The 115,343-nt window shown below is 64.0% G+C and carries 99 protein-coding genes, 2 tRNA genes, 2 other RNA genes and 1 pseudogene (2 of these 104 running past the window's edge); 78 read left to right on the top strand and 26 right to left on the bottom strand.

Annotation, left to right across the window (positions count from 1 at the left end; all coding sequences use genetic code 11):
- Together A7D17_RS14805 and A7D17_RS14800 are read left to right on the top strand one after the other, a co-directional pair.
- Window positions 1-1,844 carry the 3' portion of a DEAD/DEAH box helicase family protein gene (locus A7D17_RS14805; RefSeq protein WP_064509764.1) on the top strand. 1,564 nt of this gene lie to the left of the window's left edge, so 1,844 of the gene's 3,408 nt are visible here — the last part of the coding sequence; the start codon falls outside the window, past its left edge; the stop codon is at window positions 1,842-1,844.
- 52 nt (window positions 1,845-1,896) lie between these two features.
- The gene (locus tag A7D17_RS14800; protein WP_064509763.1) at window positions 1,897-3,732 is read left to right on the top strand and encodes a DUF262 domain-containing protein; all 1,836 of its coding nucleotides are present in this window, start codon (window positions 1,897-1,899) and stop codon (window positions 3,730-3,732) included.
- Window positions 3,733-3,814: 82 nt separating this feature from the next.
- Here A7D17_RS14800 and A7D17_RS14795 read toward each other — a convergent pair whose 3' ends face one another.
- From A7D17_RS14795 to A7D17_RS14785, 3 genes are all read right to left on the bottom strand, one after another.
- Window positions 3,815-5,281 carry a YfjI family protein gene (locus tag A7D17_RS14795; protein ID WP_064509762.1) on the bottom strand — a complete coding sequence of 489 codons (1,467 nt, stop codon included), beginning with the start codon at window positions 5,279-5,281 and terminating at the stop codon, window positions 3,815-3,817.
- Window positions 5,278-5,616 carry a hypothetical protein gene (locus A7D17_RS14790; protein WP_064509761.1) on the bottom strand — a complete coding sequence of 113 codons (339 nt, stop codon included), beginning with the start codon at window positions 5,614-5,616 and terminating at the stop codon, window positions 5,278-5,280. Before A7D17_RS14790 ends, A7D17_RS14795 begins: the two co-directional genes overlap by 4 nt.
- Before the next feature lie 371 nt (window positions 5,617-5,987).
- A tRNA-Ser gene (locus A7D17_RS14785) sits at window positions 5,988-6,080 on the bottom strand.
- Window positions 6,081-6,301: 221 nt separating this feature from the next.
- On the opposite strand from A7D17_RS14785, the gene dnaX reads away from it, so the two are divergent.
- The 4 genes from dnaX to A7D17_RS14765 all read left to right on the top strand — a co-directional run bounded on the left by dnaX (window position 6,302) and on the right by A7D17_RS14765 (window position 9,778).
- Window positions 6,302-8,308, top strand: coding sequence for a DNA polymerase III subunit gamma/tau (dnaX, locus tag A7D17_RS14780; RefSeq protein ID WP_064509760.1), 2,007 nt, complete (start codon window positions 6,302-6,304; stop codon window positions 8,306-8,308).
- A gap of 6 nt (window positions 8,309-8,314) precedes the next feature.
- Entirely contained in the window at window positions 8,315-8,635 is a 321-nt protein-coding gene (locus A7D17_RS14775; RefSeq protein ID WP_005913896.1) for a YbaB/EbfC family nucleoid-associated protein, read from the top strand.
- Window positions 8,636-8,730: 95 nt separating this feature from the next.
- Window positions 8,731-9,324: a recombination mediator RecR gene (gene recR, locus A7D17_RS14770; protein ID WP_064509759.1), complete on the top strand. Its 594-nt coding sequence runs from the start codon at window positions 8,731-8,733 to the stop codon at window positions 9,322-9,324.
- Window positions 9,325-9,427: 103 nt separating this feature from the next.
- Complete coding sequence (locus A7D17_RS14765; protein ID WP_064509758.1) at window positions 9,428-9,778, top strand: histidine triad nucleotide-binding protein; 351 nt, start codon at window positions 9,428-9,430, stop codon at window positions 9,776-9,778.
- A gap of 306 nt (window positions 9,779-10,084) precedes the next feature.
- Here the strand turns inward: A7D17_RS14765 and A7D17_RS14760 are convergent, their stop codons facing one another.
- Genes A7D17_RS14760 through A7D17_RS14745 form a run of 4 tightly spaced genes read right to left on the bottom strand, consistent with a single transcriptional unit; the run spans window position 10,085 to window position 14,475 of the window.
- Window positions 10,085-10,618 (bottom strand): Slp family lipoprotein, encoded by a 534-nt coding sequence (locus A7D17_RS14760; RefSeq protein ID WP_064509757.1) that lies wholly within the window; start codon window positions 10,616-10,618, stop codon window positions 10,085-10,087.
- Window positions 10,615-12,567: a transglutaminase TgpA family protein gene (locus tag A7D17_RS14755; protein ID WP_064509756.1), complete on the bottom strand. Its 1,953-nt coding sequence runs from the start codon at window positions 12,565-12,567 to the stop codon at window positions 10,615-10,617. Before A7D17_RS14755 ends, A7D17_RS14760 begins: the two co-directional genes overlap by 4 nt.
- Window positions 12,560-13,516, bottom strand: coding sequence for a DUF58 domain-containing protein (locus A7D17_RS14750; RefSeq protein WP_064509755.1), 957 nt, complete (start codon window positions 13,514-13,516; stop codon window positions 12,560-12,562). Before A7D17_RS14750 ends, A7D17_RS14755 begins: the two co-directional genes overlap by 8 nt.
- 5 nt (window positions 13,517-13,521) lie before the next feature.
- Complete coding sequence (locus A7D17_RS14745; RefSeq protein ID WP_064509754.1) at window positions 13,522-14,475, bottom strand: AAA family ATPase; 954 nt, start codon at window positions 14,473-14,475, stop codon at window positions 13,522-13,524.
- A gap of 37 nt (window positions 14,476-14,512) precedes the next feature.
- Here A7D17_RS14745 and A7D17_RS14740 point away from each other — a divergent pair, with 37 nt between their 5' ends.
- The 3 genes from A7D17_RS14740 to A7D17_RS14730 all read left to right on the top strand — a co-directional run bounded on the left by A7D17_RS14740 (window position 14,513) and on the right by A7D17_RS14730 (window position 19,184).
- Window positions 14,513-16,354, top strand: coding sequence for a glycosyltransferase family 39 protein (locus A7D17_RS14740; protein ID WP_064509753.1), 1,842 nt, complete (start codon window positions 14,513-14,515; stop codon window positions 16,352-16,354).
- Between the two features lie 8 nt (window positions 16,355-16,362).
- Window positions 16,363-17,355 carry a glycosyltransferase family 2 protein gene (locus A7D17_RS14735; protein ID WP_064509752.1) on the top strand — a complete coding sequence of 331 codons (993 nt, stop codon included), beginning with the start codon at window positions 16,363-16,365 and terminating at the stop codon, window positions 17,353-17,355.
- 245 nt (window positions 17,356-17,600) lie between these two features.
- Window positions 17,601-19,184, top strand: coding sequence for a DUF2029 domain-containing protein (locus A7D17_RS14730; RefSeq protein WP_064509793.1), 1,584 nt, complete (start codon window positions 17,601-17,603; stop codon window positions 19,182-19,184).
- 148 nt (window positions 19,185-19,332) lie between these two features.
- Here A7D17_RS14730 and A7D17_RS14725 read toward each other — a convergent pair whose 3' ends face one another.
- Complete coding sequence (locus A7D17_RS14725; protein ID WP_064509751.1) at window positions 19,333-19,908, bottom strand: Maf family protein; 576 nt, start codon at window positions 19,906-19,908, stop codon at window positions 19,333-19,335.
- Window positions 19,909-20,017: 109 nt separating this feature from the next.
- On the opposite strand from A7D17_RS14725, the gene A7D17_RS14720 reads away from it, so the two are divergent.
- From A7D17_RS14720 to A7D17_RS14655, 14 genes are all read left to right on the top strand, one after another.
- Window positions 20,018-20,527 carry a YceD family protein gene (locus A7D17_RS14720; RefSeq protein ID WP_064509750.1) on the top strand — a complete coding sequence of 170 codons (510 nt, stop codon included), beginning with the start codon at window positions 20,018-20,020 and terminating at the stop codon, window positions 20,525-20,527.
- Window positions 20,528-20,624: 97 nt separating this feature from the next.
- Window positions 20,625-20,819, top strand: coding sequence for a 50S ribosomal protein L32 (gene rpmF / locus A7D17_RS14715; protein WP_003483870.1), 195 nt, complete (start codon window positions 20,625-20,627; stop codon window positions 20,817-20,819).
- 89 nt (window positions 20,820-20,908) lie between these two features.
- Window positions 20,909-21,886, top strand: coding sequence for a beta-ketoacyl-ACP synthase III (locus A7D17_RS14710; protein ID WP_005995227.1), 978 nt, complete (start codon window positions 20,909-20,911; stop codon window positions 21,884-21,886).
- 60 nt (window positions 21,887-21,946) lie between these two features.
- Window positions 21,947-22,729 (top strand): BUD32 family EKC/KEOPS complex subunit, encoded by a 783-nt coding sequence (locus tag A7D17_RS14705; protein ID WP_064509749.1) that lies wholly within the window; start codon window positions 21,947-21,949, stop codon window positions 22,727-22,729.
- 103 nt (window positions 22,730-22,832) lie between these two features.
- Window positions 22,833-23,777 (top strand): ACP S-malonyltransferase, encoded by a 945-nt coding sequence (gene fabD, locus A7D17_RS14700; protein ID WP_064509748.1) that lies wholly within the window; start codon window positions 22,833-22,835, stop codon window positions 23,775-23,777.
- 81 nt (window positions 23,778-23,858) lie between these two features.
- Window positions 23,859-24,602: a 3-oxoacyl-ACP reductase FabG gene (gene fabG, locus A7D17_RS14695; RefSeq protein ID WP_064509747.1), complete on the top strand. Its 744-nt coding sequence runs from the start codon at window positions 23,859-23,861 to the stop codon at window positions 24,600-24,602.
- Between the two features lie 204 nt (window positions 24,603-24,806).
- Window positions 24,807-25,046 carry an acyl carrier protein gene (gene acpP / locus A7D17_RS14690; RefSeq protein ID WP_002814322.1) on the top strand — a complete coding sequence of 80 codons (240 nt, stop codon included), beginning with the start codon at window positions 24,807-24,809 and terminating at the stop codon, window positions 25,044-25,046.
- A 141-nt stretch (window positions 25,047-25,187) separates the two neighbouring features.
- Window positions 25,188-26,423, top strand: a complete 1,236-nt coding sequence (gene fabF, locus A7D17_RS14685) for a beta-ketoacyl-ACP synthase II (protein WP_064509746.1) — start codon at window positions 25,188-25,190, stop codon at window positions 26,421-26,423.
- Window positions 26,424-26,595: 172 nt separating this feature from the next.
- Window positions 26,596-27,951, top strand: coding sequence for an aminodeoxychorismate synthase component I (locus tag A7D17_RS14680; protein ID WP_064509745.1), 1,356 nt, complete (start codon window positions 26,596-26,598; stop codon window positions 27,949-27,951).
- Between the two features lie 60 nt (window positions 27,952-28,011).
- Window positions 28,012-29,085, top strand: a complete 1,074-nt coding sequence (mltG, locus tag A7D17_RS14675; protein WP_064509744.1) for an endolytic transglycosylase MltG — start codon at window positions 28,012-28,014, stop codon at window positions 29,083-29,085.
- Window positions 29,082-30,041 (top strand): DNA polymerase III subunit delta', encoded by a 960-nt coding sequence (locus A7D17_RS14670; protein WP_064509743.1) that lies wholly within the window; start codon window positions 29,082-29,084, stop codon window positions 30,039-30,041. Before mltG ends, A7D17_RS14670 begins: the two co-directional genes overlap by 4 nt.
- On the top strand, window positions 30,038-30,391 hold the full coding sequence (locus tag A7D17_RS14665; RefSeq protein WP_003483889.1) for a PilZ domain-containing protein: 354 nt from the start codon (window positions 30,038-30,040) through the stop codon (window positions 30,389-30,391). Before A7D17_RS14670 ends, A7D17_RS14665 begins: the two co-directional genes overlap by 4 nt.
- Window positions 30,392-30,555: 164 nt before the next feature.
- Window positions 30,556-30,630 (top strand) — tRNA-Val (locus A7D17_RS14660).
- Window positions 30,631-31,036: 406 nt separating this feature from the next.
- Window positions 31,037-31,363 carry a hypothetical protein gene (locus A7D17_RS14655; RefSeq protein ID WP_064509742.1) on the top strand — a complete coding sequence of 109 codons (327 nt, stop codon included), beginning with the start codon at window positions 31,037-31,039 and terminating at the stop codon, window positions 31,361-31,363.
- A 133-nt stretch (window positions 31,364-31,496) separates the two neighbouring features.
- Here A7D17_RS14655 and prpR read toward each other — a convergent pair whose 3' ends face one another.
- Window positions 31,497-33,074 (bottom strand): propionate catabolism operon regulatory protein PrpR, encoded by a 1,578-nt coding sequence (prpR, locus tag A7D17_RS14650; RefSeq protein WP_064509741.1) that lies wholly within the window; start codon window positions 33,072-33,074, stop codon window positions 31,497-31,499.
- 172 nt (window positions 33,075-33,246) lie between these two features.
- Here prpR and prpB point away from each other — a divergent pair, with 172 nt between their 5' ends.
- Together prpB and prpC are read left to right on the top strand one after the other, a co-directional pair.
- Window positions 33,247-34,143, top strand: coding sequence for a methylisocitrate lyase (gene prpB / locus A7D17_RS14645; protein WP_064509740.1), 897 nt, complete (start codon window positions 33,247-33,249; stop codon window positions 34,141-34,143).
- 75 nt (window positions 34,144-34,218) lie between these two features.
- Window positions 34,219-35,373, top strand: coding sequence for a bifunctional 2-methylcitrate synthase/citrate synthase (gene prpC, locus A7D17_RS14640; protein ID WP_064509739.1), 1,155 nt, complete (start codon window positions 34,219-34,221; stop codon window positions 35,371-35,373).
- 23 nt (window positions 35,374-35,396) lie between these two features.
- On the opposite strand, the gene A7D17_RS24465 is transcribed toward prpC, so the two are convergent.
- Window positions 35,397-35,642, bottom strand: a complete 246-nt coding sequence (locus tag A7D17_RS24465; RefSeq protein WP_064509738.1) for a hypothetical protein — start codon at window positions 35,640-35,642, stop codon at window positions 35,397-35,399.
- Window positions 35,643-35,674: 32 nt separating this feature from the next.
- Here A7D17_RS24465 and acnD point away from each other — a divergent pair, with 32 nt between their 5' ends.
- From acnD to pbpC, 18 genes are all read left to right on the top strand, one after another.
- Window positions 35,675-38,269 carry a Fe/S-dependent 2-methylisocitrate dehydratase AcnD gene (acnD, locus tag A7D17_RS14630; RefSeq protein WP_064509737.1) on the top strand — a complete coding sequence of 865 codons (2,595 nt, stop codon included), beginning with the start codon at window positions 35,675-35,677 and terminating at the stop codon, window positions 38,267-38,269.
- An 8-nt stretch (window positions 38,270-38,277) separates the two neighbouring features.
- Window positions 38,278-38,835 carry a hypothetical protein gene (locus tag A7D17_RS14625; protein ID WP_064509736.1) on the top strand — a complete coding sequence of 186 codons (558 nt, stop codon included), beginning with the start codon at window positions 38,278-38,280 and terminating at the stop codon, window positions 38,833-38,835.
- Window positions 38,836-38,946: 111 nt separating this feature from the next.
- Window positions 38,947-40,134: a 2-methylaconitate cis-trans isomerase PrpF gene (prpF, locus tag A7D17_RS14620; RefSeq protein WP_064509735.1), complete on the top strand. Its 1,188-nt coding sequence runs from the start codon at window positions 38,947-38,949 to the stop codon at window positions 40,132-40,134.
- A gap of 583 nt (window positions 40,135-40,717) precedes the next feature.
- Window positions 40,718-42,934, top strand: a complete 2,217-nt coding sequence (locus tag A7D17_RS14615) for a TonB-dependent receptor (RefSeq protein ID WP_064509734.1) — start codon at window positions 40,718-40,720, stop codon at window positions 42,932-42,934.
- Between the two features lie 107 nt (window positions 42,935-43,041).
- Window positions 43,042-44,025, top strand: a complete 984-nt coding sequence (locus tag A7D17_RS14610) for a nucleoside hydrolase (RefSeq protein ID WP_064509792.1) — start codon at window positions 43,042-43,044, stop codon at window positions 44,023-44,025.
- A 596-nt stretch (window positions 44,026-44,621) separates the two neighbouring features.
- Entirely contained in the window at window positions 44,622-49,523 is a 4,902-nt protein-coding gene (locus A7D17_RS14605) for an alpha-2-macroglobulin family protein (RefSeq protein ID WP_193395349.1), read from the top strand.
- A 313-nt stretch (window positions 49,524-49,836) separates the two neighbouring features.
- Window positions 49,837-50,733: a hypothetical protein gene (locus A7D17_RS14600; RefSeq protein ID WP_064509732.1), complete on the top strand. Its 897-nt coding sequence runs from the start codon at window positions 49,837-49,839 to the stop codon at window positions 50,731-50,733.
- Window positions 50,734-50,995: 262 nt separating this feature from the next.
- A complete protein-coding gene (locus tag A7D17_RS14595; RefSeq protein WP_193395348.1) occupies window positions 50,996-51,232 on the top strand; it encodes a hypothetical protein in 237 nt (78 codons plus the stop codon).
- Window positions 51,229-52,185, top strand: a complete 957-nt coding sequence (locus A7D17_RS14590) for a beta propeller repeat protein (protein WP_153041953.1) — start codon at window positions 51,229-51,231, stop codon at window positions 52,183-52,185. The genes A7D17_RS14595 and A7D17_RS14590 overlap by 4 nt, the downstream gene beginning before the upstream one ends.
- 347 nt (window positions 52,186-52,532) lie before the next feature.
- Window positions 52,533-53,234, top strand: a complete 702-nt coding sequence (locus A7D17_RS14585; RefSeq protein WP_193395347.1) for a hypothetical protein — start codon at window positions 52,533-52,535, stop codon at window positions 53,232-53,234.
- A 20-nt stretch (window positions 53,235-53,254) separates the two neighbouring features.
- A complete protein-coding gene (locus tag A7D17_RS24680; RefSeq protein WP_193395346.1) occupies window positions 53,255-53,467 on the top strand; it encodes a hypothetical protein in 213 nt (70 codons plus the stop codon).
- A gap of 161 nt (window positions 53,468-53,628) precedes the next feature.
- Window positions 53,629-54,534: a beta propeller repeat protein gene (locus tag A7D17_RS14580; RefSeq protein WP_082862001.1), complete on the top strand. Its 906-nt coding sequence runs from the start codon at window positions 53,629-53,631 to the stop codon at window positions 54,532-54,534.
- A gap of 474 nt (window positions 54,535-55,008) precedes the next feature.
- Window positions 55,009-55,422: a DUF6795 domain-containing protein gene (locus A7D17_RS22975; RefSeq protein ID WP_193395345.1), complete on the top strand. Its 414-nt coding sequence runs from the start codon at window positions 55,009-55,011 to the stop codon at window positions 55,420-55,422.
- The gene (locus tag A7D17_RS14575) at window positions 55,400-55,975 is read left to right on the top strand and encodes a DUF4198 domain-containing protein (protein WP_239692202.1); all 576 of its coding nucleotides are present in this window, start codon (window positions 55,400-55,402) and stop codon (window positions 55,973-55,975) included. Before A7D17_RS22975 ends, A7D17_RS14575 begins: the two co-directional genes overlap by 23 nt.
- 211 nt (window positions 55,976-56,186) lie before the next feature.
- Window positions 56,187-59,150 carry a TonB-dependent receptor gene (locus A7D17_RS14570; RefSeq protein WP_064509729.1) on the top strand — a complete coding sequence of 988 codons (2,964 nt, stop codon included), beginning with the start codon at window positions 56,187-56,189 and terminating at the stop codon, window positions 59,148-59,150.
- 153 nt (window positions 59,151-59,303) lie between these two features.
- Entirely contained in the window at window positions 59,304-60,254 is a 951-nt protein-coding gene (locus tag A7D17_RS14565; RefSeq protein WP_064509728.1) for a glycerophosphodiester phosphodiesterase family protein, read from the top strand.
- 273 nt (window positions 60,255-60,527) lie between these two features.
- Window positions 60,528-61,322: a CPBP family glutamic-type intramembrane protease gene (locus tag A7D17_RS14560; protein WP_064509727.1), complete on the top strand. Its 795-nt coding sequence runs from the start codon at window positions 60,528-60,530 to the stop codon at window positions 61,320-61,322.
- Between the two features lie 120 nt (window positions 61,323-61,442).
- Window positions 61,443-63,833, top strand: coding sequence for a penicillin-binding protein 1C (gene pbpC / locus A7D17_RS14555; protein ID WP_425479603.1), 2,391 nt, complete (start codon window positions 61,443-61,445; stop codon window positions 63,831-63,833).
- A 274-nt stretch (window positions 63,834-64,107) separates the two neighbouring features.
- On the opposite strand, the gene A7D17_RS14550 is transcribed toward pbpC, so the two are convergent.
- Window positions 64,108-64,668: a ferritin-like domain-containing protein gene (locus tag A7D17_RS14550; protein WP_064509725.1), complete on the bottom strand. Its 561-nt coding sequence runs from the start codon at window positions 64,666-64,668 to the stop codon at window positions 64,108-64,110.
- Between the two features lie 42 nt (window positions 64,669-64,710).
- Window positions 64,711-65,193, bottom strand: coding sequence for a peroxiredoxin (locus tag A7D17_RS14545; protein ID WP_064509724.1), 483 nt, complete (start codon window positions 65,191-65,193; stop codon window positions 64,711-64,713).
- A gap of 163 nt (window positions 65,194-65,356) precedes the next feature.
- On the opposite strand from A7D17_RS14545, the gene A7D17_RS14540 reads away from it, so the two are divergent.
- The 5 genes from A7D17_RS14540 (at window position 65,357) to hflC (ending at window position 71,007) form a co-directional block, all read left to right on the top strand.
- Window positions 65,357-65,833 (top strand): Hsp20/alpha crystallin family protein, encoded by a 477-nt coding sequence (locus A7D17_RS14540; RefSeq protein WP_064509723.1) that lies wholly within the window; start codon window positions 65,357-65,359, stop codon window positions 65,831-65,833.
- A 396-nt stretch (window positions 65,834-66,229) separates the two neighbouring features.
- Window positions 66,230-67,126, top strand: coding sequence for a DnaJ C-terminal domain-containing protein (locus A7D17_RS14535; RefSeq protein WP_064509722.1), 897 nt, complete (start codon window positions 66,230-66,232; stop codon window positions 67,124-67,126).
- 635 nt (window positions 67,127-67,761) lie between these two features.
- Window positions 67,762-68,148, top strand: coding sequence for a twitching motility response regulator PilH (gene pilH, locus A7D17_RS14530; protein WP_029219344.1), 387 nt, complete (start codon window positions 67,762-67,764; stop codon window positions 68,146-68,148).
- Window positions 68,149-69,010: 862 nt separating this feature from the next.
- Window positions 69,011-70,144: an FtsH protease activity modulator HflK gene (gene hflK, locus A7D17_RS14525; protein WP_064509721.1), complete on the top strand. Its 1,134-nt coding sequence runs from the start codon at window positions 69,011-69,013 to the stop codon at window positions 70,142-70,144.
- Window positions 70,144-71,007 (top strand): protease modulator HflC, encoded by an 864-nt coding sequence (gene hflC, locus A7D17_RS14520; protein ID WP_064509720.1) that lies wholly within the window; start codon window positions 70,144-70,146, stop codon window positions 71,005-71,007. The genes hflK and hflC overlap by 1 nt, the downstream gene beginning before the upstream one ends.
- 118 nt (window positions 71,008-71,125) lie before the next feature.
- On the opposite strand, the gene A7D17_RS14515 is transcribed toward hflC, so the two are convergent.
- Window positions 71,126-72,235, bottom strand: coding sequence for an acyltransferase family protein (locus A7D17_RS14515; protein ID WP_064509719.1), 1,110 nt, complete (start codon window positions 72,233-72,235; stop codon window positions 71,126-71,128).
- 333 nt (window positions 72,236-72,568) lie between these two features.
- Here A7D17_RS14515 and A7D17_RS22970 point away from each other — a divergent pair, with 333 nt between their 5' ends.
- The 5 genes from A7D17_RS22970 to A7D17_RS14495 all read left to right on the top strand — a co-directional run bounded on the left by A7D17_RS22970 (window position 72,569) and on the right by A7D17_RS14495 (window position 75,539).
- On the top strand, window positions 72,569-72,769 hold the full coding sequence (locus A7D17_RS22970; RefSeq protein ID WP_082861999.1) for a DUF2065 domain-containing protein: 201 nt from the start codon (window positions 72,569-72,571) through the stop codon (window positions 72,767-72,769).
- Between the two features lie 303 nt (window positions 72,770-73,072).
- Window positions 73,073-74,365, top strand: coding sequence for an adenylosuccinate synthase (locus tag A7D17_RS14510; protein ID WP_064509718.1), 1,293 nt, complete (start codon window positions 73,073-73,075; stop codon window positions 74,363-74,365).
- A 174-nt stretch (window positions 74,366-74,539) separates the two neighbouring features.
- Complete coding sequence (locus tag A7D17_RS14505; protein WP_064509717.1) at window positions 74,540-74,755, top strand: hypothetical protein; 216 nt, start codon at window positions 74,540-74,542, stop codon at window positions 74,753-74,755.
- A gap of 201 nt (window positions 74,756-74,956) precedes the next feature.
- Entirely contained in the window at window positions 74,957-75,241 is a 285-nt protein-coding gene (locus A7D17_RS14500) for a ribbon-helix-helix protein, CopG family (RefSeq protein WP_064509716.1), read from the top strand.
- Between the two features lies 1 nt (window position 75,242).
- On the top strand, window positions 75,243-75,539 hold the full coding sequence (locus tag A7D17_RS14495) for a type II toxin-antitoxin system RelE/ParE family toxin (RefSeq protein ID WP_064509715.1): 297 nt from the start codon (window positions 75,243-75,245) through the stop codon (window positions 75,537-75,539).
- 178 nt (window positions 75,540-75,717) lie between these two features.
- On the opposite strand, the pseudogene A7D17_RS14490 reads toward A7D17_RS14495, so the two are convergent.
- The 3 genes and pseudogenes from A7D17_RS14490 to bdcA all read right to left on the bottom strand — a co-directional run bounded on the left by A7D17_RS14490 (window position 75,718) and on the right by bdcA (window position 78,900).
- Window positions 75,718-77,042 (bottom strand): annotated as a pseudogene (locus A7D17_RS14490) (Smlt3024 family type IV secretion system effector).
- Window positions 77,043-77,067: 25 nt separating this feature from the next.
- On the bottom strand, window positions 77,068-77,931 hold the full coding sequence (locus A7D17_RS14485; protein WP_064509713.1) for a Smlt3025 familytype IV secretion system inhibitor: 864 nt from the start codon (window positions 77,929-77,931) through the stop codon (window positions 77,068-77,070).
- Window positions 77,932-78,186: 255 nt separating this feature from the next.
- Window positions 78,187-78,900, bottom strand: a complete 714-nt coding sequence (gene bdcA / locus A7D17_RS14480; protein ID WP_064509712.1) for an SDR family oxidoreductase — start codon at window positions 78,898-78,900, stop codon at window positions 78,187-78,189.
- Window positions 78,901-78,970: 70 nt separating this feature from the next.
- Here bdcA and A7D17_RS14475 point away from each other — a divergent pair, with 70 nt between their 5' ends.
- The 3 genes from A7D17_RS14475 (at window position 78,971) to A7D17_RS14465 (ending at window position 82,044) form a co-directional block, all read left to right on the top strand.
- Window positions 78,971-79,561, top strand: coding sequence for a TetR/AcrR family transcriptional regulator (locus tag A7D17_RS14475; protein WP_064509711.1), 591 nt, complete (start codon window positions 78,971-78,973; stop codon window positions 79,559-79,561).
- 479 nt (window positions 79,562-80,040) lie between these two features.
- A complete protein-coding gene (locus tag A7D17_RS22965; protein ID WP_239692200.1) occupies window positions 80,041-80,958 on the top strand; it encodes a hypothetical protein in 918 nt (305 codons plus the stop codon).
- 465 nt (window positions 80,959-81,423) lie between these two features.
- Complete coding sequence (locus tag A7D17_RS14465) at window positions 81,424-82,044, top strand: PH domain-containing protein (protein WP_239692199.1); 621 nt, start codon at window positions 81,424-81,426, stop codon at window positions 82,042-82,044.
- A gap of 74 nt (window positions 82,045-82,118) precedes the next feature.
- Here A7D17_RS14465 and A7D17_RS25120 read toward each other — a convergent pair whose 3' ends face one another.
- Window positions 82,119-82,391, bottom strand: a complete 273-nt coding sequence (locus tag A7D17_RS25120) for a hypothetical protein (protein WP_064509709.1) — start codon at window positions 82,389-82,391, stop codon at window positions 82,119-82,121.
- 3 nt (window positions 82,392-82,394) lie between these two features.
- Between A7D17_RS25120 and A7D17_RS25115 the strand changes: the two genes are divergently transcribed.
- The 12 genes from A7D17_RS25115 (at window position 82,395) to A7D17_RS14405 (ending at window position 95,289) form a co-directional block, all read left to right on the top strand.
- Window positions 82,395-82,604: an XVIPCD domain-containing protein gene (locus A7D17_RS25115; RefSeq protein WP_323208750.1), complete on the top strand. Its 210-nt coding sequence runs from the start codon at window positions 82,395-82,397 to the stop codon at window positions 82,602-82,604.
- A 167-nt stretch (window positions 82,605-82,771) separates the two neighbouring features.
- Window positions 82,772-83,302 carry a hypothetical protein gene (locus tag A7D17_RS14455; protein WP_064509708.1) on the top strand — a complete coding sequence of 177 codons (531 nt, stop codon included), beginning with the start codon at window positions 82,772-82,774 and terminating at the stop codon, window positions 83,300-83,302.
- Window positions 83,292-83,978 carry a hypothetical protein gene (locus A7D17_RS14450; RefSeq protein ID WP_064509707.1) on the top strand — a complete coding sequence of 229 codons (687 nt, stop codon included), beginning with the start codon at window positions 83,292-83,294 and terminating at the stop codon, window positions 83,976-83,978. Before A7D17_RS14455 ends, A7D17_RS14450 begins: the two co-directional genes overlap by 11 nt.
- 94 nt (window positions 83,979-84,072) lie before the next feature.
- Window positions 84,073-84,336 carry a YlcI/YnfO family protein gene (locus A7D17_RS14445; RefSeq protein ID WP_064509706.1) on the top strand — a complete coding sequence of 88 codons (264 nt, stop codon included), beginning with the start codon at window positions 84,073-84,075 and terminating at the stop codon, window positions 84,334-84,336.
- 6 nt (window positions 84,337-84,342) lie between these two features.
- A complete protein-coding gene (locus tag A7D17_RS14440; protein ID WP_064509705.1) occupies window positions 84,343-84,651 on the top strand; it encodes a type II toxin-antitoxin system RelE/ParE family toxin in 309 nt (102 codons plus the stop codon).
- A gap of 40 nt (window positions 84,652-84,691) precedes the next feature.
- A complete protein-coding gene (locus tag A7D17_RS14435) occupies window positions 84,692-85,582 on the top strand; it encodes a restriction endonuclease (protein ID WP_064509704.1) in 891 nt (296 codons plus the stop codon).
- Between the two features lie 140 nt (window positions 85,583-85,722).
- Window positions 85,723-88,467, top strand: a complete 2,745-nt coding sequence (locus A7D17_RS14430; protein ID WP_204377358.1) for an N-6 DNA methylase — start codon at window positions 85,723-85,725, stop codon at window positions 88,465-88,467.
- Entirely contained in the window at window positions 88,458-89,702 is a 1,245-nt protein-coding gene (locus A7D17_RS14425; protein ID WP_082861994.1) for a restriction endonuclease subunit S, read from the top strand. Before A7D17_RS14430 ends, A7D17_RS14425 begins: the two co-directional genes overlap by 10 nt.
- Before the next feature lie 66 nt (window positions 89,703-89,768).
- The gene (locus A7D17_RS14420) at window positions 89,769-90,824 is read left to right on the top strand and encodes a PDDEXK nuclease domain-containing protein (protein WP_064509701.1); all 1,056 of its coding nucleotides are present in this window, start codon (window positions 89,769-89,771) and stop codon (window positions 90,822-90,824) included.
- A 4-nt stretch (window positions 90,825-90,828) separates the two neighbouring features.
- A complete protein-coding gene (locus tag A7D17_RS14415; RefSeq protein ID WP_064509700.1) occupies window positions 90,829-93,951 on the top strand; it encodes a type I restriction endonuclease subunit R in 3,123 nt (1,040 codons plus the stop codon).
- Window positions 93,951-94,655 carry a M48 family metallopeptidase gene (locus A7D17_RS14410; protein ID WP_064509699.1) on the top strand — a complete coding sequence of 235 codons (705 nt, stop codon included), beginning with the start codon at window positions 93,951-93,953 and terminating at the stop codon, window positions 94,653-94,655. Before A7D17_RS14415 ends, A7D17_RS14410 begins: the two co-directional genes overlap by 1 nt.
- A gap of 367 nt (window positions 94,656-95,022) precedes the next feature.
- Window positions 95,023-95,289: an XAC0095 family protein gene (locus tag A7D17_RS14405; protein WP_064509698.1), complete on the top strand. Its 267-nt coding sequence runs from the start codon at window positions 95,023-95,025 to the stop codon at window positions 95,287-95,289.
- A gap of 127 nt (window positions 95,290-95,416) precedes the next feature.
- Here the strand turns inward: A7D17_RS14405 and A7D17_RS24145 are convergent, their stop codons facing one another.
- The 4 genes from A7D17_RS24145 to A7D17_RS14385 form a co-directional block, all read right to left on the bottom strand.
- Complete coding sequence (locus tag A7D17_RS24145; protein ID WP_153041952.1) at window positions 95,417-96,352, bottom strand: hypothetical protein; 936 nt, start codon at window positions 96,350-96,352, stop codon at window positions 95,417-95,419.
- A 2-nt stretch (window positions 96,353-96,354) separates the two neighbouring features.
- Window positions 96,355-97,383, bottom strand: coding sequence for an XVIPCD domain-containing protein (locus tag A7D17_RS22955; protein ID WP_239692198.1), 1,029 nt, complete (start codon window positions 97,381-97,383; stop codon window positions 96,355-96,357).
- A 135-nt stretch (window positions 97,384-97,518) separates the two neighbouring features.
- On the bottom strand, window positions 97,519-97,818 hold the full coding sequence (locus tag A7D17_RS24900) for a hypothetical protein (RefSeq protein ID WP_239692197.1): 300 nt from the start codon (window positions 97,816-97,818) through the stop codon (window positions 97,519-97,521).
- Window positions 97,819-98,036: 218 nt separating this feature from the next.
- Complete coding sequence (locus A7D17_RS14385; RefSeq protein WP_005920554.1) at window positions 98,037-98,666, bottom strand: TetR/AcrR family transcriptional regulator; 630 nt, start codon at window positions 98,664-98,666, stop codon at window positions 98,037-98,039.
- A 174-nt stretch (window positions 98,667-98,840) separates the two neighbouring features.
- On the opposite strand from A7D17_RS14385, the gene A7D17_RS14380 reads away from it, so the two are divergent.
- Both A7D17_RS14380 and A7D17_RS14375 read left to right on the top strand, forming a co-directional pair.
- Entirely contained in the window at window positions 98,841-99,629 is a 789-nt protein-coding gene (locus A7D17_RS14380; protein WP_064509694.1) for a histidine phosphatase family protein, read from the top strand.
- The gene (locus A7D17_RS14375; RefSeq protein ID WP_064509693.1) at window positions 99,629-100,498 is read left to right on the top strand and encodes an NAD(P)H-hydrate dehydratase; all 870 of its coding nucleotides are present in this window, start codon (window positions 99,629-99,631) and stop codon (window positions 100,496-100,498) included. Before A7D17_RS14380 ends, A7D17_RS14375 begins: the two co-directional genes overlap by 1 nt.
- A 286-nt stretch (window positions 100,499-100,784) precedes the next feature.
- On the opposite strand, the gene A7D17_RS24140 is transcribed toward A7D17_RS14375, so the two are convergent.
- Complete coding sequence (locus tag A7D17_RS24140) at window positions 100,785-101,060, bottom strand: hypothetical protein (protein WP_162841731.1); 276 nt, start codon at window positions 101,058-101,060, stop codon at window positions 100,785-100,787.
- Between A7D17_RS24140 and A7D17_RS14365 the strand changes: the two genes are divergently transcribed.
- A complete protein-coding gene (locus tag A7D17_RS14365) occupies window positions 101,042-102,499 on the top strand; it encodes a glycoside hydrolase family 30 protein (RefSeq protein ID WP_064509691.1) in 1,458 nt (485 codons plus the stop codon). The genes A7D17_RS24140 and A7D17_RS14365 overlap by 19 nt on opposite strands.
- Before the next feature lie 274 nt (window positions 102,500-102,773).
- Here the strand turns inward: A7D17_RS14365 and A7D17_RS14360 are convergent, their stop codons facing one another.
- Entirely contained in the window at window positions 102,774-103,676 is a 903-nt protein-coding gene (locus tag A7D17_RS14360; RefSeq protein ID WP_064509690.1) for an SDR family oxidoreductase, read from the bottom strand.
- Window positions 103,677-103,859: 183 nt separating this feature from the next.
- Between A7D17_RS14360 and A7D17_RS14355 the strand changes: the two genes are divergently transcribed.
- Window positions 103,860-104,567, top strand: coding sequence for a DUF429 domain-containing protein (locus A7D17_RS14355; RefSeq protein ID WP_064509689.1), 708 nt, complete (start codon window positions 103,860-103,862; stop codon window positions 104,565-104,567).
- 1 nt (window position 104,568) lies between these two features.
- Here A7D17_RS14355 and A7D17_RS14350 read toward each other — a convergent pair whose 3' ends face one another.
- Complete coding sequence (locus A7D17_RS14350) at window positions 104,569-106,920, bottom strand: GH92 family glycosyl hydrolase (RefSeq protein ID WP_064509688.1); 2,352 nt, start codon at window positions 106,918-106,920, stop codon at window positions 104,569-104,571.
- A gap of 326 nt (window positions 106,921-107,246) precedes the next feature.
- Between A7D17_RS14350 and A7D17_RS14345 the strand changes: the two genes are divergently transcribed.
- The 3 genes from A7D17_RS14345 to A7D17_RS14335 all read left to right on the top strand — a co-directional run bounded on the left by A7D17_RS14345 (window position 107,247) and on the right by A7D17_RS14335 (window position 110,364).
- Entirely contained in the window at window positions 107,247-107,876 is a 630-nt protein-coding gene (locus A7D17_RS14345; RefSeq protein WP_064509687.1) for an alpha-ketoglutarate-dependent dioxygenase AlkB, read from the top strand.
- Between the two features lie 482 nt (window positions 107,877-108,358).
- Window positions 108,359-110,062, top strand: coding sequence for an FAD-dependent oxidoreductase (locus tag A7D17_RS14340; RefSeq protein ID WP_064509686.1), 1,704 nt, complete (start codon window positions 108,359-108,361; stop codon window positions 110,060-110,062).
- Complete coding sequence (locus tag A7D17_RS14335) at window positions 110,059-110,364, top strand: UBP-type zinc finger domain-containing protein (protein WP_064509685.1); 306 nt, start codon at window positions 110,059-110,061, stop codon at window positions 110,362-110,364. Before A7D17_RS14340 ends, A7D17_RS14335 begins: the two co-directional genes overlap by 4 nt.
- Window positions 110,365-110,603: 239 nt before the next feature.
- Here A7D17_RS14335 and A7D17_RS14330 read toward each other — a convergent pair.
- Window positions 110,604-110,681: non-coding RNA, sX9 sRNA (locus tag A7D17_RS14330), on the bottom strand.
- A gap of 56 nt (window positions 110,682-110,737) precedes the next feature.
- Window positions 110,738-111,484 (bottom strand): EAL domain-containing protein, encoded by a 747-nt coding sequence (locus tag A7D17_RS14325; RefSeq protein WP_064509684.1) that lies wholly within the window; start codon window positions 111,482-111,484, stop codon window positions 110,738-110,740.
- Between the two features lie 365 nt (window positions 111,485-111,849).
- Between A7D17_RS14325 and A7D17_RS14320 the strand changes: the two genes are divergently transcribed.
- From A7D17_RS14320 to A7D17_RS14310, 3 genes are all read left to right on the top strand, one after another.
- The gene (locus tag A7D17_RS14320; protein WP_064509683.1) at window positions 111,850-112,488 is read left to right on the top strand and encodes an HD domain-containing protein; all 639 of its coding nucleotides are present in this window, start codon (window positions 111,850-111,852) and stop codon (window positions 112,486-112,488) included.
- A 256-nt stretch (window positions 112,489-112,744) separates the two neighbouring features.
- Window positions 112,745-112,820, top strand: a non-coding RNA gene (locus A7D17_RS14315) — sX9 sRNA.
- A gap of 338 nt (window positions 112,821-113,158) precedes the next feature.
- On the top strand, window positions 113,159-115,343 hold the 5' portion of the coding sequence (locus A7D17_RS14310; protein WP_064509682.1) for an excinuclease ABC subunit UvrA. Its footprint extends 350 nt past the window's final position; only the first 2,185 of its 2,535 coding nucleotides appear in the window; its start codon is at window positions 113,159-113,161; its stop codon lies off the right edge, out of view.

Below are 115,343 nucleotides of genomic sequence, written 5' to 3'. Positions count from 1 at the left end.
AGCTGTACGCCGACATCCTATTGCGCGTGTTCAATGCCCCGGCCCGCCAGCGCTTGAAATTGGTCAACATCAAGAGTAGCAAGGGTGAGCTGGTGTTGCGCGTGGGCGATGCCGAGCCCTTCGGCCTCATCAACATCGGCGACGATGCAGGCTTCTTCGGGATGGCGGAGGACGTCGAGGCCTTCGACAGCGAACGCGACGACTTCGGCGGCGCGCTGTTCGGCACGCTGAACAACAAGGACAGCCGCCTCAACGTGCTGATCGGCTCGCGCAAATTCACGGAAGGCTGGAGCAGTTGGCGCGTGTCCACGATGGGTCTGCTGAACATGGGCCAGGGTGAAGGCTCGCAGATCATCCAGTTGTTCGGACGCGGGGTGCGCCTCAAGGGCAAGGGCTTCTCGCTCAAGCGCACCTTGCCGCAGGACCGGCCCAAGGGCGTGCATCTGGACAAGTTGGAGGCGCTGAACATCTTCGGCGTGCGCGCCAGCTACATGGCCGCGTTCAAAGACTACCTGCGCGAGGAAGGCATCACGCCCAGCGATGAAGTGCTGGAGCTGGACTTCCCGACTCGGGCCAACCTGCCCAAGGGCAAGCTCAAGACCCTGGCGCTGAAGGATGGCTACAAGGACAACCAGAAACTCGGGTTCAAGCGCACGCACTTTCCGTGGCTGTACGAAATTCCTGCGCAGTTCCAGGGCAAGATCAAGCCAACCCATGTGGTGCTCGACCTGTACCCGCGCGTCGAGGCGCTGTCCAGCAAGGACAAGGGCACAGCCGCCACGACGGAAGCCCGTAACAAGGGCAAGCTGAACCAGACACTGTTCCCGGCTTTCAACTGGGATCGGGTCTATCTGGCCTTGCAGGATTACAAGCTGCAGCGCAGCTGGAGCAACTTGCGGCTGGAACGTCAGAAGCTGATCGACTTCTGCGCGGGCGCGCAGGACTGGTACACGCTGTTCATTCCGGCGGCGGAGCTGAACGTGAAGACCTTCGCCGACATCCGCAAGCAGGAATACATCCTGCTGCGACTGCTGACGGACTACACCGACCGTTTCTACAAGGCCCTGAAGACGGGCTACGAAGGCCAGTTCTACGACATCGCCCACATCGATGAAGATCACGGGTCGATGCTCAAGCTGTACCAGTTCGAGATCGAGAACAGCGACGACGGTCTGGAGTATCAGGCGAAGCTGGAAGTGCTGAAGAAGTTGGTGACGGACGGCAAGATCGGCGAGGCCAGCCAATGGAACGCGCCGCACATGGTGGCCATCAGCTTCGACCGGCATTTGTACTACCCGCTGCTGGCATTGGACGACAAGGATGCAGTGCCGCTGAAGCTGCGTCCGCTGGCGTTTGACGCGCCGAGCGAAGCGACTTTTGTCAGAGATCTGGAGGCGTTCTACAACTCCAGCGAAGGCAAGGAGGTCATTGGCACGCGCAGTCTGTACCTGCTGCGCAATGCCGCCAGTGCAGATAAGGGTCTGGGCTTCGCATTGGCGGGTAACTTCTATCCTGACTTCCTGCTGTGGCTGGTGGACGATGCCAGCGGCAAGCAGTGGCTGACCTTTGTCGATCCGAAGGGACTGCGCAATCTCGACCTGTCGCATCCCAAGCTGGGTCTGTACAAGGAAGTGAAGACCCTGGAAACAACGCTGGCGGCGCAGGCCACGGCGGGCGAAGCACCGCTTGTCTTGAATGCCTTCGTCCTCTCGCCGACGAAGTTCGCCGACCTGCTTAACGTGGGCGACCCGACAAAGAAGGCCGATCTGGAAAGCCGCAACGTGTTGTTCATGGAGGATGGTGCCAGCGCCTACCTGAAGAAGTTGTTCCGAGTGCTGGTCTGAGCGATCGCTAGTTCCCAGCTTTGTGCATTGAAAGACTTAGAGAAGACGACACATGGCCCGCATAGAAAATCACAAATACAGCATCGAGGAAGCCTTCAGGGAGTGCTTCTACATCGTCCCGGACTACCAGCGCGAGTACGTCTGGACGGATAAGGAAGTGCATCAGCTGCTGGAGGACATCGGCGAGCAGATCGATGCGGGCACCACGCGGGAATATTTCATCGGCACCGTGCTGGTGTCGCCGGCCGATCAGAAGAACCACTACGAGGTGATCGACGGCCAGCAGCGCCTGACCACCTTCTTCCTGCTGCTGTGTGCCCTCAAGCATCTGTTCCAGGGCGAACCGCAGCGGCAGATGATTGCCGGGCTGATCTCGACCAGCTACGTGGACAGCGACGGCGATGTGTGCACCACCCTGAAGCTGGAGCCGCGTTACGAGAGCGCGGGCGAAGTGATGGCCAAGCTCGTGGAGCTGGACGCCGAACCTATGGCCGTGCGCGCAGGCATCCAGGCTTCGGGTATCGCCAGCTTTGGCTCGTTGGAGAATCTGGTCAATGCCTACAGCACGCTGTATCGCTACCTGAAGGACAACTACGACGACACGGCCAAGCTGAGGAAGTATTGGGGCTATCTGGCCAACAACGTGGTGTTCATCCAGATCTCCACCGACGTCAGCAGCGCGCTGAAGATTTTCGAGACCATCAACGAGCGCGGCGTGGGTCTGAACCCGATGGACTTGCTCAAGAACCTGCTGTTCTCGCAGGTCAAGCAAACACAGTTCACCCAGCTCAAGGACGAGTGGAAGAAGATCACCAAGCCGCTGGAGAAGGAGAAGGAAAAGCCGCTGCGCTTCCTGCGCTACTTCCTGATGGCCAACTACGTCATCAAAAACGAACGCGGCGATGCGGTGGTGCGCGAAGACGAGATCTACGACTGGTTCATCGCCAAGGGCAACGCGGCACTGTGTGACTACGAAGGCAAGCCCTTCGAGTTCGTTCGCAAGGTGATCCGCAACGTCGAGCACTACCTGGCCTTTGCCAACGGGCTGGGCAATGACGGCAAGCCCAGTTTGGCGATGGACAGCCTCAAGCGGCTGGCCGGTGGTGCATTCAGCTTGCACTACGTCTTGCTGCTGGCGGCGGCGAACTTTCCGAAGCCACTGTTCGACCACTTCGTCGCGCAGCTGGAGAGCTTCCTCTTCTACTACATCTTCACCAAGACGCCGACCAAGGATCTGGAACGCAGCTTCTCGCAATGGGCCGACGAGCTGCGCGCAATTGCCGAGGCCAGCGATCCGGTGAAGCAGAAGGTGCAGCTCAACGCTTTCGTCGCCGACCGCTTCGAGAAGAACATGGCAGGCAAGTCGCAGGAACTGGCCGACGCCCTCAAACGCTTCACGATGTATTCGATGCAGCAGTACCGCACACGCTACTTGCTGGCGCGGCTGACCCAGCACGTCGAGATGGCGTTCAGCGGTCTGAAGACCCCGGGCAGTCTGGAGCCCTTCACCAAGCTGGAAATCGAGCACATCCTGCCCGACAACCCGAAGGCGGAACTGCGTGCAACCTGGGCGGCAGAGAACCCGAACGCGTTCTACGACGACTACAAGAATCGCCTTGGCAACCTGACCCTGCTGGAAAAGCCGATCAACATCGTCGCGGGGAACGACTTTTATACGGCCAAGCAGGTCGAGTACGGCAAGAGCGGCAACTACCTGACCCGCAGTCTGGTTGCGCTGACCGGTGTCGGGAAAGATACTTCCATTTCCAGGATTAACGCCAAACTGGATGCGTTTCCTGCGTGGAATGCTTCAACCATAGAAAAACGGCACGAGGTGCTTGTGACGTTGGCTCGTGATGTTTGGAAGACGATGCCTATCGATGTCTGACGAGCGAGCGCAGTCATGCGGCTTTTCCGAATCACGCATAAAAAAGGCCCGGCGCTTGCCGGGCATTCTTTCTCTGTGTCGCTTACCGCCAAGTACTGTTGCGTGATCGAGAGAACATCTTCATGCAGTTGATAAACGTTGTCTTGCCGCCGCACAGCTCGATCAGGTCTCGCTGCTCCATGCGCAGAAGAGCGGCGCGCAGACGATTGCTGGGAATGCCAAGCAACAGGCCAATGGGTTCCGTGGGAACCTCCTTGTAGTTGGTTTCAAAGCGGAAGATCTTCAGGTGCTCGATAATGGCCGCCACGTCTGCCTCCTGCTGAGGCAAAGGCGGCGGCGGGACGAACAAGAGCTCGTACTGAGTGGCATGCCAGGAGACAAGCGCCCAGGCGCGCTGGAGGCAAGAGAGCGAGACATAGTGGGTTTCGCTTTCCCAGACATGCAGGACCGAAGCCAGGCGGGCGGTCAGATTGAGCATCTTCGAGACGAAGTCTGCAATGTGCATGAGCTGCCCGAACTTTAGGTGTCTGGTGATGCGGCACAGCTCGTCCCAGTAGCCCAGCGCGTCAGGTGCAAATGCTAGTTCGATGGGGGAAATGCCACCTACCTCCTGATTGTCGCGATGCAAGTCATACCGCTTGCGGAGCGCCTCGTTGAGGTCCGAGATGGCCTCGTCGTCGCCGTTGGCGGCGGCGTACTGGTTGCCCATAGGCAATGGTTGCGCAACGCAGACGAGGAAGCGCGAAAAGAAGCCGAGCTCGACGGCTTTATGCTCGTTGTATTCGTTGCGCTTGAACCGCGGACGGAACGGGGTGATTGCAGCGGACTGTGCAAGCAGACCAAACGTTCCCCGCGGATGGTTGGCGGAAAGATGCTTCTTCTTCTCGCGTCGGTACTCCAACGTCTTGCCGTCGATCAGGTCGACCATGTCCGGTATGTGACGCATCAGACTGGAGCCCAGCAGCTTCTCGCCTTCGTCGGTGATGAAGTCAACGGCTTCATACTCGCCATCTAGCTGGTGGATTAGGCTTTCCAGATCAAGGTTGCTGGCCAGGCGTGGACGATGCTTTGGGGTCACCAAAGCCGTCCGGTTCAGTTCAGCAAGCGTGACGAGAAATTCTTGCGCTGATTCGTTCTTCCGCAGGCTGCGCGCGATCTCCGCCTTCAGCAGCTTGACGTGGAATTTTTTTTCGTCGGAGGCCGCGTTCGCTTCGATCGTTGCGGCCTCGTACCGCGCGAAGCTTTCCTTGGCATGGTCCTTGAGGGGGCGGATCAGGAGCTCGTGTACCGGACTCTTGCTCCCGCCGACATCAGCGACGCACAGGGTGCTCACGCCTATGGGGATGGGTGTCCAGTTGGGAGGGATCACCGTGTAGAGGGGCGCCACTGCCGAGGACAGGATCGACAGCAGGTGTGTCCGAACCATGCTCGGGCAGGCCTCCTGTACCTTGGCGCACACGGCGCGCGCGGCAGCTTCGGCCAGCGGCGGGAGCATGCTGAAATTTGGGTCCTGAGCTCGAAACGTGTGGGACGGTGCGAGCATGTTCATGCTGTCGCCCCATCGCGATGAGCGCTAAGCGCGGCTGCCAGTGGTTGGATGTCTTCGGTCGTTACCGGGTCATCGCCCTCGTTGGCCGAAGCATCTACTTCGGACTTGGCCAGGCGCCCCCGCAGTTCCTTGAGCTTCGCCGGGTAGAACTTTTCTCGTAGGCCCAAGGAATTGATCAGCTCGATCGATTCCTTGTCGCTGATGCCATCCGCCTTTGCGGAAAGGATCTGCGGTCCAACGAGCGCTAGGAGACGCTCGGTGACCTTCTTGTCTTTGATGGCCTGGTACGCCGCGATGAACTGCGCGGCCATTTCGTTAAGGGTGCCGGGTGGCATGTGCTTGTCCTCGATCGAGACAGCCGGGATGGCCGTCCTCAGGGGACATACTGGGCAGGTACGAGGAAATTGAATAAGGAGCGGATTTCGGCAAGTGATCCAGAAACCTCTCCGGAAATTCCTGTCGAGCGGGGGCTGGCCATTGTCAGCAAAAGGTCAATAAAGCGGCCGTGGCAATGTTCCGTAGACGGGCACGTTTTGCATGAAGGCAGTGGGTAGTGCAGCCGTCATGGATTTCCGCTGCTTCGCGATGCACGGCGCGGCCCAAACAGCCCCAACCGCAGCCAACTTGCTATGGCATACTGGATGGCATACTAGGCCGGGCAAAAAAGAAAAAAGCCCCTTGAGATCAGGGGCTTAGTTCCAATATCTGGCGGAGAGAGGGGGATTCGAACCCCCGAAGCGCGGTTTAGACGCTTACACACTTTCCAGGCGTGCTCCTTCAACCACTCGGACACCTCTCCGTACCTGCCGGACGACCAGGTCGAAGGCAGGAGCGGGATTCTAGCCGTCACGCGCGCCGTTAACAAGGACAAGCATGCATGCGCCACACCGCATGCGGACCATGGAGGGGCCGACAGGGCGGGGCGGTCAGCTGCGTGAAGGCGGGCGGAGGCGACATCCGCTGAACGATCGGCTTGACACGGCATGGCACAATATCGGTTCAGAAGAAGCTGGTTGCCCGATGTCCTATCTCGTTCTCGCCCGCAAGTGGCGCCCGAAGCGTTTTGCCGAACTGGTGGGCCAGGAACACGTGGTCCGCGCGCTCAGCAATGCGCTCGACAGTGGGCGCGTGCACCATGCGTTTCTGTTTACCGGCACCCGCGGGGTGGGCAAGACCACCATTGCGCGCATCTTCGCCAAGTCGCTGAACTGCGAGACCGGCACCAGCGCCGACCCGTGCGGCACCTGCCCGGCCTGCCTGGACATCGATGCCGGCCGCTACATCGACCTGCTGGAGATCGACGCCGCGTCCAACACCGGCGTGGACGACGTGCGCGAGGTGATCGAGAACGCGCAGTACATGCCCTCGCGCGGCAAGTTCAAGGTCTATCTGATCGACGAAGTGCACATGCTCTCCAAGGCGGCCTTCAACGCGCTACTGAAGACGCTGGAAGAGCCGCCCGAGCATGTGAAGTTCCTGCTGGCCACCACCGACCCGCAGAAGCTGCCGGTGACGGTGCTGTCGCGCTGCCTGCAGTTCAACCTCAAGCGCCTGGACGAAGACCAGATCCAGGGCCAGATGACCCGCATCCTGGCCGCCGAGCAGATCGAATCGGACCCGTCGGCGATCGTGCAGTTGTCCAAGGCGGCCGACGGTTCGCTGCGCGATGGCCTGTCGCTGCTGGATCAGGCGATTGCCTACGCCGGCGGCGCGCTGCGCGAGGATGTGGTGCGCACGATGCTCGGCACGGTGGACCGCACCCAGGTCGGCGCCATGCTGCAATCGCTGGCCGATGGCGATGGCGCGCAGTTGCTCAAGGTCGTGGCCGCGCTGGCCGAATTCTCGCCGGACTGGGGTGGCGTGCTGGAAGCGCTGGCCGAGGCCTTGCACCGCGTGCAGGTGCAACAGCTGGTGCCGTCGGTGGCATTTGTCGGCGACGGTATCGACCCAACTCCGTTTGCCGCCCAGCTGCGCCCGGAAGTGGTGCAGCTGTGGTACCAGATGGCGCTCAACGGACGCCGCGATCTGTATCTGGCGCCCAGCCCGCGCGCCGGGTTTGAAATGGCGGTGCTGCGCATGCTGGCCTTCCGGCCGGCGGCAGCGGTGCCGGCCGGCAGCAGCGACGATGGCCGGGGAGCTGCGATTGGTGGCGGCGCGCGCGCGGCGGGCGCCGGCATGCAGGCGGCTGCGCCGGCTGTCGCCGCATCTATGCCTGCAACGAAGCCGGCGCAGGCCATGGAAGCGGCATTTGCACCATCTGTGCCTGCTGTCGCACCGCCAGTTGCGGTTGCGGCGGCGCCGGTGGTCTCGCTGGCGCCCTCGGCCGCGCCTGCCGGCGCAGCGCCGGCGCGCACCGACGACACCCCGCCCTGGGCGGTGGACGATGCACCGGTAAGGACGCCTGCAACGCCTGCACCGCCGTCAACCGTCGTTTCTGCGTCCGAATCCACATCGGCCACTGCGCCGGCGATCCCGTCAGCATCGATGGTGGTCGCGCCGGAAGCAGCCATGGCGCCTCCGGTCGAGGCCGCAGATCCGGGCCCTGCAGCTGACGCGGTGGCCGTGCCGCTGGCTGCAGCGTCGCCGGCCCCCGCCGCGCCGGCCGGCACCCCGGCGCCGTTGCTGGCGGACGGCCACATTGCCGATGCCGAGCAGTGGCTGGACCTGGTCACCCGCAGTGGCCTGAACGGTCCGTCGCGGCAGCTCGCGGCCAACGCGGCCTTTATCGGTCACCGCGATGGGGTGCTGCGGCTGGCGCTGGCGCCGGGCTTTGAATACCTGACTTCCGAGCGCTCCATCGCCAACCTGGCGCAGGCGCTGGCACCAGTGCTGGGCAGCACGCCGCGCATCGTCATCGAGACCGGCAGTGCCGATGTCGAGACCTTGCACGAGCGCGCCAACCGGCAGAAAGGCGAGCGCCAGAGCGCCGCCGAAGACGCTTTCATGAACGACCCGAATGTGCAGCAGCTGATCCAGCAGCAGGGCGCGCGGGTGGTTCCCGATTCCATCCGCCCTTACGACGAGTAACGACCCATGCGTGGAAACATTGCCCAACTGATGCAGCAGGCGCAGAAGATGCAGGAAAACCTGCAGCGCGCCCAGGAAGAACTGGCCAAGCTGGAAGTCACCGGCACTGCCGGCGGCGGCATGGTCAGCGTGACGCTGACCGGCGCCAAGGAGTGCCGCAAGGTGCGCATCGACCCGAGCATCCTCTCCGACCAGGAGATGGCCGAGGACCTGATTGCCGCCGCCTTCAACGACGCCTCCAACAAGATCGATGCCGAATCCAAGGACCGCATGGGTTCGGCCACTGCCGGCATGCAGTTGCCGCCCGGCATGAAGTTGCCGTTCTGAGAGGCGGGGAATCGGGAGTGGGGAACCGGGAATCGTAGAGCGAGATGGCTTTGCTATTGCGATTCCCAACTCCCGATTCTCGATTCCCAACCCCAATGTCCTCCTTACTCGAACAACTGATCGAGGCCTTCCGGGTGTTGCCGGGTGTGGGCCAGAAATCTGCACAGCGCATGGCGTACCACGTGCTCGAGCGCGAGCGCGAGGGTGGGCGGCGTCTGGCCGCGGCATTGGGCAATGCGGTGGAAAAGGTCGGGCATTGCGTGCAGTGCCGTGACTTCACCGAGTCGGACATCTGCGCGATCTGCGCCAGCAGCAGCCGCGATCGGCAGCAACTGTGCGTCGTGGAATCGCCGGCCGACCGCCTGGCGATCGAGCACGCCACCGGCTACCGCGGCCTGTACTTCATCCTGCAGGGACGGCTGTCGCCGCTGGATGGCATCGGCCCGCGCGAACTGGGGCTGGACCGGCTCGGCGAGCGCCTGGCCGCCGGCGAGGTCACCGAAATGATCATCGCCACCAATGCCACCGTGGAAGGCGAAGCCACTGCGCATTACCTGGCACAGCTGGCCCGCCAGCATGCGGTACGCCCAAGCCGGCTTGCCCAGGGCATGCCGCTGGGCGGCGAGCTGGAATACGTAGACCGCGGCACCCTGTCGCATGCCTTCGGCACGCGCAGTGAGGTGCTTTGACGGCAGGGAATCGGGAGTCGGGAATGGGGAATCGCAGAAGCAACGTCAGAAGCAAGGGCTGTAAGCTCTCGCGATTCCCCAATCCCGATTCCCGATTCCCGCCATGACCGACACTATCTTCGGCAAGATCATTCGCCGCGAAATTCCCGCCACCATCGTTTATGAAGACGACGAAGTGCTGGGCTTTGAAGACATCGCGCCGCAGGCACCGGTGCATGTGCTATTCATTCCCAAGCAACATGCCATTCCCACCCTGGACGATGTGCCGCCGGAGCAGGCATTGCTGGTCGGCAAGTTGGCGCTCGCCGCTGCCGCTTACGCACGTGAGCAGGGCCTGGCGCAAGACGGCTACCGCATCGTGATGAATTGTCGCGAGCATGCCGGGCAGACGGTGTTCCATATCCATCTGCATCTGCTGGCCGGGGCGCCATTGGGGCGATTTGGTACGCCTTGATGGATCGCGGCACCCTGCCACCGATGTGGCCGAACAGGCGGTCCAGCGTCAGGAGCTGGCCAAGGGTGGGCATGGCCGATTGTCAGTGCTGAGGTTGCCCGGCCATGCACCCCAGTACGCACTCATACGGCAGCCGCGCCGTCGCAGGTCCTGCAGGGCTCGTTACGCTCGCGCAGCGCCGGAATAGGCGAGATGGCGAATAAGTATCCAGCAGAAACGCGCTAATGCAGACCGTTTGACCCGCACAAATCAAAACGCCGCTCCTTCAAGAGCGGCGTTTTGCATCACGGCTGGCTCAGCGGTGGATTACCACCAGCCGCGGCCCCAGCCCCAGCCGCCACCCCAGCGCGGACCCCACGGGTCGCCCCACGGGCCGTACGGGTAGGCCGGAATCACGTCGACGTCGCGCACTTCCGGCCACAGGTAGACCACGTCGGCCGCCACCTTGGGCAGCTTGTAGTCGTACTCGCCGATCTTGGTGGTTTCATACCCCTCGATCTTGCCGATGAAGGTGACTTCGCGGCCGGGCTCGAAGACTGCCGGATCGTAGAAGCCTGCGCGGCAGGCCAGGAAGCGGCCATCGCTGGCATCCACGGCATTGCGATCCGGACGCCCGCTGGCGTTGAGCGGACGCGAAATCAGCTCGAAGCAGGTCTGGCCCTGGCTGGGCTTGGTCTGGATGATCTTGCCGCCCCAACGCACCGAGGTGCCGAGTTGTGCGCTGGCAGTGGAATCGCTCGGGCTGACCGTGGGGAACTGGCCCTGCAGCGGCTTGGGTGCGGTAGCGCAGGCTGCGAGCCCGAGCACAGCGACAATGGGAATCAGAAAACGGGTACTCATGAGGAAGCTCCGGTTCGCGGGCGATGCTGCAGCAAGTCTTTCAGAAGTGAGGCGCTGTCCGAATCAGCGCCAGCGTATCGCGCGGCAGCGAAACGTTGGCTGAGTGCCAACAATGTCGTGTCGGGGTGTGTGCGGGCGACGCGTTGTGCCCAGGTGATGGCCGGTTCGTGCGGTTCGCGCGCTAGGCCAAGCTTGCCGTAACGGCGGCCCAGCCGATGCCAGGCGCGCAACAGCGGATCGCGTTCGCGTTCGCCGCGCGCCAGCAGCCAACCCATCCAGGCCAGGGCACTGACGGCGAACACGCCGAAGATGGCAGCCAGCTGGGCGGGGTCCAGGCGCTCGATGCCGAACGGTTGCAGCAGCCGCTGCTGGCGGTCGGCATTGAAGGACAGCACCAGATCGTTCCAGCCGCGGCGCAGCCAGTCGCTGACCTGGCCCAGGCTGGCCCAGGCGCCGAGCTGGGCGAAGTCGTTGCCGCCACCGCTCTGCAGGCGATCCTCCAGCGTGTCGTAGATGCGCTCGGGCGCCACTGCGGCAGTGGGGTCCACGCGAACCCAGCCGCGGCCTGCCAGCCATACCTCGGTCCAGGCGTGCGCATCCATGCGGCGCACTACCCAATAGTTGCCGAAACTGTTGTAGGTGCCGCCGGCATATCCGGTGACCACGCGCGCGGGGATGCCGGCGGCGCGCATCAGCACCACGAACGAGGAGCTGAAGTGCTCGCAGAATCCGGCCTTCTGCTGGAACAGGAATTCGTCGACGCTGTTGCGGCCCAGCAGCGGTGTGTCCAGCGTGTAGGCGAATTCGCGGGTGATCCACTGCAGCGCCCGTTGCACGATGGCATCGTCGTTGCCGCCAGCCTCGGCGCGCCATTGCCGGGCCAGCATGAGCGTGCGTGGATTGAAGCCGGGCGGCAGCGCGAGCGCGCGTTTGCGCAACTGCTCGGGCAGGTCGGTGTCGAACCGTGCCGGCGGTGCCGATTGCAGTTCCCAGCGGGTCAGCGCACTCAAGGGGCGCTGCGCAAACAATTCGTAGTCGGGCGAGAGGTCGGCATTGGCAACGCCCTGGGTCGGCAGGTCCAGCGAGACCAGCTGGCGACGATCGGTGGGCTCGTAATCCAGGCGATAACGATAGGTCTGCGGGCCGGGCGTGACCGATGCCGGTTGGCTGCGGCCGGTCCAGCGCGCCCGTTGCCAGCTGCGGCCGTCGAAATCCCACATCACCGGCCCGCGCCAGTAGCGCTGCGGCGGCGGCGGCGGCTTGCCGGTGAACTGCACGCGCAGCGCCGGGCTGTCGTCGGCCATCAGGTCGATCCATTCGCCCGGCGACATGTTGTCCGACAGGCCGGGCCGCGACAGTGCGCGCTCGGGCACGCCCCATAGCGGAGAACTCAGGCGCGGCAGCAACCAGAACGTGGTCAGCGCCAGCGGTACCCCGATGGCTACCAGCTTGCCGATGCCGCGCAACTGCAGGCGCAGGGTGGGCGTGGTGGTGCGGTGCTCCTCGTCGGCCAGCCGCTGCATGCTGAGCAGGGCGCTGAGCACGGCCAGCAGCGCCAGGCCCATCGTCGCCGGCCCTTGATCGAGCAGGAATGCGGCGAATGGAGCGAACAGCGCAAAGCCGAGCAGGCTGCGCGCATCGCGCAGGGTGCGCAGTTCGGACGCCTTGATCGCCAGCATCGCGGCCAGCACCGCGCAGCCGGTATCGCGGCCGAAGCGCATGCCGATCTGCCAGTACACCGCCGCCAGCATCGCGATCACCAGCAACAGCCGCAACGGCGCCAGCAGGCTGCCGCGCCAGCTCACTGCCCCGACCAGCACGGCGGCCACCGCGATGGTGGTGGCGAGCAGGCCAGGCAACTGCAGTAGCAGCGGCGCCAGCGCCAGCCAGCTGGTGGCCAGTACCCAGCCACGGCTGGCCTGTGAAATGGAAAGGGCCGGCTCAGTCATGGGGAAGCAGTGCCAGGGCGCGCAGACACAGATGATGGTGCGAGGGCCCTTGCGCAGGCCCCAGCGGCGGCTGGCCGGGAAGCAACAGGCGATAGCGGCGCCCGTCGCGTTCGGCCAGGTCGACCCAGCGTGCCAGCCGCGCGATGCGGCGTTCGTAGGGCAGTGCGTGCAGCGTGCGCCAGTCGAGCGTCACTTCGATGCCGAGCGGCTGCTCGTATTCGCGCACCAACAGGGTGTCGCGGCGGGCCGAATGCTTCCAGGAGATCGTGCGCGGTGCATCGCCGGCGCGGTACGGGCGCAGTTGGTGCAGTTCCTCGCCCTGGGCGTGCAGCCGGGTCTGGTTGGGCGCGCCGGCGCCGTCCGGCAGGGTGGGGCCGTGATCCTCGGGCCGGGGGTAGGCCAGCAGCGGCGTTTCCGGCCACACCCAGGACCACGCACGCACCAGCCCCAGCGGCTGGGTACTGGACAGGCGGATGCGTTCGATGTCCTGCCAGCCGCGCCGGGTGGTGGGCACCAGCAGGTCGACCTCGGCGTTGTCGTGATCGAGCAGCGAACAGAAGCCGCTGTTGTCCATGTGATCCAGGCGCAGGCCACGCCGCAGGCGGGTGTCGCGGCGGGCCAGCGACACCCGCATGCGCAGCGGTTCGCCGGCGACCACCGGTTCGGCCGAGACTGCCTCCACGCGCAGCGCCGATAACTGCAGGTGCGCCATGATGCTGCTGGCAATCCCTGCGGTAGCCAGCAGCAAGGCCAGCAGCAGCGCCGGATTGTTGTTGTAGTTCAACGCGCCCAGCAGCATCGCCAGCAACAATGCGGTGACGAACAGCCCGAAGCGGGTCGGCAGCACATAGATGCGGCGGCGATCCAGCACGATCGGCAAGGCTTCCGCGCTCCGCGGACGGGCCAGCAGGCTGAGTCGGCGGCCAATGCCGCGCAATGACGCACGCACCGGTATCAGTCCACCGGCACGCTGTGCAGGAGCGCCTTGGCCAGCGCCGGTCCGGACGAGGATTCGGCTTCCGGCACCAGCCGGTGCCCGGCCACGGCCACAAATAGCGCCTGCACGTCTTCCGGCAGCACATGCTCACGCCCCAGCAGCAGCGCGTAAGCCTTGGCAGCGCGCAGCAGCGCGATGCCGGCGCGCGGCGACAGCCCCACCCGCACCCCGGCATGCTGGCGGCTGCGTAGCAGCAGCGCCTGTACATAGGCGATCAACGCATCGCTGGTGTGGATCTGGCTGACCCCGGCGCGCAGAGCCACCACGTCGGTATCGCTGAGCTGCGGTGCGGCCTGGGCGATCAATTCGCGCCGGTCGGTGCCCGACAACAGGGCGCGTTCGGCATCGGCGCTGGGGTAGCCCAGGCTCAGCCGCAGCAGGAAGCGGTCCAGCTGCGAATCGGGCAGGGGAAACGTACCCGACAGGTCCACCGGGTTCTGCGTGGCGATCACGAAGAACGGCTCGGGCAGGGCGTGCGTGACGCCATCGAGGGTGACCTGCTGTTCGGCCATCGCTTCCAGCAAGGAACTCTGCGTGCGCGGCGGAGCGCGATTGATTTCATCGGCCAGCAGCACGTTGGTGAACACCGGGCCGGGATGGAACTGAAACTGGCGCGAAGCGGCATCGTAGACCGACACGCCCAGCACATCGGCCGGCAACAGGTCCGAGGTGAACTGCACGCGCTGGAAACCCAGCCCCAGGCTGGAGGCCATGGCGTGGGCCAGGGTGGTCTTGCCCAGGCCAGGCAGGTCTTCGATCAATAAATGTCCCCCGGACAGCAGTGCCACGAACGCCAGCCGCACCTCCTGCGCCTTGCCCAGCAGCAGCGAATTGACCTGGTCTTGCGCGCGCCGCAGCGATTGGCGCAGCGCATCGGTTAGCATTTCCGTGGAACGCAGCGGTGTCGACATCACAATTCCGTAGGTGAAAAGAAGAGTGCACAGGGCAATGCAGGGGGACCAACGCGCGCATCGCACCTTCGTGATCCTGTGGACACTGGCGACGGCCGTCAAGCTGTTGATCGCTGCTCGGTTGCCGTTGTTCGTGGACGAGGCGTTCTACTGGCAGGAAGGCCAGCATCTGGCCGCGGCGTATTCGGATCTGCCGGGCATGACCGCCTGGCTGACGCGGCTGGGTGTCGAGCTCGGTGGGCATCATCTACTGGCGTTGCGGCTGCCGTTTCTGGCCATCGCCGCGTTGCTGCCGTGGTTGATCGCGCACATTGCCACGCGCTGGTTCGGCTCCACACTCGGGTGGCAGGCGGGCAGCCTGACGCTGCTGATGCCGCTGTCGGCCACGCTGGGCATCCTGGCGGTGCCGGACGTGCCGATGGCCCTGGCCGCGGTGCTGTGCATGGATGCCGGCGCACGCCTGTTGCGCGAGGTCGACGCCACCAGTGCGCTGGAGCTCGCCATCGGCCTGGTCATCGGGGCGCTCAGCCACTACCGCTTTGTCGGCGTGATCGGGGTGGGCTGCATTGCGCTGCTGTGCATTCCGCAGGGGCGCGCGGTGCTGCGCGACCCGCGTATCTGGATGGCGCTGACGGTGGGCGCAGTGAGCTGGCTGCCGCTGTTGTTCTGGAACACCGACCATGACGAGGCCGGGCTGCGCTTCCAGCTGGTCGATCGGCATCCGTGGCGGTTCCAGATCAGCGGGCTGTGGTTCCTGCTGATCCAGGCGGTGGCGGTGACGCCGCTATTGGCGTGGGCGATGCTCAAGGTGGGCCTGGCCGGCACCCGCACTGGCGGCGGGTCACGTGCGCAATGGCGCTACTTCGGCTTGCTGGGCGGCATCTCCACCGTGGCGATCTTCGTGCTCGGCTTCTTCAGCGATGCCGAACGCATCAGCTTTCATTGGCCGCTGCCCGGCTATCTCGCGCTGCTGGTGCCGGTGCCGATGATCCTGATGCGCTGGCCGCATGTGCTGCGGCGTGCCGCCTGGCTGCTTGCGTTGCTCGGCATGCTCGGCGCGTATGGGTATTACCTGGCGGTGTCGGTGCCCGCCATTCGCGCGCATGCGGCCGGCGAAAAATACTACCCGCGCAATTTTGCCGGCTGGAACGATCTGGCGCGTGCGGTCAAGCGCCAGCTGGCACAGATGCCGCCGGGCACGCGCGTGCTGGCGGAGAATTTCAAGGTCGGCGCCGAGCTCGGTTTTCAGTTGCGCAATGCGCAAATCGAGGTGCTGCACGCCGGGTTGAACGACAAGCACGGGCGCAGCGCGCAGCTGCAGCAGTGGGGCCTGCTCAGCGACGGCACGCGTGAGGGACCGCGATTGCTGGTGCTGTCGCCCAGCGATCAGCGCTACCGCGATCTGCTCGCGCGCTATCACGCCATCTGCGACATGGTCGGGCCGTTGCCGCCGCCGACCGTGGTCTCCACCGATCATGGCTACCAACGCTTCCTGTTGTTCGCATTGCCGGCGCAGCGTGTACCCGGGCCATGCGTGGCCCCGGCAATGGCCTGGATCGATACGCCGCTGCCGGATGCGAACGTCGCCGGCCGGGTGCAGGTGCGCGGCTGGGCCTTCAAGGATGGCATCGGGCTGGCGGATGTGGAGCTGCTGCTCGACGGCCGCCCGGTGGCGAACGCCGAGTATGGCAGTGCGCTGGACGTGCGCCCGTATTGGAAAATCTCTACCGACCCGCAGCATCCGAATGTCGGCTTTTCCGCCACGCTCGACACGCAGGCGTGGCCACCCGGCACGCATTGGTTGGGATTGCGCCTGCACGGCCGCGACGGCAGCGTCGAGGACTGGTGGGAGCAACCCGTCACCGTTTCCGCACCCTAGATCCCGCAATGACCGATAACGTCTTTCCCCATCCCGCGCTTGCGTCCGGGATCCGCGTCGCCGTGTTGGTGCCGTGCCACAACGAGGCGGCGACCGTGGCCGAGGTGGTCGGCGCTTTCGCCGCGGCCCTGCCGGGCGCTGTCGTGCACGTGCTGGACAACAATTCCAGCGACGCGACTGCTGCGATTGCGGCCGATGCCGGCGCACAGGTCTGCCGCGTCGCGCTGCAGGGCAAGGGCAATGTAGTGCGGCGTGGCTTTGCCGATGTGGAGGCCGACATCTATGTACTGGTCGATGGCGACGCGACCTACGATGCCGCCGCCGCGCCCTTATTGGTGCGCAAGCTCGTCGACGAACAGCTGGACATGGTGGTCGGCGCGCGTCGCGACCAGCAGCAGGCCGCGTACCGGCCGGGGCATCGGCTGGGCAACGTCCTGCTGACCCGCTGCGTGGGGCTGCTGTTCGGGCGCAGCTTCGATGACATGCTGTCCGGGTACCGGGTGTTCTCGCGGCGCTACGTCAAATCCTTCGCGGCCCATGCGCATGGTTTCGAAACCGAAACCGAACTGGCCGTGCATGCGCTGCAACTGCGCATGCCGGTGGCCGAGGTGCAGACCGCCTACGGCGTGCGTCCGGAAGGCTCGCAGAGCAAATTGAACACCTGGCGCGACGGCTGGCGCATCCTCACCACGATCGCCAAGTTGTTCAAGGCCGAACGGCCCTTGCTGTTCTTCTCGATCGGCTTCGTGCTCAGTGCTGCGTTGTCGATCGTGCTGGCGATCCCCTTGCTGGAAACCTACCTGCAGACAGGCCTGGTGCCGCGCTTTCCCACGGCAATCCTGTGCGTGGCGTTGATGCTGCTGGGCTTCCTGTTGTTGGCCTGCGGCTTGATCCTGGACACGGTCACGCGCGGGCGTGTGGAGGCCAAGCATCTGGCCTACCTCGCCGAACCGGGCGTGGGGAGTCTGCGGGCGATGTTGCATGCAAGGGACGCGCACTGATGGCAACTTCGACCCGCTCCACGTCCGTTCCCCGCCGACAGCGCCTGTTGCACTGGGCCGACCAGCGGTTCGGCTTTCATTCGCCGCGGCATGTTGTCGCGGCGGTCTGCGCAGTGATGCTGCTCGGCGCGCTGCTGTCGCTTGGCCTCGGCCAGGATGCCAACTGGGATCTGCGCAACTACCACCTTTACATCGGAGATGCGTGGGTCAATCAGCGCCTGGGTGTGGATCTGGCGCCTGCGCAGATGCAGAGCTACTTCAGCCCGCTGCTGGATGTGCTGCATGCCGGATTGATGCTGCGGCTGCCCGGGCCACTGGTGGGGGCCTTGCTGGGCGCCTTGCACGCGTTGGTCTTCATTCCGGTGGCGGCGGTGGCGTGGCGGGTCCTGTCGAACCATCCCCGGCGCGCGCAGTGGGCACCGCTGCTCGCGCTGGCCGGCATGTGCAGTGCGGTGTTCCTGTCCGAACTGGGCGGCACCATGGGCGATACCGCCAGTGCGATTCCGGTGCTGGGGGCCGTGGCCACCCTGCTGTGGGCGCAGGCCAGGGCGCGAAACGGTGCGCGCGTTGGGCGGGTATGGGTCATGGTCGGCGCGCTGATCGGCCTGGCGGTGTCGCTCAAGCTCACCAACGCGCTGTACGCGCTGGCGGTGGCACCGGCGCTGCTCTGCGATGGCGGGCGCGGGCGGTCGCGCGTGATTGCGCTCGGCACTGTCTCGAGCACGGCGTTGCTGGTAGTGGCGCTGGTGGCTGGCCCCTGGTACTGGCAGGTGTGGCACCACCTGGGTAACCCTTTGTTTCCGCAATTCAACGGCATCTTTCAATCGCCACTGGCGGCGCCGGTGTCGATTGCCGACGTGCGCTGGCTGCCGCGCAACCTCGGCGAACAGCTGATCTGGCCGCTGCTGTTTACGTTCAAGCCACAGCGGATCGGTGATCTCGGTCTGGTGCAGGCAGCTTGGGCGGTGTTGTATGTGGTGGTCGTGATCGCGGTGGGGCGCAGCGTGTTGCGGCGTCCGGTGCGAGCGGGTGAGCTCGATCGCTCCGGTGTCGTGCTGCTGGTCTTCTTCGGCGTTGCCTACGTGCTGTGGCAGGCGATCTTCAGCATTCATCGCTACCTGGTGGTGCTGGAGCTGCTGGCACCGCTGGTGCTGTGGATCGTGTGCCGACGCGCCTTCGCCGCTCGGCCTGAGCGCAAGGCGGCCTGGTTGATCGGTCTGTGCGCGCTGGTGGCGGTGGTGGGATGGAAGGATTGGGGGCACGAATCCTGGGCGCGCGACAGTTTTCGGGTCGAGCAGCCGGAACTTGGCGATGCGGCTGCCGCGACCGTGTTGCTGGTCGGCGATGAGCCGCAATCCTGGCGCGTGCCGCTGCTGCCACAACAGGCACGCTACATCGGGGTGGCCACCAACATCTCCGAAACAGATCCGTATCGCCAGCGCGTGCGTGCGTTGATCGCCGAGCGGCCGCGGCTCTATGCGATGTTGGGGGCGGCGCGCGACAAGCAGCAGTTGCGTGTCGATCGAATGAACCACCTGGCGCAACAGCTGGGCTGGGATGTCCAGCCGCAGTGCACGCGGCTGCGCTGGCTGATCGCGCGCGGGCTGCGTGCCGGGCTGGCGGAGGGACAGCCGGGACGCTGCCTGCTCACCGTGCCCAAGGGCAAGGCGCTGGATACCGCTGCCGCCGATCGCGCGGTGCGCGAGGCTGCGCAGCAGCGTCTTGCTGCGTATGGGCTGACGTTGGATCCGGCGCGCTGCCGCACCTTGTCCTCGCAGGTCGGGCAGGCCGACTATCCCTATCAGTTCTGCGAACTGGCGCGTCCGTAGCAAGGATCAGCAGGGGCCAGGGCAGGTCATCGCCAGGCAGTGGCTTGGTGGCATGGCCGGCCTGACATTTCGCCGGGGGCGGTGCTGCTGCCGTTGTCCTGCGTCTGCAGGCCAATGGTCCCGCCGGAAGCTGCGGCCGGAGCGGGTATCAAGGAAGCACGAACCCGGCCTGCCGCAGCAGCCGCGTCAGCGCGATCAGCGGCAGGCCGATCAATGCGGTCGGGTCGCTGGTGCGAATGGCGTCGAACAGACTGATGCCCAGGCCTTCGCACTTGAAGCTGCCTGCGCAATCCAGTGCCGGCTCGGCGGCCAGGTAACGCGCGATGTCGTCAGGCGTCAGCGGGCGCAGCTGCACCTCGGTCAGATCCAGCGCGTGGAAGCTACCGTGCGGGCCGGCCAGGCTGACGGCGGTGTGGAAGCGCACCACGCGCCCGGACATGGCACCCAGTTGCGCACGCGCCCTGGCAAGGCTGCCCGGTTTGCCCAGGGCTTCACCGTCCAGATCGGCGACCTGGTCTGAGCCGATTACCCAGGCGTCGGGGGCGCCGGCCGCCACTGCAGCGGCCTTTTCGGCAGCCAGGCGGCTGGCCAGGGCCGCCGGCCTCTCGCCCGGCTGCGCCTGCTCATCGACCTCCGGGCGGGCGGTGCTGAACTCCAGTTGCAGGCGACCGAGCAGGTCGCGCCGGTAGACGGAGGTGGAGGCAAGGATCAGGCGTGGCATCATGGGCGTGACCAAGGGCGGGCAGGGGAGTCTGCCAGCCTGCACCGGTTGCAGCATCTGTGAATGGGTGCATTTGACATGGCTACGGCGGGTCTTTAACATTCTGCGGCTTATGTCCGCGAACGTACCCGAAATGCTGGATGCTTGGCGGATGGTCGCAGCGCGCAGGCGCTTCGATGGCCGCATCCCGCTATCTGCGATGACTCGCTTGCAGGGAAGTCTGGTCGATACCGAGGGCGAGTGTGTCTATTCGCTTGAATTCGATCAGGACGCTTTGCTCAAGGTCGCCTATGTGGAACTCAGCATCGATGTCGAGCTGCCGCTGGCCTGCCAGCGCACCTTGCAGCGTTTTCTGTACCCGGTGCAGATCAGGCAGCGTCTTGGTCTGATCCGCAACGAGGACGAAGAGGCCGCGTTGCCGCCCGATTACGAAGCCTTGCTGGTGCCCGACGACGGCATGCTGCGGGCGACGGATCTGGTGGAGGACGAGCTGGTGCTGTCGGTGCCAGTGGTGCCGATGGCGCCGGGAAGCGAGGCTGTCGAGGCCGAGTGGGTGCCGAGCCAGGAAGAGCAAGACAAGGCCAGCCCGTTCGCGGCGCTGGCAGCGTTGAAGAAACAGTAACCGCCGCTGTTAAGGGCGGAAAGACAGGTCGACGCGGGCGTAGAGCGTGCTGTTCGACTCAACAGACAAGTTATCGAACTAAAGTTGGAGCAATCCCATGGCTGTGCAGAAATCCCGTGTCACCCCGTCCCGTCGCGGCCAGCGTCGTTCGCACGATGCCCTCACCGCCAAGCAGCTGTCGACCGACCCGACCAGCGGCGAGATCCATCTGCGTCACCACATCACCGCCGACGGTTACTACCGTGGCAAGAAGGTGATCGCGACCAAGTCGTCGGCCGTCCAAGAAGATTGATCCGTGGCACCCGCCGCAGTTTTGCCGGCGGGTGACCCTCGATACTTCCGGAGCCGCCAATCACCGCGGCTCTTGCATCAGGAAACAGCATGAGCAAGCGGATCTATTCCAGAATCGCGGGCACGGGTAGCTATTTGCCCGAAAAGGTGTTGACCAACGACGACATGTCGAAGATCGTCGACACCAGCGATGAATGGATCTTCTCGCGCACTGGTATCCGTGAGCGTCACATCGTCGCCGACGACCAGACCACCAGCGATCTGGCGTATTTCGCCTCGCTGAAGGCGATGGAAGCGGCTGGCGTCACCGCCGACGAGATCGACCTGATCGTCATCGGCACCACCACGCCCGACCTGATCTTTCCGTCCACGGCCTGCCTGCTGCAGGCGCGGCTGGGCAACGTCGGTTGCGGCGCGATGGACGTCAACGCGGCCTGCTCGGGCTTTGTCTACGCGCTCAGCGTGGCCGACAAGTTCGTGCGCAGCGGCGACGCCAAGACCGTGTTGGTGGTGGGTGCGGAAACGCTGACCCGCATCGTCGACTGGACCGACCGCACCACCTGCGTGCTGTTCGGCGACGGTGCCGGCGCGGTGATCCTCAAGGCCGACGAAGAGACCGGCATCCTCAGCACTCATCTGCATGCCGACGGCAGCAAGAAAGAGCTGCTGTGGGACCCGGTGGGCGTGTCGGTGGGCTTCGGCGAAGGCAAGAATGGTGGCGGCGCGTTGCTGATGAAGGGCAACGACGTGTTCAAGTACGCGGTCAAGGCGCTGGATTCGGTGGTCGACGAGACCCTGGCCGCCAACGGCTACGACAAGCACGATCTGGATTGGTTGATCCCGCATCAGGCCAATCTGCGCATCATCGAAGCCACCGCCAAGCGGCTGGATCTGCCGATGGAGCAGGTGGTGGTCACCGTGGATCGCCATGGCAATACGTCCTCGGCCTCGGTGCCGCTGGCACTGGACGAGGCGGTGCGCTCGGGCCGCGTGCAGCGTGGGCAGTTGCTATTGCTGGAAGCGTTCGGTGGTGGATTTACCTGGGGCTCGGCGCTGTTGCGCTATTGAGTTCCGCAGGCGCCGCCGCGTCCGCCGGCGGCGCCTGACAGCATCAGGGACGGACCCGTCATGGCAGAACCCATCGTCATCGCCGGCCAGCGCGTCTGGCTGAAGCAGTACCGCCGCGGCAACCGGGCGGTCTCGCTCGGCGCTCTCAACTTCGTCGCCCGCCGCTGGGGCCTGGATGCCCTGCGTCCGCCGCCGCACCGTGGCGGCGATGCCGCGCGCGACCTGGAAGCGCGCCGGCTCGGCGAACTGCAGGCGCAGGCGGTCAATGTGCCGCGCGTGGTCGGTTGCGGGCAGGCGGCCTTGGTGCTCAGCGACAACGGCCGTTCCTTCGCCAGTTGCCTGCGCGAGGCCGATGCGCCCGAGCGCGATCGTCTGATCGCGTTGGCAGTGACCGCCATCGCCGATGCCCACCGCGAAGGTGCGTATTTCGGCCAGCCGCTTCCGCGCAACATGACCTACGACGGGCAGGCGGTCGGCTTCATCGATTTCGAAGAAGATCCGCTGGAAGTGATGGACCTGGCACAGGCGCAGGCGCGCGACTGGCTGGTGTTCGGCTACGGCGTGGCCAAGTACTACCGCGGCCGCCGTGAGGTGCTGCAGCGGTTGATGACGGGCGCCTTCGATGCGGCCGGCCCGGCCGTGGCAGCGCATGCGCATGTGGTGACCGGGCGATTGCAGCGGTTTGCGCAGCTCACCGGCCGGCTGGGGCGTTCTGCCGCGGCGCTGGCGCGCGCCATCCTGGCCATCCATGCAGCGACCTCGTTCGGCGTCGTGCTGGTGCTGGTGGTGTGCGTGGACTGGCTCGCCGACGGGGACATCGACCTGCTCAACGCCTTGTTGTAGCTGGCGAATGCGCGCGCTGGCGCGGCCTTGCATACGCGGCAGTACAGACGCCAGGGCGATTTCGCACGTATCATCCCGGCTCGATTTTTGTAGGCAGCAACGCGTGACCGAATCTACGCTCGCTTTCGTGTTTCCCGGCCAGGGCTCCCAGTCCCTGGGCATGCTGGCCGAACTGGCCGAACTGCACCCGCAGATCCGCGAGACCTTCGTCGAGGCCTCCGATGGCGCCGGTGTCGATCTGTGGGCGCTGTCGCAGGGCGGCCCGGAAGAGATGCTCAACCGCACCGAGTACACCCAGCCGGCGCTGCTGGCTGCGGGCGTGGCGGTGTGGCGGCTGTGGAACGCGCAGCGCGGCGAACGTCCGGCGCTGCTGGCCGGTCATAGCCTGGGTGAATACACCGCCCTGGTCGCGTCCGGTGCCTTGTCGCTACACGACGGCGCCCATCTGGTGCGCCTGCGCGGCCAGTTCATGCAGGCGGCCGCCCCGGCCGGTGTCGGCGCGATGGCGGCGGTGCTGGGTGCCGAGGATGCGGTGGTACAGGAGGTCTGTGTCGAGGCGTCCGGTAGCCAGGTGGTGGTGCCGGCCAACTTCAATTCGCCGGGCCAGATCGTGATCGGTGGCGATGCCGCAGCGGTGGACCGCGCGCTGGCGCTGCTGGCCGAGCGCGGCGTGCGCAAGGCGGTCAAGCTTGCAGTGAGCGTGCCTTCGCATACCCCGCTGATGCGCGATGCGGCCAATCAGCTGGGCGAAGCGATGGCCGGGCTGAGCTGGCAGGCGCCGCAGATCCCGGTGGTGCAGAACGTGGACGCGCGCGTGCACGATGGCAGCGAGGCGATCCGCCAGGCGCTGGTGGAGCAGTTGTACCTGCCGGTGCAGTGGACCGGCTGCGTGCAGGCACTGGCCGCCCGTGGCATCACTCGCGTCGCCGAATGCGGCCCCGGCAAGGTGCTGAGCGGACTGATCAAGCGCATCGACAAGAGTCTGGACGCCCGCACGCTGGCCACACCCGCCGATTACGCTGGCGCGCTCGAAGCGTGGACGCACTGATCCAGCGCGCGCACGCGGTATGCCGGCCCCCTCGACGTTCGCGACGATGATCGCGACGTCCCCCTTCGAGGAACAGTAGTCATGAGCAAGCCTCTGCAGGGCGAAATCGCCCTCGTCACCGGCGCCAGTCGCGGTATCGGTGCAGCCATTGCCGACACCCTGGCCGCCCAGGGCGCCACCGTCATCGGCACCGCCACCTCGGCGTCGGGTGCGGCGGCCATCGGCGAGCGCCTGGCCGCCGGCGGCGGCCACGGCCGCGAACTCAACGTCACCGATGCTGCCGCGGTCGATGGCCTGATCGATGCGATCGGCAAGGAATTCGGGGCCATCTCGATCCTGGTCAACAACGCCGGCATCACCCGCGACAATCTGTTGATGCGGATGAAGGACGACGACTGGCAAGCCATCATCGACACCAACCTGACCAGCGTGTTCCGCACCTCCAAGGCGGTGATGCGCGGCATGATGAAGGCGCGCAAGGGCCGCATCGTCAATATCGCCTCGGTGGTTGGCGTGACCGGTAATCCGGGCCAGACCAACTACGCCGCGGCCAAAGCCGGCATCATCGCGTTCTCCAAGTCGCTGGCCAAGGAAATCGGCTCGCGCGGGGTGACCGTGAACGTGGTGGCGCCTGGTTTCATCGATACCGACATGACCAAGGCGTTGCCGGAGGAGGCCAAGGCAGCGTTGCTGCAGCAGATCGCGCTCGGCCATCTGGGCGCGCCGGAGGACATCGCCAATGCGGTGGCGTTCCTGGCCGGCCCGGCCGCCCGCTATATCACTGGCGAGACCCTGCACGTCAACGGCGGTATGTACATGCCGTGAGCGTGCGCCGCCGGGAGGCGCTAAGTGGCTGATCGGCTAGGACTTGTGTTGCAATGCAAGGCCCGGGCGCTTCCACTACACTATCCAACGCGGCCATCGCAGCGGCGATGGCGTTTTGTGAGTCCCTCACAGGAGCACCGCACATCCATGTGCGGGGATCCTAAAACTCGAACCACCACTACTCCAGCTGGAGCGATATCCCCAATGAGCACCATCGAAGAACGCGTCAAGAAAATCGTCGTCGAACAACTCGGCGTCAAGGAAGAGGAAGTCACCACCAGCGCATCGTTCGTCGATGACCTGGGTGCCGACTCGCTGGACACCGTCGAGCTGGTGATGGCGCTGGAAGAAGAGTTCGAGTGCGAGATCCCGGACGAAGAGGCCGAGAAGATCACCTCGGTCCAGCAGGCGATCGACTACGTCAAGGCTCACGTCAAGAGCTGATGCGTTGTTCCTGATGGCGGTGGCGCGCGTCATGCCGCTGCTGCGTCAGACATTCCATGGGGCCGCTGATGCGGCCCTGTGTTTTTCAAGCGTCACCCGCTAACCGCAAGCACCGTCCGTTCCGTGGTGAGGAGATCTGCAATGAGTCGTCGTGTTGTCGTTACCGGCATGGGCATGGTGTCGCCGTTGGGCAATGATCTGGCCAGCAGCTGGGATGGAATCATCCACGGGCGCTCCGGCATTGGCCCGATCACGCAGATCGATGCCTCGCAGTTCACCACCAAGATCGCCGGCGAAATCAAGAATTTCGACCCCACGCTTTTTGTGTCCGCCAAGGACGTCAAGAAGATGGATTCGTTCATCCACTACGGTGTCGGCGCCTCGTTCATGGCGCTGGACGACTCCGGGCTGGAGATCGATGAAAGCAATGCCGAACGCATCGGTGCCATTCTCGGCTCCGGCATCGGCGGGCTGCTCGGTATCGAAGAGCAGACCATCAAATTTCACGAGGGCGGCGCGCGCAAGATTTCGCCGTTCTACGTGCCCAGCACCATCATCAACATGCTGCCGGGCCAGGTGAGCCTGATCAAAGGCCTGAAGGGCCCGACGTTCTCGGCGGTATCGGCCTGCGCCACCTCCAATCACTCGATCGGCACGGCGATGCGCATGATCCAGTATGGCGATGCCGACGTGATGCTGGCCGGCGGCGCCGAGCGCGGCTCCTCGCCGAGTTCGGTCGGCGGCTTCTGCGCAATGAAGGCCATGTCCACCCGCAACGACGATCCCGCTGCTGCCTCGCGCCCGTGGGACAAACAGCGCGACGGCTTCGTGCTGGGTGACGGTGCCGGCGTGCTGGTGCTGGAAGAATACGAACACGCCAAGGCGCGCGGCGCGCGCATCTATGCCGAGCTGGTCGGTTTCGGCGCCAGCTCCGACGCCTTCCACATGACCGCGCCGAGTGAAGACGGCGAAGGCGCGGCGCGCAGCATGGTCGCCGCCATGCGCGATGCCAAGCTCAATCCCGAGCAGATCGGCTACCTCAACGCGCACGGCACCTCCACGCCGCTGGGCGATCTGGCCGAAACGCTGGCGATGAAGCGCGCGTTGGGCGACCACGCTTACAAGACCATGGTCAGTTCCACCAAGTCGATGACCGGCCACCTGCTCGGCGCCGCCGGCGGTGCCGAGGCGATTTTCTCGGTGATGGCGCTGCACACCGGCATCATTCCGCCGACCATCAACCTGGAAGAGCCTAGCGAAGGCTGCGACCTGGATTACGTGCCGAACGTGGCGCGTGAGGCCAAGGTGGATGCGGTGATGTCCAATGGCTTCGGGTTTGGCGGCACCAACGGCACGCTGGTGTTCAAGCGCATCTGAGCCGGCGCGCCGGCGCTGTCGCACGACGCGTCGCGCAACAGTCCTTGGCCGCCGCGGGCAGGTTCGTGCGGCCAACTGCACAGTGTCGGTTCCACCTAGTTCTGATCCACCCATCGCGCGCGCTGCCTTTTAGAAGGCGGCGCGCTTTCGTATCTCACGCCGCTCCGGACCGATGACGCTCACCCGATCACTGCATGCGGACATCGATTTGCTGGCGCTGCACCGGCTGGCGCCGCAGCGCTATCCGGCGCTGCTGGAATCCACCGCCTCCGGCACCGAGCATGGACGCTGGGACGTGCTGTTGCTGGCCGACGGCGACAGCCTGCGGCTGGATGCCGATGGCCGCACCCGCGATGGCGGGGGCAGGGTGCTGGAAGGCAGCTTCCTGGCTGCGCTGGACGCCGCCTGGCAGGCAGGGCGAGTGCCACACGAGGCGCACAGCCCATGGCCCTTTCGTGGTGGCTGGGCGATCTTGCTGGATTACGAGTTGGCCGCCCAGGTCGAGCCGATCCTGCAGTTGCCCACATGCGCCGATGGCCTGCCCATCGCGCTGGCCTTGCGCGCGCCGGCAGCGGTGTTGCGCGATCGTGTGCAGGGCCGCTGCATCGCGCTGGCCGAACCGGGCCGCGATGATTTACTGGCGCGCATCGTCGACGACATCGCCACGTGCGCTGCATTGCCGCCGTTGCCGGCCTGGGTCGGGCCGGTGGCAGTCGACGAAGACGCGCCGGAGCGGTTCACCGACGCGGTACAGCGGGTGCTGGATTACCTGCGCGCCGGCGATGTGTTCCAGGCCAATATCTCGCGCGCCTGGCAGGCCACATTCGCCGACGCGGTCGACCCGGCGGCGCTGCATGCGCGGCTGCGCGCGGCCAACCCCGCGCCGTTTGCCGGAGTATTCGCTGCGGCCGGGCGCGCGGTGGTCAGCTCTTCGCCCGAGCGTCTGGTGTCGGTGCAGGGCGATGCAGTGCAAACGCGCCCGATCGCCGGCACCCGCGCGCGCTTTGCCGGCGACGACGATGCGGCGCGGATCCGCGAACTGGTGGGGCATCCGAAGGAGCGTGCCGAGCACGTGATGCTGATCGACCTGGAGCGCAACGACCTGGGCCGCATCTGCGCGCCGGGCTCGGTGGAGGTGGACGAGCTGATGGCGGTGGAAAGCTATGCGCACGTGCACCACATCGTCAGCAACGTGCGCGGCCGCCTGCGTGCCGGCGTCACCCCGGGCGAGGTGATCGCGGCAGTGTTCCCCGGCGGCACCATCACCGGCTGCCCGAAGGTGCGCTGCATGCAGATCATCGCCGAGCTCGAACAGACCGCGCGCGGCGCCTACACCGGTGCGTTCGGCTGGCTCAATCGTGATGGCGACATGGACCTGAACATCCTGATCCGCACCGCCGAGGTGGCCGGCAACCAGGTGCGGTTCCGCACCGGGGCCGGCATCGTGGTGGATTCGGATCCGCAGCGCGAGCTGGACGAGACCCGCGCCAAGGCGCGCGGTGTACTGCGCGCACTGGATCAGGCATGAGCGCTTCAACGGGACATCACCGGCGCGCGGTATCCTGCGCGGCGCTGGGGCAATGACGAGGTGGGTGTGGCGGTGACTGGCAAACGCGGATGTCTGGCCGTGCTGGGCGCGGCAATGCTGCTTGTGGCGCTAGTGGCGATTGCCGCACTGGTGGCATGGCGGCACTACCTGCAGTTCGCCGACACGCCGGCCAAGGCCACCGCGCCCAGCGTGGTGGTGGCACCTGGTGATTCACTCAAGGCCACGCTGCGCAAGTTGCGCGACGCCGGCATCACCCAGGGCGTGGATCTGGAATGGCAGCTGCTGGCGCGGCAGGTGGATGCGGCCGGCAAGCTCAAGGTGGGCGAATACGCACTGGCACCGGCGCTAACGCCGCGCGAGCTGCTGACGCGCATGCGCCAGGGGCGGGTCATCCAGTACCGCTTCACGATCGTGGAGGGCTGGAATTTCCGCCAGCTACGCGCCGCCCTGGCCACCGCCAAGCCGTTGCAGCAGTCCATCGGCAGCCTGGACGATGCGGCGCTGATGGCGCGGCTCGGCGTGGCCCACCAGCATCCGGAAGGGCGCTTCCTGCCGGAAACCTATCTGTACCAGCGCGGCGACAGCGATCTGGATGTGCTCAAGCGCGCGCATGCGGCGATGGACAAGGCGCTGGCGCAGGCCTGGGCGCAGCGCGCTGCCGACCTGCCGCTGGCATCGCCGGAGCAGGCGCTGATCCTGGCCTCCATCATCGAAAAGGAAACCGCGTTGGGCAGCGAGCGGCCGTTGATCGCCGGGGTGTTCCTGCGTCGCCTGCAGATGGGCATGAAGCTGCAGACCGACCCCACCGTGATCTATGGAATCGGCAGCAGCTACGACGGCAATATCCGCCGCCGCGACCTGACCACCGACACGCCGTACAACACCTATACCCGCACCGGCCTGACACCGACGCCGATCGCCATGCCCGGCCGCGAGGCGCTGCTGGCGGCGGTCCGCCCGGCTCCCGGCGATGCGCTGTACTTCGTGGCCGTGGGTGACGGCACCGGTGCCCACGCCTTCTCGGCCACGTTGGCCGAGCACAACGCCGCGGTGGCGCGCTACCTGCAACGTCGCCGCGAGCCGACCCTGCCGCAGAAGGAACCCACGCCATGACCGCCGCGTTTTCGCCCTGGCAGCAGCGCGCCTTCGACCAGACCGTGGCGGCACTGGATGCCGGCCGGCTCGGGCACGGGCTGCTGATCTGTGGCCCCGAAGGCCTGGGCAAGCGCGAGGTGGCCCTGGCGCTGGCCGAGCACGTGCTGGCCAGCTCGCCCGACCCGGCGCTGGCGCAGCGCACGCGGCAGTTGATCGCCGCCGGCACCCATCCGGACCTGCAGCTGATCTCCTTCATTCCCAACCGTACCGGCGACAAGCTGCGTACCGAGATCATCATCGAACAGGTGCGCGAGATTTCGCAGAAGCTGTCGTTGACGCCGCAGTACGGCATTGCCCAGGTGGTGATCGTCGATCCGGCCGATGCGATCAATCGCGCCGCCTGCAATGCCTTGCTCAAGACGCTGGAAGAACCCTCGCCGGGCCGCTACCTGTGGCTGATCAGTGCGCAGCCGGCACGTTTGCCGGCCACCATCCGTAGCCGCTGCCAGCGGCTGGAATTCAAGCTGCCGCCTGCGCACGAAGCGCTGGCCTGGCTGCTGGCGCAAGGCGTCAGCGAGCGGGCGGCACAGGACGCGCTGGGGGCTGCGCGCGGCCACCCCGGTCTTGCCGCACAGTGGTTGCGCGAGGATGGCTTGGCGGTGCGACGCGCTGTGGCACAGGATCTGGAGCAGATCGCCAGTGGTCGTGCAGGCGCGGTGGATGTTGCGCAGCGCTGGACCAACGACGGCCAGGCCGATCAGCGTCTACGCCATGCGGCTGACCTGGCGTTGGCGCAGGCGTCGGCCGGCTTGACCGATCCATCGCGGTTGCACAAGCTGGCGACCTGGTTCGACGCCGCCAATCGCACCCGCGATCTGCTGCGTACCACCGTCCGCGCCGACCTGGCAGTGACGGAACTGCTGCTGGCCTGGCGCGAGGGAGAGCGCCAGGCACGATCTAGGGGAACTCGATGAGTGCAATGAATGCACGCCAAGGCATTTTGTCGCTGGCGTTGAAGGACAAGCCGGCGCTGTACAGCGCCTACATGCCGTTCGTGAAAGGCGGCGGCATCTTCGTTCCCACGCCCAAGCGTTACATGCTGGGTGATGAGGTGTTCCTGCTGCTGACCCTGCCCGATTCCAGCGAGCGCCTGCCGGTGGCCGGCAAGGTCATCTGGACCACCCCCGCCGGTGCGCAGGGCAACCGGGCCGCCGGCATCGGCGTGCAGTTCCCGGACGGCCCGGAAGGCGAGGCAGTGCGCAACAAGATCGAAACCCTGCTGGCCGGATTGACCACCTCGGACAAGCCGACCCACACGATGTAGAAGGAGCGGGTTGGCGGCAGGATGGCACGGCACGCGTAGGGGTAGCCTTTCGCCGCCGCGACCGGATCGAGGCGACAGCGGTGCGATGCGGTCGCGTCACACGGGCAGGGAAACACCTGTTGACGATTGCCGCAGCTGCCCTATAATGTGCGGCTCGCGTCACCGGGCGGTTAGCTCAGCGGTAGAGCATTGCCTTCACACGGCAAGGGTCACAGGTTCGATCCCTGTACCGCCCACCATGCATTCAGCGTCAGATGAAAAACCGGCGACAGCCGGTTTTTTTGTGGGCGCCAGGTAGGTGTGGCCGTAGGAAGTCGTTGATACGGCAGCGCGCCAGATCCTCCTGGATCTGATGCTCGGCAGTCACTACCGCGAATTCAGCGGCATGCTGTTCAGTGGCGCACCTTGGCTGCGGGCGTGGCGATGTTCGCGTTTTGCGCGTTCGATCAGAGTCTGCGATCTGCAGGGCTTGGTGCTGCGTTTTATCGATTGCACTGGTCATGAATTCTTGGCGGGTGTCTGTGGTGAAGCGTGCGCCGCGCTTCGAAAGACGCTGTCGGTAAGCACTTTTCGCTAGGGTCGATGCCTTGCGAGCTCGACAGGGACTTGCCATCCTGCAAGGCCCCGGGTCGAGATGGAGTGGCGATGAAGACGCTGCTGGGAAGTGCGCTGGTTGCGATGTTGCTGTTGGCCGGCTGCGCGCGCGATGTGGGCGAACAGTACGTGGGCAAGTGGGTCAACGTGAAGTCGCAAAAGAATGTGCTGAGCATCGAGCACAATGGCGAGAGCTTCATCATCCGCGACACCATGCCGGAACTGTTTGGCAATGGCGCCAAGACCCGGAACTACCCGGCGCTACTGACCAAGGGCGTGCTGCAGGTGTCCAGTGGCAGCGGTACCGTCAACTATGCGATCGATGAGGCGACCGGGCGTTTGAGCACCGGGGATACCGAGTACACGCGGGTCAAGTGACGCCAGGGTTGGTGGCGCTGCAGTGCCATCGGAGGCGTGGTTGCCGAGGAAAACGATGCAGGTGCTGGGTCATCGCTTGCTGGCCGACGCTGCTGAAGGAGTGTCGTCAGCGTGACTGCCCGCGGGCTAAGAGCTACGAGTCTGCCGTGTGTCGGTTTGCCTGCATCCAGCGCCATAGCGTGGTACGCGAGACGCCCAGTGCCTGTGCGGCAATGGCGCGGTTGCCGTTGGCGCGTTCCAGTGCGGTGCGCACCGCTGCGGCGGTGAGCTGCATGCGTGATGCGGCCAGCTCTGTTTGCGTACCTGGAGCGGTCTGATGATCGGGGTGTCTTTCGAACAGCTCGGGCGCCCAGCGTTGTAGGTGTTCCAGGCTCAAGCTTTCGCTCGCCTGCACTTTCCAGTGAATGCACAGGCGCTCGACCAGATTGCGCAGTTCGCGCACGTTGCCGGGCCAGGTGTGCTGCTGCAGCCGCTGCAAGGCATCTTCGGACAGCGGCGAGGCACTATTGCCCAGTTGCTGGAAATAATGCGCAAGCAGCAGCGCAATGGCATCGGGTCGGTTGCGTAGCGGCGGCAGTGAGATGCGCAGTGCCGCCAGGCGATAGAACAGGTCGCGCCGGAAGCGGCCCTGCTCGACCAGGGCATGCAGGTCCTGCAGGCTGGCGGCGACCACGCGTACGTCCACTGCCACTGGCAGGGTGGCGCCAACACGCAACACCTCGCGCTCCTCCAGGACGCGCAGCAGGCGGGTTTGCAGCGGCGTGGGGAGCTCGCCGATTTCATCGAGGAACAAGGTCCCTTCATGCGCGGCTTCGATCAGGCCGGTGTGGCCGCCGCGGCGTGCGCCGGTGAAGGCGCCATCGCTATAGCCGAACAATTCCGCTTCCAGCAGCGATTCGCTGATGGCGCCACAGTTGATGGCGACGAAGCGGCCGCGACGCCGGCTGCCGGCGTGCAGCTGGCGCGCGACCAGCTCCTTGCCGGTGCCGGTCTCGCCGCTGATCAACACGGTCCCCGAATGGGGGGCATACAGCTGCGCCAGTTCGCGTGCCTGCAGCATGGGGGCGTCTTCGCCAAGCAGGGCGTCGTTGCGGCGCACGCGGCGCGTGCCACTGCGCGCAGTGCGCGGCGGCGGGCTGGTGGAGGCGCCGCCCAGCGCGATGGCCTGTTCCAGGGCCTGGCGCACCGATGCGGCGGAATACAGCAGCACGCCGGGCAGGCCGGCCTGCTCGGCGAAATCGATCGCCATGCCAGTGCCCACGATGACCTGGATGCCGGCCGTGCGCAGGTCGGCAATGCAGTCGCGCGCATCTTCGGCAGTGACGAACCGGCGGTGTTCGATGTCCAGATCGAAACTGGCCTGGAAGGCATGAAACGAAGGGACGTCGCTGGCATGCGTCACCACGCCGATGCGCGGGGCGATGCGGCGCGCCCGTGCCAGCGCTTCCATCAGATCGAAGCCGGTGGCCTGGATCGGCGCCAGCGGCAGTGGCAGGCGACTGCGTAGATAGGCGGCGTTGGAGCCACCGGCCACCAGCGCGTCGCAGCGCTCGCGGCGCAGGCGCTGACTGATCACCTCCACCGCGTCGGCAAAGCCCAGGTTGATCTGCTCGATGCGCGCACGCTGATCGAATTCCGGAATGACGTCGGCCAGCAGGCCGGTCAATCGCGAGACGCTGACGGTCCAGATGGTGGGTGGGGTGGACTCCATGGAGTCGATGGGCGGAATCCTGGGCACTGGCAAGCGATGTTTCAGTAGTGTTTCATCATGCGCCGGTTGTTGCGCTTACGCAACATTTCGGACTGTGCGTGATAGTAAAATCAACCACTTGCCGTTGGCACGGCGTTTGCGCCTAATCCCCCATCTCACCGCAGGAATCGCCATGACGTCTTCGCCCACCGCCACCGCCGGCACCCGTTTTCGCGCAGCGCTGGATGCCGAGTCGCCGCTGCAGGTCATTGGCGCGATCAATGCCAACCATGCGCTGCTGGCCCAGCGTGCCGGCTATCAGGCCATCTACCTGTCCGGCGGCGGCGTGGCAGCGGGTTCGCTCGGGTTGCCGGACCTGGGCATCAATACGCTGGAGGACGTGCTGATCGATGTGCGTCGCATCACCGACGTCTGCGCGTTGCCGCTGTTGGTTGACGTGGACACCGGCTTCGGGCCGAGCGCGTTCAACATCGAACGCACCATCAAGTCCTTGATCAAGGCCGGTGCGGCCGGCTGCCATATCGAAGACCAGGTGGGCGCCAAGCGCTGCGGGCACCGGCCAGGCAAGGAGATCGTCAGCCAGGGCGAGATGGTGGACCGGGTCAAGGCGGCGGCCGATGCCAAGACCGATCCGGCGTTCTTCCTGATTGCGCGCACCGACGCGATCCAGATGGAAGGCGTGGATGCAGCCATCGAGCGCGCCATCGCCTGCGTGGAAGCCGGTGCGGACGGCATCTTTGCCGAGGCCGCCTACGATCTGGAGACGTATACGCGCTTCGTGGATGCGGTGAAGGTGCCGGTGCTGGCCAACATCACCGAGTTCGGCAAGACGCCGTTGTTCACCCGCGACCAGCTCGCGCAGGCCGGTGTTGCGATCCAGCTGTTTCCGTTGTCGGCCTTCCGTGCGGCCAACAAGGCGGCCGAGGCGGTCTATACCGCAATCCGTCGCGATGGGCATCAACAGGCCGTGCTGGAAAGCATGCAGACGCGCGAGGAACTGTACGAGCGCATCGGCTATCACGATTACGAGCAGCGGCTGGATGCGTTGTTCGCACGCAAAGGCGCATGATCGCGCGTTGCCGCGCACCGATTCCTTCACTTCGTCCGTGACATCGCAACACGCCACCGTTTGGGAGCTCATCGCATGAACGACACCGCCATTCCCGGCTTCAAGCCGAAGAAATCCGTTGCCCTGTCCGGCACGGCTGCCGGTAATACCGCCCTGTGCACCGTGGGCCGCAGCGGCAACGACCTGCACTACCGTGGTTACGACATTCTCGACCTGGCCACCACCAGCGAGTTCGAGGAAATTGCCTACCTGCTGGTGCACGGCAAGTTGCCCAACAGCGGCGAACTGCGCGGCTACAAGGCCAAGCTGCGTTCGCTGCGTGGCGTGCCGGCGGCAGTGAAGACGGCGCTGGAACAATTGCCGCCGTCGGCGCATCCGATGGATGTGATGCGCACCGGCGTGTCGGTGCTGGGCTGCCTGCAGCCGGAAAAGGACGACCACAATCATCCGGGCGCGCGCGACATCGCCGACAAGCTGATGGCGTCGCTGGGTTCGATGCTGCTGTACTGGTATCACTACAGCCACAACGGCAAGCGCATCGAACTGGAGACCGATGACGATTCGATCGGTGGGCATTTCCTGCATTTGCTGCACGGGTTTGCGCCAAAGGATTCGTGGGTGCGCGCGATGCACACCAGCCTGATCCTGTATGCAGAGCACGAGTTCAATGCATCCACCTTTGCTTGCCGCGTGATTGCCGGCACCGGCAGCGACATGTACAGCGCCATCGCCGGTGGTATCGGCGCGCTGCGTGGTCCCAAGCATGGCGGCGCCAATGAAGTGGCGTTCGACGTGCAGAAGCGCTACGACACGCCGGACGATGCCGAGGCCGACATCAAGGCGCGGGTGGAGCGAAAGGAAGTGGTGATCGGCTTCGGGCATCCGGTGTACACGGTGTCCGACCCGCGCAACAAGGTGATCAAGGACGTGGCGCGCGAGCTCTCCGATGAGCAGGGCAGCCGCAAGATGTACGACATCGCCGAACGCTTGGAAAGCGTGATGTGGGACATCAAGAAGATGTTCCCGAACCTGGACTGGTTCAGTGCGGTGAGCTACCACATGATGGGCGTGCCGACGGCGATGTTCACCCCGTTGTTCGTGCTGGCGCGTACGGCTGGTTGGAGTGCACACATCATCGAGCAACGCGTGGACGGCAAGATCATTCGGCCTTCTGCAAATTACACCGGCCCGGAGGATCAGGTGTTCGTGCCGCTGGATCAGCGCTCCTGAAAGTTGCTGCGTGCGAGCGGCCCTCATCCGCCCTTCGGGCACCTTCTCCCGCGTCGCGGGAGAAGGGAGCGTGGCGAGCAGTATGTGATGAATAGTAAGGCCAGCAGCACCAGCACCAGCACCAGCACCAGCAGCAGCACCAGCAGCACCAGCACCAGCACCAGCACCAGCACCAGCAATAGCACCAGTAACGGCACCAGTAACAGCACCAGTAACAGCACCAGTAACAGCACCAGCACCAGCACCAGCACCAGCACCAGCACCAGCACCAGACCCCGCCCGCTTTGTGATATCGCCAGCCATGAATAGCCAGTACCGCAAGCCCCTGCCGGGCACGTCGTTGGAGTACTTCGATGCACGCGCTGCCATCGATGCGTTGCAGCCCGGCGCGTATGCGGCATTGCCGTACACCGCGCGCGTGCACGCGGAAAATCTGGTGCGCCGCGCCGAACCGCAGATGCTGGATGCCTACCTGCGCCAGATGATCGAGCGCAAGCGCGAGCTGGATTTTCCGTGGTTTCCGGCGCGTGTGGTCTGCCACGACATCCTTGGCCAGACCGCGCTGGTGGACCTGGCCGGCCTGCGCGATGCCATTGCCGAACAAGGCGGCGACCCGGCCCAGGTCAACCCGGTGGTGCCGGTGCAGCTGATCGTGGACCACTCGTTGGCGGTGGAATACGCGGGATTCGACAAGCAGGCGTTTTCCAAGAACCGCGACGTGGAAGATCGCCGCAATGCCGATCGCTTCCATTTCATCGAATGGACCAAGCGTGCGTTCGAGAATATGGAAGTGATTCCGCCTGGCAACGGGATCATGCACCAGATCAATCTGGAGAAGATGTCGCCGGTGATCTACACACTGGACGGCGTGGCGTTTCCGGATACCTGCGTGGGCACCGACAGCCACACCCCGCATGTGGATGCCCTGGGCGTGATCGCAGTGGGCGTGGGCGGGCTGGAAGCGGAGAACGTGATGCTGGGGCGCGCCTCGTGGATGCGCCTGCCTGACATCATCGGCGTGGAGTTGACCGGCCGGCCGGCGCCGGGCATCACCGCCACCGACATCGTGCTGGCGTTGACCGAGTTCCTGCGCCAGCAGCGCGTGGTGGGGGCGTACCTGGAGTTCTTCGGCACCGGCGCCAGTGCGCTGACCATCGGCGACCGCGCCACCATTTCCAACATGACGCCGGAATTTGGTGCCACCGCGGCGATGTTCTACATCGACCAGCAGACCATCGACTACCTGCGCCTGACCGGTCGCGACGATGCGCAAGTGGCGCTGGTGGAAACGTACGCACGCCACACCGGCCTGTGGGCGGACGACCTGGCGACCGCGCACTACGAGCGCGTGCTGCAGTTCGATCTGTCCAGCGTGGTGCGCAACATGGCCGGGCCCTCCAACCCGCACAAGCGCGTGGCGACCACGGAATTGGCGCAACGCGGCATTGCGGGGCAATGGGACGAGGTACCTGGGCAGATGCCCGATGGCGCGGTGATCATCGCCGCGATCACCTCCTGCACCAACACCTCCAACCCGCGCAACGTCATCGCCGCCGGTCTGCTGGCGCGCAACGCCAATGCGCGCGGCCTGACCCGCAAGCCGTGGGTCAAGAGCTCGCTGGCGCCGGGGTCCAAAGCGGTGCAGCTGTATCTGGAAGAGGCCGGCCTGCTGAGTGAGCTGGAGCAGCTGGGCTTCGGCATCGTGGCGTTCGCCTGCACCACCTGTAATGGCATGAGCGGCGCGCTGGATCCTGCGATCCAGAAGGAGATCATCGACCGCGATTTGTATGCCACCGCGGTGTTGTCGGGCAACCGCAATTTCGACGGGCGCATCCATCCATATGCCAAGCAGGCGTTTCTCGCTTCGCCGCCGTTGGTGATTGCCTACGCCATCGCCGGCACGGTTCGCTTCGATATCGAGAAGGATGTCCTCGGCATCGATGCGGACGGGATGCCGGTGACGCTGAAGGATTTGTGGCCCAGCGATGCGGAGATCGATGCGGTGGTGGCGCGCAGCGTCAAGCCGGAGCATTTCCGCAGCGTGTACGACCCGATGTTCAAGCGCAGCGTGGGGCAGGGGCTCCGCGTGAGCCCGCTATACGACTGGCGCCCGCAAAGTACCTATATTCGCCGCCCGCCATACTGGGAGGGCGCGCTGGCCGGTGCACGCACCCTGCGCGGCATGCGGCCGCTGGCGGTGCTGGGCGACAACATCACCACCGATCATCTCTCGCCATCGAATGCAATCCTGGCCAGCAGTGCGGCGGGCGAATATCTGGCGCAGATGGGCGTGCCGGAGGAAGACTTCAATTCCTATGCCACCCATCGCGGTGATCACCTCACCGCGCAACGCGCCACCTTTGCCAACCCGAAGCTGGTCAACGAAATGGCCGTGGTCGATGGGCAGGTTACCGCCGGCTCACTGGCGCGTCTGGAGCCTGAAGGACAGGTCGTGCGGATGTGGGAGGCGATCGAAACCTACATGACGCGCAAGCAACCCTTGATCATCATTGCCGGCGCCGACTACGGGCAGGGCTCCTCGCGCGACTGGGCGGCCAAGGGCGTGCGGCTGGCAGGCGTGCAAGCGATCGTGGCCGAAGGCTTCGAGCGGATTCACCGCACCAACCTGATCGGCATGGGCGTGCTGCCGCTGGAATTCAAACCTGGAACCGACCGCAAGAGCCTGGGTATCGACGGCAGCGAAACATTCGATGTCATGGGTGAGCGCACGCCGGGCGCGACGCTGACGCTCTCGATCCGTAGGCGCAACGGCGAGCAGCTGCAGGTGCCGGTGATCTGCCGGCTGGATACCGCAGAGGAAGTCTCGATCTACGAAGCCGGTGGTGTGCTGCAGCGGTTTGCGCAGGATTTTCTTGAGGCAAGCAAGGCGGCATAGGCAGCATCATGGCCGACTCTTCGCGATTGATCTTCATGCTCAAGCCGCCACCGCAGGTGCTTGACGTCATGGTCGGTGCCGTGGCTGCACACCGCCCTGATGCAAAGCTTGGCGATGCCTATTTCGATCCTGGCAACTGGCGTCAGTCGGTCTCGGATCGGTTCGAAGGGCCTGCTGCGCGTGCGGCCATGCTACGCGCGGGTGATCGCCTCGATGCCCAGGCAGTCACGTTTTGCTTGAACCGGATTACCAACCGCGGAACAGACCAGGTGCATTGGGCATTTCGGGCAGAGGGCACTCCATCTGCCTTCATTGCGGTACAGGCTGCTATCGCAGCAGCGCTACGTGCCGAAGGCTTTCACGTTGCGAGCGGGCATACGCCGCACGCAACGATTAGCGATGCGGCGCCGCGCAAGGTGACGCAGCCCATTGTGCCCATCACGTGGCACGCTACCGAAGTGCTATTGGTCGAAGGCGGTGGGCGGCCGTATCACTCTGCACCCATCGCATGTTGGCAGTTGCGGCCCGGGGGCCTCCTGCCTGGCCAGGCGCACTTGCCGTTCTGATCTGCGCAGGATTGCATGTTCGAGATTTTCACGGTGACGCATTGCCATATCGTATCGATGCGCTACGCAAAATTTCCAGTACGTCCGCACGTTGTTTTCCAAGGAACCTTCATGGCATTCGCTCCCCAACTTCGCATCCCCGCCACCTACCTGCGCGGCGGCACCAGCAAGGGCGTATTCTTCCGTTTGCAGGATTTGCCCGCAGCCGCACAGCAGCCCGGTGCTGCACGCGATGCGCTGTTGCTACGGGTGATCGGCAGCCCCGATCCCTATGGCAAGCAGATCGATGGCATGGGCGGGGCGACTTCCAGCACCAGCAAGAGCGTGATCGTCTCCACCAGCGCGCGGCCGGATCATGATGTGGACTATCTGTTCGGGCAGGTGTCCATCGACAGTGCGTTCGTGGACTGGAGTGGCAACTGCGGCAACCTGTCGGCGGCGGTGGGGCCGTTTGCGATTGCCAACGGCCTGGTCGATGCCGCAAAGCTGCCGCGCGATGGCGTGGCAACGGTGCGGATCTGGCAGGCCAACATCGGCAAGACCATTGTGGCGCATGTGCCGATGACCGATGGTCAGGTGCAGGAAACCGGCGACTTCGAGTTGGACGGGGTAACCTTTCCGGCGGCCGAGGTGCAGCTGGAGTTCCTTGACCCGGCCGACGATGCCGAAGGCGAGGGAGGGGCGATGTTTCCCACTGGCAATCTTGTCGACCAGCTGGACATTCCCGGCCTTGGCCGGCTCGATGCAACGCTGATCAACGCCGGCATTCCGACCATCTTCGTCAATGCGCGCGATCTGGGGTACACCGGCACCGAACTGCAGGACGCCATCAATGGCGACCCGCGTGCCCTGAGCATGTTCGAGACCTTGCGTGCACACGGTGCGGTACGCATGGGTTTGATCGCGCGGCTGGAAGATGCGGCCACGCGCCAGCACACGCCCAAGGTGGCGTTCGTTGCACCGCCTGCGGACTACATCGCCTCCAGTGGTAAACCGGTACAGGCGGCCGAGATCGATCTGCTGGTACGGGCGATGTCGATGGGCAAGCTGCATCACGCGATGATGGGCACCGCGGCGGTAGCCATCGGCACTGCCGCGGCCGTGCCGGGTACGCTGGTCAATCTGGCGGCCGGCGGCGCTGCGCGCTCGGCCGTGCGGTTCGGGCATCCGTCAGGCACCTTGCGGGTGGGGGCCGAGGCAACACAGGTCGATGGGCAATGGCAGGTCACCAAGGCGCTGATGAGCCGCAGTGCGCGGGTGCTGATGGAAGGCTGGGTGCGGGTGCCCGTGCCGGAGTGAATGAGCGGCGGCCGCCCGTTGCCGATCCAGGCGCTCGCTTGCCGCATGTGCTCGTCTTCCACACGTCGTTGTCTGGGCAGCGGTTGGCATCGCCAAGGCACCTGGCAGTGCGCCGCCGGCAGGGGTGATCTGCCGCTGACGGACAGAACCGATGGCTCGCCAGCTGGGCCGCGGTGAATGCCGCCCGCGATGCGCCTGCGCTGCGAGCCGGCTTCAGACCAGCGTTGTCAGGCGATGGCCCCCGGATCGCGCCCCTCCAAAATCGCTGCCGTTCTTCCGTTCACCAGGGTTTCCCGCGGGAAGCCAGTGCCCGCCGCGCAGGCCCCTGGCGACCGCTTGCATGACCGACGTTGTCGGCGCCAGGAGCACCATGCAGAAGACGTCGCTTGAGCCCACATTGGGAGACTGACCCCGTCCTGACGCACAGATTGCATGGGTGTGTTGCATTAATTCGAACGCTCTTGCGAATTCTGGAAACTTTTTCGTACGGGCTCTGCCATATTTGTGTAAATCGTGTTAATTCTGTTGCACCGCGGCATGCAGGCCAGGCAGCCGCCCCGCCACCAGAATTCGGAGTCTTCCCATGTCAGCCAGCCGGTCGCTCAAGATCAGCGCGCTTGCCGTTGCCGTCGCGTCTTTCCTCCCGTTCCACGCTGCCGCGCAGCAGGCCTCTGGCGACGACGGTGTCGTGCGTCTGGATGCGGTCAAGGTCACGGTTGAACGTCGTTCGGAAGATTCCAAGGATGTGCCGGTGTCGGCCAGCGTGCTGCGTCCGGAATTTCTGGATGCCATCTCCACCAGCGGCTCGGACATCCGCGTGCTGGCGGGCAAGGCGCCCAGCCTGAACATCGAATCGTCCAACGGCCGCGTGTTCCCGCGCGTGTACATCCGCGGCTACGGCAACACCGATTTCAACACCTATGCTTCGCAGCCGGTGTCATTGATCTATGACGACGTGGTGCAGGAAAACGCCTTCCTGAAGGGCTTCCCGATCTTCGATCTGGAAGGCCTGGAAGTGTTGCGCGGCCCGCAGGGCACCTTGTTCGGCCGCAATACGCCGGCCGGCGTGGTCAAGTTCAACTCGGTCAAGCCGACCATCGGCGCCAATGACGGTTACGCCAGCCTGTCGTACGGCACCTACGGCACCATGACGCTGGAAAGCGGCCTGAGCATCGCGATGGGCGACCACTGGGCAGCGCGCCTGTCCACCTTGGGCCAGCGCCGCGACGACTGGGTGGAAAACCGCGACGGCCGCGATCTGGAAGGCTATACCGACTCGGCGGTGCGTCTGCAGTTGCTGTACCAGGCCAGTGACGATTTCAGCGCCTTGTTCAATGCGCACGCGCGCCATCTGGACGGCACCGCGCGGCTGTTCCGCGCCAACATCATCCAGCCCGGTACCAACCAGCTGGTGGACGGCTTCGATGCGGAGAAATCCTTCATCGACGGCGCCAACACCCAGGAACTGCAGACCTATGGCGGCAGCGCCAATCTGACCTGGGACCTGGGCGACATCGCGCTGCACTCGATCACCGCCTATGAAGGCATCGGCAAGTACTACAGCCGCGGCGATATCGACGGCGGCTTCGGCGCGGTGTTCGCACCGCCGTCCGGCCCGGGCGCAATTCCGTTCCCGGTGGAGACGGCCGGTGGCATCAAGAGCCTGGACCAGTACAGCCAGGAACTGCGTGCCGAATCGCAGTACGAAGGCCCGCTCAACTGGCAGGCCGGCCTGTACTACTTCCACGACGATGTGGAAGGCGAAAACTACACCTACAACACCTTCAGTGGCGGCGACCTGGCCAGCTACCAGCTGACCCGCCAGCGCAACACCTCGTGGGCGGCGTTCGGTTCGTTGAACTACGCGGCCACCGACCGCCTGAACCTGCGCGCCGGCATCCGCTACACCTACGACAAGAAGACCTTCGACGTGCTGGCGCTGGACCGCGTCACGCTGGTGGAGCCGTCCAGCGGGCAGACCGACAACTCCAAGGTCACCGGCGATCTGGCGGCCACGTTCTCGATCAACGACGACGTCAACGTGTACGCACGTGCCGCAAGTGGCTTCCGTGGCGCCAGCTTTGGCGTGCCCTCGGGCACCGCGCCGCTGACCGTGGCCGAGCCGGAAACGGTGGATTCGTTCGAGATCGGCATCAAGTCGGACCTGTTCGACAACCGTGCGCGCCTGAGCTTCGACATCTACGACTTCCGCGTGAAGAATCAGCAGCTCACCGCGGTAGGTGGCGCGTCCAACGACGTGCGCCTGCTCAATGCCGACAAGACCAAGGCGCGCGGTGCCGAGTTCGATTTCGAGGCGCTGCTCACCCAGAACCTGCGCGTGACCGCAGGCGGCGCCTACAACTGGACCCGCATCGACGACCCGGCCCTGTCGGTAGGCGTGTGCCGCACCTGCACCGTGACCGACCCGCTCAATGCGGCCGGCCGCGCGCTGATCGACGGTAACGACCTGCCGCAGGCCTCCAAGTGGATGGCCAACGCCACGCTGCGTTATGGCATCCCGATGGGCAACGATGGCGAGCTGTTCTTCTACACCGACTGGTCCTACCGCAGCGAAGTGAATTTCTTCCTGTACGACTCCAGGGAATTCACCGGCCAGCCGCTGGTCGAGGGCGGCGCCAAGATCGGCTACAACTGGGGCGCGGGCGCGTACGAGTTGTCGGTGTTCTGCCGCAACTGCACCAACCAGATCCGGGTGACCGGTGCGATCGACTTCAACAACCTCACCGGCTTCATCAACGACCCGCGCATTGTCGGTGCGCAGTTCCGCGCCAATTTCTGATCGGCGTTGTGGTGTAGCAGTATCGAACCGCCGGCCAACATGCCGGCGGTTTTTTTTATGGTTGCAGGAGTGGATGCATGCAGCGGATATGGCGAAACATGTGGTGGATGCTGGGACTATGGGGTACGTCGGCAGTGGCATGGGCGCAGACGCCTGCTGCCACTGCGGCGCAGCCGGCGCCAATGCCCACGTCTACGTCGACGTCCTCCGAGTTGCTGGTGGTCTCCACCGATATCGGCGACGACATCGACGATGCGTTTGCGCTCGGGCTGCTGTTGCGGAGCCCGCAGCTGCATGTGCTGGGCATCGCATCGGCCTGGGGCGACACCGGTTTGCGTGCGCAGTTGCTGCAGCGCCTGTTGCAGCAGGCCGGGCGCAGCGAGATTCCGTTGGCGGTGGGCGCACGTACCACCAGCGCGATCCCCTTCAGCCAGGCGCGCTGGGCCGCCAGGGGACAGTTGCCCGGCAAGCTGCCGGATGCGGCGGCGATGATCCTGCAACAGGCACGCCTGCACCCTGGCAAGGTGACCTTGCTGGTATTGGGGCCGATGACCGACGCCGCAGTGGCACAGCAGCGTGACCCGGCCGGCTTTGCCAAGCTCAAGCGCATCGTGGCGATGGGCGGGTCGGTACGCGTCGGCTATGGCAAGTCGGCCTATCGTCCGGCCAGCGCGCCGGCGCCGGAGTACAACATCCTGGCCGATGTGCCAGCGGCGCAGCGGGTGTTCGCGGCCGGCGTGCCGATCGTGTTGCTGCCCTTGGACGCCACCCAGATCACGCTGGAAGAACCCGAGCGCATCGCCTTGTTTGCGCACGGCGACGGGCTCACCGATGCGCTTACCCAGCTGTATTACCAGTGGCGCAATATCGACCAGCCCTGGGCCAGCGCCACGCCCACCCTGTTCGACGCAGTGCCGGTGGCCTGGCTGCTGCGCCCCGACCTGTGCCCGGCCACGCCGCTGCATCTGGACGTCGACGCGCAGGGCTACACCCGCGAAGGCGCAGGCACGCCGAACGTGCAGGCCTGCCTGCGTGCGGACAAGCCGGCGTTGATTGGCCTGTACATGCGCACGGTGCTGCAGTTGCGCTAGGAGTGGCTGTCAACATGTGGTGAGCGCCCGCTTGATGGCGAGCGCTGGTTTTATTGGCCGCACTTTGGGATGCAGTCAAAAGCCTGGTTGATCGTGCGCGCGATGCCCTCACCGCTCGCGGGACACGCCGCAAGTACGTCCTTGTAGGCTCGGTGGCGGCATCCATGCCGCCACACGGTCCCGCAATCGGCGAGGACACCGCACCAGAGAGTGAGTCGGTTACTTTGTTGAAAGCAATGCACACCGACCATCTTGACTGGTCCTTGCCCGCCCACCGTCGCGGGACCTTACGCGGCATGGATGCCGCGTAAGAGCCTACAAGGACGTACTTGCGGCGTGTCCCGGGATGGTGGGCGGGCAAGGGCCCTGCAGCCAAGCCGCAACTCAGCGGCCTGCCATGGACCGGCGTCGAACCACGGCGCTCACCGCCGGTCGGGCGCGCCGGCGCCTTCGCAGCGCTTGCCCAGTGGCGCGTCATCGCCGCCCATCGGCAAAGTCCCTGCGTCGCCCCATGCCACCATCGGTGAGGTGAACGGCATCGCTATACTTGCGTCCTCAGTCATGGGGTAGTGCGAATGGACAGCCGGGAATCAGGGATGAAGTGGTCGGGCACGCGGCGCATGCTGCTGTGGGTGGTGTTGCTGGCCGTGGCGATCGGCGCGGTGGCCTGCAAACGCAACGAGAGCGGGCAGCTGCCTACCGCCAGCGGCGAGGCGATCAAGGGCGACACGCAGGCCATCACCGGCTTTGCGCTGGCGCGCGCCTATCCCGATCAGACCAGCGATGGCGTATCGCTGGCACTGGAATTCTCACGGCCGCTGGTCGGCACGCAGGATTTCGATGCGCTGGTGCGTTTTGAGGAAAAGGTCGGCACCGGCGACAGCAGCTGGTCGCTGTCCGACGACGGCAAGACCCTGCGCTATCCGTATGTCGAGGCCGCAAAGGACTACACGGTGCTGATCGACGCCAACCTGCTGGCGGCCGACGGTAGCCGGCTGGGCAAGCCGCTCAAGCAGAAGGTCTATACCGGTCAGTTGCAGCCGGTGGCTGGGTTCGCCTCGCAGGGCAGCGTGCTGCCGGCGCGCGAAAGCCGCGGCCTGCCGGTGGTGTCGGTCAACGTGCCGGAAGTGGACGTGGAATTCCTGCGCGTGCGCGAGAAATCGCTGCCGGCGTTCTTCCAGCAGTTCCAGCGCGGCGGGCGCCGCGGCAGCTGGGAGCTGGAGAGCGAGTACAGCGGCAAGCAGCCGTTGTCCAAGCTGGCCGACCCTGTCTACGTCAATCGTTTCATTCTGGGTGGCAAGCAGAACGAGCGGGTGCTGACCTACCTGCCCACGCAGGACATCAAGCAACTGCAGGAGCCGGGTCTGTACTTTGCGGTGATGAAGCGCGCCGGCAGCTTCGGCAACGAATTCGATACCGCGTTTTTCACCGTCAGCGACATCGGCCTGCATACGCGCGCCTACAAGGACAAGCTGTTCGTACACACCGCCTCGCTGCAGAGCGGTGAGGCGATCAAGAACGTGGAAATCCGCATCCTGGATGCCAAGGGCGAGCTGTTTCTCAAGGGCGCTACCGACGGCAACGGCAATGCGCTGCTCAACTACACGCTGGATGCCGGCCATGTGCTGGTGGCGCGCAGCAAGACCGATCTGTCCATGCTGCCGTTCAACCAGCCGGCGCTGGATCTGAGCGAATTTGCGGTGGCCGGGCGGCAGAGTGCGTGGTTCGACGTATTCGCCTGGGCCGGGCGCGACCTGTACCGCCCCGGCGAGACCATGCGCGTGTCGGCGATCCTGCGCGATAACGACGGCAAGCCCACCAAGCCTCAGCCGGTGTTCCTGCGCCTCAAGCAGCCGGACGGCAAGACCTTCCGCGAAACCAAGCTGCAACCCGGCGAACAAGGCTATTTCGAGTTCACCCAGCAGATTCCCGCCGATGCGCCGACCGGCCGCTGGCAGGTGGAGTTCCGCACCGACCCGGCCAGCAAGGACGCCGTGCAGGGCATGACCGTGCGCGTGGAAGAGTTCCTGCCCGAGCGCATGAAGCTGGACCTGGACAGCACGCAGAAGACCTTGAGCGCCGGCCAGCCCTTCAAGCTGGTCGCCAATGCCGCGTATCTGTACGGCGCGCCGGCCGATGGCAACCGCTTCACCGCCAAGCTGGCGGTGAGCGTGGAGCAGCACCCGCTGGAGTCGTTGCCGGGCTGGTTCTTCGGCGACCCCACGCTGGAGCTGCCGCGCGAAGCCAAGGACGTGATCGACACCGAGTTCGCCGGTGATGGCATCCTGCGCGAAGACATCGCGCTGCCGGCCGAGGCCAAGCCGGTCAGTCCGATTGCCGCGGTGGTCTCCGGCAGCGTGTACGAAACCGGCGGGCGTACCGTCACCCGTACGCTCAAGCGCGTGCTGTGGCCGGCCAAGGCGCTGGTCGGCGTGCGTCCGTTGTTCGACGACGCCGATGGCGCCGATGCCAACGCCAACGCGCGCTTCGAGATCACCCGTGTGGATGCCGATGGCAAGCCGCAGCCGGCCAAGGGCCTGAAGGCCACGCTGGTGCGCGAGCTGCGCGACTACCACTGGAACTACACCGACGACCATTGGGATTACGATTTCACCCGCCGCTTCGAGAACAAGGACACGCGCACCATCGACGTGGCCGGCGGCAACGCCAAGCTCGATTTCCCGGTGGAATGGGGCGAGTACCGCCTGGATGTGTTCGACCCGGCCACCGGGTTGACCACGCGCTACCCGTTCCGCGCCGGCTGGAGCTGGAACGACGAAAATCGCGGTCTGGACGCCCGCCCGGACAAGGTCAAGCTGGCCCTGGACAAGACCGGCTACCGCGCTGGCGACACGCTCAAGGTGACCCTGACCCCGCCGCATGCCGGCAAGGGCGTGCTGCTGGTGGAAAGCGACAAGCTGCTGTACGTGCAGGATATCGACGTCAAGCCGGGCAGCACGTTCGAGATTCCGGTGACGGAAAGCTGGGAACGCCACGATGTCTACGTCACCGCTCTGGTGTTCCGCGGCGGCACCGCTCCCAGCAAGATCACGCCCGCACGCGCCGTGGGCGTGGCGTTCGTGCCGATGGAACGCAAGAGCCGCCGCGTGGCCGTGGGTCTGTCTGCGCCCAAGCAGATGCGCCCGGAGCAGCCATTGCCGGTGACGGTGAGCGTGCCCGAGCTGGCAGGCAAGGCCGCACACGTGACCATCTCGGCGGTGGACGTGGGCATCCTCAACATCACCCGCTTCCCGGTGCCTGATGCCAACGCGCAGTTCTTCGCGCAGCGGCGCCTTGGTACCGATGCCTACGATATCTACGGGCGGGTGATCGAAAGCTTTGAAGGCGCCAGCGGCAAGCTCAAGTTCGGTGGCGACATGGCACTGGAAGCGCTGCCGCAGGCCAAGCGCCCCACTGCGCGCGTGCAGACCGTGGACCTGTTCTCCGGCTCGGTGAAACTCGACGCCCGTGGCAATGCGCGCGTGCAACTGCCGGTGCCGGATTTCAATGGCACGTTGCGGGTGTCGGCGCTGGTGTATTCGGACACGCGTTATGGCAACCGCGATATGGAAACCATCGTGCGTGCGCCGATCCTGGCCGAGGCCAGCATGCCGCGCGTGATGGCGCCGGGCGACCGCAGCACGGTGACGCTGGACGTGCAGAACTTCACCGGCAAGCCGGGCGAGTTCACTGTACGCGTGGATGGCATCGGCCCGTTGGCGATTGCCGAGGCGGCGCGCAGCATCAAGCTGGCCACCGATGCCAAGCAGACGCTGAGCTTCCCGCTCACCGCCACCGAAGGCTATAGCGTGGCCAAGGTGCGCGTGCGCGTGGACGGCAACGGCTTCAAGGCCGACCGCAGCTACGAGTTGCCGGTGCGTGCCGGCTGGCCGCAGGTGCTGCGTGCGCAGACGCGCGTGCTCGACCCGCTGGCCCCGATCACCCTGGACAGCAGCTTTGCCGATGGCCTGATGGCCGGCTCGGTCACTGCGCGCATGGTGGTCAGCCCACTGCCGCCGATTCCGTTCGCCAGCGCGCTGCAGGGCGCGCTGGAGTATCCGTATGGGTGCGCCGAGCAGACCACCAGCAAGGGCTATGCGGCGCTGTTGCTCGACGACGCCACCGCCAAGGCCCTGGGTACCCAGGGGCTCGATGCGGCCAAGCGCCGTGAACGCATGGAAGGCGCGTTCGGGCGGCTGGCATCGATGCAGATCGCCAGCGGGCATTTTTCGATGTGGGGCGACGACGGCTATGTCAATCCGGCGCTGACGCCGTACATCGCCGAGTTCCTGCTCGACGCCAAGGACGCCGGTTTCACGGTGCCCGACAACGTGTTGCAGAAGGCGCTCAATCGCCTGAGCGAAGATCTGCTCTCCGGCGGCAATGAGTTCTATGGGCAGGACCGCCGCGACAATCTGAAGTTCGCCAACCAGGCCTGGTCCGGTTACGTGCTGGCACGTGTCAATCGTGCTCCGCTGGGCACGCTGCGCGCGCTGTACGACAACCAGCGCGACAAGGCGCTCACCGGCTTGTCACTGGTACACCTGGGGGCGGCGCTGTCGCTGCAGGGTGACACCAAGCGGGGCGAAGCGGCGATCAAGGCTGGCTTCGCCAAGGACAGTTCCGAGCGGCCTCCGTATTTCGGCGACTACGGCAGTGCAATCCGCGACGATGCCTTGATGATGGCTCTGCTGCACGAACGTGGCCTGTCCAAGCCCGAGTACGACACCCGCGCGGTGGCGCTGGGTCGCGCGCTGGATGCACGCCGCGCCGGTGGCCCACTGTGGTTGAGCACGCAGGAACAGGTCGCCCTGGCGCGCCTGGGCAAGGCCTTGATGGTGGGGCAGGGCAAGCAGGTGTCCGGCACGCTGACCGTCGGCGGCGACGCCCAGCAGATCGCTCCGGCACGTGTGTTCGGGCGCAGCTTCGACAGCGCCGCGCTCGCACGGGGTGTGCAGTTCGCACCGCAGGGCGAGGCGCCGATGTACGCCAGCCTGGAAGTGGCCGGCATCCCGCGCAGCGCACCGGAAGCAGATACGCGCCACCTCAGCGTGGAGCGCAGCTGGTACACCACCGATGGCAAGCCGTGGACGCCGCGCGCGTTGAAGGAAGGCGAGGCGCTGATCGTGCGCGTCACCATCACCGCCAACGAATCGATGCCCGATGCATTGCTCACCGATCTATTGCCGGCCGGCCTGGAAATCGAGAATTTCAACCTCGGCGATGCCAAGCAATGGGCCGACGTGGTGGTGGACGGCATCGGCATCAGCGAGCGCTCCAGCGCCGCCGACATCAAGCACGAAGAGTTCCGCGACGACCGCTACGTGGCCGCGCTGGCACTCTCCAGGGGCAGCAAGGCCCAGGTGTACTACCTGGTACGTGCAGTCACGCCGGGCACCTACACCGTGCCGCCGTCGTTGGTGGAAGACATGTACCGGCCGGAGCTGCGTGGGGTGGGGCACACCACGCCATCCACCATCACGGTGGTGCAGCCCTGACGCGCCTATGGCACACGTCCTCGAGAGCGCGGACGTGTGCCACTAAGGAGACGGGAGATAGCGCATCTGTCTGCGCGATCGCGCGGTGGTACGGGATGCCTGCGGCACGATGGAGCGTTGTCCCGTATCGGATCCGGTGCGGGGCGTGGGTCCTCCCTGTCCTTGCGCCGGTTGGTGAAGCGGGCGGCAAGCCCGTCGTTGTGCAGAAGAAGCGGAGCCAGCAGCGGCGATTCGGGCGACCCGGATCGCACTGCATCCCGCGCGTGGGGCGTAGGCATGTGAAATGCCAAATGATCTAGAGGGGGACCACATCATGCTGTTCAAGGACATCGGCTATCGCTACCGCAACGGAGCCGTGCGCTATGGCGACCTCGCTTACGTGCTGTGTATCGATCCCGACCTGGAGGCAGACGGCCTGCCGCACACCGCCTTCTACGCCTGGGATGACGGCGGATGGGGGATGTATGAGATAGGTCGCTGGAACGCCCACTCGATCTGTGTCACCCAACGCCCCAAAGACCAGGCGATCGCGATAGGCGAGCATGGCACCGTGCACGTGATGGGCAACAACGACGACTATGACGAGCAGATCGCCTGCCCTGGCGTATCGCTCAGCGTCATGCGAGAGATCCGCAATGTCGGCGGTTTTGCCTACGTCTGCGGAATGGATCGCCAGGTCTTCAAGCGGGAAAGTCCAGGCAACTGGATTGCGCTGCACGGCGACATGCCGAGCCAGCCGGCCAAGGACATGGTGTTCGGGTTCGAGTCCATTCACGGCTACAGCGAGGCAGATGTCTATACCGTGGGCTGGCATGGCGAAATCTGGCATTTCGATGGTGCTGCCTGGACGCGCTGCGCCAGTCCCACCGCCATCAACCTTACCCGGGTCTGCTGCGCGGAAGATGGCTGGGTGTATGCCTGCGGAATGCAGGGAATGCTACTGCGCGGTAAGCACGATCGATGGGAGATCATCTGCCAGGCAGCCACTGACGCGGATCTGTGGGATCTGGAGTGGTTCGGCGGCCGCTTGTATGTGGCCACCCGATACGCTTTGTACTGGTTGCACGATGACCGGCTCGAGCTGGTCGATGTTGGTGATGCGGCCCCCATCACGTGTTACAGCATCAGTAGTGCCGATGGTTTGCTCTGGTCCATCGGCGAGAACGACATCTTGGCCTTTGATGGCTGCACATGGAGGCGCGTGGAGTGATGACATCGCGATCCCGCACGTCGCGCCCAGGTGTGCAGGGTCGAATCGTTGCATCGACCGCAATACGGCAGCGCATCGGACTGCCATGGCGCACGTGTTGCGGGTAAACATCGGTGACGCCTGGCCTCAAGCACCGCCACTGTCAAGGGCTGCTGTTGCAGGACCAGGGCTACCATCCGTCTCAGTCGGGATACGTTCGCCCATCGCTTTGGCAATGCGGTGCCCGGATGACCAATTCGCAGAAGGAATCACTCCATGGACGGTGAACTCACATTTCTTGGGCATGGAATGGTTTCAGGACACGCTGTACTTGGCGTGCGATCGCGGGTTGTTTACGCTGGACGGCGAGAACCGTCTGGTCGAAGTAGTGGACATGCATCTTTCACCCAATCCCAGCTGTCGGCATCTGCATGCCAACGATGGCGTGCTGTGGTCGTGCGGGCCAAAGCATGTGACCTGGACCGCCAACGGCAGGCAGTGGATCGAGGTGACACTGTGACGCAGATCGATCCAGGCAACGACAACGCGCACCTTGCAATGACTCCTAAACAGACTGCCTTGTATTTCAAACACGTCATCGCCATCTCGGCAGAGCGCGCGTTGCTGAGCGGGCTTTTGTACTGTCAAGACAGTGAGCCTAATGTCAGTCGCGCCATGATGATCGCCGAAGGTCGCTGGTATCACCTGTACGACCTCGAAGACATCACCCAGGATTGCGTTCGCCAGTCCACGCGTGGCATCTGCGAGCGAGAAGTCTACTGTCTGCTGGGTCGCCAGGGCATGCTGCGCACCCACCCCTCAGGACAGGCCTTCTGCGACGAACAACTACCACTCGCCAACAGCTACTTGAAGGCGCTGCGAGACATCGACGGGCAGCTCTACGCCTGTGGTACCCAAGGCCAGGTGCTGCGTCGTACACCTGGCGGCTGGGTGCGGATGGATCAGGGTGTCTACGAGTCGATGGTTGATCAGGTGACATCAAGTCTCAATGCGCTGGACGGTGCGGCCGCGAACGATATCTATGCGGCGGGCGATGGTGGCGCGTTATGGCACTGGGATGGGGTGGAGTGGACCCGCCTCGATAGCCCGACTCGGCTGCCGCTCTACGTGGTTCATCGGCATAGCGATGGTTTGATCTATCTGGCTGGCTCGGGGGGCGTGCTGTTCAGAGGGAGTCGTCATCACGGCTGGGCGGATCTCAGTGGTAGCGCGTTCGGTCACCTGGTGATGGCGCGCGCCTGCGAATTCCAGGGCACGCTCTATCTGGCCTGTGGCAGCGATCTGTTGTGCTTCGCTAACGATGTGCTTTCAGTGGTCGATGTGCCCCTGCCTGGAGCGTTGACCTTTCATGGCCTCGGTGCGTGCGCCGAGGCACTGTGGTGCGTGGGGAATGAGGGTGTGTTGTCCTTTGACGGTTCGCAGTGGCGGGCCCATCCCTGTCCGGAGAACTGAACACTGAACCCGGTGGTTCCGGTGCGCTGCCTGACCGACGACGATGCAAGTTACGCAGTTCGGTGGGATCCGGGTAAATGACACGGAAGGTCTGGTCCAGCTTGTTCTGCTTTTTCCTGAAGAGAGCGGCGCTGTTCCCTTCTGTCTTCAAAGTGCATCCTCGCCGATCGATGGCACCAACTCGTTGCAGCTGGACACTGGCAGCACTGGAAGAAGTGGCGTTGCCTTCTGCGCGGAAATTAGCGGGAATTCAGTGGGCAGTGACCGAAGGTGATGATTCGTTACGAGAAGTGAAATGAGAAAAATTTGCGCAGTGACATCTTGGTAGCGCCAATGGCAGTGCATCGATGTCAATTCAACGGGGCCATTTTTTTATGTCGAACGATTACACCTTTTCTTCTGCCTACATGCAGAATCGCAATGTCGGTCGGGTTATCGCGCAGATCGACTTTCTCACTGAGCGCGGTTCTACTAAATCAAAACTGCTGAAATGGGATAGGTCCCAGGGTCGATGGTTTTCGTTCAATCTCGACTGGCAGGCTATCCAACTCAGCGCGCCTGAGGATCCTGAAGTCATGGTGCTAGCGGTCGGCGCGGATGGACTGGTGTCGGTCAGTACACTGGCGGGCCCAACCGAGGAGGCTGTCGATACGTCAGCGGATGGGCCTGCAAGGCGTGGTCCGATCCGGGATCTGCAAATCATAGGCGGTACCGCCTATGTGGCGGGCATGGGGCGCCAGGTCTACCGCAGAGAGCAGGCCGGTAACTGGACACGACAGGATGATGGAATGGTTCTGGCTCGTGGCCAGATCCAGTTGTGCGGCTTCAACTCCATCGGCGGCATGAACGAGACGCTTATCTACGCCGTTGGCTTCAATGGCGAAATATGGAAATGCAGCAATGGACAGTGGCTGCAGCAAGACAGCCCACCACCCTGGTATTGCACAAGGTCAAAGTCGTACGTGAGGACCTCGTTTTTGCTTGCGGACAACAGGGAGTTCTGTTGCGAAACACTGGCGGTGGTTGGAAGACCATCGCGCAGGACGTGACAACAGATGACTTGTGGGGCATGGAGTGGTTTCAACAGGAACTGTATGTGGCGTGCGATCGCGGCCTGTTCAAGCTTGACAACACGGGTCGATTGGTCGAGGTGGATATGCGGTTGTCGCCCAAGCCCAGCTGTCGGCATCTGCATGCCAACGATGGCGTGCTGTGGTCGTGCGGCCCCAAACATGTGACCTGGACCGAAGACGGCCAGACGTGGGTGGATGTCACCCCGTGATGTGTCTGTGGCACCGAGTAGGGCATGCCGCTGCTGCCATGGTCTGCGATCGTGACCCGGATGCGCTGCTCTCCTCATTATCTTGCCTTTCCATGCTGATGATGCCCGCGCGGTGGGTACACTCGGTCGCGGACCATGGCATCTGCAAAGGACGCACGTAAGTGACTGACTTCGATTTCAAACAGATCGGCTACCGTTTCCGAGGCGGTGCGGTCCGCTACAACGATCTGAGCTACGTCCTATGCATCGATCCGGGCTTGGCCAGCGAAAAGCTGCCCCACACCGCGTTCTATGCGCTGGATGAGGGGGACTGGTGCATGTTCGATATCGGTCGCTGGAATGCGCATTCGATCTGCGTTGCACAATTGCCAAAGGAACAGGCGCTAGCGTTGGGCGAACACGGGACTGTCCGGGTGATGGGGAATGCCGATGACTACGACGAAGAGATCGTCTGCCCTGGTGTCGTGCTGAGCACCATGCGTGAGATACGGAATATTGGGGGCTTCGCCTATGTCTGTGGTATGGATCGCCAGGTGTTCAAGCGAAGTAGCCCGGGTTGCTGGTTGGCACTACACGGCGACATGCCCAGTCAGGCTGCCCAGGATTTGGTGTTCGGCTTCGAGTCCATCCACGGGTTCAGCGAAGGCGATCTCACTGCTGTCGGTTGGCATGGCGAGATCTGGCACTTCGATGGAGCCGCCTGGACGAGCTGCCGCAGCCCCACTACAGCCAATCTGACAGGGGTCTGCTGTGCCGGTGACGGCTGGGTGTATGCATGCGGCATGGATGGCACATTGTTGAGAGGAAAAGCTCATCACTGGGAGACCCTCTATCATGGCGCGACGGAGCTGGATTTTTTTGATCTTGAATGGTTCAACGGAATCCTCTACGTCTCCACCCTCCATGCTGTCTACAAGTTGCGCGATCAGCAGCTAGAGCTGGTGGACTTTGGCGACGTTTTTCCAGCGAGCTGTCATACGCTGAGTAGCGCAGATGGAGTGCTTTGGTCCATTGGTGAAACCGACATCCTGGCATTTGATGGCGAAACGTGGGGTCGCGTTGTTTGAGGCTTCCCATGACCTCTCGGGGGACCGGCAAAAAATCCACAGCGGATGCGTGGTGATCACCACTGACAGGCGCTCCCCCTTTGGATCGCTTTCCTGAGTGATTGCAATGGCGGGCGCGAGGGGCAAAGCGAACATTAGGTGCGCAGTGTCAGGCGTGCTGCCTGCTTCAACGCCGTCCGTGGGATCTTGCCGGTACCGCGGCGTTCTTCCATCCGCATCGACACGTTACGCGTCAACGGCTGATCGACGAAGATTGGGGTGGAGGCCTCAATCGGCTATCATCACCCGAGTGCAGCCAATGGGTACAGCGCCATGAGGTGCCAAATCCGTTTTGACCGATGACGGCAAGGTCTTGGTAGCTATCGACTGACGACAGCCGCCATCTTTCTGAATGCCAGTGCCGATATGCGCTGCTACAGACGTACGATCTGCTGGATGCCGACTGCGCTTGGACTCTGTTTGCAAGGACCCGCCATGGCCTTTTTCAAGACGCTTTATCTCTTCTCCGAGGTCGAGGGTGTCGTGCTGCTCAACGGTCGGCCGGTCGCAGGTGCAGAGGTGGAGCGCGAGTACACGTGGCGGTGGGGAAATCAGCGCCAGAGCTCGACAACACGCACGGGTCAAAACGGGCAGTTTCATTTTCCGACAGTCACCGGTAGATCATTGACCGCCCAGTTGTTGCCGCACGAACCGGTGATCGTGCAATACCTGAGGATTCGGCACGCTGGCCGATCCCATCAAGGATGGTTTCATTCAAAGCATAATTATGATGACAAGGGTGAGTTTGGTCATTCGCCAATGCGCCTGCAGTGCGATCTTGCAGACGCGCCTGGGCCGCGCGTTGACATCGGGAGTTTCGGTATCTGTGTTCGACAGTCAGAGCGTTGACGCGACAGCCGCGGCAGATCCAGCAGATGCGGATCCGGTCGCCTCTCGCCATATATTGGCCTCAGTTGGCAGTGACATGATCGTCAATCGAAAATTGCCCATCTTCATCGGGCTGCTGCTTGCCTGCTTATTCTTTCAAGGTAATGCCATGGCTTTTTCAAAAGTCCTCTACCTGTTTTCGGAAGTTCAGGGCAGCGTGCTGCTCGATGGTGAGCCGGTCGAGGGTGTGGACATCGAGCAGGAATATCACTGGCACTGGAGCAACGAGCGCCAGACGCATTCCGTCAAGACCGATGCGCAAGGCCGCTTTCAATTTCGAGCCATTACTGCAACGTCGTGGTTGGCACGATTCGTGCCGCATGAGCCGGTCATCGGCCAGCGCATCACGCTGCGATACCAGGGCAAGGAGCACAAGGGATGGGTATTCACCAAACACAATTACAGCAACCATGGTGAGGTGCGTGGGCGGCCCCTGAACTTTGTCTGTGAATTGAGTGGCGAGCCAGTCGCCAACCCCGAGACGGAAACGTTTGGTATCTGCGTGCTTCGGTAGCGTATCCCTGCTTCCGAAGGGGCGAGCCACCTCCCGCAACCGGGAAATCGGGTTTTCTGCGATCGTCGGCTCATCGCTTCGCTGATGGCGCAACTGCTTCGCGTTGTCTTCTCGGTGCGATGCGCGCGACACGCAAGGGTCATTTTTGGCGGCTACGGTGGCGTGCTTTCGTACAGGCGCAGCATTTTCTGCTGCGCAATTCCGGGATTTCATGCAGCGCTCCGACTCTTACCGTTTGCACCTGTCTGTTCTTGCCATCGCGATTACCGCCTGTTGCCCGGGCGTGCAAGCGCAGGCCTTCGGCTCTTCCAAGGCGGCATTGCCCACCTCGCCGGCTGTACCGCCCGAAATGGCAAAGGGCAATGCACCCGAGACGGTAACGCCGCCGGAACCGTCGAATCCGCAGTCGCCAGCCAGCTCTGTATCGGCTGACGCTGTCTCCGTCGCGCCGGCCAGTCCTGGTGTGCAGACACTGGATGCCATGCAGGTCACCGGCGTACGGCGCGCCAACGTAGCAGCGGTGGAAAGCAAGCGGGCGGCGACCAACATCACCGATGTGATCAGTGCCACCGATGTGCGCGCACTGCCGGACAGCACGATTGTGGAAGCGCTGCGCCGCGTTCCCGGCCTGTCGGTATTGCCGGCCACCGACAACGAGCATCCGCGCGACGAGGCGGCCACACCGGTGTTGCGCGGCCTGGGACCGTCGTACAACAACGTCACCATCGATGGCTTGACCATCGCCTCTCCCGGCACGCCCAACGGCACGCTCGGGTCGATCACCCGCGGCGTGCGGCTGGATCTGCTGCCGGCCTCGATGGTCAGCGAGTTGCAGGTGGTCAAGACGTTTACGCCGGATCTGGATCCCAATGCCACTGGCGGTGGGATCAACCTCAAGACGCGCAGCGCGTTCGAAAACGGCGGCAAGCCGTTCTTCAGTGCCGAAGCCGCGCTCGGCCACGCCAACGATGTTGGCAAGCCGCGCGATCAGGACGACCCGGGGTATCGCCTGAATGCGACCGGCAGCCGCACCTTCGGCAGCGAGCAGCAGTACGGTTTTACGCTGTCGGCCAACTACCAGACGCTCAGCAGCTACACCGAAACCCATATGACCACCGATACGGTGCATTACGGGTTCTACGACAACAACGGCGTGCTGCAGACCGGCGCCAATCTCGGCAATGGCTGGGCGGTGCCGCAGCAGGACAAGTACTGGTACGTGCAGAACCAGCGCGACCGCTATGGCGTCACCGGCAAGTTCGAGGTGCGCCCCAGCGCGGCGCTCGAAGCCTATGCCATGGCCGGCTACTACTATTTCAAGGACAACATGGAGCGTAACGAGGTCATCATCGACCCGCGCAACGGCAACCAGGTGTTCAATCAGACCGCCACCTCCGGCCGTTATCCGGGAGGCGACATCGAGGTGGGATATTCCAATCAGATCGTCACCACGCGCACCAAGGTCGCGCAGTTGGGAACGATCTGGCGGCCGACCGATCGGCAGCAGTTCTCGGCGCGCGGCGCGTGGTCCGATGCCACCTACGACGAGCCGATCCGCATGATCAAGTACGCCACCGGCATCAGCCGCGCCGCAGCGGTGCCGGTGGGCCAGACCGGTAGTGGCGTGACCCTCAATGCCACGCCCAATTACGCATTCAATTACGACACCTCCGGGTTCGATCAGCGCTTCGGGGTGTCGCCGCAGGCCTATAACAACCTGGACAACTACAGCCTGTCGTACTGGCGGCCGGACTACAAACGCACCGCCGCCGATCGCATCCTCACCGGACGGCTCGATTATGGCTTCAATCAGGGCGAAAGCGACCAGGGCGTCGGCTTTGCGGCAGGCGTGTCGTACACCACCGACAAGCCGTCCTACGCCATCTATCGCGTCGAATATCAGCCCAATACCAGCGCGCCTGCGTTTGGCCTGGCCGATGTGGCGGGCACCGGCCGGGCACCGATGCGTTACGCCGGGTTGAACCTGATCACCATCGATCCGGACAAGGCCAACCGCGTACTGGCGGCAACGCCGCTGAGCGCCTTCAACAGCACCGACCAGCAGGCCTTCAGCAACCAGGACAACTTTACCCATACCGAAAAGACCTTCGGCAGCTATGGGCTGGTGAGCTATCGCAGCGATCGGCTCAACGTGCAGGCCGGTGTGCATTTGGATAGCACCAAACTGGACACAGTGGGCCGCCAGCGCCAACTCGATGCCGCCAGCAACCGCTACGTCTATGTCGACAAGCCGACCAGTGCCGATTACGACTATCTGCTGCCCTCGGCCATCATCACCTACCACCTGACCGATGCGCTGGACCTGCGCGCCGGCGCCAGCCGTACGCTGGGCCGTCCGCCGTACGATGCGTATGCGGCGCGCACCTCGATCGGCTTCGTCAACACGACCGACGCCGGCAATCCCAACGCGCAAGGGGTCACCGTCACCATCGGCAACCCGGACATCAAACCGCGTGTGTCCAACAATCTGGATCTGTCGCTGGAATGGCGCCTGCCCGGCGACTTCGATGCGTTCGCCTCTGCGGCGGTGTTCGACAAGCGCATCCAGGACGAGATCTTCACGCTCTCGCGCACCGACAGCTTCACCTTCGACGGCACCACCTACGCCAATGCATTGATCAGCACGCCGGCCAATGCCGCCAAGGCGCACATCCGCGGGGTGGAATTCAACGGCATCGTCAATACGCTGGCACCGCTTGCGCCGTGGCTCAGCGGTGTGGGTTTCAGTGCCAATGTTGCCGTGCTCGATGGCAGCCTCGACGTGCCGTACAGCGTGGGCAGCGGCACAAATGTCACCCAGCGTGAGCGCAAGCTCGACAACCTGGTCGGCCAACCGGACTACACCGCCAACGCCACGGTGTTCTACAACACCGGCGGGCTGGAATTGCGTGCGGCCTACAACCGGCAAGGCAAGGCCTTGCGTGCCATTGTCAGCAATATCGATTGGCAGGACCTGTATTGGTCGCCGCGCTCGCAGCTGGACTTCACCGCCACCTATGCCATCAGCAAGCAACTCAGCCTGGTCGGCCAGGTCAGCAATCTCACCCATAGCCGCATCACCAGCGTGACCGGCCCGGGGCAGAACCTGCTCAAGGACAGTTACTCGGTGCCGACGACCTATTGGGTTGGTCTGCGGTTTACCCCCGCATTGTGATCCGTGGGCAACAGGCCGTTGTTCGCTGCGGCCTGCATGCCTCAGGCGGGTGATGTCAGCCTGTACCGTTGGCGCATGTACTGATCGTTCGCACTCCGCATGTTGCGCTGGCGGACGTGCAGTGCGTTCTTCCCTTCACCTGGAGTTGTTCCGATGTCCTTGCACCCTGCTGCCGTCTTCGCTGTACTGTTATGCGCGGCCATGACCACCACTGCAGCTGGCGCAGCGCCGGCCGGCGTGGCCGCCATCCAGGCACGCCTGAGTAATCCGCAGGGCGGCATCGTGGTGGTGGCCCATCGCGGGTGTCATGCGCCGGCACCGGAGCACGGCTTCGCCGATACCGCGCCGGAAAACTCACTGTCCGCATTGGAGCGCTGCATCGCGATCGGCGCCGATGTGATGGAAACCGACGTGCGCCGTGCCGCCGACGGCACGCTGGTGATGCTGCACGATGCCACCGTGGACCGCACCACTGACGGCACCGGCAAGCTGTCGGAGCTGACCCTGGCCGACCTGCAGAAGTTGCGCCTGCGCAGCGATGAAGGCGGCGCACAGGCGCCTCTGACCGACCAGCGCGTGGTCACTCTGGAGCAGATGCTGGCCGCTTCCAAGGGCCGCATCCTGCTGAATCTGGACGTCAAGGATGCGATCTACGTGCAGGTGGTGGATGCAGTCGCGCGTCTGGGGATGCAGCACCAGGTGATCGTCAAGGCCGAAGCCGGCATCGCCACGCCGCCGCTGGCGGGGATGCTGCCATTCAACACCGTGTACTTCTTCCCGATCCTGATCAATGCGCACGGCACTGCCGATCTGGCCGCGATTGCCAAGGCGCAAACCCGCAACGCACGCCCGATGGCATTCGAGCTGCCCAGGATGACCGCGGAGCAATTGCCCGCCCTGGCGGCGGTCAGCAAGGCACACAACGTGCGGTTGATGGTCAACTCGTTGTGGGAGGGGTTTATCGCCGGCTATGGCGGCGATGCCGATGCGGTACGCAACCCGGACCAGGTCTGGGGCCGCCTGTACCGCGATGGGGTGAGCATCATCCAGACCGATGCGCCGGAAGCGTTGCTGCGCTATCGCGCGACGCTGGAAAAACGCTGAGCGCCTGGCAGGAGCCGGTCGTGGACGTGCTGATCGGCGAGCTGCCGAATCAAATGCCACCGCGTCACCAAGTACAGCAGGTGCCAAGAGGCGCCTGACTGCCTGATGCAGCGGTCGCGTGCAACAACCACAGTGCATGCAGGCTGCACGGGTGCCGCCGACTCGCAGGGGTTGGCGAACACGGCGGTCGGCTTGACCAGGCGGAAGCTATTGCCGGTATCGGTCCGCAGTGGCTACAGTCGGACTCCGACGGTTGCGCTCAAGGATGTCTGCATGTCGCTCGCGTTCCGCGCCTGGCCGTTGGCTCGGCATTTTGTCTGGCTGGCGGTGTTGTTGGTCGCGCTGCAGGTGCGCGATATCGCCAAGGCCATCGGCCTGCCGATTCCCAGGATTCCGGTGCCGTATGGCGGTGCGATCCTCGACAACGGGCTCAGCATCATCGTCGTGCTGGTGGCGGCCGCCTTGCTCTACCGCAGCACGCCTGGCGATTTGTTCGCGCGCCTGGGGCTGCGCTGGAATGGCCTGCGTGGGCCGCTGTTGACGCTGCTTGCCACGCTGCCGTGCTGGATCGGCCTGTGGACGCAGGCCACCGCGATCGGTACCGACGATTTGCTGGGCCTGCTGTGGTTGGCGGTGCTGTTTCCGCTGGCCGAAGAGATCGTGTTCCGCGGCTTCGGCTTCGTGTTCGCCTGCCGCGCGCTTGCCTGGCGCCCGGCGTTGGCCGCGCTGCTGCAGGCGTTGGTGTTTGGCGGTGTGCATTGGTTGGGGGCAGGGGGCGGTGGCGGTGGGGCACTGCTGATCTTTGCCATCACCGGGATCGGGGCGCTGCTGTTTGCCATCGTGGATGCGCAGGATGGCTACACGATCTGGAGCGGCTGGGTGCTGCATGTCTCGCTCAACGCAGCGTGGACCGTGTTTGCGGTGTCCGACTCGGCCGCCAGTGGCTGGCTGGGGATGGCGCTGCGGTTGTCGGCGGTGTTTCTGGCAATGGGATTGCTGCGTGCCTTCGTCAGGCCTGCCCGGCCCGCACACAGCGCTGTCGTCGCTGCCCGGGCGCAGCATCCCTAGCGCCGCGGCTGGTCAGCCGGCGGTGGCCATACCGCCGCCCGCACCGCGTGGCAGTGGCCGAAAAGCGTTTTGCCCTGCATGCTTTGCACGATGGACGAACAACCGCAGGCGCAGACAGGGATGGACCGGACGCCGCCGCGCCCGCATGTGCCGAAACAACAGTCCCAGCGTCGCTGCCGTTGGTTGCGATGGCTGCGCTGGAGCGCGGCCGCGCTGCTCACCGTGTTGCTGGTGCTGGACCTGGGCTTCCCGCCACCGCTACCCAAATCCCGCGACACCTCCACCCTGGTGGTGGCGCGCGACGGCACGCCGTTGCGCGCGTTCGCCGACCGCAATGGTGTGTGGCGCTATCCGGCCACCCCGGAGACGGTGTCGCCGCTGTATCTGCAGGCGTTGCTGAACTACGAAGACCGCTGGTTCTGGCGGCACCCCGGCATCAATCCATGGGGGCTGCTGCGCGCCGGTGGGCAGTGGCTAGGTAGCGGGCGCATCGTGTCCGGCGGTTCGACCTTGACCATGCAGTTGGCCCGCATCCTGGACCCGCACACGCGCACGCCGTGGGGCAAGGTCAAGCAGCTACTGCGCGCGCTGCAGCTGGAAGCGCATCTGAGCAAGCGCGAGATTCTCACGCTGTATCTGGAGCGCGCGCCCTACGGCGGCACCATCGAAGGCGTGGAGGCGGCCAGTTGGGCGTATCTGGGCAAGCCGGCCAAGGCGCTCTCGCAGGCAGAAGCAGCCTTGCTGGCGGTGTTGCCGCAATCGCCCAGCCGGTTGCGCCCGGACCGGCACCCGGAAGCGGCGCAGCGTGCGCGCGACAAGGTGCTCGACCGCATGGTGGAACTGGGCGTGTGGTCGCGCGTGCAGGTGGACGATGCGCGCATCGAGCCGGTGGTGACCCGGTCGCTCAAGCCGCCGCTGCATGCCGCACTGCTGGCGCAGCGCCTGCACAGCGCCCAGCCACGTGCAGCACGCATCGTCACCACGCTGGACGTGGAGCTGCAGCGCACACTGGAAGAACGCGTGAGCACCTATTTTTCGCAGTTGCCCGAGCGCACCTCGGCCGCCTTGCTGGTGGTCGACAACGCCAGCATGGAAGCGCGCGCCTATGTCGGCTCGGCCAGCTTCGGCGATCGCAAGCGGCTCGGGCATGTGGACATGGTGCAGGCCTGGCGCTCGCCCGGCTCCACGCTCAAGCCGTTCCTCTACGGCATGGCGCTGGACGATGGCCTGATCCATTCGGAAAGCCTGCTGGTGGACGCGCCGCAAAGCTTCGGCAATTACCGGCCAGGCAACTTCGATGCCGCGTTCAATGGGCCGGTGAGCGCGGCCACTGCATTGCGCCTGTCGTTGAATGTGCCGGCAGTGGATCTGCTCGATCGCATCGGCCCGGCACGCTTTGCCGCGCGGCTGTCCAATGCCGGCATTGCGCTGCACTTCCCGCGTGGCACACCGCCATCGCTGGCATTGATCCTGGGCGGCACCGGTGCGCAGTTGCAGGAGTTGGTAGGCGCCTTTGCGGCGTTCAATCGAGGCGGCATTGCCGGGCATGTGCGCTATACGCCGGACGATGCCCAGATCAACCGCCGGCTGATGTCGCCCGGTGCCGCCTGGATCGTGCGCGAGATCCTGCAGAGCAACCCGCGCCCCGGTTATGGCAGCGGCACGTTCGACACCGCCGCGCGTCCGGGCGTGGCCTGGAAGACCGGCACCAGTTATGGCTACCGCGATGCCTGGGCGGTCGGCGGCACGCGTCGCTACACGGTGGGCGTATGGGTGGGGCGGCCGGACGGCACGCCGCTGCCCGGGCAGTACGGCGCGGTGACTGCATTGCCGCTGATGTTCGAAGTCATCGATGCATTGCCGCGCAACGCGGGCGACAGCGCGCCGGTGCCGATGCCTGCGACGGTGCAGCCGGTGGAGATCTGCTGGCCGCTGGGTGGTGCGGCCGAGCAGACGCCGCCGCCGCTGTGCGCGCGCCGGGCCGAGGCCTACACGCTCGAGGGCGCGGTGCCGCCCACCTTTGCCGAACGCGATGCGCGGCTATGGCAGAGCGGCCAGCTGCGGTTCGAGGTGGACGCGCGCAGCGGCCAGCGGTTGTCGCAGGAATGCACCCAGCCACATCAACGGGAACCGCGTGCGTTGGCGCGCTGGCCGGCGCTAGTGTCGCCCTGGCTCAGCGCGGCCGAGCGTGCGGCCGCGCAATTGCCGCCGCTGGCCGCCGACTGCCTGCCCGATGGGCGCATGACCGGTGGCGGCGTGCTGCGCATCGACGGGCTGAGTGACCGTGCCACCCTGGCACGCGCAAACGACAGCGCCCGTCCGGTGCGACTGCAACTGCGCGCGCTGGGCAGTGAAGCGCGCATCGATTGGCTACTGGATGGCCGATGGATCGCCCAGACCAGCGGACGACAGGGGTTTCAGCGCGATTTTGCCGAGGTGGGGACGCACACCCTGACCGCCATGGCCGCCGATGGCGCATGGACCCAGGTGCGCTTTCGCGTCTTGCGTTGAACGGGCAGGGCCACAATACGTCGTCGCAGGAGCGCACCCGGGCGCGACGGGCATTGCCCGGAAATCTCGTCGCGCCAGCATCGGTTTCAACGATGGCCAAGGGCATGGCGTTCCGCATCGCAGGGTATCTGTCGGAACGACGTCGCCCACGCGCCACCGCGCAGTGCAGACAGCAAACAGGGCGCTCCGGGCGCCCTGTTTGTTTCACTAGCATGTCGATGTCGATACAGCGGTACACCAGACGCATCGACCAAACCACATCACCCAGCTCGGCTTACTCGCCGATCCAGCCTTCCAGCATGTCGGCGAATTCGTCGGCGTGCTCTTCTTCCTGCGCCAGGATGCTTTCAAGGATGCGCTTGGTGGTGGTGTCCTTGTCGCCGATGAAATCGATCATCTCGCGATAGCTGTCGATGGCGATGCGTTCGGCGATCAGGTTTTCCTTGACCATGTCGCGCAGGTCGCTGCCTTCCTTGTATTCGGCATGCGAGCGCTTGGTCAGCGTATCCGGGTTGAGGTCGGGTTCGCCGCCCAGCTGCACGATGCGTTCGGCGAGCTTGTGCGCGTGTTCCTGCTCCTGCTGCGCATGCTCCAGGAACTCGCCCTTCACCGCGTCGGCAAGCATGCCCTTGGCCATGAAGTAGTGGCGGTAGTAACGCAGGGTGCACACATATTCGGTGGCGAGCGCGGTATTGAGCAGCTCGATCACCTTCTCGCGGTCGGCGTGGTAGCTCTCGGTGATGGCACCGTCTTCGATGCTCTTGCGTGCGCGGGCGCGCAGGGTGGCGGTATCGGTGATACCGGCGGAGGTGGTGCTGGCTGGCTGATTGGACATGGCTGGCCGTTTTCCTTCTGAGTGGACGGGGGAATCAATGGATCAATCGGGCAGGTGCTGCAGGACGTAATCGGCGGCAGACACCTTGAACTCGCCGGGCTCTTCGACGAACAAGGCCTTGACTACGCCGTCATCGGCATACAGCGCGTAACGGCGCGAGCGCAGGCCCATGCCTGACCCGCTGACGTCGATCTCCAGGCCCAGGGCGCGCGCCAGTTCGGCATTGCCGTCGGGCAGCAGATGCAGACCGTCGGGGACCAACTGGCTGCGCCCCCAGGCCTGCATCACGAACGGGTCGTTGACGGCGGTGCACAGCACCTCGATGCCGCGTTTGCGGAACTCCTCGAAGTGCTCCACGTAGCCCGGCAGGTGCTTGGCAGAACACGTGGGCGTAAACGCACCCGGTACCGCGAACAGCAACACCTTGCGGCCGGCGAACAGACTATGGGTGTCGACTGCTTCGATGCCCTCGCGCATGCGCTTGAGCACCACTTCGGGAATGCTGTCACCAACGGCGATGGTCATGGGCTGGGGCTCTGTGTGGCTGAACGAAGTCTAGAAAAGGCCAGGGGAAAAGCGCGTCAACGCGCTTGAAATCCGCAACCCGACGCCTATCTGACGCACATGGCCGGCGCAACGGTGCACGCCACCGCCGCCGGCCCTTCACCCAACCTTTTGGAGGCTTGCAATGAACATCGTTCGTTATCCCCAGTGGCCCACGCACGCCCTGCAAAACGAGATCAAGCATGTGTTTGACCGCTTCTTCGAACAGAACGGCGATACCGACGAATCGGCCGTGGTGACCGCGCAGTGGGTGCCGCGCGTGGATATCAAGGAAGAGGCCAATCACTTCGTGCTGTATGCCGATCTGCCGGGCATCGACCCGAGCCAGATCGAGGTGCAGATGGACAAGGGCATCCTGTCGATCAAGGGCGAGCGCAAGGGCGAGTCCAGTACCGACACCGAGCGCTTCTCGCGTATCGAGCGCCGATACGGCAGCTTCCATCGCCGCTTCGCGCTGCCCGATAGCGCCGATGCCGACGGCATCACCGCCGCTGGCCACAACGGTGTACTGGAGATCCGCATTCCCAAGCGTCCGGCGGCCACCCCGCGTCGTATTCAGGTCGGCAACGGGCAGGATGCCAGCGGCGGCACGGTGCAGTAAGCCGCAAGGCGCAGCGAGATTGCGCGGCGGCCGATCCCGGAAACTGCCGCGGTCCGGGCCAGGTACGGCGCCCGGACCGCGACAGCGCCAGGGCGGCCGCCGGTGCAGCCACGCGGCGAGCCAATGCAAGGCAATCGACCTGGGGCGAAGCCATCGGCTTCGCCCCCCGGCGACGGCCGCGCCGTAGAATAGGCGCGGTCGCCCGCCCGGCTGCGAATGGATCGGCTGGCACCTTGAGTTGCGTCAGCGCCACGGCGCGGTTGGTATCCGGATCTGCGGGGACGACATGTCTCTGCACCGGTTGCTGCCGCTGTCATGGCCGCGCCAACCGAGTGCCGACCCTCGAACTGGCTCGTGGCCCTGGCTGCGGGCCGTTTTTTTTCCAGAGGTGATTAGATGGAATTCAAGGATTACTACGCAACGCTGGGCGTGGAGCCCAGCGCAGGCGATGCGGAGATCAAGACCGCCTACCGGCGGCTGGCGCGCAAGTACCACCCCGACGTCAGCAAGGAAGCCGGCGCCGAAGACAAGTTCAAGGCCATCAACGAAGCCTACGAGGCCTTGCGCGATCCGGCCAAGCGCAAGGCCTACGATCAGCTGAAGGCGCAGGGCTATCGCCCGGGCGACGAATTCCAGGCTCCCCCTGGCTACGGTGGCGGTCAGGGCTTCGATTTCGAGGAAGTGTTCGGCAACGGCGGTGCTGGTGGCGGCTTCAGCGATTTCTTCGAGAGCCTGTTCGCCGGCCAGCGCGGTGGGCGGCCACGTGGCCCGGGTGCCGGTCCGGGCGCGGGAGCCGGCCCGCAGGCGCGCGGCGATACCCGCGCCAAGCTGGCGGTGCCGCTGGAGGCCGTGCATTCGGGCGACAGCGTGCGCATCACCATCAACGGCAAGCAGCTGGATGTGCGCGTGCCCAAGGGCGTGCAGCCCGGCCAGGTGATCCGCCTGGGCGGGCAGGGCAATGGCGGCGGCAATCTGCTGCTGGAGATCGAATATGCCGCGCACCCGCACTTCGAGGTGGACGGGCGCAACATCCTGTACACCTTGCAGGTCATGCCCTGGCAGGCCGCGCTGGGCACCACCATCAGCGTGCCGACCCTGGGCGGGTCGGTGGAGCTGAAGGTGCCGGCCGATTCAGAGGCCGGCCGCAAGCTGCGCCTGCGCGGACGCGGGCTGCCGGGCACCACTCCGGGCGACCAGATCGTGGAACTGGAAATCCTGGCACCGGCGCCAACCGACGATGCCCAGAAGAAGGCGTATCGCAACCTCGCCAAGGCGTTTGGCGAGACGGTGTGAGGTTCCTCCGCACTGTAGGCAAGCCCCTCCCTGCGGGGCGATGAGGCACGGCTTGTGCGCCGCTGGCGCGCGTGCCTCGGAACACGCGCGCCACTGGCGCGGGCTGGGGCGTGGAGCGAGGCGGTGGAGTGAGGGGGCGTTAGACCAGCAATGCGGCACTCGCCGTCGACCTGTACCTTCGCATCGCGGCCGTACCCTCCTCCAGCGCTGTGCGCCACCTTCTCCGGGTGGGAGAAGGAAACAAGTTCCCGGTGGGAGAAGGGAGTAAGTCCCTCTCCCCCCGGGGGAGGGTTGGGGTGAGGGTACGGTGGAACAGAAGTGCAGCACTCGACGTCGATCTGCACCCTCGCATCCGCGGCCGTACCCTCGTCCGGCGCTATGCGCCACCTTCTCCGAGTGGGCGAAGGGACACGCTCCCGATGAGAGAAGGAAGTCGACGCCGCGCCCCGTCGATGGCCGCGTTGAATCCAGCCAAGTCCTGTCCTGCGTTCTACTCCTGCAGTCGTGTACAAGGCGAGGACAGCGCGTCAGTCCCTCATGGGTGGCACCACGTGGCAGGCACCAATCCTTTAGTCCTGCCCACCTACCGAAAGCGCTGCCGGCGCACTACACTCGCCGCACACTAGGGGAAACACATGGCACGCATTCTGATCGTCGACGACTCGCCGTCGCAGCTGCTGGGGATTCAGCGCATCGTCGAGAAGCTGGGACACGAAACCATCACCGCCACCGATGGCGCCGCCGGCGTGGAAGCGGCCAAGGAGTCGCTGCCGGATCTGGTGTTGATGGACGTGGTCATGCCCAACCTCAACGGCTTCCAGGCCACGCGCACGCTCAAGCGCGAGCCCACCACCCAGCACATCCCGGTGATCCTGGTGACCACCAAGGACCAGGACACCGACCGCATGTGGGGCATGCGCCAGGGCGCGCGCGCCTACATCACCAAGCCGTTCTCCGAAGACGAACTGCTGGAAGTGATGGAGCGCGTGTTCAATCAGAAGGACGAACCACCGGCGGCCTGATCGCTTCGGCGAGGCGATCCTCGACGACGCGCTTCGCATGCAAGAAGAGCACGGCCCGATCCTGCGGGAGAGGGCAGGGTGCGGAAAAGGGGCGGAGCGATCGCCAGCGCCGATCCGGCCTGGGTTGGGCAGGCGCGCCATCGAACGCCGCCTGCGTCTTGTTTCGCTGCGCTTGGCCACATCAACTCAACAGGGTGGGTCAGGCCTTCGACCAGCGCATCGCTTGCCCGCCCGCAACCGTCACGGCTCCGCTGCCCCGAATCCCTCCGTTCGCGCGCATCGCCCATCATCGCGGCGCGCATGGTCCCCTCAGGCAGGGTCATACGCTTGCGCATCTTTGGGTCGACAGGGATGTGTGTCCGATGCATTCGCTCGCCCTCAAGCATGCCAGCCCAGCGTCGGCAGGCCGGAGCTATTGACCAGGGCGCACGACATGCACGCGTACGCCATGCCAGCAGCGCGCTCTTGGCCGCCAGCCCGCAGTGCAGGGGGCGTCTGTCGTCCGATTCCCGCTCGCGCAGGCATGCCGCTGGTTGCTCGGCCCCGACCGGCACCCGACGCGCCTCCCGATCCGCCCCAGCGGCGAGACCGCCGATGCGCCAACAGCGCGCTCCTGGCTGCCAGCCCGCAGCGCAGGGCGTGCCTGGTCGTCCGGTTCCTGCTTGCGCAGGCATGCCGTTGGTTACTTCGTCCCGACTGGCACCCGGCGCGCCTCCCGATCCGCCCCAGTGGCTAAACCGTCGGTGCACCGATCCGGGCCTTTCAAAACGGCGGGTCTGCCCCATCTAGTAGAATCAGCGAATCACACAACACGGCGGCACTGCGGGACTGGCCCGCACAGCCCCTCGATTACGGAGCGTGCATGGCCTGGAATACACCCGGCAACAAGGGCGGAGATGGCCCGGACCCCAACCGTCGCAGGTCCTGGGGGCCGCGCGGCGGCGGCAATGGCGGGGGCTGGGGCAACCTGCCTGCGCCATTGAAGGAGCTGTTCGACGGCGGCGTAGGCCGCTGGATCCTGGTCGCGGTGGTGCTGATGGTGCTGTTCTCCAGCTTCCAGCTCATCGGCGAGCAGCAGCGCGGCGTGGTGCTGCGCTTCGGCCAGTTCTCGCGCATCCTGCAGCCTGGCCCGAATTTCAAGCTGCCGTGGCCGATCGAGTCGGTGCGCAAGGTCAACGCCACCGAGATCAAGACTTTCAGCAACCAGGTGCCGGTGCTGACCCGCGACGAGAACATCGTCAACGTCTCGCTCAACGTGCAGTACCAGATCAGCGACCCGCGCAAGTATCTGTTCGGTTCGCGCAATGCCGACCTGGTGCTGGAGCAGGCCGCGCAGAGTGCCGTGCGTGAGCAGGTGGGTCGTTCCGATCTCAATACCGTGCTCAACAATCGCGGTCCGCTGGCAATCGCCTCTAAGGACCGCCTGCAGGCAGCGCTGGATGCCTACAACACCGGCCTGGCCGTCACCGGCGTGACCCTGCCCGACGCCCGTCCGCCAGAAGAGGTGAAGCCGGCCTTCGACGAGGTCAACGGTGCCCAGCAGGTGCGCGAGCGCCTGATCAACGAAGCCCAGGCCTATGCCGCCAAGGTGGTGCCGGAAGCGCGCGGCCAGGGTGCACGCACCCGTACCGGCGCCGAAGGCTACAAGCAGGCGGTGATCTCCAAGGCCGAGGGCGATGCCGACCGCTTCACCTTGCTGCAGGAGCAGTATGCCGGCGCCCCGGAAGTCACCCGCAAGCGGCTGTGGCTGGAAACCGTGCAGAAGGTGTTGTCGGAGAACCGCAAGGTGATCGGCAGCGACGGCCGTCAGGTCATCTATGTGCCGCTGCCGGCCGATGCCAACAAGCCTGCCAACACCAGTGGCAGCAGTAACAGTGGCATGCCGTCGATGGTGCCGCAGGACGTGCTGTTGAACCCGCCGCAAAGTGCCAGCAGCGAGGCCATCCGCAATCCGGAACGCGGCCCGCGTCCGACCGGCCGTGAGGGAACCGAATAATGAAGAATTCGCTAGTCATCGGCCTGATCGTCGCCGTGTTGCTGGGCCTGATGGGCTCGGTATTTGTGGTGCGCGAAGACCAGACCGCCATGGTGCTCAACCTGGGCCGCGTGGTGCGCGCCGACCTCAAGCCCGGCCTGCACTTCAAGATTCCGATGGTGGAATCTGTGCGCGTGTTCGACCGCCGCTTCCAGGTGCTGGACACCGCCCCGGCGCGTTACTTCACCGCCGAGCAGAAAGACGTGAGCGTGGACTTCTTCGCCATAGGCTACATCTCCGATGTGCGGGCGTTCTACCGCGCCACCGGTGGCGAGGAATCGGTCGCCAACTCGCGCCTGGCCCCGATCATCACCGACTCGCTGCGTAACCAGATCAACTCGCGCACCCTGCAGCAGTTGGTCTCCGGCGACCGCAGCGAGCTGATCGCCAGCCAGCTCAAGGCCATCAACGGCGCCATCAAGGGCTTAGGGATGCAGATCACCGACCTGCGCATCAAGCAGATCGACCTGCCGACCGACAGCCAGGTGATTACCGACGTCTACGAGCGCATGCGTGCCCAGCGCAAGCAGGAAGCCAGCAAGCTGCGCGCCGAAGGCGAAGAGCAGGCCCTGACCATCCGTGCCCAGGCCGATCGCGAGAGCACGGTGATCAAGGCCGACGCCGAGCGCGACGCACAGAAACTGCGTGGCGAAGGCGATGCGCAAGCCGCGCAGATTTACGGGCAGGCCGGCTCCAAGGACCCCTCGTTCTACGCCTTCTACCGCAGCCTGGAGGCCTACCGCGAGTCGATGACCGACGGTAATGGCGTGGTGGTGCTGGACAAGAACGACCCGTTCCTGCAGTACCTCAAGAGCGATCGCTGAGTCGCTCTGCTTGAACCGAAAACGCCCGCGTAATGCGGGCGTTTTTTTGCGGTATATGTCCGTCAGCCAATCAAACTGAGGCTGCTCTTGGACCCATCGGCGGGCCCTGCCAGCGCAATCAGACTGTTGCCACAGTTGCAGTGGTGCGCACGACCTTGGGGCCCAGTCGTTTGCCGAGGGCGATGGCCGGCGCCTCGATGAAGCGATAGGTGAGTGCTGCCATCGGTAACGTAACCAGCAAGGTCAAGACGGCACAGCCTGCGTAGGCGATTGTGGGGCTTGGCGTTGCGTCCTGGATGCGCCGAAACAGCGGCGCCAGTATCGCAATCACCACGGGATGACCCAGGTAGACCGAATAACTGATCTTGCCTAGAAAAGCCGTTGCCGGATTGACTACCAGGGGTGGAGGCGACTGCGACATGCCCACCAATAGCAATGCATACATCAGCCCGCTAGCGATCCAGCAAGTGGTGGGGCCGATCATGGCCAACGCCAGTAACGTTATCGTTCCAGCCAAACCCACCGAACCGACAGCGATCAATACCGCACCCCAATGCTTCGCGGTGACCGGCGTGGTCTCGCTGAGTTTCCGGTAGGCAAAGAAGGTACTCAAGCCAATCGCAAACACTGGGAAATGACGCAGTAGCCCGTAGTTGCCGATCAAAGCGGTGCCTGCTTCTCCCAGAAGTCCCGCAGCCGCCATACCGGCAGCAGTGATGGCGCAAAGCGCTAGCACCGAGGCATCGCGCATGGTTCTGACAGCCAGGAAAAGTAGCGGAAACACCGCGTAGAACAGCATTTCCACACCGATGGCCCAACTGGCCCATACGATGCCGTCCTCCCAGCCGCGGACGAAGTTGAAGGTGAAAGTCAGATTTGCTGCGATTTCCGCCCAGTCGTGTCCGGCATGGGATCCACGTCCATCCCGATAAAGAGAAAAGGCCAGCCAACAATAAAATAGTGGCGCAATGCGAAAAAAACGATACAGATAGAAGCTCGCCAGCGGTCGGCCGGTTGCGGCATGGCGTGGCATCGTGTAACACAGTGAAAAAGCGCTGATGACAAAGAACAACGCAACTCCGCTGCCCCCTGCCATCAGTACCGGTGTGAGTACATGGCCAGGCGAAATTGTCGGGGTCGGCATAGCCATGACATGAAATAGCAGCACGTACAGCGCGGCCAACCCGCGAAGTGCGTCCAAGAAGACCAGGCGATTGTTCGTAAGCATGCGTCCTTGCCAGTGAGAAAGGACGCAACAATAGGCGTTGCGGCGCGCCAGCTCAAATGGCGCGTACTACAACACAGCTGAGCGTCATGGAAGAGGAGCAACTCGTGCACAGCCGTGACCGATCAGTGCGACTTCAGTGATATCCATGCAATGGCGCGTCCGTATCTTGCTCTTGCGGACAGACTCTTTCCTCGACGCAGTTGAAGGCCATTACTTCCTGGTTGAGTCGAGCATTGTGTCTTGAAGTCAGGCGCGGCCAACGCCGGCAGAAGCGGAACTGGGCGGTAACGCCATTTCCGTGGGCCTGGCAAGCAGGCACACTTCGGAGCCCTGATGCGGTGCTCCCTCATGCATGATCTATTGACCGCCCTGTGCCTGATTGTTGTGATTGAAGGCCTGCTGCTGTTCGCCGCGCCCAGGCAGTGGAAACACATGGTCGAGCAACTGTTCAGCTTGCCCACGGCCCATCTGCGTGCCATTGGCGGAGTCACCCTGGCGCTTGGTGCTATCGCGCTGTGGATCGTCCGCCATTGAGCGAGCTGGCGGCGCGGGTGCGGGCCAGCTCCCTACTGAGACCAGACCCGGTAGTCTCGGGCACCGCCCTGATCCGGGGCATCGGCGCCAGGGGTAGTGCACGTCACCCGAAACCCGGATAATGCACAAAAGCCGGCCGGGCACGCTCCAACCAGAGCACTCCGTTCGGCTTTTTCCGTGTCCGGGCTGGTCGCCGCTGCAACGCTCCCCGATGGAGCTGCGCGCACGGTGGCGCCGCCGGCCCCGAACCGGTCCCATCCCGCGGCCCCGATGGCCGCAGCAAAACTCAGGAGTTCACCCGTCATGGGTCAGTCAGTTGTCGTGCTCGGTGCCCAGTGGGGCGATGAAGGCAAAGGCAAGATCGTCGATCTGCTTACCGAAGAGATCGGTGCGGTCGTCCGCTTCCAGGGCGGCCATAACGCCGGCCACACCCTGGTCATCAACGGCAAGAAGACCGTCTTGCACCTGATTCCGTCCGGCATCCTGCGCGACGACGCGCTGTGCCTGATCGGCAATGGCGTGGTGATCTCCCCGGCGGCGCTGATCAAGGAGATTGGCGAGCTGGAAGCTGCCGGCGTGGAAGTGCGTTCGCGCCTCAAGATCAGCCCGGCCGCGCCGCTGATCATGCCCTACCACATCGCCCTGGATCAGGCCCGCGAAAAGGCCGCCGGCGGCAAGGCCATCGGCACCACCGGCCGCGGCATCGGCCCGGCGTACGAAGACAAGGTGGCGCGCCGCGGCATCCGCATCGCCGACCTGCATTACCCGGCGCAGCTGGAAGAACTGCTGCGCACCGCGCTGGACTACCACAACTTCGTGCTGACCAAGTACCTGGGCGTGGACGCGGTGGACTTCCAGAAGACCTTCGACGAAGCGCTGGCCTTCGGCGACTACGTGCAGCCGATGAAGTCGGACGTGGCCGGCATCCTGCACGACCTGCGCAAGCAGGGTAAGCGCGTGCTGTTCGAAGGCGCGCAGGGCGCGTTGCTGGACATCGACCACGGCACCTATCCGTACGTCACCAGCTCCAACACTACCGTTGGCGGCGCATTGGCCGGTACCGGCGTGGGCGCCGATGCCATCGACTACGTGCTGGGCATCGCCAAGGCCTATGCCACGCGCGTGGGCGGTGGTCCGTTCCCGACCGAGCTGGACGACGACGTGGGCCAGGGCATCCGCGACCGCGGTGCCGAGTACGGCGCCTCCACCGGCCGGCCGCGTCGTTGCGGCTGGATGGACATCGTTGCGCTCAAGCGCGCGGTGGCCATCAACGGCATCTCCGGCCTGTGCATCACCAAGCTCGACGTGCTGGACGGCATGGAAAAGCTCAAGGTCTGCATCGCCTACGAATACCGCGGCAAGCGCACCGAATATGCGCCGCTGGACGCGCAGGGCTGGGAAGAGTGCACCCCCGTGTACCTGGAGTTCCCGGGCTGGACCGAGAACACCCACGGCATCACCGAGTGGGACAAGCTGCCAGCCGCCGCACGCGCCTACCTGCGCGCGCTGGAAGAACTGGCCGGCTGCCCTATCTCGATCGTCTCCACCGGCCCGGACCGCGACCACACCATGGTGCTGCAGGATCCGTTCGCCTGATCGGCTGACGCCAGACGCCAGACGCCAGACGCGGCATCGTCCAACGGCCCGGCTTGTCCGGGCCGTTGGCATTTGAGGATCGCTGAGCACTGGCAAGACCTTTGGCGATGCGCGAGCACGGGTCATCGCCGGCACCGCCCAGCCTGCGCCTCTGCCCCGTCCACGGGAGCTCGCATGCGTCTTCCCCTGGCGATCGTCATCGCCCTGACCGGCACCGCCCACGCCGCTGAATCCGCACCGGTTACCGCCACATTGGCCATCACCACCAAGGTGCCGCGCATCGCCGAGCTCAGCCACCCCGCCATTGACTCACTTTGCCGCGCCGGCAGTCACCTCACCTGGAGGTGGGAGCGAGGCGTGCTTGCAAAAGCAGAAGTGAGGGGACCCTGACCCGCACGCATGGTTGCGGTGCTTTAGGTGCTCCACGCTGTCAGTGGAGTGCCCCGGTCCGCCCTGGGAGAGGCGCGTAGGCGCCCACCCGGCAGGGGCGCTTCCGAGCAGGCCGGCAACCGGCATGCGGTGTAGATGCAAGGTGCTGTGACACGGTTGTGCTACATTCGCGCGTGCGCCACCCATAAGCTCGAGGATTTCATGAGCACTACAACCATCCGTCTTCCTGACGAACTCAAGATGCGCGTTGCTGCAGCAGCGAAGCGGGGCGGCACGACGTCACATGGTTTCATCCTGGAAGCGATCGCCGAAAAGGCGGAATCGGTCGAGCGTCGTGCCGATTTCGATGCGGTTGCCGAGCAGCGTTATGCTGGCATCGTGGCGTCCGGGAAGACCATCGCCTGGGACGACATGCGTGGCTATCTGGAAAAGCGCATGGCCGGCGAGCCGGCAAAACGTCCCACGGCCCGCAAACTAGCCCGGTAGCATGGCGCGTATCGAGCTGGCGCCGGAGGTTGCACAGGATCTCGAGCGGATCTTCGACCACCTCCAGCGCCATGAAGCCGCACATGTCGCAGCACGCCTGCACGAAATCATTGCGGCAATCGATGTGCTGGAAACCAATCCGCTGATCGGCCGGCCGGCCGGCGGCGACAAGTGCGAACTGGTGATCGGTCACTGCGCGCACGGCTATCTGGCGCTGTACTGCCATGTCGCGCAGATCGACACGGTGTTGGTGCTGGCCGTTCGCTCGCAACGTGAGGCGGGCTTTGCGGGGCCGTGATGTTCGCAGTTCTCTGATCGCTGTAGCCCGGCGCCCCTGTTATTCGATGCACTGCCACCCGACCCGCACAAGCCGGTGCTGGAGATCGTCGCGCGCCACGCCGACGTTGCCAACCGGTATCGCCTGCACGCCATAGCCCAAGAAGCCGCCGCACTGCCTCGCCACCCGCCTAGCGCCGTTATCCCATGCGCATCGACGCACTCTCACGCTGCCGATTGTCCGCCTCCTGCTGCTGGCTCTGCGCCAACGCCTGCTGGCGATCGGTAGTGGCCACTTCCAGCTGTTGCAGCGATTTTTCCACCGGCGTTTGTACGGCCACGTCGGTTGGCATGTGGGCGCGCAGGTGCGCCGGGTTGTTCAACTCACCCTGCACCACAAACACATTGCGGCCGGCCGGGCTGTCGGCCGTCTGCTGGCTCAGTACAACGTGATCGGCGCGGTCCAGATGGTTCTGGCGGGCGAGGGTCATCACGCTGGCAATGAGACGCTCGCTGTTCTCGTCCGGTGTGCGCCCTGCTTGCGCATCGATGGCGTTGACGCCTGCGCTGACTTGTTGCAACAAGGCGTAGTCACGGTGGCCCGGGCCGATATCGGCAAGTTTGGTAGGTGCCTGCGTCCGATCGGGCAGGCCATCGACCGATGCCGTGAGCGGGCTGCGGGTAATGGAACGGTGCGGATCGTCTTCATGAAACTGCGTGGCTTTGTGCTGCCGTTCCATGCGGACGGCGCGGGTATCGTCGAGTTCGGCGATACGGCCGGGATTGGTCTCTTCGCACATGGAAAGATGCCCGCCGCCTGCGCTGACGTTCACCCATTTCTGCTCTTTTTCGAAGTACATCGCATAGAAACTCTTGCTGCCGATCACGTTGGGGTCGACGGCGGAGCGGCCTTCCAGCATCTGGATCGCTTCGGTCGTCCCCAGCTTGGCCAGGTACTGGCTGCCGGCCATCATGCCCATCTGCGCAACGGTCTCGTAGCTCGTGTTGCCGACGCGGGTGGCGCCGAAGTGCTCGTTGTCGAGCATGTTGGTCCAGATCTGTTCCAGCTTCTGGGGGCCGCTTTTTTCCAGGGCCGCTTGCAGGAGCACGCGGGGCGTCCAGCAGTTGGGGTCGAGCTCATGGTCCAGGAAGGCTTGGTCGTGTGCTCGCATGACGTCCTTGCCGGGAAGGTTCAGTGCCATATCCGGACGCTCTTTGTCGAACCAAGCTTGTCGAAGCTCAAAATCCTTCTTGAGCAGCGTTTGCCCGAACTCTTCCCACTGGCGTTCGCTCAATTCAGCATTGGCAAAGCGCGAGCCAGTATCGCGCTGTGTCTTGGCATAGTCTTGCGCGTAATTGTTAGCCACTTGCCCTGGCAAGCTGTCGTTGCGCACGACGCCTAATGCCAGCGTCCCATAGCCGTCTGCTCCATCAAGCTGCGAGAGATAGTTCCAATACAGCTCGCGATTGCCTTTATTTGCATAGTTGGAAAGAATTCCAGATCCTGCTCACTCAGTCCGCTCACCGGCTACTCCCTGTAAATACGCTAATCACCGAATTTTATTGCGGGTTAATACGCCCCTCACCGCATCTTCCATGCGCTTCCAGTCCTTCAGAAATGCACGCTTGTAGTTGAGACTGATGGAAAGTTTGTTTTCGATGTCAGAGAAGTAGTGGACGCAACTTGCAGCAACGGCACCTTTTTCATGGACCACTTCAGATCCCTCCAGCCGAACGCCATCTGCTCGAAATTTTTTGCTGTCGCACTTGATGAACGTGGTCAAATTGCCGCTGGAGTCGCGCGCGACGTACCAGTCGTCTTCAAACGCAGGGTTGCGCGTCGGAGGCTCGCCGTGGTGGGCTTCATACGCTTTTACATATGCCGCCATCTTCTCCTCATCAATGGCATAGGGCGTTAATCCGAATGCTTCAGGCTGTGCGATGCGGAGATCGAGCCGGGCGACAGGATTGCCCCGCTCAACTGAGTCTGCCTCTGTACGCCTATCGTTTGACGAGAAACGCTCAAGCAATACCTCAATGGGAACACGGTCGACATAGTCGATAGACACGGAAATTTCTTTCCGGAAATCATTCGTACGCGGGTTGGCCCGTGCCCCGGGCGGGGTGGGGGTCATGTCTGGCCACTCGATGACCAGCGTCACGCCTTCGCCCGGCCATGGTGCGATCTGGCTGTCCAGATAGTTGGCGGGGATGCGGAAGGTGTTCGGCCCCAGCTTTACGTCAACCGGCGCGTCCGAATAGGTGTGCCCGTTGATGGTGCGGCCTGTGGTAACGGTGCCTGACATGGGGGAAGTCCTTTTTTGTTCGGGTGATGGCGTCCGTGCACAGGCACTGCCGGTCACGGCGATGGCGAGTGCAAGAGCCAGGCACTGGCCGGATGACATCATGTGCATTGGTCAATCCATTGCAGGGTTCGCCGCAACTATAGGCAACTTGGGATCAGCGCGACAGCAAGGGCCAAGCCTGCGATTGTCCGTGCCATGCGCCGCACGACATGGGAATGCGATCACGCTCCGCCGGCAGGAAAGGCGCGTGGATCAATATGCTGGCGGTGCAACGGCAGCTCGCCACGTATGCCGAAGGACGTTTGCTGCCCTTGGTCGCACTAAGTGTCGAGCTGCAGCGTGGTCAACGCCGCCGTCGCCGCGTCATGCCCCAAACGCGCCATCGATCGTATGCATCGCCCCGGTGACAAAGCTCGCTTCCGGGCCGGCCAGCCAGGCCACCATACCGGCCACTTCGTCGGCGCGGCCGTGGCGTTTGATCGCCATGAAGCTGTGCATCAGGTCTTTCATCGGCCCGTTTTCCGGGTTGGCGTCGGTATCGATCGGGCCCGGTTGCACCACGTTGATGGTGATGCCACGCGGCCCGAAGTCGCGGGCCAGCCCGCGCGCCAGCCCTTGCAGTGCGGATTTGCTCAGCGCGTAGGACGCCATGCCGGGCAGCGGCATGCGGTCGCCGTTGACCGAGCCAATCACGATGATCCGCCCGCCGGGTGGCATCTGCCGCGCTGCCTCCACGGCGGCGTGGTAGGGCGCGTGCACGTTGATGCGGAACAGCCGGTCCACCGCGTCCGGATCCTGGTCCAGCGCATCGCCGAACAAGGCGATGCCGGAGTTGACCACCAGCACATCCAGCGGCCCGCTGCGGCGCACTGTATCGATGACCGCATCGCGGTCGGCGCTGTCGGCCAGCACCGCGGTGCTGCCGGTGTCACCGGCCAGGCGCTGCGCCGCCTCGGCAGAACCGGCATAGGTAAACGTCACCCGCGCGCCCTCGGCCACGAAGCGCCGCACGATGGCGGCCCCAATTCCCCGGCTGCCACCAAGCACCAATACCGACTTTTCTTTGAACGCTGACATGCATCACCTCGCAATTAATGTAGTGAGTAATACATAATAGATTTCGTCTGCCGTCAAGGATTTTGTAACAATGGCTACAGAAACCTCCCGGGCCCGCGGCCGGCCGCGCGCATTCGACCCGGATCAAGCGGTCGCCACCGCGCAGCAGCTGTTCCATGCGCGCGGCTACGACGCACTGAGCGTGGCCGACCTCACCCAGGCGCTGGGCATCAACCCGCCCAGTTTCTACGCCGCCTTCGGCAGCAAGGCCGGCCTGTATGCGCGCATCCTCGACCGCTACGCGCAGACCGGGGCCATCCCGCTGCCACAAATTCTGGACACCGCCCGCCCGCTGGCCGATGCCCTGGCCGACGTACTGGAGCAGGCCGCCCGCTGCTACGCCGCAGACCCCGCTGCCACCGGCTGCCTGGTGCTGGAAGGCACGCGCAGCAACGACGCGCATGCGCGCGAGGCGGCCTGCGGCTTCCATGTCGCAGCCCAGGAGTTGATCCGCTCCCACATCGCCCAGCAGCGCCCGCACGACGCCGACCGGCTGGCGGACTTCGTCAGCACCACCATGGCCGGGTTGTCGGCCAGCGCCCGGCATGGGCAGAGCCTGGAGCGTCTGCTGGCGAGTGCGCGCTTGGCGGGAGAGGCGCTTCGGGTGGCGCTGCGCGGATAGGCAGGGTGCGAGCGGGCGGAGGGCTTTCGATGGCGTGAGCGCACCTGCTCGCTAACCGAGGTGCGCTTGCCTCTACCCAGTACGGTCAACGAGATGGTCGTGATCGGCCGTCGCGCAGGCGAAGTCGTTGTCGGATGACTGGTGCGGTAAATCAGGAAAGGACGGGGCAGCGCCTATGGGTCATCCATGTTCTAGGCTGGCTTTAACACAGGCCACTTCGACCTCTTTGTGCAATGCTGGCGAACACATGGAGCCGCACGCAGCGTGTTCGTTGAACGTCCCGAACCATCCGAATTGCTGGTCACCCCGGACAGTCGCGCTGAGTCCATACCAGATGGCGTCTTTGCGGGATGCAGCGTCTATTTCGGTCCCGAAATGAGAGTGTCGCCGAACCGTTTTCGTCTGCGATCAGTCACTTGACCGAGCCTGCTCATACGGCCACAGTCCGGGACGTTCGCCCTCTTCGTTCAAGGATGCCCGTGAAGAAGCTGACGCATTGCATCGTGGCGACCGCGCTGGTGCCCATCATGACGCTTGGGTGTGCACGGCTTTCGATGGAACAGGCTGCCGCAAAACCCCCAAGTGGTGCACAAAAAGCATCGTCTTTTCCTCAGGCGCCTGCTGCCACGCCTTCACCTTGGGTGTCCTTCAAACTGGAACAGCAGATGGGCGCCGTCTGTGTGGACCGTACGCAATCACGGGGCTCCTCGCCTGCGCCTTTGCTAAGGGACGGGTTTTGCAAAGGCCCGGCACCTGCGCACATGGCGGCTGCATTGCTTGCCCTGCCTGCAGATGCGGTCGATGCCTCGCCGCAAGCGCGCGAAGCGGGCCTGCGCGATGCCGTATACGTGGCCGCACCTGGCCTGGGACTGGGCGCTGACTTCACCGTGGTTGCCGGTGATCTGACGATCCGTTCGTTCGAAAGTGCTGATCCCGACAAAACGGTGTACTTGGTCTGGTCGGTGAACTGTGGCGCGGGCGAAGCTGGCCTCGCGTGCCAGTCAGGCAAAGGGCGAAAGGCATATCGCGTCACCAAGGACGGCACCGCACGCGATGTCAGTGCAGCGGTGTTTCCACCAGCGCCTAGCCTCACTGCAGAAGATGTTGCCCGACAAAACGACCACGGCGGCTCGGAGCTTTTTCTGTTCGATGACAAGCTGCCCTTGGCGCCGACAATGCGATGGTTGATGGAATTCGATCCTGACCAGCCGCTGGCCACCGATGACCCAAAGCGAGTCGGGTCTTACGCCCATTTTGGTTTTATTCGGTGGACAGGCGAACGCTTCGAGCTGGTAGAACGAGTCGCTAGAGCGCAGTGGCCGTGTCGCCAGCAGCGCACAGGCGAACCGGCATGTGCGGATTATCCAGATGGTGAGGACCGTTTCGTTTCCAGTTAATACAGCATGGCAACCGATTGCCAAGCGATGACGTGCGGCCTAAGGTGAACGGCTTGCGCACGGGTCGCAGCAGGCCTGAACAGTGGCCCGTGGGGCGGAGCAATACTGATGCAGTGTGATAAAAAAATCAGGTCGATCGTGAGCTAGGCCATCCAGACGGAGCAGAGCATGCATCATCGCCATTTAAACGGACTGGTCGTGGGTGCCGTGCTTAGCGTCGTAGCTGGATGTGTCCAAGACAGCGCCCGCTCGGCAACACGCTCCCCTGCGACCTCACCCGCCGCCGAGAATGTCTATCCCGCAGTGCCCTCGTTCTCTCCAAAGCCTTGGAAGCGCTTCGCGCTGGAGCAAGGCATGGGGGCAGCCTGTTCAACCCGGTCGCAACGAACCTCCTCTGGCCGCAGCGTCCTGTTGCCTGCTGACGAATGTATTGGCCCTGCGCCGCGTCCCCTGGCTGAGGTCATCTTGTCGCTTCCATCGTCTGATCTGGGCGTTGCCACCGAAGCACGCGGCGAGGCCTTGAAGCATGCCGCGTATGTTGCGTCTCCGGGTTTGGGCGCGCGCGCCGATTTCATGTTGGCCGCAGATGCATTCTGGGTGCGCTCGTTCGAGTCGCGCGATTCACGTCATACCGTCTACCTGGTCGGCGGGGTGAGGTGCACCGAACGGGCATTGGACTGCAAGAACTCAAGAGGCGTGCGGGCATTTCGGTATGAAGAGAAAGGCCAGCTGCTGGATGTGAGTGGAGAGGTGTTGCCCCCTGCGCCCGCATTGTCCGAAGACGAGGTCCGGCACTATCAGGCCTATGCGGAGCCGATCCCCTTCCTGGATGTATCGCGCCTGTGGCAAGTTCCCGTGTTGCGCTGGGTCATCGAGTCAGATCCGGATGCCCCGCTTGCCGGTGACCCGCGCTATTACAACGACTGGGCATATCTGCACGTTGGATTTCTGGTTTGGACCGGACAACGCTTTGAGTTGATGGACAAGGTTGATCGCGCGCGATGGCCATGCAGACCTGCGGCCGCGGGAGGGGCTGCTTGTTCGGGTCCACTGGACAACAGGGGCGATCGTTTCGTCACTCCTTAGTCGATGCAGGGAGAGCAAAGATGGCTCGGGTCATAGAGGTCAGTATCAAAGAGCGCGCAGACGAGGTGGTTGCGCTATTCAATGCAAACCGTCCTGCAGATGCGGTGGCATTGCTGGAACGGCATCGACAGGGGCAGCCAGAGGTCGTGCAAGAAAGCATGGATCGCTACGTCAGTATCCAGGCCGAGCGCAGCATCGCCGCCAGTGCAGAACGCGCGCAGGTGCCAGGTCACGCCCCCGGTCGGCCAATTGGTGGGCAGCATGGGAAGGCGCAGCGATGGGCACAGCGAGCGAATGAGCGCCAGCCTGGCCATTTGGCCAAGGAGCAAAGGCTTGCGCGGATCCATCACGTGCTACTGAGCAACCGGACGCCGCGTGCAGCGGCCGGTGCCACCGTGTTAGTGGTACAGGGCGAACCCAGCAACCCGGCCCATCTGCGTGCCAACATGCCCACTGACGTGGCCGTCACTACGCCGGTGGAGCAATCGCTGGCAAAGCTGCAAGAGCTCGCGCGCGTATGTTGGCGCAAGCGCAGAGTCAGGCGCAGGAGAGAGGGGTAGTGCAGGAAGAGGCTGTCAAGCCACGAAGTATTGGGTGAGGTCGTCCGTTCCCACTGTTTGGCTGTAGATCAAGGCTCGGGGGTCGCTTTCGAAAATGCCCGCTTGCAAAAATCAATCGCTCAACCGATATTCCATATTCCGGAATATGGAATAAGGCGGGCTGGGCTGTGGAACTGAAGCCCCAGGATCTAGTGGTGCTGTACAAGCAGGTCGCCCAAGCGGGCCAGGCCTGGACCTATGCATCCCTTGGAGAAGCGCTGGGCATGAGCCCTTCTCAGGTGCATCGCAGCGTCAAGCGCGCGGTGGCATCTGGCTTGGCGCTGGAAAAAAGTCGCGGCGAGTGGGAGACGGTACGCACGGCGCTGCATGAGTTTGCGGTCCACGGCGTGCGTTATGCCTTTCCGGCCGTGATCGGGCCGCTAAGGCGTGGCATTCCTACGGCCTTCGGTGCGCCGCCATTGTCCATTGCCATTGCTAGTTCCCCTGGGGAGGCACCGGTGTGGCCAAGCGCGCAGGGCACGGCCAAAGGCCCCAGCTTGTCGCCGTTGTCGACCGGTGTGCCCAACGCTGCGCTGGCCGACCCTGCCTTGCACCAACTGCTGGCGCTGCAGGACGCCCTGCGCAGCGGGCGTGCCCGCGAGCGCACGCTGGCAGCAAGCTATCTCAAACAATTGCTGAGGCTTGGCGATGCGCTCTGACGATCCTAATTTGCCGCACCTGCTTGTGATTGCGAATGCATTGGGCGAGCTTTGCGACCACGTGGTCTTCCTCGGCGGAGCAGTTGTTGGCCTGCTGGTATCCGATCCATTGGCGGAAAACGTCCGCGCCACCTATGACGTCGATGCGGTGGTCAATCTTGATTGGTCCCGGTTCCGCGGTATCGAGGCGCGTGTGGAGTTGCAGGGCTTCGCGCGCGAGATGCAGAGCGGCGTCGTCTGCCGCTGGGTACACCAAGCGTCGGGCGTCATCTTCGACCTGATGCCGGTGGATGCCGGCGTGCTTGGCTTCTCCAACCGCTGGTACGCCCATGCTGTAGAGACGGCCCAAGTGGTTGCGTTGAGCGATGGCCTGTCCATCCGCTTGGTGACAGCGACAGCATTCGTGGCGACCAAGCTCGAAGCCTTCGTTACCCGAGGCAACAGTGACTTCCTTTCCAGTCACGACCTGGAGGACGTCCTCAATGTCGTCGATGGCCGGGCCGAGCTGGTGGAAGAGTTTGCCGTGGAGCATGCAGACCTTCGGCATTGGGTTGCCGACGTGTTCGTGGGGCTGGTGGATAACCCGGCGTTTGTGAACGCGTTGCCGGGATTGGTCGCCGAACCGGAGCGCGCAAGCGTCGTGCTTCAGCGCCTACGCACCATTGCATCAGCGTAGCCGCGACATCGTCGGCTTAGGTCTGCAAAGAAAACTTGAAGCACCGCCGCTCGCTTGCGATGATGCATCGCAATTGCAACGCACTGGGCCAGCCATGAAATCCGCATCTCTTCCATCGCTCCGGGTAGACCCGGCGCTGCGCGAAGCGGCCGAGGCCGTGTTGCAGGAGGGTGAGACGCTGTCCAGCTTCGTCGAGTACTCCGTGCGTGCCCAGGTGCAGCAGCGCCAGCAGCAGGAAGCCTTCATTGCCCGTGGGCTGGCCTCGCGTGACAGCGCCAAGGCATCCAATCTGTACATCGACGCCAAGGATGTGCTGGCCGGGCTGCAGTCCCAACTGGACAAGGCGCGCAAGGGCTAAGCCAAGGTGGGATTTTCTGTCCGCTTCACTCAGGAGGCGCGCGACGATCTCGCGCGTCTTTACGACTGGCTGCTGCAGCGTGCCGAAGGCGACTTCACCGTGGCCGAGCGCGCGCTGCAGGCCATCGGCGATGGTGTCACCGTGCTTGAACTGGCCCCGTTGAGCTGCCGCAAGGCGGGGTTGGCGGACCCGTTCTTGCGCGAGCTGGTGATCGGCTTCGGTGCCAGCGGCTACGTGCTGCTGTTTGAGGTCGAAAGCGATCAGGTCGTCACCGTTTTAGTAATCAGGCATCAGCGTGAAGACGACTATCATTAAGCACGGCGTTAGCGCCAACGTCGTGCCACAGAGGAAGTAGATGGCCAATATCAGCAGGCGCCGCACGGGGGAACTGACCCGAGCGCTGTTCCATATCCTAAAGACCCAGCCGGAGGGCATGCGCGCCGCAGACGCGCTGGCCGCACTGGAAAAGCAGGTCGTGCTCACCGAGTACGAAGCCGGCGACTACGAAACCGGCGGCCGTCGCTTCGAGAAGATCGTGCGCTTCAGCACCGTGGCGCCGGTCAAGGCCGGCTGGCTGGTCAAGGACAAAGGCATCTGGACCCTCACGCCAGAGGGTGAAGCGGCGCTGGACGCCTACCCGGATCCGGAGCAGTTCATTCGCGCGGTGGGGCAGCTCTACAAGAAGTGGAAGAGCGCCCAGCCCGTCGCCAACGAGGTCGACGATCCCGAAGGCGAGCTCACCGAGGAATCGGCCAGCATCACGCTGGAAGAAGCCGAAGAAATGGCATGGGCCGAGATCGAGGCTTACCTCGCCGCGATGCCGCCGTATGACTTCCAGGAGCTCGTGGCCTCGCTGCTACGGGCGATGGGCTACCACGTCGCCTGGGTCGCACCGCCGGGCAAGGACGGTGGCACCGACATCATTGCCTACAATGACCCACTCGGCACCCACCCGCCGCGCATCAAGGTGCAGGTCAAGCGCAATGCCAACTCACCGCGGATCGATGTGACGGGCCTGCGCAGCTTTATGGCGGTTTTGGGGGATGGGGATGTCGGTTTGTTCATCGCTTTGTCCGGCTTCACCAAGGACGCCGACTACGAAGCGCGGCAGTCGCATCGTCGCATCAATCTGATTGATGCGCGGAAGTTGGTGGAGCTATGGACCACGCACTATTCACAGCTTGAGGACACCGCCAGGGCCCGTCTGCCGCTCAAGCCGGTTTGGTTTCTGGCCGGAAAAGAATAGGTAGGTCCGAGCATCGTGCGCGCCATGCTTGAAACAACCCCTAGCTAAGTGGCTATCGATGCCGAAAAATTACTTTGTGCCGCTGAAGCGGCTCCACTGGCAGGCGTGATGCAGGCCCTCAAGCAGTACGGAACGACGCAGTGACATCCACCGAGCAAAATACCGAACGTTTTCTCGCCATGTTGCAGTCTCTCGGCGGCTCTGCTGGTAACGGCAAGCTGCGAGACGAACTTGGCTGGCAGGAAAGTACGTATCTACGCATCAAACACCTGTTGATCGAGCAAGGCGACATCGTGTCTGGCCGAGGACGCGGCGGTTCCGTCGCGCTTGCTGAGACGGCTGTGATGCACAACAGAGCCAGAAATTCTGGTGCAAAACAGGCAGAAAAAGTAGTGGAAGTTCTTAAGGTAAAGGCAGCCAAGACGCATGCCGAGGCAGACACAACACCGTCGGTGAGGCGCGGCGGCGTAGTCAAAAAGTCTGATTTGTATAGCTCCATCTGGGCCTCCTGCGATGAACTGCGCGGCGGCATGGACGCAAGCCAGTACAAGGACTATGTGCTGTTCATGCTGTTCATCAAGTACATCAGCGACAAGTACGGCAATAGCAAGGACTTCGCTCCACCTGTCGTCATCCCGCCTGGCGCCTCGTTCAAGGACATGGTGGCGCTCAAGGGCAAGGCCGATATCGGCGACAGGATCAACACGCAAGTCATTCAAAAGCTGATCGACGCCAACACCAAGCTGGCGCGCAGCGACTTCCCCGACTTCAACGACCCCAACAAACTTGGCGAGGGCCCGGCCATGGTCGAGCGGTTGGGCAACCTGATCGCCATCTTCGAAAAGCCCGAGCTGAACTTCGCCAACAACCGGGCCGACAACGACGACCTGCTCGGCGATGCGTACGAGTACTTGATGCGCCACTTTGCGCAGGACTCCGGCAAGAGCAAAGGCCAGTTTTACACTCCCTCTGAAGTCAGTAGCATCATCGCCCAGGTGATCGGCATCTCGCATGCCAATAGCCGCGGATCTACGACCGCCTACGATCCAACCTGCGGCTCAGGCTCACTGCTGCTGAAAGTGGCAGCCGAGGCAGGCCGGCAAATCACGCTGGAAGGACAGGAAAAGGACGTGACCACTGCCGGCCTGGCGCGGATGAATATGATCCTGCACCACTTCCCCAGTGCCACCATCCTTGGCGGGGACACGCTGTCCAACCCCAGGTTCAAGGATGGCGAGCAGCTGCGTAGCTACGACTATGTGGTCGCCAACCCGCCGTTCTCGGACAAGAAGTGGTCCACCGGGCTGACACCCGCCAACGATCCTTATCAACGTTTTGCCTGGGGCGCACCGCCGGACAAGCAGGGCGACTACGCCTATTTGCTGCACGTCATCCGCAGCATGAAGGCAACTACCGGCAAGGGCGCCATCATCCTGCCGCACGGCGTGCTGTTTCGTGGCAATGCGGAAGGCGTCATTCGCAAAAACCTTGTGCGCTCAGGTGTGCTCAAGGGCATCATCGGCCTGCCGGCCAATCTGTTCTACGGCACCGGCATCCCCGCCTGCATCCTGGTGCTGGATAAGGAAAACGCTGGCGCCCGCAAGGGCATCTTCATGATCGACGCCAGCAAAGGCTTCATCAAGGACGGTCCCAAGAACCGCCTGCGTGAGCAGGACATCCATCGCATCGTTGATACCTTCCGCCGTGGCGCGGATGTGCCGCGCTATGCCCGGATGGTGCCGTTGGGGGAAGTCTCCAGCGACAGGAATAGCTACAACCTCAATCTGCCGCGCTACATCGATAGCAGTGAGCCAGAAGACCTGCACGACATCGATGCCCACCTCAACGGCGGCATCCCCGAACGCGATATCGATGCCTTTGCTGCTGACTGGCAGGAAATGCCAGCCCTGCGCGAGACACTGTTCGAGACCGAACGCCCTGGCTATGCGCGGCTGCGTCAGCCTGTTGCAGACGTGCGCTCGATCATCCAGAACCACCCGCAGTTCCGGCAATTCCGCAGCAAAGTCGAGACCCTTTTCGGCAAGTGGCGGCAGGCCGTCTCGCCGCTACTCACCGGCATCCAGCCGGGCGACAAACCCAAGGCGTTGATCTCGCAGATCTCCGAAACCCTGCTCGCGACCTTCCACGCCGCACCCCTGCTTGACCATTACGACATCTACCAGCACCTAATGGACTACTGGGCGGAAGTGATGCAGGACGACGCCTATCTGATTGCCGCCGATGGCTGGGTGGCCCAGCCTCGGCGCATCGTGGAAATCGACAAGAAAGGCAAACCCAAGGACAAGGGCTGGATCTGCGATCTGTTGCCCAAGTCCTATATCGTTGCCCGCTACTTCGCCACCGAGCAGGCCGAGCTGGAGGCCAAACAAGCCGAGCTTGATAGCGTTGCTAGCCAGCTCGCCGAGTTGCAGGAAGAACACAGTGGCGAAGATGGTGCCTTCGCAGGCTTCGACAAGATCAACGCCGCGCAAGTGAAAGACCGTATCGCCGAGATTGGCGACGACGCCGACAGCGCTGACGAACGCGCCGTGCTCCAGCAGTGGCAGCAACTCAGCGCCCGCGAAGCCGCGCTGAAAAAGACAGTCAAAACGCTTGAATGGGAACTCGACGAACAAGCCTACGAGCACTACGCCAGCCTCGGCGAAGCAGAGGTGAAAACGCTGGTGGTGCAAGACAAATGGCTGGCCCACCTGCAAGCCAAGGTGCAACAAGAGTTGGAACGCATCTCGCAAACCCTCGCCCAGCGCATCCGCGAACTGGCCGAACGCTACGACACCCCGTTGCCCAAGCTGGAAGATGAGGTGGCCGCCCTGAGTGCCAAGGTGGAAGCGCACCTGAAGAAGATGGGGGCGGTATGGAAGTAAAGCCGGGGTACAAGCAGACGGACGTGGGCGTGATTCCGGAGGATTGGGAGGTTAAGCCACTGAGTATTGTTCTTGCAAAAGTTCGACTAGGCGGAAACTATTCAAACCAGAGCGCCGAAACTCAGTTTCCGCTAATGAAGATGGGTAATCTCGCTCGGGGTAGTTTCGATACATCCAAGATTGAGTACATTGCGCCTAATATCCAGCCTGAGGATGTGCATAGACTTTCTTTTGGGGATGTTATTTTCAATACGAGGAACACGCTTGAACTCGTGGGGAAGGTTGCGATGTGGCGTGATGAACTTCCCGTCGCTTATTACAATTCCAACTTGATGAAATTGGAATTCAATGCTGCTGAAATATGCTCCAATGAGTATGGAAATTCAGCATTAAACACAAATAGGTCTGTTGCGAAACTCCGAGCGCTTGCCACAGGGACTACGAGTGTCGCAGCCATTTACACGCGCGACCTTCTGAAAATGAATTTTATTGTTCCTCCTCTCCCCGAGCAGCGTGCCATTGCCAACGTTCTGAGTGATGTGGGTGCGCTGCTGGACGGTCTGGATCGCCTGATCGCCAAAAAACGCGCCATCAAACAGGCCGCCATGCAGCAGCTTCTTACTGGAAATACCCGTCTGCCGGGGTTTACTGGTAAGTGGGAGGTTAAGCGGCTAGGAAGTTTGGCAGAAATGGGTAGTGGCGGTACGCCGCTTTCCTCTGTTCCCGCATATTACGGTGGTGACATTCCTTGGGTTTCGATTTCAGACATGACAAAAGAAGGGGGTGTCATCAGTAGTACCGAGAGGAATTTGACGGCGCTTGGTCTTGCTAATTCCGCCGCGCAAATATTCCCGGTTAACACGGTGCTATATGCAATGTATGCGTCGTTGGGGGAATGCAGTATCGCGGGAATCTCCGTTTGTACCAGTCAGGCAATTCTTGGGATTGTGGTAAAAAGCGATCTTGATTTTTTATTTCTCTACCATTACCTCACTTCATTAAAATCGTTCATAAAAAATTTGGGGCAACAAGGAACTCAATCTAACTTGAACAAAGGTATGGTTCAGGATTTTCGTATCAATGTTCCGGCAATTGCAGAGCAAACCGCTATTGCCGAAGTCCTTAGCGACATGGATGCCGAAATTGCCGCCCTTGAAACCCGCCGCATCAAGGCCCGCGCCCTCAAGCAGGCCATGATGCAGGAGTTGCTGACTGGCAGGACGCGGCTGGTTTGAGCATGCTGAATGTCCCGACGCTGTTCCATAAGGAAAACAACGGATCACGTGCGAGATGGAAATTTGATGACTGACCAACCCTCTTCCCTCAGCCCCGCTCCGCAGGGTTACGCCGACTGGCTGGCCGAGCTCAAGGGACGCATCCACGGCGCCCAGCAACGTGCGGCACTGGCGGTCAATCGGGAGCTGGTGGGGCTGTACTGGCAAATCGGCCGCGACATTTTGGCGCGGCAGGCCGAGCAGGGTTGGGGTGCGAAGGTGATCGAGCGGCTCGCGCATGACCTACGCGCCGCCTTCCCTGAGATGAAGGGCTTTTCGCCGCGCAACCTCAAGTACATGCGGGCGTTTGCCGAGGCTTGGCCGGACGAATCATTTGTGCAAGCGGTGCTTGCACAATTGCCCTGGTATCACCAGCTGGCCCTGCTGGACAAGCTGCCCGGGCCTGAAACCCGCCGCTGGTATGCCGCAAAGGCCATCCAGCACAATTGGTCACGCAACGTGTTGGTGCTGCAGATCGAGTCCGGCCTGTTGGAGCGTAGCGGTTCGGCCGTGACGAACTTCCCGGCCACCTTGCCCGCCCCGCAGTCCGACCTGGCCATGGAGTCGTTGAAAGACCCCTACCGCTTCGATTTCCTCTGCCTTGGAGAGCAAGCGCAGGAACGCGAGATCGAGGGCGCGCTGGTGCAGCACGTGACCGATTTCCTGCTGGAACTGGGCGCGGGCTTTGCCTTTGTGGGGCGGCAGGTGTTGCTGGACGTGGGCGGCGAGGAGTTCTTCATCGACCTGCTGTTCTATCACCTCAAGCTGCGCTGCTACGTAGTAATCGAACTCAAGGCAGGCAAGTTCAAGCCCGAGCACCTGGGGCAACTGGGCTTTTATCTGACGGCGGTAGATCGGCAGCTGAAGCACGTGCAAGACAACCCAAGCATCGGCCTGCTGCTGTGCAAGAGCAAGAACAAGGTGGTGGCCGAATACGCGCTGGGGGACAAGTCCCAGCCGATGGGCATTGCCGAATACAAGCTAGTGGAATCTCTGCCGCAAGAGCTGCAAACCAGCCTGCCGAGCATCGAGCAGATCGAGCGGGAGCTGGCTAACGCTGTCAATGAACGCACCAAGGAATGATGCAATGACCCAAAGCATGCCGCGCTCCGAGCGCAACTCACAAAACCGCGTAGCGCGCCTATTCGCTGACCCCGTAGACAAGGGCGGTCTGGGTTACGAGCACCTTGGCAATTGGAGCAAGCGCGAGAACAATCGGGCCATTGAAGTCGATCTGTTACGCGCCAATCTGGCAGCGCGTGGTTACGCGCCTGCCCATATCAGCGCCGCACTGCAAAAGCTGGAAGTTGCGGTGGATGTCACCGGCATCACGCCCTATCAGGCCAACCTGCGCACCTACCAATTGCTGCGCTATGGCGTGCCGGTGCAGATTGCGGCCGGCAAATCGCACGAGACGGTACAGCTAATCGACTGGGCCCAGCCGCAGCGAAATCAGTTTGCCCTTGCCGAAGAAGTGACGCTGAGAGGCGGCAGCACACGTCGGCCAGACATCGTGCTGTATATCAACGGTCTGGCGGTGGCAGTGATTGAGCTCAAGCGCAGCTCGGTGGATCTGGGCGACGGCATTCGCCAGCTGCGCAGCAATCAGGAGGAGGCGTTCAACCAAGGCTTCTTCAGTACGGTGCAGGTGTTGCTGGCCGGGAGCGACGCGCAGGGGCTGCGCTATGGCACCACCGGCACCCCGGAGCAGTTCTTCGTGCAGTGGAAAGACGAACAACCATTGGCTGCAGTAGCGGCAGGCGCCTTGTTGGATCGTCCACTGGCACAGATGTGTAGCAAGGTGCAGTTGCTGGACTTGATCCGCAACTTCGTGATCTTCGACGCAGGCTTCAAGAAAGTGCCCAGGCAGCACCAGTACCAGGGCATCAAGGCGGCCCAGGCGCGCATTGCCCAACGCGAGGGGGGTGTGATCTGGCACACCCAAGGCAGTGGCAAAAGCATCTTGATGGTGCTGCTGGCCAAGTGGCTGCTGGAGCATGACCCACAGGCGCGCGTGTTGGTGGTCACTGACCGCGACGAACTGGACAAGCAGATCGAAGGTGTCATGCGCAATGCCGGTGTGATCGGTGCGGACTCCGCTTCGCCGCGCATTACCTCCCGAGCGGACTTTGTGCGAAAACTGAGTGCTGCCGCTCCCCGCTTGCTTTGCGCGCTGATCCACAAGTTCGATGCTGCGGACCTCAAGGGCGAGCCGCCACCGATCCATGGGCGCTTCTACGTGTTTGTTGACGAATGCCACCGCACTCAGGGTGGCAACATGAACAAGCAGATGAAGCGCTGGCTGGACGATGCGATTTTCATCGGCTTTACTGGTACGCCGCTGCTGCGCAAGGACAGGCAAACCACTCGCGATGTGTTCGGGACCTACATCCATACCTACAAGTTTCACCAGGCAGTGGCAGACAAGGTGGTGTTGGACCTGAAGTACGAGGCGCGCGATGTGCCGCAGCGGTTGACCTCGCGTGCGGCCATCGATGCCTGGTTCGAAAAGAAAACGCGAGGGTTGAACAACTTTCAGAAATCCATCCTGCGCAAGCGCTGGGCAACGATGGAAGAGTTGATGAGCGGTAAAGAGCGCAAGGACCGCATCGTTGCCAACATTATCGAGGATTTCAGTCTCAAGCCCCGCCTGGACAACGATCGTGGTACGGCGATTCTGGTGGCTGCGTCGATCTACGACGCATGCCATTATTTTCGGCTTTTCCAGAACACACATTTTAGCCCGCATGTGGGTGTCATCACATCGTTTGAGCCCAATCCGGCGGCGATCTCGAAAGCGTCATCGGGCAGCGATGAGCGCTACAAGTACGACACCTATAAGCAGCATGTGCTGCGCGCCGGCCAAACAACCAAGCAGTACGAAGACGAAACCAAGCGCCGCTTCATTGAAGAGCCGGTCAGCATGAAACTGCTGATTGTGGTCAGCAAGCTGTTAACAGGGTTCGATGCGCCCAGTTGCACTTACATCTACCTGGACAACGAGCTGCATGACCACAACCTGTTTCAAGCCATTTGTCGCACCAATCGTCTCGACGGCGAGGACAAGGACTATGGCTACATCGTCGATTACAAAAAGCTGTTCGATGATGTGCAGCAGGCCATTGCGGTGTATAGCTCCGACGCGTTGGACATCGACGCCGGTAACGGTGGCGACAACAACATCCAGCTAAAGAATTGGCTGGGCGAAGGTCGTAAACAGTTGGACGAGGCACGCGAGGCGTTGCACTACTTGTGCGAGCCGGTCGAGCACCCTCGTGAAGTGGAGCAGTTCATCCACTACTTTTGCGGCCATGCGGGTGATCCGGAGGCGCTACTGGAGAGTGAGGCGCTACGTATTGCCTTCTACAAAGCGGTAGCGACCTATCTGCGCGCCTTTGCCGCAATTGCCCAGGACTTGGCCGAGGCGGGTTATTCCAATGGCGAGGCCGACACCTTGCGGCGAGAAACCGAGTTCTATGCCGAGGTTAGGTCTGCCATCAAGCATTGCAGTTGTGAGGAGCTGGATATCAAACCCTTTGAGGCTGATATGCGACATCTCATCAACACCTATGTCCATGCCGAACCGGCACAAGCATTGGGGCAACTAGCCGAGCTGTCGCTGACTGAGCTGATCATCAAAACCGGCGTCCACGACGCTATCGCCAAAAAGCTCAACGAGAAGGGCAAGCTCTCAAAGAATGCCATTGCGGAAACCATCATCAACAATGTCCGCAAGACCATTATCCGCGACCGCCTGACTGATCCGCGGTTTTACGAGCAGATGTCCAAGCTGCTCGATGATTTGATCCAACAAAGCCGCGAAAGCACCGAGGCCTACGAAGCATTTCTGAAGAAGGCAGAGGCGTTGGTGATGACCTGGCATGAGAGACAGCACGATAGTGATGAACCCAGCATGCTGCGTGGCAATGCCGGCGCGCTGGTGATTTATCGCAATCTGCCGGACATCATTTCTGATGATGCTCAAGCTGCACATGGCGCCATCCAGGAGCCGGAAGTGAATTACGGCAACCGGCTGGCCTTCCTGGCACTCAACATCGATCGCCTGATGCGTGACGAGGCTCCGGCAGGATGGCGAGGAGATGAAGCAAAGGAACGCATTGTGCAAAATGTCCTGTATCCGCTGACGGGCCGCAATCGCGAGGCCACGCTCAAGCTGTTCGAACTGCTGAAGAGTCAGTCGGTCTACTGATGAAACAGACGCACATCCGCCTGGGCGAGCTGGACATTGCGGTTACCTTCAAGGCTGTGAAGAACGTCCACCTTTCCGTTCACCCGCCGCAAGGCGAGGTGACGCTGGTGGCGCCGACTGGCACACGGCTTGAAGTGGCACGCGCTTATGCGATTTCAAAGTTGCGTTGGATTCGCCAACAGCAGGTGCAATTGCTGGAGCAGGTTCGTGAAACACCCAGGCAGTTTGTCACCCGCGAGAGTCACTACATCTGGGGGCGACGCTATCTGCTTGCTGTGGTGGAGCGCGATACTCCGCCCGCCGTCAAGATGGACCACCGGCGCATCACACTGAGTGTACGTCCCGGCACCGATGCAGGCAGGCGCGAGGCCATCTATCAACGTTGGCAGCGGTCGTTGTTGCATGAAGCAATCCAGGCGTTGATCGCTCACTGGGAAGGCCGTATCGGGGTAAAGGTGGAAGGTTATTTTCTCCAGCGCATGAAAACCAAGTGGGGGAGTTGCAATCACCTACGCGCCCACATCCGGCTCAATACAGAGCTGGTCAAGAAGCCGCGTGACTTGCTCGAATACGTGATTGTGCATGAGATGATTCATCTGCTTGAGCCAACGCACAATGCGCGCTTCGTCGCCTTGCTGGACAAGCACTACGCTGGATGGCGAGACGCGAGAGCTGAGCTCAACGCCTTGCCCCTGGCGACATAGCCGACAGGTATCGCCCTGCTCGCACTGCGGCGATTCGAGTGCGGCTGCTAGCCAAGTCTAGAAGGCTGCAGGCTCTCCGCTCCAACGCATGCCTTGGGGTTGACGCTGGATTTGATGAGTAGCATGCTCATGCTACGGAGCCTCGAAACTCCGCAGACAGCGGTACCCACCTCCGACAAACCGGTGGATTTTTTGTGCCTGCATATTTTGTGGGCGCAGCCGACGTGATGCTCTGCGTCGGGAGGGCGGCTAATACAACACCCGCAAGGGGAATATGCCCGCCGGCTGTCTGCGGTTTCGAGCCTCCCGACTTCCCGTCCGTCGCCTTGCGGCGGGCGGGCTGATTCCATGGAATGAGGAGCAGGCCATGTCGGACGTTGTACGCGATGTGCAGTCACACCCGGGCTACTACCTGCCAGACGGCGCGCAGTACCGCTTGCAGCAACTGCGCGACCACATGCGCTTTTTGGCGCGCTTGGCGCAGCCGCGCACGCAGGCCGAAGAGCAGTTGCGGCAGCCGGCCATCTGCATGGATGAGTTGGCGTTTTGCCTGCAGCTGCTGGCCGAACAGGTGAATCAGGTGCTGAGCGGTGTGGAGCGCCCCTCCATGCCCGGTTCCCAGCCATCACTGTGAGGCGTGGCCGCCACGTGGTTGGATGAGCCGATTCGATGTGCTGCTCGGGCATGTGTGCCCTGAAACCGCAACGTCGGGCAACTACGTGGGCCAGACCGTGCGCGTCGATAGCTTTGGCGCAAAGGCCTCATTTTCCAGCAGTGACGTAGCGATCATCCTTGATGCATTCCGACGGTCTGTCCGTACATGGCCATAGGCGTGCAGGCACGGTGTCGCGGTTCTCGAAGTGGTCGCCGTCCCAGAGGAAAAAGCCGGCATGCACCAGCATGCCGCGATCGAAGGCGCGGGGCGCGTCTTCTGCTAGCGGTTGCTCCGGGTCGAGCTCCATGATCCAACGACCGACGGGGACTTGATCCAGGCGGGAGTCGTCCAGAAACGCGTCGCCTGCCCCTGCTGCTTGATAGCGGTCATAGAGTTCGGAGCCTAGCGCTTCTTTGGGCTGTCGAATGGATGCGGTCACGTCTTCCACCTTGCCGTCGACGATACGATAGGCGCGCAATCCAGTGCCTAGTCCCTTTCTGCCTGACTTTGCGCACTCCCGCTTTGCCGCCTCTGTCGTGTCATCAGAGGGGAGGCCTACAAGTTGGCTGCAGGCCGCGCTGATATGGACGAGATAGCCTGCAATATCTGGAGATTGGCCCCGAAATGTCCGCACCCATAAGGCGTAGTCTGCCCCGGAGCTGCGGATACTGGTAATCCGGAATTCAGGCGGCGAGGAACCGCGGGAGACTTCGACCACATAGCCTTCGCGCCCCAATATCTGCTTCAGCAATGGTCGCGGTACCTGGAGTGGTGCCATTGGCAACGATAGCAGCGCAGTTGCCACCTCTGCCGGGATGGCGCGATAACGTCCGTTGGGTGCGTCTCGATTGTTGAGGTCTCCGACGCCTGGCAACCCCGGCGCCAGTTCGATGGTAGTGCCCGCCGTCTTGTTCTGATCTGAATGTGTCGCCTCAGGCGCTGGCGCTTCTTTGGGCGTCGTCGCAGGTGCTTGCTGAGAACAGCCAGCCAGTGTGAAAAATGCGAGAGCTGCGAGTATTGGAAGGCAAAGGTTGCTTTGCATTTTTATCTACCTCCCATTGTCGGTTGTTGATGTTGCTCTTGTTGTTGCTGCCCCTGAACCTGGGTCTCGGCCGCAGTTTGCTGTTGCTGGTGAAGACGCTGCAGGCTTGTCTCAACTGGCGTTGCTGCAATGGTTGCCGTCTCGCTAGCGACCCGCAACGCAGCTGGATCGTTATTTTGTCCCTGAACCAAAAAAATCCTTGCGCCTTCTGCCTGGGTTCCGATTGCGTTGCTAGGAACAACATTATCCACGCGTGTCATGCCACTTGCTTTGGCTTCGTAGAGCAAGGCCAAGCTGTAGCTATCCGCATGTTGTGCATAGCGCCCGCCGAGTGCAGTCAAATGGCCGCTGATCTGCTGTTGTAGCGCATGGTCCGGGTGGCCAGGCGCTCGCGGGTCCGAGATGGTAGCGGTTGATAAATTCTCCTGCTCTTGATTCTGCTGCAATGTTTGCGTCGGGGTGACTGACGTCAATACATACTGCCAGCGGTCTTGACCAGGCGTTCCACGCACCGTGCTCACGAAGGTGTCGTACTCGTTGCCTCCGATCGTCTGGCAGCCAGCTGAGTCAGTATTGCGTCCGCTGCCACGATGAATTTTGAATGTGTTATTGAGGTCTTGCACGCCGTGGGTGTCGCGAGCATCGAACCACCCGTCGCCATTGCTATCGCGTTCAACCCGGTGCTGTCCGTTTGCTACTGCTGCATCGGTGGGGCGCAATGCAAATTCATCTGGGTGGTTACGAAGTGGATGCGTTGTTCGTCCCATCTCCGTTGTGCCTTCCGCCAGGCGGCCCAGGTCGCGGACGTTGTCGCGGTTGACATCCTCGCCTTCAGTTTTTTGCCTGACTGCCACCTGAGCAAATCCTTCGCTGCGTGGGGTCGTCTTGGCATGTCCATCGTATTGCGCTGTGGGCTCGGTTGTTGCCTGGTTGAATTCCCGGGCATGGCGTGCACCGTCCGCAGCTCTCCACAGCACCACGATGCGGTCGTCGTAGACGCCAGTGCCTCTGTTGTCGGCTTCCCTGGTCACTGGATCTCTACCCTGCGTTGTTCGATTTTCGTTGCGCAGCCCAAGAATGACCCTATCTTGCGTCGCTAGGGCTTGGTGTGCGGCATCGCTGCCACGTGTTTCGACAATACTGGCGTAGATGTCGTGTTGCTGCGCCTAAGAAAGATCGCGCGTTTCCTCAGCACCAGGGAAACGGGGTGCATTACGCGCTGCTTCCAGTCGAGTAATAACTGGCCCTACTGTCGAAGCATCTGTTGCCGGGAGCCCGCCGGGGCGCTGAAGTGCATCAATTCGCTCCGCTGCACGCGAGGCGACTGAGCGGTCCAACGCTTCTTGCACCAGTAGTGATTGGTCTTGGCGCAATGCGTCCAGCCGCATGGCCGCCTCGCGGGCCTGGCCTTGGTTGAATAGGCGTGCGACTTCGTCTGCAGATGCGTTGATATCGAGTTCCGGCATGTCTCTCTCCTTGAGGTCCTTGGACGGCGATCAGCGAACTGAACAAGTTGCCGATTTACCACCAAAGTAGCGATGATTCAATCGCTCTGCAGTTGCTGATCTGTCTGGATAGCAGTCTTGCCCGTAACGGTAAGGAATGTCTCTTCGATCTGCTGCTGACGCAGGCTTCAGATGTCGGGCAAATTTGGTTGAAGATTGAACGCTTGGGCTCTCAGTCACTACACCGGCGCAGACTTCAAAATCCCCGACAGACTCTCGCGCAGGATCAGCTGCAGATGCATGCGGTTGAGTTCCATGCCGCTGGTCATCACGCTGTGCAGGCCGCCGCACATGGCGGCGACGGCGAAGACGCGGGCCTGGAATTCCTGTTCGCTGCTGGCCGGGTCGGCGTGGCCGCGGAGCAGGCGTTTGAGCAGGGCGCTGAGGTGTTCGATCAGCGATGCGCTCTGCCGGCGCATGAAGGCGGCCAGCACCGGGTCGCGCAGGGTGGCCAGGTGCAGTTCCAGGTCGATGCGGGTGCGCTTGATGTTGATTTCCTGCAGCAGCCATTCTTCGAGCAGGCCGGCGATGAAATCCACCACATGCACGTTGGCCGGGCGCTCCACCAGCCACATCTGGCGGATGGCGCGCATGTAGTTGCGCTCGAGCAATGCGCGCACCAGCGCATCCTTGTCTTCGAAACGTTGCAGCAGGCTGCCGCAGCTGACCTTGGCGCGCTCGGCGATCAGTTCGAAACTGGTGGCGCTCAGGCCGATGACGTCGATGCACTGCTCGGTGGCGTCCAGCACCTCTTCCAGCAGCAGTTCTTCGCGCTCTTTCGCCGTGCGCAGCAGCAGGACGTTGGACATGGGGCGGTAAATCAGCGGGGGGCTGCAGTATACCGGCGCGGCGTTACCCATCCGTTGCGTTCGCTTGTTGCTATGCCATCAGTCATGGATGCGCGTGCGTATTGAAACCTCGGTCACAGATGCGCTGGTCGACCATGTTTTCACGGCGGCTGTGCGACACGTGAGGTCGACGTTATGCAGGAGAAGCATGTGAGTGAGAACAGTGCGGTAGCCGGTGTGTCGGCGCAGTGGCCGGCGCGGTTGTGGGTGGTGCGGCATGGGCAGAGCGCGGGCAACGTGGCGCGCGATGTGGCTGAGGCCAATGGGGCGGCGCTGATCGACCTGGAGCATCGCGATGCGGATATTCCGCTATCGGCGTTGGGTGAGCGCCAGGCCGATGCCTTGGGTGCCTGGATGGCGGGGTTGCCCGAGCACGAGCGTCCCACGTTGATCTTGAGTTCTACCTACGTGCGGGCGCGCCAGACTGCCGCTGCGGTTGCACGTGCGCTCGGGCAGCCGGCCGATGCGGTGAGCGTAGACGAGCGGCTGCGTGAGAAGGAATTTGGCGTGCTCGATCGTTACACCACGTCGGGCATTCGAGATGCATTTCCGGCGCTCTTCGAGCAACGTAACCTGGTCGGCAAGTTCTACTTTCGCCCGCCCGGCGGCGAGAGCTGGTGCGATGTGATCTTCCGCCTGCGCAGCATCGTCGGTGATCTGCAGCGCAACCATGTCGGCGCGCGCGTGCTGATCGTGGGGCATCAGGTGATTGTCAATTGCTTCCGCTACCTGATCGAGCGGATGGACGAGGCCACCATCCTGGCGATCGACCGCGAAGGCGATGTGCCCAATTGCGGCGTTACCGAATATTCGGCTGCTGCTGACGGGCAATCGCTTGAGCTGGTGCGCACCAAGTTCGTGCCGCCGGAGCTGGCCGACGAGCCGGTGACCACTGAGTCCGACCGCCCGGCCGGGGCACGCTGATGGCCGCCCCGCGCGTGCGTATGCTCACCGCCGCCGCCTTGCGGTCGATGCCGTTGCCGGCCCCGGGTGGCGACAAGGAGCAGCGTGGGCGCGTGTTGATCGTGGGTGGCTCGATGCGCGTGCCCGGTGCGGTGCTGCTGGCCGGCGAGGCGGCGCTGCGTTCCGGTGCGGGCAAGCTGCAGATCGCCACCGCCGCCAGTGTGGCGCCGGGTATGGCCTTGGCGGTGCCGGAGGCGCTGGTGCTGGGATTGGCGCAGAACCGGCAGGGCGAGATCGTGCGCGGGCATCGCGCATTGGATACGGCGATGGCGGCCTGCGATGCGGCAGTGATCGGGCCAGGCATGGCGTCGTCGGCCACCACCACGGCGATGGTCAGGCGCGCTGCCGAGCAGGCGGTGTGCACCTTGGTTCTGGATGCCGGTGCGTTGTCGCGCGGCCTGCGGGCGCCGATCGGGCGGCCATTCGTCTTGACGCCGCATGCGGGCGAGATGGCGACCCTGGCCGGCGACGACAAGGCGGCGGTGGAAGCGGCGCCGGGCGCGTACGCGCTGAAGTTTGCGCAGAAGCTGCGCAGCGTGGTGATCGTCAAGGGTGCGGACAGTTTTATTGCCGGCCCGGATGGAGTGGTGTGGATGCATCGCGGGGGCGCGTCCGGGTTGGGCACGTCCGGGTCTGGCGATGTGCTGGCGGGATTGATTGCCGGGTTTGCCGCGCGCGGCTGCGATGCGTTGACCGCTGCGTTATGGGGAGTGTTTGTGCATGCGGCGGCGGGCAGGCAGTTGGCCAGGCGGATTGGGCCGGTGGGGTTTCTGGCACGCGAACTTGGGTTGGAAGTGCCTGGGATTTTGCATCGGTTGGTACGTCGCTGATCGACGCTCGTCGCGGTGATGCCGCGCGCAGACCAAGCCCCTCTGCAGCGGGAGAGGGATTGGGGTGAGGGTACGTTTAATGGGGTCTTGGGGCTGTCTTTCCAGTTGGGGTTTATGTTGTTGCCTTGATTGCAGGTGGCGGGCTGCACTCTTGGCAGACGTACCCTCATCCGGCCCTTCGGGCCACCTTCTCCCGAGGGGAGAAGGGAGTGTCCGATGGTGGAAGGATGCATGGTTGCGCTCGTTTGTTGCACGCTGTTGCGCCGCGTTGGTCGGTTAGGCTTGCTCACCAACCTGGGAGGGTGCACGGTGAAGCGAGCGATTGCGTGGTCGATGGTGGGGGTTCTGGGGGTTTGGGGTGCTGCGACTGAAACGGTGTTGGGATCTGCATCTGCAGCAGCAGCAACAGCAACAGCAACAGCAACAGCAGCAGCAGCAGCAGCAGCAGCAGCAGCAACAGCAACAGCAACAGCAACAGCAACAGCAGCAACAGCAACAGCAGCAACAGCAGCAACGACCGCAGCCCCAGCAACGCCGATTCCGATGCCGGCATCGACGGCATCGGCTGCATCCACGCCCGCATCGAAGGCGGTGGAAGCCGCGGTTGCGGATGCCGCTACTTCGCCAGCCGCCGCCGGCGCACTACGCGTTTACACCTCTGCCCAAGGCGCAACGCAGCAGATGCGTGTCAGCACTGTCGATGCACCCAGGGCGGGGCATGCGTTGACCGAGAAGGAGAACTCCATCTTCGTCAATCCGCAGCGGCGCTTCCAGGAGGTGCTGGGCATCGGCGGGGCCATCACCGATGCCAGTGCCGAGACCTTCGCCAGGCTGCCCAAGCCTGCGCAGCGCGCCTTGCTCACTGCCTACTACGACCCGCAAAAGGGCATCGGCTATACGCTGGTGCGCACCACCATCCACAGCTCGGATTTCAGCAGCGGCAGCTATACCTATATCAAGGACGGCGATGCGGCGCTGAAGAGCTTTTCGGTCAGGCACGATCAGCGTTATCGCATCCCGATGCTGCGCCAGGCCATTGCCGCGGCCGGCGGCAAGTTGACGACCTTCGCCAGCCCGTGGAGCGCGCCGGCCTTCATGAAAGACAGCAACAACATGCTCAAGGGCGGCAAGTTGCTGCCCGCGTATGCGCAGGCCTGGGCCACTTACTACACGCGCTTTATTGCGGCCTACGAAAAGGCCGGCATCCCGATCTGGGGCATCAGCCTGCAGAACGAGCCGATGGCGGTGCAGACCTGGGAGTCGATGGTGTTTTCCGCCGAGGAAGAGCGCGACTTCTTGAAGAACCACCTCGGCCCGACGATGGAGCACGCCGGCTATGGCGACCGCAAGATCATCGTGTGGGACCACAACCGCGACATGATGCTGCACCGTGCGCATGTGATCTTCGACGATCCGGAAGCGGCGAAATACGCGTGGGGCATGGGCTTCCACTGGTACGAAACCTGGGCCGGATTCGCGCCGATGGTGGAGAACGTGGCGGCAGTGGCACAGGCGTACCCGGACAAGCCGCTGTTGCTGACCGAAGCGGCGGTGGAAAAGTTCGACCCGGCAAAGTTGCAGTACTGGCCCAATGGCGAGCGCTATGGCACTGCCATCATCAACGATCTCAATCATGGTGCGGTGGGCTGGACCGACTGGAACATCCTGCTAGACCAGACCGGCGGGCCGAACCACGTGGGCAATTACTGCTTTGCGCCGGTGCATGCCGATACGCGCACCGGCGAGGTGATCTACACGCCGAGCTATTGGTACATCGGCCACTTTTCCAAGTTCATCCGCCCCGGTGCGCGGCGGGTGAGTGCAGCCAGCAGCCGCAGCAATCTGGCAACGACGTCCTTTCTCAACACTGATGGCAGCCTTTCGACGGTGGTGATGAATACCAGCGATGTGGGGATCCGTTACAACCTGTATGTGGGCGATGCATCGAGTGAGTTGGAGATTCCGGCGCATGCGATCCAGACGGTGGTGATGACGCAGTAAACGCAGGCCGTGGGCGGAGCGTTGGTGGGGTTGCGTACCCTCATCCGTCCTTCGGGCACCTTCTCCCGGTGGGAGAAGGAGGGCTTCGCATGATCGACGCCGTCTTTGCGTAGCTGGTCGAACTACCTTGCGTCTGCGTTTTTGCCGATGCATCAGGCGTCGAGACTGTCGCCAATACTAAAAACGCCACCAAAGAAACTCCTGCCGATCGCTGCGCGTGCAACGATCGGCAGGGTTCTGGTGGCGTAACGTTGTAACTGCGCTTTCAGCTTGCTCAGGACAGCAGCAAACCACCGGTGGCACCGAACACTTCGCCCGTCACATAGCTGGACTCCTGCGAGGCCAGGATCACATACAGCGGCGCCATCTCCACCGGCTGGCCGGCACGCTTGAGCGGGGTTTCCGAGCCGAATTCGGGAATCTTTTCCGGCGGCTGGCCACCGCTGGGTTGCAGCGGGGTCCACACCGGGCCGGGGGCGACGGCGTTGACGCGGATGCCCTTCTCGGCGACCTGCTGGGCCAGGCCCTTGGTGAAGTTGACGATGGCCGCCTTGGTGGACGCGTAGTCCAGCAGCGTCGGCGAGGGCTGGTAGGACTGGATCGAGCCGGTGTTGATGATGGATGCGCCCGGCGGCAGGTGTGGGATGGCCGCCTTGCACAGCCAGAACATCGCGTAGACGTTGGTCTTGTAGGTGGCGTCGAACTGCTCGGTGGTGATGTCGGCGATGTCTTTCATCGCGGTCTGCTTGCCGGCGATGTTGACCAGCAGGTCCAGCCCGCCAAGCTCCTTGACCGCGCGTGCGACCAACTGGTTGCAGAAAGCCTCATCCTTGAGATCGCCGGGGATGCTGATCGCTCTGCGGCCTTCGGCCTCGATCAACTTCACCACCTCCGCAGCGTCAGGTTCTTCTTCCGGCAGATAATTGAGCACGACGTCCGCGCCTTCGCGCGCATAGGCGATCGCAGTAGCACGACCAATGCCCGAGTCGGCGCCGGTGATCAGCGCCTTGCGGCCCTTCAGCCGGCCGAAGCCCTGGTAGCTCTGCTCGCCGTGGTCGGCCTTAGGCTGCAATGCATGGATGGTGCCCGGTGCCTCCTGGGTCTGCTCGGGGAACTTGGGCTGCGGAAACTGGGTGAGCGGATTCTGCATTTCGTACTGGTTCTTGGTGCTGGACATGCGCTGGCTCCTGCAGTGGGGGATGGCAGGCCGCAGCGTGCTGCGGCCGATGCGGAGCAGTCTGAAAACCACGGCGATGCGTGCGGGTGAACGAATGTTGTGCATCATGTGAACGCGCCACGCAGATGGCGTGCGTGCGGTGCTGCTGCGCCGTGCACGCAGGCCGCGACCGGGAGGACCGCAATGCAGTGTGTAGGGATCGATGGCGCCGGCAGCGGCTGGCTGGCGGTGTGGCAGGCCGGCGATGGATTGCAGTTTGCCGGCTACCGCACGGTGGCCGCGGTGGCGAGCGCATTGGGGGACGTCGCCGTGCTGGGCGTGGATATCCCGATCGGTTTGAGCGAGCACGCGCCCCGCGCTGCGGATGTGCAGGCGCGGCGCTTTGTGGGTGGGCGCCGCGCATCCAGCATCTTTGCTGCGCCTTTGCGCGGCATGCTGCATGCGCGCAGGCAGGTGGACGCCTCTGCGTTGCATCGGGTGCTGGATCACGACGGGCAGCGTGGCTTTGGCGTGCAGTCGTTTGCGCTGCTGTCGAAGATTCGCGCCTGGGACGATGCCTTGCGCGCCGATCCGCTGTGGGCGGAGCGCGTGTTCGAGGTGCACCCGGAAGTGTCGTTTGCCGTGCTCGCCGGCGGGCACGGCCTGGCGGCCGGCAAGAAGAGCAGTGCGGGCCATCAACAGCGCGCCGCCTTGCTGGGCCAGTGCTATGGCGCCAGGCAGGTAGCCACGTTGCTGGAGCGCGTGCCGCGTGCGCTGGCCAAGCCAGACGATGTGCTCGATGCCCTGGTGGCCTGCTGGAGCGCGCAGCGCATTGCCGCAGGCACCGCCGGCAGTTTGCCGACGGTGGTGGAGCGCGATGCCTGCGGGCTACGCATGGGCATCCACTACTGACTCAGCGCGTCTGCGTCGACATCGAATACGGCCGCTGCGCCGGATCGGTGGCCCATTGCGTGTTCGGCGTGGCCTGCATGCGGAAGCGCAACTCGCCGCCGGCCTGAATTTCTTCATGCGTGAGGTAGGCGCGGGTCAGCGGCTGGCCGTTGAGGGTGACGCTGCCGACGTAGCTGCGCGCCTTGCTCAGGCCATCGGCAATCACGCTGAAGCGCTTGCCATTGGGCAGCTTGAGCGTGGCGCGCGGCAGGAACGGCCGGCCGATGATGTACTGGTTGCTGCCCGGTGCCACCGGATAAAAGCCCAGCGTGGTGAACACGTACCAGGCCGACATCTGGCCGAGATCGTCGTTGCCGGCCAGGCCTTCGGGGCCGGCGTGATACTGGGTGTCCATGATCCGGGTCAGCCGCGCCTGGGTGCGCCAGGGCTGGCCGGCGTAGGCGTACAGGTAAGCGACATGGTGGCTGGGTTCGTTGCCATGCGCGTACCAACCGATCAAGCCGGTGATGTCTTCCATGTGCTCGAACACCTTGGGGTCGACCTTGGCATCGAATACGGCGTCCAGGCGCGCCAACAGCTTGTCTTCGCCGCCATGCGCCGCGGCCAGGCCGGCCACGTCCTGCGGCACGTACCACGAGTACTGCCAGGCATTGCCTTCGGTGTAGTCGCTGCCGTAGCCGCTGGCGGAGGGATCGAACGGTTCGCGGAAGTTGCCGGCGCGGGTGCGTGCGCGCATGTAGCCGGTGGCCGGGTCGAAGGCGTGCTTCCAGTTGCTGGCGCGCTTGCTGAAGTCTGCCGCGATGGCGGGCTTGCCGAGCTTGTCCGCCATGCGCGCGATGGTCCAGTCGTCGAACGCGTATTCCAGTGTCTTGGACGCGGCTTCGCCCTCTTCGTCGATGGGCACATACCCCAGCTCGCGATACTGGGCGATGCCGTCGTAGGGGCCGTAGTTGGCGCTGGCGACCATGGCATCGAGCGCTTCGCTGGCATCGAAGCCGCCGATGCCTTTCATGTAGGCATCAGCGATCACCGGCACGGCGTGGTAGCCGATCATGCACCAGGTTTCCAGGCCATGGAACGCCCACACCGGCAGGATGCCGTAGGCGCTGTCGCGGCGTGCGGCGAGCAATGAATTGACCATGTCGCTGGTGCGTTGCGGCGGCTGCACCAGCGTAAGTAACGGGTGCAGGGCGCGGTAGGTGTCCCACAGCGAGAAGGTGGAATAGTTGGTCCAGCCAGTGGCCTGATGCACTGCGTTGTCCGGCCCGCGATAGCGACCATCGCTGTCCATGAACAGGGTGGGCCCGAGCAAGGTGTGATACAGCGCGGTGTAGAGCTGGGTGCGTTGTTTCGGCGTGCCCTGCGCGTCGATCGCCGACAACGCCTGCGTCCATTGCGCACGCGCATCGGCGCGTACGCGGTCGAAGTCGAAGCCGGGCACTTCGGCGTGCAGGTTGGCGATGGCCGCGGCCTCGCTGACCGGCGACAGCGCCACGGTGACCACCAGCGGCGTGCCATCGTTGGCAATATCGAACACACCAACCAGTTGCCGGCCTTCAATCTGGGCGCGCTGGGCAGGGTTCTTGTCGCCCGGCGGCGGGAAGCCCTTGTACGGAATGTCCTGTTCGGTATCGTGCAACTGCGTGGCGGTGAGCGGGCGGGAGAAGCGCATGGCGAAGTACAGCTGCCGGCCGGGCGCCCAGCCGCGCGTTTCGCGAAAGCCGGTGACGGTGCCATCGCCGCGTACGCGCAGCCGCGACCACTGCACCTTGCCCGGGTAGTCGTACAGGCTGGTGCGCAGGTCCACCAGCACATGCGCCGCTGCGCCCTTGGGGAACTGGTAGCGGTGCACGCCCACGCGCGCACTGGCGGTGAGTTCGGCGCGGATGTTGCGGTCTTTCAAGGTCACTGCGTAGTAGCCGGGCTGCGCCTGTTCGCTGGCGTGGTCGAACTGCGCGGTGTAACCACTGCCCGGTTTGCTGGCATCGCCACGTTCCAGCTTGACCGCGCCCACCTGCGGCATCAGCAGGATGTCGCCCAGATCCGAATGCCCGGAGCCGGAAAAATGCGTATGCGAAAACCCCACGATGGTGTTGTCGCTGTGTCGGTATCCCGCCGCCCAGCCATAGGCCTCCTTGCGCGGCTTGATCTGCGTATCCGGGCTCAACTGCACCATGCCGAACGGCACGGTGGCACCGGGATAGGTATGGCCTTCGCCGCCGGTACCGATAAACGGGTCCACCGCCTCGAAGGCGGACCCTGCCGTGCGTGCAGCGGCAGGAGCTGCGAGACAGGCAGCGGCGGCAAACACTGCAAGCCAGCGCAGGCGGGAAGCGATCGGTCGATACGGCATGCAAAACGGCTCCGGGCGGATGCAGCGCCGGACCGTAGCACAGCGGCAGCGATGAGCCATCGTTGCGGAAGCACTGGTCATGCTGCGTGTGGTTGAGGTCGCCAATGTGCCGAACCTGGCTACGAAGCCCTGCCTGGACGGGAACTGCATGCCTGCGAGGCAGGCTGTCGCGGCCTCTGAATGCTGTTACTCATCAGTGGACGCTGCGATGGTGTGCGCCTGCGCAATCGCGGCGTGGAGACGCTAATTCCACGCAACGGCAGCAGGTACTTGTTCGCCTATTGGCAGCCTGCTGAAATGTGCCGCATCGCCCGCATATCCCGTCGATGGATCTGTTTGAAACGCCAAACGCGCCGCTGCAGGTGATTGACGATGCCGAAGGTGGCGTGCGCTATTGGCCACAGCTGCTTGCGCCCGAGCTGGCGCAGGCCTGTTTTCGCGCGCTGCGCGACGGTGTGAGCTGGCAGAGCCAGCGCCGGGAAATGTATGACCGCGTGGTGGAGGTGCCGCGCCTACTGGCCTCGTATGCACTGGATGCGGCGCTGCCCCCGGCGTTGCCGTTGTTGCAGCTCCGCGATGCAGTGCAGGCGGTGTTGCCCGCGCCATACAACGCGGTGGGCCTGAACCTGTACCGCGACGGGCGCGACAGCGTGGCGATGCATCACGACAAGCTACAGACGCTGGTGGCGCCGTATCCGATCGCCCTGGTGTCGCTGGGCAGCGCACGGCGCATGACGCTGCGCGGCAAAGACGCCAGTGCGCGCGCGACTGCGCTGGAGCTGGCCCCAGGCAGCCTGTTGGCGATGAGCCATGCCTCGCAACTGACGCATGAGCACGGCATCGCCAAGACCGCACGCGCGGTGGGCGAGCGGGTGAGCGTGGTGTTTCGCGTGCGGCCGGCGGCACGCATGGCCGCCGGCCAGCACGGGCCGCATTGGGCGCCCGTGCCGCAATGAACGCCAATAGCGGCGCCGTCGTGCAGCAGGCATGCCCAGCCGTCGCCGGCAATTGGCATTTGCCCTGTTGGCCTGTTCATGACCTGGTGCTGTCCACCGTGACATGACAGCTGCTTTCACTTTCGCTGAGGGGCTCGGAGGCGTTGTCCAGCGCTGTGACCGGCCACCGGTCTGGAGCGGCCAAGACCTCTCCGGCAGCAATCGTCAGGTGGATGGGGACAGCGCCCTGAAGCGGAGCGGACGAACGGTGCAGGCCGCTCCTGATCACCGGCCGCGTCTGTCGGGTGGCTGCGCAGTGATTGCGTCAGCTGTTCTTATCCCCGTTCGGCCAGCGCTGCCACGATGCGGCGCCTGGCATCGGTTGGGTGCGCTTGCACGGCGCGGCTTTCGCAGGGCCGGTGACATTGCCTATTTCGGGTGATTGCCATTGCCATCACCCCTGTCCATGCTTGCATGCATCCCCCCACCTGCGTTGCCGATCCATGCCCCTGGACGATACCCGCCACCATCAGATGTTTCCCGAACTGGACGCGGGCCAGTTGGCGATCACGCGGCGCTTCGCCAGCGGGCCGGCGCAGCGCTTTGCGGCCGGTGACACCGTGTTCGATGTCGGCGATGCGCACGCACCGGTGTGGGTGGTGCTGGAGGGCGTCATCGAAGTGGTGCGTCGCGACGGCCTGGGCAACGAAAAGCCGATCACCCGGCATACGCCCGGGCAGTTCACCGGCGAGGTGAGCCAGCTGGCCGGCCGCGCGTCGCTGGCGGCTGGCCGGGCCGGGCCGGAGGGCTGCCTGGCGCTGCCGTTCGACACCGCGCATCTGCGCGCGCTGATGATCAGTTCGGCCGAAGTGGGCGAAGTGGTGATGCGTGCGCTGATCCTGCGCCGCGTGGGCCTGATCGAGGGCGATGCCTCCGGCTCGGTGTTGATCGGTGCACCGGACGACAGGCATCTGACGCGGCTGCAGGGGTTTTTGACCCGCAACGGCTACCCCAACACGGTGGTGGACATCTCCAACGACGATGGCCGCGCGTTGGTCGAGCGCCTGGGTATCCAGGAGCACGATCTGCCGGTGATGGTCTGCCCCAGCGGCCGCGTGCTGCGCCAGCCCAGCGATGCCGAAGCCGCGCATTGCCTGGGCATGACACCCGACATCGACCCGAGCAAGCGCTACGACGTGGCGATTGTCGGTGCCGGCCCTGCGGGCCTGGCCACGGCGGTGTACGCCGCCTCCGAAGGCCTGTCGGTGCTGGTGCTGGACCAGCGCGCCATCGGCGGCCAGGCCGGCGCGTCGGCGCGCATCGAAAACTATCTGGGCTTTCCCACCGGGATTTCCGGGCAGGCGCTGGCCGGCCGCGCCTATAACCAGGCGCTGAAATTCGGGGCCGAGCTGGCCATCCCGATCGAGGCAGCCACTCTGGAGTGCGGGCGCGACGATGGCGCGCTGCACCTGGATCTGGCCGACGGCAAGCAGGTGCTGGCCAGCACCGTGGTGATCGCCTCGGGCGCGCGCTACCGGCGCCCGGAGATCGACGGGCTGGATCGCTTCGAAGGCCATGGCGTGTCGTACTGGGCGTCGCCGGTGGAAGCGCGGCTATGCGAGGGCGGCGTGGTGGCGCTGGTGGGGGGCGGCAATTCCGCAGGCCAGGCGGTTGCGTTCCTGGCGCCGCGGGTGAAGGAGCTGCATCTGATCATTCGCGGCGATGGCCTGGAAGCGTCGATGTCGCAATACCTGATCGAACGTATTGCCGCGCTGCCCAACGTGCAGCTGCACACCGGCACCGAAGTGGCCGCGCTGGACGGCGACCACGAGCGCGGGCTGCAGGGGGCGACGCTGCGCACGCGCGCCGATGGCGCGACCACGCGTGTGGACCTGCGGCACCTGTTCCTGTTCGTCGGTGCCGATCCCAATACCGGTTGGTTGCAGGATTGCGTGGAGACCGACAAGCGTGGCTTCGTCGTCACTGGCACCACGCGCGGCGATGGCGTGCCGGCCTGCCTGCCGCTGGAAACCAATCGCCCCGGTGTGTTCGCCATCGGTGATGTGCGTGCCGGTTCGGTCAAACGCGTGGCGGCTGCGGTGGGCGAGGGCGCTGCAGTGGTCGCGCAGATTCATCAGTATCTAGCCCATCAGGCCAACCCGGTGGCGGTCTCCGAACTCGCCACCCAGGAGCCCACCAGCGCATGAGTACCTTGTGCCGTCATACCGCCCAGATCGCCACAGTGACACCCAGTGCACGCGGATGCCAGGAGTGTCTGGCCATCGGTAGTATCTGGGTGCATCTGCGCCTGTGCGGTACCTGCGGCCACGTCGGCTGCTGCGATGATTCCCCGCATCGCCATGCCACCGCGCATTACCACGCCACCGGTCATCCCATCATCGAAGGCTACGATCCGCCCGAAGGCTGGGGCTGGTGCTATGTGGACGAAACGGAAGTGGACTTGCCGGACCAGACACCGCAGCTGGGGCCGATTCCGCGGTATGTGTGAGCGGCGCGGTTGGTTGGCGGGGTGTGGATGGGGGGCTGGGGCGCCGCTGGGAATCGGGATTGGGGAATCGGGAATGGGGAATGGGGAATGGGGAATGGGGAAAGCGCATCTCCTCTGTTTTTTCCCTTGCAAGCGCCTTGCAAGCGCATTGCATGGTGATTGCGTTTGATGCTTCTCGCTCTGAGCCTGCGTCGCTGGGGTGATTGACCGGTGCGCACGCGTGCACGCGCAACCAAGGTGGCCAGCAAGGCATGGCAAGCGGTTGTCAGATGGGGTGCGGGCGGCACGGCCGGAGCCGCGGTCTACGCGTGGTAGGTGTCGATTCCGGGCGCCAGCCGCGCACGCCTGGCGGATGCGCAGTCGTTGTTGGCGCTTACTCGGGCCAGTGAACCTGCGGTAGCGCTCCGATCTGCGGGCGGGCGAACAGGTAGCCTTGTTGCAGGTGAATGCCCAGGTCGCGCAGGGTGCGGTATTCGTCGGCGTGTTCGATGCCTTCGGCAATGACGGCGATGCCGAGTTCTTCGCACATGCGGGTGACATGGCGCACGATGGCCTGGCGGCTGCGGTCGGTATTGATGCCGCGGACCAGTGCGATGTCCAGCTTGAGCAGGTCCGGCTGGAACTCGGCCAGCAGGCCGAGGCCGGCATAGCCGGCGCCGAAGTCGTCGATGGCGGTCTTCATGCCGCGCGCGCGGTAGGTGCGCAGGATATCGAGCAGATGCGACGGGTCGGCCAGATGTTCCTGCTCGCTGACCTCGAAAATGATCGCGTCCAGCGGCCAGCCGTATTGCGCGGTGGCCTCAAGCGTGGCGCGCAGGCAGTGCTCGGGGTTGTAGACCGCGTTGGGCATGAAATTGATCGAGAGCAGCGCGGGCAGGGCGATCTGCGCGGCGCATTCGATCGCCTTGATGCGGCAGGCCTGGTCGAAGGCGTAGCGGTTGTGGGTATCGACCGCGGCCAGGATGCTGCCGGCCGACTCGCCGTTGATGCCACGCACCAACGCCTCGCCGGCGTAGATGGTGCGTGCGGCCACATCGACAATCGGCTGGAAGGCCATGGTGATGGCGGTCGGGAATGCATGGCCATCGCGGCAGGCGTTGCAAACGGGGAGGCTGGGCATGGGATGGCAGTCGTGCGACGTGGATCGAGCTTAGCCCTATCGGCCGCAACGGCGCGTCATTGAGGGCAGCCAGACCGATTGCGGCGCTCCCGGCAGCTCCGGCATGGCCAATGCCCGGAACTGGCACAGTCCCTGTTTGTCCGATGCTGCCTGGGTTGCCAAGGTGCGGCGGGCACGTGCCGCGGTGGACCACAGTGGGCAGACGGCTGCTGGTGCAGCGCCGCATCGGTGATTTGATGCCCCAGCGAGCACGCGCCACGCAGCGCGGCCTCCGATGCCCGGCGCGCCTCGTCCGTCGCATTGTCCTCACCCTGCCGGTGGGCGGGCTCGGCGATACTGGGCGTATCGCCCGCATCAGAAGCCCCATGACCGCCCTCACCGAACGCTACGCCCAGGCCGTGGATTACGCCCGCATCGCCCATGCCGGGCAATTGCGCAAGGGCACGCAGATTCCGTACCTGAGTCATCTGCTCGGCGTCTCCACGCTGGTACTGGAATGCGGTGGCGATGAGGAGCAGGCCATCGCCGGGCTGCTGCACGATGTGGTGGAAGACTGTGGCGGTGGTCATGAGGCGTCGATCCGCGCGCAGTTCGGCGACAGCGTGGCCGACATCGTGATGGCTTGCACCGACGCCACTGCCGAAGACAAGGCCGAGGTGGACAACAGCGAGCGCGCGCGCAAGCGCGATTGGCGCGAACGCAAGCTGGCCTACCTGGAGCACCTGCGCAAGACACCGGAGCGCGCCTTGCTGGTGTCCGGCTGCGACAAGCTCTACAACGCACGCACCATCGTGCAGGACCTGGAAAACCCTGCGGTGGGCCAGGACATCTTCAATGTGTTCACTGCCGGCCGCGAAGGCACGCTGTGGTACTACGGCGAGCTGGAAGCCATCTTCCGCACGCGCGATGCCGCCACCGCGCGGCTGTTCAGTGGCGTTGTCATGCGGATGCAGGCACTTGCGGAGACCGGCGAGCAGCCGGTGCCGGCGCACGCGCTGGGATGAGCGCGCTGCAGAGCAGCTGATCGGCGGCTTGGCTGCAGGGCCCTCGCCCGCCTGCCAGCGCGGGACACGCTGCAAGTACGTCCATGTAAGCTCTTACGCGGCATCCATGCCGCGTAAGGTCCCGCGACGGCAGGCGGGCAAGGACCATCGGAGATGGTCGGTGTGCAGAGTCGCAAGATGCGTGGTGTGCTTTTAGAGCAGCTACCAAAACTACTGTGCGGCCGCCAGGCGGGCGCGGCCGGTGCTCGGAATCCTCATGTACCACTCGTACACTCCGGTTCCTCCGCACCGTCCGCACCCACCTGACGACTGCTCGCTACGTTTTGTCAGCCGCTCTTGACTCGCTGGCTCAAATGCAGCTGCGCGACTCGCACCAGCAAGCCAACGCAGGTCGCGAAATGTCCCGCTTTTCATCTAGCGGCCGACCAACTCTCTGGTGTGGTGTCCTCGCCGCTTGCGGGACCGTGTGGCGGCATGGATGCCGCCACCGAGCCTCCACGGATGGATTCACGGCGTGTCCCGCGAGCGGCGAGGGCACCGCGCCTTCGACTAACCAGGCTTTTGATCCGGGCATCTGCCTGCATCTAAACGACGCTACGATGTTGCAACGACATCGGCTGCATGCATGCCGCGCTAGGCTAGGGCGCTGTCGAATGTTGGTTCGCTAGTCATGTCTAATGCAACGTCGTCTTCCTCCGGCCAGGTGCGTGTACGCGGCGCGCGCGAGCACAACCTCAAGAATGTGGATGTGGACATTCCACGCGATGCGCTGGTGGTGTTCACCGGGGTGTCCGGCTCGGGCAAGTCGTCGCTGGCGTTCGGCACCATTTTCGCCGAGGCGCAACGCCGCTATCTGGATTCGATCTCGCCCTATGCGCGGCGCCTGATCGACCAGGTGGGCGTGCCGGAAGTGGATGCCATCGATGGGTTGCCGCCGGCGGTGGCCTTGCAGCAGGCACGCGGCGCGCCGAGCGCGCGCTCGTCGGTGGGCAGCGTCACCACCATCTCCAACTCGCTGCGCATGCTGTATTCGCGTGCGGGCAGTTATCCGCCCGGGCAGGACATCATCTATGCGGACGGGTTTTCGCCCAATACGCCGGCCGGCGCCTGCCCTACCTGTCACGGCCTGGGTCGCATCTACGACGCCACCGAAGCCACCATGGTGCTGGACCGCAACCTGAGCATCCGCGACCGTGCCGTGGCAGCCTGGCCGGGCGCCTGGCATGGTCAAAACCAGCGCGACATCCTGACCACGCTGGGCATCGATGTGGACCTGCCGTGGCACAAGCTACACAAGAAGACCCGCGACTGGATTCTGTACACCGACGAGCAACCGGTGGTGCCGGTGTACGCCGGCTATGGCCTGGACGAGGTCAAGCGCGCACTCAAACGCAAGGAAGAGCCCAGCTACATGGGCACGTTCACCAGTGCGCGGCGCTATGTGTTGCATACCTTTGCCACTACGCAAAGCGCGCAGATGAAAAAACGCGTGGCGCAGTACCTGGTGAGCACGCAATGCCCGCAATGCGACGGCAAGCGGCTACGGCGCGAAGCGCTGTCGGTCACCTTTGCCGGGCTGGATATCGGTGACTTGTCGCGGCGGCCGCTGGACGAAGTGGCCGAGTTGCTGCGCCCGGCGGCAGACGCCGACCTGCGTACGCAGGGCAGGAAGAAGGGTGCAGCCGAGCACCCGGAACAGCGCATCGCCGCGCAACGCATCGCGGCAGACCTGCGTGCGCGCATCGCCGTGGTGCAGGCCTTGGGCCTGGGGTATCTGAGCCTGGAGCGCAGCACGCCCACGCTGTCGCCGGGCGAACTGCAACGGTTGCGGCTGGCCACGCAGATCCGCTCGCAGTTGTTCGGCGTGGTGTATGTGATGGACGAACCGTCGGCCGGCCTGCACCCGGCCGATGCGCAGGCGCTGCTGGGCGCGCTGGACCAGCTCAAGGCGGCGGGAAATTCGGTCTTCGTGGTCGAGCACGAAGTGGATGTGATCCGCCACGCCGACTGGATCGTGGACGTGGGCCCGGCCGCCGGTGCGCATGGCGGGCAGGTGCTGTACAGCGGCCCGCCCGCCGGGTTGGAGACGGTGGAGGCCTCGTCCACGCGGCGCTATCTGTTCGGCGCGCCGCCGCAGGTGCATCGGCATGCGCGCGAGGCAGGCGGTTGGCTGCAGTTGCGCGGCATCACGCGCAACAACGTGCGTGGCCTGGATGTGGATCTGCCGCTGGGGGTGTTCACCACCGTCACCGGCGTGTCCGGCTCGGGCAAGTCGTCGTTGATCAGCCAGGCACTGGTGGAACTGCTTGCTGCCCACCTGGGCCAGAGCCAGGCAGAGGATGAGGAGGCACTGGATCCGCTGGAGCGCGGCACCCAGGTGCCGGTGGGTGGTGCGATCGTCAGCGGACTGGATCGCGTGCGCCGGCTGGTACGCGTGGACCAGAAACCGATCGGGCGTACGCCGCGTTCCAACCTGGCCACCTATACCGGCCTGTTCGACCCGGTCCGCAAGTTGTTTGCGGCCACGCCGGCCGCGCGTCGCCGCCGCTACGACCCGGGGCAATTCTCCTTCAACGTGGCCAAGGGCCGCTGCGCCACCTGCGAAGGCGAGGGCTCGGTGTCGGTGGAGTTGCTGTTCATGCCCAGCGTCTACGCGCCATGCCCCACCTGCCACGGCGCGCGCTACAACGCCAAGACCCTGGAGATCGAACTGCGCGGGCACACCATCGCGCAGGTGCTCGAGTTGACCGTGGACCAGGCGGCAACGTTCTTTGCCGACGAGGCCAGCGTGCTGCGCCCGTTGCAGGTGCTGCGCGAGGTGGGGCTGGGCTATCTGCGGCTGGGCCAGCCGGCCA

Origin of the sequence: Xanthomonas floridensis (genome assembly GCF_001642575.1) — a bacterium.
Lineage (GTDB): Bacteria > Pseudomonadota > Gammaproteobacteria > Xanthomonadales > Xanthomonadaceae > Xanthomonas > Xanthomonas floridensis.
This window is presented reverse-complemented; position numbering and strand designations above follow the sequence as displayed.

Bases quoted from the DNA above. Each gene is read 5' to 3' on its own strand.
- A7D17_RS14800 (WP_064509763.1), top strand. From the start codon at position 1,897: ATGGCCCGCATAGAAAATCACAAATACAGCATCGAGGAAGCCTTCAGG.
- A7D17_RS14795 (WP_064509762.1), bottom strand. From the start codon at position 5,281: ATGAACATGCTCGCACCGTCCCACACGTTTCGAGCTCAGGACCCAAAT.
- A7D17_RS14790 (WP_064509761.1), bottom strand. From the start codon at position 5,616: ATGCCACCCGGCACCCTTAACGAAATGGCCGCGCAGTTCATCGCGGCG.
- dnaX (WP_064509760.1), top strand. From the start codon at position 6,302: ATGTCCTATCTCGTTCTCGCCCGCAAGTGGCGCCCGAAGCGTTTTGCC.
- A7D17_RS14775 (WP_005913896.1), top strand. From the start codon at position 8,315: ATGCGTGGAAACATTGCCCAACTGATGCAGCAGGCGCAGAAGATGCAG.
- recR (WP_064509759.1), top strand. From the start codon at position 8,731: ATGTCCTCCTTACTCGAACAACTGATCGAGGCCTTCCGGGTGTTGCCG.
- A7D17_RS14765 (WP_064509758.1), top strand. From the start codon at position 9,428: ATGACCGACACTATCTTCGGCAAGATCATTCGCCGCGAAATTCCCGCC.
- A7D17_RS14760 (WP_064509757.1), bottom strand. From the start codon at position 10,618: ATGAGTACCCGTTTTCTGATTCCCATTGTCGCTGTGCTCGGGCTCGCA.
- A7D17_RS14755 (WP_064509756.1), bottom strand. From the start codon at position 12,567: ATGACTGAGCCGGCCCTTTCCATTTCACAGGCCAGCCGTGGCTGGGTA.
- A7D17_RS14745 (WP_064509754.1), bottom strand. From the start codon at position 14,475: ATGTCGACACCGCTGCGTTCCACGGAAATGCTAACCGATGCGCTGCGC.
- A7D17_RS14740 (WP_064509753.1), top strand. From the start codon at position 14,513: ATGCAGGGGGACCAACGCGCGCATCGCACCTTCGTGATCCTGTGGACA.
- A7D17_RS14735 (WP_064509752.1), top strand. From the start codon at position 16,363: ATGACCGATAACGTCTTTCCCCATCCCGCGCTTGCGTCCGGGATCCGC.
- A7D17_RS14730 (WP_064509793.1), top strand. From the start codon at position 17,601: ATGCAGAGCTACTTCAGCCCGCTGCTGGATGTGCTGCATGCCGGATTG.
- A7D17_RS14725 (WP_064509751.1), bottom strand. From the start codon at position 19,908: ATGATGCCACGCCTGATCCTTGCCTCCACCTCCGTCTACCGGCGCGAC.
- A7D17_RS14720 (WP_064509750.1), top strand. From the start codon at position 20,018: ATGTCCGCGAACGTACCCGAAATGCTGGATGCTTGGCGGATGGTCGCA.
- rpmF (WP_003483870.1), top strand. From the start codon at position 20,625: ATGGCTGTGCAGAAATCCCGTGTCACCCCGTCCCGTCGCGGCCAGCGT.
- A7D17_RS14710 (WP_005995227.1), top strand. From the start codon at position 20,909: ATGAGCAAGCGGATCTATTCCAGAATCGCGGGCACGGGTAGCTATTTG.
- A7D17_RS14705 (WP_064509749.1), top strand. From the start codon at position 21,947: ATGGCAGAACCCATCGTCATCGCCGGCCAGCGCGTCTGGCTGAAGCAG.
- fabG (WP_064509747.1), top strand. From the start codon at position 23,859: ATGAGCAAGCCTCTGCAGGGCGAAATCGCCCTCGTCACCGGCGCCAGT.
- acpP (WP_002814322.1), top strand. From the start codon at position 24,807: ATGAGCACCATCGAAGAACGCGTCAAGAAAATCGTCGTCGAACAACTC.
- fabF (WP_064509746.1), top strand. From the start codon at position 25,188: ATGAGTCGTCGTGTTGTCGTTACCGGCATGGGCATGGTGTCGCCGTTG.
- A7D17_RS14680 (WP_064509745.1), top strand. From the start codon at position 26,596: ATGACGCTCACCCGATCACTGCATGCGGACATCGATTTGCTGGCGCTG.
- A7D17_RS14670 (WP_064509743.1), top strand. From the start codon at position 29,082: ATGACCGCCGCGTTTTCGCCCTGGCAGCAGCGCGCCTTCGACCAGACC.
- A7D17_RS14665 (WP_003483889.1), top strand. From the start codon at position 30,038: ATGAGTGCAATGAATGCACGCCAAGGCATTTTGTCGCTGGCGTTGAAG.
- A7D17_RS14655 (WP_064509742.1), top strand. From the start codon at position 31,037: ATGAAGACGCTGCTGGGAAGTGCGCTGGTTGCGATGTTGCTGTTGGCC.
- prpR (WP_064509741.1), bottom strand. From the start codon at position 33,074: ATGGAGTCCACCCCACCCACCATCTGGACCGTCAGCGTCTCGCGATTG.
- prpB (WP_064509740.1), top strand. From the start codon at position 33,247: ATGACGTCTTCGCCCACCGCCACCGCCGGCACCCGTTTTCGCGCAGCG.
- prpC (WP_064509739.1), top strand. From the start codon at position 34,219: ATGAACGACACCGCCATTCCCGGCTTCAAGCCGAAGAAATCCGTTGCC.
- acnD (WP_064509737.1), top strand. From the start codon at position 35,675: ATGAATAGCCAGTACCGCAAGCCCCTGCCGGGCACGTCGTTGGAGTAC.
- A7D17_RS14625 (WP_064509736.1), top strand. From the start codon at position 38,278: ATGGCCGACTCTTCGCGATTGATCTTCATGCTCAAGCCGCCACCGCAG.
- prpF (WP_064509735.1), top strand. From the start codon at position 38,947: ATGGCATTCGCTCCCCAACTTCGCATCCCCGCCACCTACCTGCGCGGC.
- A7D17_RS14615 (WP_064509734.1), top strand. From the start codon at position 40,718: ATGTCAGCCAGCCGGTCGCTCAAGATCAGCGCGCTTGCCGTTGCCGTC.
- A7D17_RS14610 (WP_064509792.1), top strand. From the start codon at position 43,042: ATGCTGGGACTATGGGGTACGTCGGCAGTGGCATGGGCGCAGACGCCT.
- A7D17_RS14605 (WP_193395349.1), top strand. From the start codon at position 44,622: ATGAAGTGGTCGGGCACGCGGCGCATGCTGCTGTGGGTGGTGTTGCTG.
- A7D17_RS14600 (WP_064509732.1), top strand. From the start codon at position 49,837: ATGCTGTTCAAGGACATCGGCTATCGCTACCGCAACGGAGCCGTGCGC.
- A7D17_RS14585 (WP_193395347.1), top strand. From the start codon at position 52,533: ATGTCAATTCAACGGGGCCATTTTTTTATGTCGAACGATTACACCTTT.
- A7D17_RS24680 (WP_193395346.1), top strand. From the start codon at position 53,255: ATGGAGTGGTTTCAACAGGAACTGTATGTGGCGTGCGATCGCGGCCTG.
- A7D17_RS22975 (WP_193395345.1), top strand. From the start codon at position 55,009: ATGGCCTTTTTCAAGACGCTTTATCTCTTCTCCGAGGTCGAGGGTGTC.
- A7D17_RS14570 (WP_064509729.1), top strand. From the start codon at position 56,187: ATGCAGCGCTCCGACTCTTACCGTTTGCACCTGTCTGTTCTTGCCATC.
- A7D17_RS14565 (WP_064509728.1), top strand. From the start codon at position 59,304: ATGTCCTTGCACCCTGCTGCCGTCTTCGCTGTACTGTTATGCGCGGCC.
- A7D17_RS14560 (WP_064509727.1), top strand. From the start codon at position 60,528: ATGTCGCTCGCGTTCCGCGCCTGGCCGTTGGCTCGGCATTTTGTCTGG.
- pbpC (WP_425479603.1), top strand. From the start codon at position 61,443: ATGGACCGGACGCCGCCGCGCCCGCATGTGCCGAAACAACAGTCCCAG.
- A7D17_RS14550 (WP_064509725.1), bottom strand. From the start codon at position 64,668: ATGTCCAATCAGCCAGCCAGCACCACCTCCGCCGGTATCACCGATACC.
- A7D17_RS14545 (WP_064509724.1), bottom strand. From the start codon at position 65,193: ATGACCATCGCCGTTGGTGACAGCATTCCCGAAGTGGTGCTCAAGCGC.
- A7D17_RS14540 (WP_064509723.1), top strand. From the start codon at position 65,357: ATGAACATCGTTCGTTATCCCCAGTGGCCCACGCACGCCCTGCAAAAC.
- A7D17_RS14535 (WP_064509722.1), top strand. From the start codon at position 66,230: ATGGAATTCAAGGATTACTACGCAACGCTGGGCGTGGAGCCCAGCGCA.
- pilH (WP_029219344.1), top strand. From the start codon at position 67,762: ATGGCACGCATTCTGATCGTCGACGACTCGCCGTCGCAGCTGCTGGGG.
- hflK (WP_064509721.1), top strand. From the start codon at position 69,011: ATGGCCTGGAATACACCCGGCAACAAGGGCGGAGATGGCCCGGACCCC.
- hflC (WP_064509720.1), top strand. From the start codon at position 70,144: ATGAAGAATTCGCTAGTCATCGGCCTGATCGTCGCCGTGTTGCTGGGC.
- A7D17_RS14515 (WP_064509719.1), bottom strand. From the start codon at position 72,235: ATGCTTACGAACAATCGCCTGGTCTTCTTGGACGCACTTCGCGGGTTG.
- A7D17_RS22970 (WP_082861999.1), top strand. From the start codon at position 72,569: ATGCGGTGCTCCCTCATGCATGATCTATTGACCGCCCTGTGCCTGATT.
- A7D17_RS14510 (WP_064509718.1), top strand. From the start codon at position 73,073: ATGGGTCAGTCAGTTGTCGTGCTCGGTGCCCAGTGGGGCGATGAAGGC.
- A7D17_RS14505 (WP_064509717.1), top strand. From the start codon at position 74,540: ATGCGTCTTCCCCTGGCGATCGTCATCGCCCTGACCGGCACCGCCCAC.
- A7D17_RS14500 (WP_064509716.1), top strand. From the start codon at position 74,957: ATGAGCACTACAACCATCCGTCTTCCTGACGAACTCAAGATGCGCGTT.
- A7D17_RS14495 (WP_064509715.1), top strand. From the start codon at position 75,243: ATGGCGCGTATCGAGCTGGCGCCGGAGGTTGCACAGGATCTCGAGCGG.
- A7D17_RS14485 (WP_064509713.1), bottom strand. From the start codon at position 77,931: ATGCACATGATGTCATCCGGCCAGTGCCTGGCTCTTGCACTCGCCATC.
- bdcA (WP_064509712.1), bottom strand. From the start codon at position 78,900: ATGTCAGCGTTCAAAGAAAAGTCGGTATTGGTGCTTGGTGGCAGCCGG.
- A7D17_RS14475 (WP_064509711.1), top strand. From the start codon at position 78,971: ATGGCTACAGAAACCTCCCGGGCCCGCGGCCGGCCGCGCGCATTCGAC.
- A7D17_RS25120 (WP_064509709.1), bottom strand. From the start codon at position 82,391: ATGGATCCGCGCAAGCCTTTGCTCCTTGGCCAAATGGCCAGGCTGGCG.
- A7D17_RS14450 (WP_064509707.1), top strand. From the start codon at position 83,292: ATGCGCTCTGACGATCCTAATTTGCCGCACCTGCTTGTGATTGCGAAT.
- A7D17_RS14445 (WP_064509706.1), top strand. From the start codon at position 84,073: ATGAAATCCGCATCTCTTCCATCGCTCCGGGTAGACCCGGCGCTGCGC.
- A7D17_RS14435 (WP_064509704.1), top strand. From the start codon at position 84,692: ATGGCCAATATCAGCAGGCGCCGCACGGGGGAACTGACCCGAGCGCTG.
- A7D17_RS14425 (WP_082861994.1), top strand. From the start codon at position 88,458: ATGGAAGTAAAGCCGGGGTACAAGCAGACGGACGTGGGCGTGATTCCG.
- A7D17_RS14420 (WP_064509701.1), top strand. From the start codon at position 89,769: ATGACTGACCAACCCTCTTCCCTCAGCCCCGCTCCGCAGGGTTACGCC.
- A7D17_RS14415 (WP_064509700.1), top strand. From the start codon at position 90,829: ATGACCCAAAGCATGCCGCGCTCCGAGCGCAACTCACAAAACCGCGTA.
- A7D17_RS14410 (WP_064509699.1), top strand. From the start codon at position 93,951: ATGAAACAGACGCACATCCGCCTGGGCGAGCTGGACATTGCGGTTACC.
- A7D17_RS14405 (WP_064509698.1), top strand. From the start codon at position 95,023: ATGTCGGACGTTGTACGCGATGTGCAGTCACACCCGGGCTACTACCTG.
- A7D17_RS24145 (WP_153041952.1), bottom strand. From the start codon at position 96,352: ATGCAAAGCAACCTTTGCCTTCCAATACTCGCAGCTCTCGCATTTTTC.
- A7D17_RS24900 (WP_239692197.1), bottom strand. From the start codon at position 97,818: ATGCCGGAACTCGATATCAACGCATCTGCAGACGAAGTCGCACGCCTA.
- A7D17_RS14385 (WP_005920554.1), bottom strand. From the start codon at position 98,666: ATGTCCAACGTCCTGCTGCTGCGCACGGCGAAAGAGCGCGAAGAACTG.
- A7D17_RS14380 (WP_064509694.1), top strand. From the start codon at position 98,841: ATGCAGGAGAAGCATGTGAGTGAGAACAGTGCGGTAGCCGGTGTGTCG.
- A7D17_RS14375 (WP_064509693.1), top strand. From the start codon at position 99,629: ATGGCCGCCCCGCGCGTGCGTATGCTCACCGCCGCCGCCTTGCGGTCG.
- A7D17_RS14365 (WP_064509691.1), top strand. From the start codon at position 101,042: ATGCCGGCATCGACGGCATCGGCTGCATCCACGCCCGCATCGAAGGCG.
- A7D17_RS24140 (WP_162841731.1), bottom strand. From the start codon at position 101,060: ATGCCGTCGATGCCGGCATCGGAATCGGCGTTGCTGGGGCTGCGGTCG.
- A7D17_RS14360 (WP_064509690.1), bottom strand. From the start codon at position 103,676: ATGTCCAGCACCAAGAACCAGTACGAAATGCAGAATCCGCTCACCCAG.
- A7D17_RS14355 (WP_064509689.1), top strand. From the start codon at position 103,860: ATGCAGTGTGTAGGGATCGATGGCGCCGGCAGCGGCTGGCTGGCGGTG.
- A7D17_RS14350 (WP_064509688.1), bottom strand. From the start codon at position 106,920: ATGCCGTATCGACCGATCGCTTCCCGCCTGCGCTGGCTTGCAGTGTTT.
- A7D17_RS14345 (WP_064509687.1), top strand. From the start codon at position 107,247: ATGGATCTGTTTGAAACGCCAAACGCGCCGCTGCAGGTGATTGACGAT.
- A7D17_RS14340 (WP_064509686.1), top strand. From the start codon at position 108,359: ATGCCCCTGGACGATACCCGCCACCATCAGATGTTTCCCGAACTGGAC.
- A7D17_RS14335 (WP_064509685.1), top strand. From the start codon at position 110,059: ATGAGTACCTTGTGCCGTCATACCGCCCAGATCGCCACAGTGACACCC.
- A7D17_RS14325 (WP_064509684.1), bottom strand. From the start codon at position 111,484: ATGCCCAGCCTCCCCGTTTGCAACGCCTGCCGCGATGGCCATGCATTC.
- A7D17_RS14320 (WP_064509683.1), top strand. From the start codon at position 111,850: ATGACCGCCCTCACCGAACGCTACGCCCAGGCCGTGGATTACGCCCGC.